Consider the following 115,343-nt stretch of genomic DNA (forward strand, 5'->3'; position numbering starts at 1 on the left):
ATCTACTTCTAAGGGTTTTGTTATATAGCAATTTGCATAATTTCGATATGAGTTATCTATATCTTCTTTTGATGAAGAAGTGGTAAGCATAATCACCGGAATTTTACGGAAATCTTTATGCTGCTTTATATATTTTAAAAGTTCATGTCCATTCATTTTTGGCAGATTTACATCTAACAAAATTAAATCGGGCGCAATAGCTTTCACGTATTTCCCTTCTTTGTTCAAAAAGTCTTTAGCCTCTTTTCCATCTCTAACCACACTTAATTTATTCAGAATTTTTCCCTCCTCCAATGCTTCAGAGGTTAAGAGTACATCCCCTTCATTATCTTCAACTAAAAGAATGTGGATAGGTTCCATAATTTTTTAGACTTTTGTGTTATATGGTAAAGATATTAATAATTATCGCTAAATAAAATCAATGTAATTTTACAGAAAAACACACAAAAACATTGAATTAACGTTAATTTTCAATAAAATTCTTCGATATAGTAAAATAAAACACACTACCCGTTCCTTCTTCTGATTCCAACCATATTTTACCACCAAGATTTTCTATGATTTTTTTGGTTACCGCTAATCCCATTCCTGTACCGGAATATTCTTCGCGATGATGCAAGCGTTGAAAAATAACAAAAATACGCTCAAAATATGCGGCATCTATGCCAATACCATTATCTTTTATACTAAATTCCCAATAATCTTTGGTTTCCTTAAATTTTATGCTTACCTCGGCTGCTATTCCTTCTTTACTATATTTAATTGCGTTGCCAATTAGGTTCTGAAACACCTGTCTTACCGGACTTTTAGGTGCTTTGATTAAAGGTAGATTAGCGTTTATGATCTTTACCTTTTTATCCAGGATTTTTTTTCTATATAAATGCTTTACATCATCAATTATCTCATTTATATCAATTACCTCTAATTTATCTTCGGTTCTACCAACCCTTGAAAACTCAAGAAGATCCAGGATAATTTGGCGCATGCGCTTTGCTCCATCTACGGCAAAATCTATATAAAGCAATCCTTTTTGATCTAACACTTCAGCGTATTTCTTTTCTAATTGCGTAAGAAATCCGGTTATCATGCGCAAAGGCTCCTGAAGGTCATGAGAAGCTACGTAAGCAAATTGTTCTAGTTCTGCATTCGAAACAGCCAATTCTTTAGCTCTCTTCTTTAAATCTGAATTTAACTTTTCAAGAGATATTTCATATTGCTTTTTACGGGTAATATCCTGCATTGCCCCTACCATTCTAATTGCTTTCCCGTTATTTCTAACCACAAATCCCCTATCAAAAACATCTAAATACTGTCCGCTAATATTCTTGTACCTGTATTCTTCCTCCCACAGTTCACTATCATCATTTATAGCATTTTTAAGGCTTATATCAACTCTATCACGATCATCAGGATGAATATTTTCATACCAAACACTTAAATTAGGTGGTAATTTCTTAAGGCTATGTCCAAATAATTTTTCAAAACCCGCGCCCCAAATTACACTTTCATCTATTAAGTTGTAGTCCCAAATGGCATCAGATGTTGCCCTGGTAACATAATGGTACCTTTCGTTAGCTGCTTCCAGCTCCTTTTCGTAAACCCTTAATTTTGTAAGATCCCTAAGTACCCCAATCATTCTTTTAGCCTCCCCGGATTCATCCCTAATGATATAGCCATTTTCAATAATATCAAGAAAATTACCCGCTGAAGTCTGAAAACGATATTCTGCATACCACTTATTTGTATTCTTATTTTTAAGGGTGATCTCTAAGCCCCTGGTTATTTCATCTACATCTTCAGGGTGTATTGATGATAGCCATTTACTAAAAGGAAACTTTTCTTCCTGTTTTTGAAATTTAAACATCTTATAAAACCCATCACCCCATTGTATATCATCTGTTGGGATGTCCCAATCATACATCGCATCTTCGGTGGCCTTATTAACAAACTCATACAATTGATTGCTGCGTTTCAAAGCAATTTCATTAAGTTGAAACTCTATAATTAATTGTAATAAACCTATAGAGCGACTAATCTTTCTTTCTTCCTGAATTTTATTAGGCTCAGGGTCATGTTTGTAAAAAACAGCCAAAACCGCCATGGTGTTTCCCATTATATCAACCAGGGGATAGGACCAACAAGAATCGATTTTATTTTCTTTTGCCAAGGTTTTTAGGTTAGAATCTACTGCATTATCAATTTTTGAAATTAGTGATTTCCCATTCTCACCTAAAGCACATATTTCTGTACTATCGTTTATTTCACGCCCATTTAATGCTTTACTTAGTTTAGAAGGTATAGCTCCTGAAGCCCAATTAAATAGTTTATTCTTTTCAACTTTTTGTATTACGAAATAAGTATTGGAGTTTATTTTTTCCAGGTTTTCTAAATAAAAATTAAGAATTTTAGTTAAGCGAAAAGCGTTGTTAAAATTCATTTCCAAAACCTCACGTTCCAGGTTCTCCTGTTCACGAAATTGTTTCTTTTCGGTAACGTCCCTGGCATTAGAAACTATACCTTTAACAGAAGAGTCCTCTAATAAGTTTGTAAGGGTGGTTTCCAACCATAACCAGGTATTATTTTTATGCCTAATTCTAAAGGGCTTAATCGGCACTCTCTTTTGGAAAAGCACCTCATTATATTTTGCTTTTACCCGGTCCACATCGGCAGGATGAATTAAATCGAAAGCATTTTTATTCTTGATTTCTTCTGAATTATATCCCAGAACATGGGTTGACGTTGGACTAACATAGTGATACCCTCCATCCTTATCTAATACAGCTATGAGATCACTGCCATCCTGAACAAGACTTTTAAAACGTTTTTCACTTAAATGAAGCTTCTCTTCTATTTGTTTTCTTTGAGATATATCTGTCAATATTCCTCTTAACCATCTTACTTTCCCATTTTCCTTGACTACCGATACCATATCGCTCAACCACAGATAAGTGCCATCTTTTTTGAGCATTCGATATTCAAAACTATGATTTTGGCCTTTTTTTGTTTGATTAAGACAAAATTGAACCGCTTCCTGCCTGTCTTTCGGATGAATATGATCCTGCCAAAAAGAAGCATCATGATACCACTCTTCCGGTTCATAGCCTAAGATATCGGTAACCTGATGACTAACAAAAGTAAACTCAAAGGTTTCAGCATCCATTTCCCAAAAAACACCTTGAATACTTTGAATTAAGCTACGGTATTTTTCTTTGGTTTTATTAAGCTCAAGCTCCGTTTTGTATTTTTCAGAAACATCTATTCCAATACATTGGATCTCGGTAGGATGACCTTCTGAATTTGTTAAGCTTACAAAATCCCAAAGTGTTGTTCGTATGCTACCGTCTTTTCGCGCTTTTTCTAACTTTATTTGAAATATTTGGTTTGGATTTTCTTTACACTTACTTACAGTTTTTTTTAGTTTTTCATGATCTTTCTTTATAACTGTTGTTAAGCAACTTTTACCGAGTAAGTCACCACCTTCTGCGATCCAATTAAAATCTTCCTCAAATTTTTTATTATAATAAGTATAATTCCCTTCAATATCGGTTCTAATCACATAGTTGGTTTGTGATTCTAATAAATTTCGCTGTCTGGATTCGTTTAATTGAAGTATATCATAAGCTAATTTTTCTTGCGTAACATCCATAATTATAGCATCCCAAATTACACTACCATCAGAAAACTTATTAGGAGAACCAACACTTCTGTTCCACCTAATACCTTTTTTAGGATGCTTTATACGCCACTCGTGAGACCATAAATTTAAATTTTTAGATGAATCTGCAAAGCTTCGTCTAATTTCATCCATATCCTCTTCATGAAACAGCTTCCATACTTTATCATTATCCCTAACTGCATCTTTTGATGAAATTCCCCAAAGATCTATAGCACCTTCGCTTACATATATTAGCTCATCCTCCCCATTAGGTTTTAGCTTATACCTAAAAACAACGCCAGGGATGTTATTGTTTATATTTTTAAGTCTTGTTTCTGCCTGTTTACGTGAAGTAATATCTTGTGTAGCTCCATATATCCGAACACATTTACCTTCTTTAAATTCTGGTTTACCTGTAGCCCTTATCCATTTATCATTCTTTTTTGCGGTAGTAATTTCTAATTCAAGATCGAACTCCTCCCCTGTTTCTACTGCCTTCCTTACAGCGCTCCTTATATTAGTTTGATCTCTTTTAGTTTTATAAAAATCTATAGCAACCTCCAATTTTGGCTTGAAATTTTCGGGCACCTCATGAATCTGTTTTACCATACTGGACCAGTATACCGTCTGACTTTCCAGGTTAAATACCCAACTACCTATTTGGGCAACTTCCTGGGTCTCTTCTAATAACCTTTCATTATCCTGAAGCTTTTTTAATGAGGTCTGCTCTTTTTTTCTAGCTAGAACCAGTTCAGTGATATCTCTAAATCTCTGTAAAATTAATATCACCCCATGCTTATCTTTAATAGGAATATTATCTACTTCCAAAACTTTAGTCTTTAAACTACCGGTTTCAGTATCACGAGATTTATACTCCAGTTCCAAAATCTGATCTGCCTCTACCAACTCCAAAACTTTGGCCAAAGATTTTTTAAGTATGTCAAAACCCTTCTGCCCAAGGCTTAGTTTTTCAAAAAACTCAAACAAATCGTTCCCTAAAATTTTATGTTTTGCTATTTCAGTTTTTTCCTCAAAAGACCGATTTGCTTCTAATATTTTAAACTCTCCATTATGTGGTTGCAACAATAGACAGCTATCTGGAAAAGAATGAAATATCTCCTTTAATTGACTGGGGTTTATCATTATAAATAGAGTTATGGGGCTTAATATTTAAATGAAGTTTATTTCTTGTTTAAATTACTTAAAATCTACTAAAAAAACTCATCTACTTAAAGAAAAAGAGACAGTTTATATTCGGTTATTCACTTTACTTAATAAAAGAAATTTATCCTATTAGTTATCGAGACTCCAGGGTTGCCTCAAAATATAAAAATAATGCCATTTAACATCTGGTTAAATTTACACCCTTTGCCGGTACCAATAAAGATTTTCCAACCCTGAAAAATTAGGTATTAAACAAAAAAGATCCTGCTTTATTAAAACAGGATCTTTTTTAAAATTGTATCTAATTAAACTGTACGGAGGTTTTCCCGTGAGAAATTAATTAAACTACCTCAGGCCAAGCCCGGGAGGCATTCGTTAGAAACCAACTTTAATTTCCAGGCAAGCCTTGGGGTAATATAATCTTTGGCAGCGCCAATAAAAAATTATCGAATTTCAAGACAAGCAATAGTAGTTAAGTCTCTACTTTTCGGCAAATAAGTTTATTACTCTTCGTGCATAAACTTTTGTTTCCCAAGTAATTCTTCTTCACTCTCTACATGCTCATCATCGGGAACACAGCAATCTACCGGACAAACCGCTGCACACTGTGGTTCTTCGTGAAAACCTTTACACTCTGTACATTTATCGGGTACGATATAATAAATCTCATCGCTAATAGGTTCTTGAGCCTCATTAGCATCAGCTTCCTTTCCATTAGGTAATACTATATTTCCTTCTAAATCGGTGCCGTCGGCATAACGCCAATCGTCTGCACCTTCATAAATAGCCGTATTGGGGCATTCGGGCTCGCAGGCTCCGCAATTTATGCATTCATCTGTTATAACAATTGCCATAGCTTTATTTCTTTCTAAATTATTAAACGTAAAACTTATGTGGTATTTCCCAGGTATTTTTAGGAGTTTGCCTGCTTAAGTTTTAATTTCGCGTTACAAATTTAAAGCCATTGGCTATCATAACCAAATATGGAAATGACAATCGAAGAAAGAAAATCATATTTTGTTGAAGTAGGAAAATTCTTGAGCCTATTTGGAGACAATTCTAGTGATTCAATAAAAATCACACCACAAAACGAAAGATTTTTTAATGAATTAAATGATAAAATAGATCAGGCTATTCATTATAATGGTTGGTTTACCCGTGAAAATGTGATTTTTTCACTTCAACAGTGGAGCAAGGCCTTAACCCCAAATAATTTAGAAACCTGGCTAAAACCTTACACGTTTAATCAGGAAAAACAAAAAACCGTAGCCATTGTAATGGCAGGAAACATCCCTTTGGTTGGATTCCACGACTTTATTTCGGTTTTAATTTCAGGACATAATGTACTGGTGAAGCAGTCTTCTAACGACAAGCAATTATTACCGGTTATTGCCAGTTTTTTAATAGATATCGCTCCCGAATTTAAAAACAGAATAAAATTTACTGAAGACAAGCTAGGCAGTTTTGATGCCGTTATCGCTACCGGTAGTGATAATACGGCACGTTATTTTGAATATTACTTTAAAGGAAAACCAAGTATTATTAGAAAAAACCGGAACTCGGTTGCCATACTTACCGGTAAAGAAAGTACAACTGAGCTGGAGGCCCTGGGAGAAGATATTTTTAGGTATTTTGGATTAGGTTGCAGAAATGTATCGAAATTATATGTCCCTGAAAATTACAATTTTGATGACTTTTTTAAAGCAATTTATTCCTGGAAAAATTTACTCAACTCAGCAAAATACACCAATAATTACGATTATAACAAAGCGGTGTATTTAATGAGTGAATTTAAACTTTTAGAAAATGGTTTTCTAATTTTAAAAGAAGATGAAGGCTTTGGCTCCCCCATCGCAACCTTGTTCTATGAAAAATACCAAAATGAAGCCCAGCTTCAAAAAACCCTTAAAGAGCATCAAGACAAACTACAATGCGTTGTTGGTAATGAAACCGAAGTAGGTTTTGGACAAACCCAACACCCCAGGTTATGGGAATACGCCGATGGAGTAGATACTTTACAATTTTTAGAAAAAATTTAAGTTAGGAAAGCTGATGCTTTAGATTTAAAATAATCAAATAAATTCAATACAAATCTTAATAGACTAACCCTCTTTTATAAACCAACTATGAAAAAACATAATTATAGCGCCGGTCCTTGTATATTGCCGCAAGAAGTTTTTAAAGAAGCCGCCAATGGTATTTTAGATTATCAGGGATCTGGCTTATCTATTATGGAAATTTCCCATAGAAGCCCTGCCTTTGTAGAAGTTATAGAAGAGGCTCGAAGCCTATCTTTGGAACTTTTAGGACTTAAAGATAAGGGATATAAAGCGCTATTCTTGCAGGGCGGTGCAAGTATGCAATTTTTAATGACTGCTTATAACTTATTAAATAAGAAAGCAGCCTATTTAAATACGGGAACCTGGTCTTCTAAAGCTATAAAAGAAGCTAAGCTGTTTGGTGAAGTAATTGAAGTTGCTTCTTCAAAAGATAAAAACTTCAACTATATCCCTAAAGATTATAAAGTTACAGCAGGAGTAGATTATTTTCATTGCACCAGCAATAACACCATATTTGGCACCCAAATAAAAGACTTTCCTCAAGTTGATGCGCCACTGGTTTGCGATATGAGTAGCGATATATTTTCCAGGGAATTAGACTTTACAAAATTTGATCTTATCTATGCAGGGGCCCAAAAAAATATGGGGCCAGCAGGAACTACCCTCGTAATAATCAAAGAAGATATTTTAGGAAAAGTAGAGCGTGAAATTCCATCAATGCTAAATTATAAGGTGCATTTGGAGAAAGACAGTATGTTTAACACCCCGGCTGTATATGCCATTTATGTTTCTCTTTTAACCCTACGATGGATTAAAAAGAACGGCGGAATTGCGGCTATGGAAAAAAGAAATGCTGAAAAAGCCGAGCTTTTATATAAAGAGATAGATCGTAATCCTTTGTTTAAAGGTTTTGCTGAAATAGAAGATCGCTCTATAATGAATGCTACTTTTAACCTTACAGACGAAAGTAAAAAAGAGGCTTTCGATAAACTTTGGAAAGAAGCTGGTATTAATGGACTTAATGGACATAGAAGCGTAGGTGGTTACCGTGCCTCTATGTATAATGCATTAGATATAGCAAGTGTAGAAGTACTTGTTAATGCCATGAAAAAACTAGAAAAACAATCTTAAAAATCATTTTATTAGGCCAATATACTATTGACTAATATAATTTTATACAGGGTAAATAAGCATAAACCTGTATCATATTCCCGTGCAAGGGATTAAACTATAAACCTATGAAGCCTGAAGATTTTTTTAAACAACCCGCAACCAAAACTGAAAATATAAAAATACTTGCAAACGACGGACTTTCCGAAGAAGGTGTTACACAACTTGAAAATGCAGGTTTTGAAGTAATAGCAGTTAAGGTAGCCCAGGAACAATTAGCTGAATATATCAATTCAAAAAAAATACAGGTTTTATTGGTTAGAAGCGCTACTACCGTAGATAAAGAGCTCATAAATGCCTGTAAGAATTTAAAATTAATAGGTAGAGCTGGTGTTGGCCTAGATAATATAGCCGTTGAATATGCCAAGAGCAAAGGAATTAAAGTTATAAACACCCCACTTGCAGCTTCAGATTCTGTGGCCGAATTGGTGTTTGCTCATCTTTTTAGCGGAGTTAGGAGCTTATTTGATTCTAATAGGAATATGCCTCTGGAAGGAGAATCGCGATTCAGAGAACTAAAAAAATCTTATTCAGCAGGAATTGAGCTAAGAGGAAAGACCCTTGGAATTATAGGTTTCGGCAAAATTGGACGTAAAGTGGCTAAAATAGCTTTAGGCCTTGGAATGAAGGTTATTGCTAGCGATAAAGAAGAGGGAGAAGTAAATATTACTTTAGAATTTTACAATCACCAAAATATAGCTATCCCAATTAAAACAGAACCTGTTGAAGAGCTAATAAAACATTCAGATTTTATAACATTGCACGTGCCGGCCCAAACTACCCCCCTAATTGGCAAAAAAGAATTTGAAGCCATGAAACCCGGCGTAGGTATTATTAATACGGCACGTGGCGGGGTAATTGATGAAGTTGCTCTTTTAGATGCCATAGAAGAAGGAAAAGTTTCCTTTGCAGGATTGGATACTTTTGAGGCTGAGCCAAGACCGGCAATCAAGCTATTAATGAACGAAAAACTTTCTTTAAGTCCACATATAGGTGCCTCTACCCTCGAAGCGCAACACCGCATAGGGATAGAACTCGCTCAACATATAATTTCGTATTTCAAAAAAAATAGAATATAATAAAGTTTTAACTTATAAAATTATTTAAAAAACGTAAATTCAACTTATTAAAAAAAAAACAATATGGCTTCTATACTAGATTTATTGAATACACAAGTTGGGGAACAGTTGGTAAATAAGGCCAGCGAAAAAACTTCTGAAGATAAAGGAAAAGTATCTACAGCACTTGGAATGGCTTTGCCATTAATTCTTGGTGCAATGAAAAGAAATACTAATGATGCAGAAGGTGCCAAAAGTTTGGATAAGGCCCTTCAAAGTGAAAAACATAATGGGGATGTTCTAAGCAATCTGAAAAACAGGGAAGCCGAAGAACTTAGCAGTGAAGGCAGTAGTATTTTAAGCCATGTTTTAGGTTCTAAGCAAAATGGAATAAGCAAAACCTTGGCCGGAAGCTTAAATATGGACGAAAACTCTGTAAACAAAATTCTTGAAATGGCAGCACCGGTTGTTATGGGGCTTTTAGGACAACAGAAACGAAAAGACAATGTTGGTGCTTCTGGCCTATCTGATTTACTGGGATCGGTAATGGGGTCCAGTTCCTCACACGACCAATCTATGCTGGAAACTTTATTGGATTCTGATGGGGACGGTAGTGTAATTGACGATGTAGCAGGTATGGTTTTAGGCGGCAAAAACCCTAAAAAAGGCGGAAGCTTACTCGGTGGTATGTTTGGTGGCAAATAAAGACACTTATAATTTTTCTTAAGGCTTTTATAAGTAAATTACCCCACATGGGTAGTCTACGAAGCATTAAATGAAAAAATATTTTTTGATTTTGAATTAAAAACCGGGCTATTCTTTACAATAAGTATCAAGTTCAAGAACCTCTCAAGTTGAGTTAAAAAGCAAGAATGAAGAATTTCATTTATATATTATTATTTGGTTTATTTTTATACAGTTGCGGAAGTTCCAAAAATAGAAAGTTGGGCGATTCCCAAATCAATGAAGATACCGTACGTATTGCAAACGATAGTTTAGAATATGAAATTATTATTATTGAGCCCGGTTTTAATTTATTTATAAATTCTGTTGCCAAGCCAGAGGGCTATTACTCCCAACAGTATTTAGAAAACAAAAACAAAATTTTAGTTTCAGATTATAATCAAAGGGTTAGCCAACCTCAAATTTATAATTCAGACTTATATCTTCAGGAAATAAACTACGATCCTTCAATAGATTATGGTTACGAAGTTAATTATTTACTCTACAATTATTTCGTATATTTTAGTCGACACTACAATCAAAGGTTTTCAGTACCTACGCGCATTTAACAATGTTTATTTTAATTCTTCGAAGCTTTTAGTATTTTTGCCGTATGAATAAATTAAAAAAGCGTTGGGGTATAGATTCTAACTGGCAAATTTTTATAATTATTATAGTATTTGCAATCACAGGATCTGTATCGGCTAAATTAGCCGGGCCCCTTTGTAATTTTTTAGGTATTTATCAAACAACTTCCCACTGGGCTGTTTATTGGGGTGTTAGAATTTTACTCATTTTCCCTATCTATCAGGTACTATTGGTTAGTTTTGGTTGGATCTTTGGCCAGTTTACATTCTTTTGGGCTTTTCAAAAGAAGATGTTAAGCCGGTTAGGTCTCTCAAAATTGTTTCAACAGTAACATTTGAAATTATTTAAACACATATTTGTTTGCTTAATTGCGGCGATGCTATTAATGCCTTCGGCTTTAAGTTTTTCGCATATTTTTAGCGGCCACGGCCATGAATTATGCGATAATTATGCCGCTGAACACTTTCATGCAACCAGTATTGATTGTGAGTTACACTCATTCAATAACAATCTGGCTCTCATTACAAGCTTCATTAATTTTGAAACCTTCGCTGAGAAGCGTGTAAAAAAACAATTTTTCGATTTTTATCAATTTTTAAGTGATTATCAAAGGCTTCCGTTTGAGCTTCGCGGCCCACCTATGCCTGCCTAACATTTCGATTTTTATTTGTTAGAAGTATAATTATTTAAAGATTTTGTATGAAAAGTTTACTTTTCTCATTGCTATTTATGGCAGTGACCCCTATTATATATGCCCAAAATACTTTTTCGGGCAAAATTACCAATACAGCAACCGGAGAACCTATATTTAGTGCCAACATTTACTTTCCTGAACTCAATAAAGGCGATATGAGTGATATAGACGGGAATTTTAGTATCGCTAATATTCCTGATGGAACATTTAAAGTATTGGTTTCATCTATAGGATTTGCGACCTATTCTAAAGAATTGAATTTTCCTGAAACTTCTAATTTAAATATCGTACTGGAAAAATCGGCCATAGAAATGGAAGAAGTGATCGTATCTACGCCTTTTCATCAATTGCAAAGTGAAAATGTAATGCGGGTAGAACGAGAAAATATCGCAGACTTAAATCAAAAAGGCGCCGTTACCTTAAGTGATGGAATTGCTCAGATAGCCGGGGTAGAAAGCTTAACTACAGGCGTGGGTATTGGAAAACCGGTAATAAGGGGCTTAAGCTCTAATCGCGTTTTGGTATATACCCAGGGAGTGAGGTTGGAAAACCAGCAATATGGAGACGAGCACGGGCTAGGAATAAGCTCTAAAGGAATTGAAAGTGTTGAGGTTATAAAAGGCCCTGCTTCCCTACTCTATGGCAGCGATGCCATTGGCGGGGTCCTTTACTTAAACCCTGAACGTTATGCCGCTGCAAACAAAACCAACGCCGAAGCAGATGTCAACTATTTTAGCAATACACAAGGCTACCAGGGAAGTTTAATGGCAAAAACTTCGGGAGAAAAGTTAAAGTTTCTTGCTCGTGGAGGTTACGCTACTCATAGCGATTATAAAACGGGAAATGGCAAAAGAGTTACCAATACCCGTTTTAATGAAACCGATTTTAAAGCAGGGATTGGCTATCAGGATGCTAAATTTAAAACCGATTTAAGGTATAACTTTAACAAATCCAATATTGGAATACCCGAAGAAATTGGTACACAATCTACTGCTAAAGACCCTCTTCTTCCTTATCAGGAAATAGATAACCATATTGTAAGTTTAGACAATAAAATTTATTTCAAAAATTCAAGTCTGGATTTTAAAATAGGTTATCAATATAATAACAGAAAAGAATTTGAAGAGCATCACCACGAGGAAGAGCACGGCACAGAAGAAGGTGAAGAACACGCTCTTGAGGAGGAAGGCGAAGATCACCCTGCTTTAGAAATGCATTTGGAAACTTTAAACTATAACCTTAAATATAATTTACCAAGAACCGGTAAGTTTGAAACAATTATAGGAGTTCAGGGAATGCACCAAACCAATACCAATTATGGAGAAGAACTTTTAATTCCTGACGCCACTACAACAGACTTTGGCGTATTTGCCACTACCCACTTGCACTTTGAAAAATGGGATTTTCAGGGCGGAATTAGGTATGATTTGAGAAATATTGATAGTGAAGCAGTAGAAGCTCATGAAGAAGCACATACTGAAGAAGGACACGAAGAAGAACACGAGCACGAAAGTGGTGAAATTGCAGCCTTGAATAATTCGTATAAAAGTATTAATGGTGCTTTAGGCGCAAAATATAATATTACAAGTAAACTTAGCGCCCGTTTAAATTTGGCTACCGGGTTTCGCGCTCCCAACCTATCTGAATTGACTTCTAATGGTTCTCACCACGGAACCAATAGATATGAGGTTGGAGATAATACCTTAGAAAACGAACAAAATTTTCAGGTAGACCTTTCTTTAGAATGGCGAAATAAGCATTTTGAAGCTTTTGTTAATGGTTTCCACAACACTATTAAAGACTATATTTATCTACAGCCTACCGGAGAATTAATAGACGAAAACCCTGTTTTTCAATACACACAAAACAATGCCGAATTATACGGAGGCGAAATAGGGCTTCATATTCACCCGCATCCACTAGACTGGTTACACCTGGAAAGTAGTTTTGAAACAGTTACCGGTAAAAGAAGCAATGGAGAATACCTACCTTTAATTCCTGCAAATTCTATTACAAATACCTTTAGGGTAGAGTTTGAAGACCCCGTAAAAAAAGTATACAGTAAATATGCGTTTGTACGTTTAAAAAATGTTTTTGATCAAAATAATGTGAGTGCCTTCGAAACCCGAACCGGAGGCTATGGCCTGCTAGGAGCCGGATTTGGAGGAGAGTTTTCCATTAATTCTACCAAAATGAGAATTGGAGTTAGTGCTAATAACATTTTAAATAAAAACTATATTTCGCATCTATCCCGTTTAAAACCAGACGGCATATCTAATATTGGAAGAAATTTTTCAGTTTCGGTTAATTGGATACTCTAATTTAGAGTTCAAGAATTGTTATAAATTGAAAATATTTGAATTGAAACAAAAAATGCCTCACAATTTTAAAATTGTGAGGCATTTTTTAATCTTTTAAATCTTCTTTATACCACGATTTTCTTTTTCCCTTTTATTTCGGGATTATTATTTTCTATATCATCTATATGGGTTAAATTCTTTTTATGGTCTTTCTTAAAATAACTGTAAGCAGCCACGCCCGCACCGGCAGCTAATGCACCAACGGCAAGAACACCGGCAGGTTTTCTGAGAATTGTTTTTCCTGCTTTATAAATAACGGCTCTCTTAAGCCATACTATCCCCTTTTCAATTACCTGATTATTCATAATTTTGTTTTATTACTTAGTATTGATTTACATTCTCAATATCACAGTAATCCACTGACAATAACGTTAAAAAGCTTTCAAATAACACAGTTTTAACGTCTTTAGACCAGTCAGTCTTGATAATTAGAAATATAAAAAGAGGCCAATATTAGCCTCTTTTATGATACTTTAAAAGTATCTTAATAGCTTTCTACTTCTATAGTTCTAGGTTGCGAGTGTCTATTCTTTTTCCAAACAAATGTGTAAAAATACATAAGGGTAAATGTTGGTATAATATCGGTTCCTGGAAGAATTTCTTCTAAAAAAACCAGTACCGAAGCTACTTTTCCTTTTTTACCGGGGTACATATCCCCCATTTTCTTTGCAGCATATGGAGCCCATAATAAATCCAGAAATGGTCCTATTAAAGGAATTGCCACAGTGACCATCCCTATAGCATCATACGCAAGGCTTTTTACAAATAGTTTATCTTTTAATAATTTCATTTTAAATACTTTTTAAGCTAATGAAGCAAATAAAGTGCCAATTCTCTATTTTAAATCTGAGCTAATGAGCTTTAAAAATTCATTTCTGGTTTCTATTTTTTCAAATTGCCCTCTAAAGCCAGATGTTGTTGTAGCACTATTTTGTTTTTGTACGCCACGCATCATCATACACATGTGTACTGCCTCTATAACCACAGCCACTCCTTTTGGTTTCATTGTTTTATTTATACACTCCAAAATATCGTGGGTTAAGCGTTCCTGCACCTGTAACCTTCTTGCAAAAACATCTACCACCCTTGGTAACTTACTTAAACCTACAATATGGCCGTTAGGGATATAAGCTATGTGGGCTTTTCCAAAAAACGGTAGCATATGGTGTTCACACATAGAGTACAACTCAATATCTTTTACCACTACCATTTCATCATAACTCTCCTTGAACATGGCTTTTTTTAAGATGGCTTCAGCATCCATTTTATAACCCTGGGTTAAAAATTGCATGGCTTTGGCCGCTCTTTCTGGTGTTTTTTCAATTCCCTCGCGCTTCACATCCTCTCCAATACCTTCAAGGATATTTTTGTAATTTTCCTGAAGGCCACCGGTAACTTCAATATTATATTCTTCTTTAAATTTATAAGCCATTTTTATTATTTCAATTTGTCTGAAAAGACTTCGGTTAGTTTTTTTATTTTAGGGTCTATTATATATTGGCAATAGGGTTGATCTCTGTGTTCATTATAGAAATTCTGATGCTCCTTTTCGGCGATATAAAACTCTTTTGCCGAGGTAACCTCTGTAACAATCTTATTTGTAAAAACCTCTTTTTTGTCAAGTTCAGCAATTATGGATTCAGCTTGCTCTTTTTGTGATTCTGAATGATAAAACACAGCACTTCTGTATTGCGTGCCTACATCATTTTGCTGCCGATTAAGCGTGGTAGGATCATGTGTTGCAAAAAAAACATATAACAATTCCTGAAAACTTATTTCCTGTGGGTTAAACTTAATTTGAATTGCTTCGGCATGACCGGTCCTGCCAGTTATTATTTCGCGATAAGCAGGATTTTTAATATTTCCACCTGTAAAACCTGAAACTACTTCCACTACTCCACTTAAACGTTGAAATACAGCTTCGGTACACCAAAAACAACCTCCTGCTAAAGTTGCTACTTCTAAATTTCCTGAATTCATAGCTTAATTTTGTTTAACAAATCTAAATAATTAATAAACAGAAATAGTAGATTTAACTTGATTTTAATTTAATGGTATTAGTGCTTACAAATAATCATCTTAACTTAATTCATTTAAAATCATCTTTAATACCTAAAATGATCAATCTACTTGAATTCATCAAAATTATACTATCTGCCTTTCATAGAAAAACAGATGACTTGAAATTAAATAATTGAAAGTTTAGCATGGAAACTCCATTCTAAAAAGATCACACGAAAAAAATAGCAATATCAAAACATATTCTATTCTTAGCTTGGGCATTCTGCTTAATTTGGCTAATTTTCACCAATTCTAAAAGAAACGTAAATAAGATAATAAAGATAGTAGTCTTAGCGTTATTTTGATTTCTTAAAGCCCGGGAGGGGCTTTTAATTTTGATATTAAGCCAACAAATGATTATAGCCAGGAATATTCATAAGTATTACGGAGACCTTCACGTATTAAAAGGTCTTGATCTCCATATTAAGAAAAGTGAAATTGTCTCCATAGTAGGAGCTTCCGGAGCCGGTAAAACAACTTTACTTCAAATTTTAGGAACCTTAGATAAACCAGAGAAAAATAAAGCATCTTCTCTTAAAATTAACGATACCAATATTTATCAACTTTCTTCAAAGGAATTATCTAAATTTAGAAATAAGAATATTGGTTTTATTTTTCAATTTCATCAACTACTGCCTGAGTTTACTGCACTGGAAAATATTTGTATCCCGGCTTATATTCACAATACACCAAAGAAAATTGCCGAAGAACGTGCAATGGAGCTTTTAGGCTTCCTGGGACTTAAAAACAGAGCTAATCATAAACCGAGAGAGCTTAGTGGTGGTGAACAGCAGCGTATTGCGGTAGCCCGTGCACTTATTAATAATCCTTCAGTTATTTTCGCCGATGAACCATCGGGAAATTTAGATACAGAATCTGCCGAAAACCTTCATCAGCTTTTTTTTAAACTAAGGGATGAGTTTGAGCAAACTTTTGTAATCGTAACTCATAACGAGGAGCTTGCGGATATGGCCGATAGAAAAATTACCATGCAGGACGGGAAAATTATTGATAAAAAAGAAATTTAATCGACTTGAAAAAAAGTGAACTGAAATCTTTTCTGGATTTCAAAGCCGACCAATACAATACCCCGGAATTTATTGAAACAGATCCAATACAAATTCCACATCTGTTCAGTAAAAAGGAAGATATTGAGATTGCCGGGTTTCTTACCGCAACAATTGCCTGGGGCAATAGAAAGAGTATTCTTAAAAATGCCCATCGGTTAATGGAAATGCTAGACCAGAGTCCGTATGATTTTGTTTCAAATCATTCAACAAATGATCTCGAAAACCTATCTGGCTTTGTGCATCGCACCTTTAACGAAACAGATCTGAGATTTTTTATTTCAGCTTTGCAAAACATCTATAAAAACCATGGTGGGATGGAAAATGTTTTTACGAAAAATGCTGAAAAAAATTCGCTGCAACCGGCCATACACGAATTCAAAAAAAAGTTCTTTGAAATTCCGCATGAGCCCAGAACACAAAAACATGTGAGTGATCCCCTCAAAAATTCGGCAGCCAAAAGAATTAACATGTATCTGCGCTGGATGGTACGCAATGATAAAACGGGAGTAGATTTTGGTTTATGGAAAAAACTTAATACTTCACAATTAAGCTGTCCTTTAGATGTGCATTCGGGGAATGTAGCACGTAAGTTAAACCTGTTAAAACGTAAAGCCAACGACGCAAAAGCTTTAACTGAGCTGGATAGTTCATTAAGAGAACTTGATGCTGTTGATCCTGTGAAATATGACTTTGCTCTATTTGGCTTAGGAGTTTTTGAAAAATATTAATAAAAATTTAACAAAATCCATTAAATTAGTTAAATTTGTTTCAATTCAATTATTTAGTTTATGTTAAGTCCGGCAATTCCTGAGAACGAAAGTCAACGTCTAAAGGCGCTTCAGGATGCTAATATTTTATATAGTCCTTCCCAGGAGGAGTTTGATAATATCACACAATTAGCTTCCTTTATATGCAAGACACCGGTTTCCCTTATTTCATTGGTTGGGGAACACGAGCAATGGTTTAAGTCTAAGTACGGCACTGAATTATGCTCCTCGAAACGTGATATCTCTTTTTGTAGCCATGCGATTTTAAATCCGGAAGATTTAATGGAGGTTCAGGATACAAGACTGGATAAACGTTTTGTAGATAATCCGTTTGTACTTGCTAAAAATGAGCCTATTCTTTATTATGCTGGCATGCCTTTAAAGGATTTTAACAGGATGCCATTAGGCACACTTTGCGTGATAGATACCAAACCCAACAAACTAGATGAAAATCAAAAAAAGGCTTTAAAATCTCTTGCCAAACAGGTTGAAATTCTTCTGGAGCTAAAAAGAAAAAATGATTATCTGGAGAATGTAAAAAAAGAATTGAACGACCATAATGCTATGCTAAAAAACTTTGCAGGTGTCGTTTCTCATGATATGAAAATGCCATTGGCAAACATGATTATAACTGCTGATATTCTTAAAGCTAAATTTGGTGAAAAGCTAGGAGTTGAAGGTTTATCTTATTTAAAAAACCTAAAACAAGCCGGATTAAGACTTAGTGGCTACATAAATAGTATTCTAGACCATTATGAGAGCGATAGTATTGCTGCCTCAAATTGTGAAGAATTTGATGTTCATCAATTATTGGAGGAAATTATAGACCTTCTAAATATTACCGAAGATTGTATAATAAACCTACCGGAAAATAACACCATAATTAGTTCTAACCGGGCGGCTTTAGAACAAATATTTTTAAACCTACTGGGTAACAGCCTTAAATATAATGACAAGCCAAAAATTATAATTGATATTGAGTTCTCGCAAACTCCCGATTTTTATTATTTCAGCGTAAAAGATAATGGGATTGGGATTCCGAAGGAAAAAGAAGAAGATATTTTTAAACTTTTTACCATTGTAGCTAAAAGTGATCGTTCTGGTAATAAAGGAAATGGCATCGGATTGTCTACGGTAAAAAGACTGGTTGGCAATTTAGGTGGAAATTTAAATATAGAGTCTGAAATTGGTAAAGGCACCAGGTTTAATTTTTCCATTAGACGAAAGCTTTCATAAAACTTATCCTTTTAATAGAGGGAAAGATTTTTTATCTTATAGGTTATAACCTTTAAAAGATATGCAGCAACACTATATTTCTTCAAAAGAAAAATCACGTAGGGCAGCTCTTGCTGAATATGCAATCTTTAATTCGGGAGAAGATAAAGATTATGGCCAGCTAACCTTTTTAGCAGCACAAATATGCCGGGTTCCAGTAGCAAAAATTAGTATTATTGGTAAAAATAAGATTTGGTACAAATCTATTTATGGCGCTCAGCAAGACAGGATATCCAGAGAAAATACTTTTTGCGAGCATACCATTTGGGCCGAGAAAAAAATCTTAATAATTAATAGCAAAGATCAACCAATAATTTTTGAAAAAGCCAAAGCGATTTACTCACAGGAATACCATTTCTATGCCGGTGTGCCTTTACTGAGCGAGAATGGCCACGCAATAGCTGTATTTTGCATTTTTGACACAGAAATTAGAAGTTTAGATCAGGTACAAAAAAAATCATTACTGGCTTTAGCTAACCAGTGTATGAATCTTTTTGAGAGTAGAAAGCAAAAAACAAAACTGCAACATATTCAGCGCAAATTAAAACAGAAATATAAAGAACTTGAAAAATTTGCCAGTCTGGTTTCCCATGATATCAAATCACCCTTAGCCAATATTATTTCTTTAACAGAATTACTAAAGGAAGAAAACAAAAAAAATCTAGATGAGCAAAGCAAACAGTATCTTGATTTTCTGGTAGAATCTTCTTATTCGCTTCGCAATTATGTAGACGGAATTTTAAAATTTTACCGTAGCGATCATATTTTGGAAAAAGATTTTGAAGACGTACACCTTCCCGGTCTACTTAAAAAAATTACTGATTTATACAGCTGGGACGAAAAGGTAGAATTTACATACCCAGATAGCGGACTTTTAAAAAATGTGAATAAGGCCGCACTTACCCAGGTTTTCATGAACCTTATAAACAATGCTTTAAAATATAACAGTAAAACTATTAGAAAAGTAGATATTGGTTTTGAAACCACAGATACTCACTATTGTTTTTCAGTAAGTGATAATGGCAATGGAATAGAAAAAGAAAATTTTAAAAAGATCTTTAAACTCTTTACTACATTAGATGTAAAAGATAGGGATGGTAATCCCGGTAGCGGAATTGGTCTTGCTACTGTAAAAAAGCATATAGAGCAAATGCAAGGCAATATAGATGTTATTTCTAAAAAAGGTAAAGGCAGTACTTTTAAATTCAAGATTAAACGCCCTTAGCTTAAATTCCATTTCCTATATTTGAAAAACTTTTTAAAACCTTATGGAATTTAAACAGCCGGAACTTCTTTACGCACTGTTTTTGCTACTTATCCCGTTGGCTGTTCATCTATTTCAATTACGTCAATTTCAAAAAGAAGATTTTACAAATGTAAAATTCCTGAAAAAAGTTATTCGTCAAACCAGAAAAAGCTCACGATTAAAGAAATGGCTGGTGTTAACTTGCAGAACATTGTTGCTAACTTTCTTAATTTTAGCGTTTGCCCAGCCTTATTTTCCTGCTAAAAACCCAAAAACAGGTTCAAGGGAAAAAGTAATTTTCCTGGATAATTCTTACAGTATGCAGGCCGGCGGTAAAGACGGTGAACTATTTACAGCAGCTATTCGGGATTTAATAAAGAATCTTCCAGAAGAGCAAGAGCTAAACCTTTTTACCCATAATGAAGAATTTAAAAATCTTACTTCATCAAATTTAACTTCTACGCTTCAAAACCTGGAATTCACCCAAAAGCCTTTAGACTTTAATACTCTTAAACTAAAAGCATCGCAATTATTTAAAGATTCTATACGCGAAAAAGATTTTATTTTTATCTCAGACTTTCAAAAAAACCTTGGAATAAATAAATCTTTAGATACAAGCTACACTTATCACTTTATACCTGTATTTCCAGAAAGCACAGAAAATATTAGTATAGACTCTATGTACATTAAGCATCGGGAAGTGAATGAAATTGATTTTCGGGTATTGTTAAGCAGCACCGGTAATTTCAATAGCCCCCAAAGTGTTTCCCTTTTTAGTGGTGAGGATCTTTTGGCAAAAACTTCGGTAAACTTTAAGAAGGCTGACACTGCAACCGCAAACTTTAAAGTTAATCAGGTTGAAATCCCTAATGGTGTTATTAAAATTGAAGATGCTTCTTTGGATTATGACAATAGCTTATTTTTTAGCCTGAATAAGCCTAAGCCTCCTAAAGTGGTGATTATTACTAAAAATGCCGAAGCAACTTTCTTGAGACGTATTCTTAGTGAGCCGGAGTTTATTACTGAAATATTTAAAAAAGATCAGCTTGATTTTAATAAACTAAACACTGCCGATCTTATAATCTTGAATGAACTTGAATCTATTTCAGGGCCATTACAAACAAACTTAACCAACCTACATGGTAATGCGGTCCCACTGGTAGTTATTCCATCAACTAATAGTAATCTTAATTCTTATAATAGCTTTCTTAATAGGTTGAATGCTCCCCAATATTCTGAAGTAAAAACAAGAGAAGCCCTAATCACCGAATTGGCTTTTGACCATCCGTTACTTCAGGGGGTATTCCAGGAAAAAGTTGAGAATTTTGATTATCCTAAGGTGCAAACGTACCATAAAGTACAAAATGGAAATAAAATTATTTCTTTTCAGGATAATTCGGGTTTTTTAGTAGAAGAAAACGGAGTTTTTCTATTTGCAGCAGCCCTTAATGAGAAAAATTCCAATTTCAGAAATTCACCTTTAATAGTTCCTGTAATTTACAATATAGGGCTCAAAGCTTTTAAAAGTCCAAATTTATACTACGAAACGGGTAAAAATGAAAAAATTAGAATTCCAATCGATGCCCAAAAAGATAAGGTTGTTCATGTTATTTCAGAAAACATAGATTTTATACCTAAGCAAAGATCTCTTGGTAACACGGTAGTTATAAGTACAGATTTACTGGAAGTCCCATCCGGGAATTATACCGTAGAATACAATAAAAATCCAAAAGCTTACCTTAGCTTTAATGCCCCCAGAAACGAAAGTGATTTGGAGTATTTTCTCCCCGAAAATGCAAAGAACATACACATTTACCAGGATATAAACACTTATTTTAATGAGCTAAAACTAGCCAGCCAAAGCAATGAGCTTTGGAAAAGCTTTGTTATTTTTGCATTGATATTTTTAATCATAGAGATGCTACTTTTAAAATATCTAAAATAACCAGTGCGGTAATAGACTTTAAAACTATACAGGAATTAGGTTATAAGCCCGTAATAAAATTCCCGATTTGGGATTAAATTTATAAAGAAATGAGACTACTATTAAAATCGGCCACTATCATCGATAAGCAATCGGTTTACCACAATAAAAAACAAGACATTTTAATTGAAAACGGAATAATTAAAGAGATTGCAGAAGAGATTTCCACCACGGTCGATAAGGTAATAGACAAAAAGAACCTTCATGTTTCCAGAGGATGGTTTGATAGTAGTGTTAGCTTTGGGGAACCCGGTTTTGAAGAAAGGGAAACCATAGCAAACGGATTAGACACGGCTGCTAAAAGTGGTTTTAGCAGTATTGCTTTAAACCCCAATACTGCTCCGGTTATTGATAATAACGGGGCAATAACATCGGTTAAATCCAAGGCGGCCCATCACCCGGTTAAGCTATTTCCTATAGGTGCGCTTAGCCTAAAAGGAGAAGGTGTGGATCTTGCCGAGCTCTATGATATGAAACAAGGCGGTGCAGTAGCATTTGGCGATTATAAAAGCCCCATTAAAAACCCAAATTTACTTAAGATAGCACTTCAATATGCACAAAATTTTGATGCGCTTGTACAATCCTTCCCTCAAGAAAATCGCATTGCCGGAAAAGGAATGGTAAATGAAGGACAAAGTAGTACTTCGTTGGGGTTAAAGGGAATTCCTAATTTAGCAGAAGAGCTGCAAATTACTCGAGATCTTTATTTATTGGAGTATACCGGTGGTAAAATACATATCCCAACTATTTCAACAAAAAAATCTGTAGCACTCATTAGGGAGGCCAAAAACAAAGGTTTGGACGTTAGCTGTAGTGTTGCCGTTCATAACCTTATTTTCACCGATGAACTCCTACAGGATTTTGATACCAATACCAAGGTTTTACCACCCCTAAGAATAAAAGAAGATACTGAAGCTTTAATTGCAGGTGTAAAAGATGGCACTATAGATATGGTTACCAGTGACCACAACCCTATCGACTCTGAAAACAAAAAAGTAGAATTTGACAATGCACTATATGGCACTATTGGCCTGGAATCTGCATTTGGTGCCCTAAATACTTTGTTTTCTACTGAAGAAGTGATTGAAATCCTAACTAAAGGAAAACAACGTTTTGGTTTAAAAGATATAGCAATAGAAGAAGGAAATGTTGCCGATTTAACATTGTTTGATCCAGACAAGCAATATAAATTTACTGAAGCTCATATTTTTTCAACCTCGCAAAACAGTATATTTAAATCTTATTCGCTTAAAGGTAAAGCCTTTGGTATAATTACTAAAACGGGGGATTTCGGTTTATAATTCCGGGCTAAATTTAATATCTTTGTTTTACAAATTAATAGTTATGAAAACAGTGGTCGAAGAAGGAAAAACAGCGGCTATAGTGGCCTATGTTACAATTATTGGTACAATAATAGCCTATTTCATGAATAATGACCATAAAAACCCTTTTGCTTCATTTCACATAAGGCAGGCCTTTGGTATCCATATTACTTTTTACGTGCTGGGAGTTTTGGTTGGTTTATTTGACAGCTGGCTAATTTCATCGGCCTTTTATGTTTTTATTGCCGTTTTGGGTATTTATGGGCTGGTGATGGCAATACAGGGCGAACAAAAGGAAGTACCAATTCTTGGTGCTTATTTTCAAAAATGGTTTAGTACAATACAATAAATGAATACCAAAGAACTTTCCCTTCAACATCTTATTAGAAAACCTAAAATAGCTTCAGAAAATCCACCGTTGCTTTTAATGTTGCATGGATATGGAAGCGATGAAAAAGATCTCTTTTCTTTTGCTGAAGAATTACCCGATGAATTATTTGTGGTTTCAGTAAAAGCGCCTTACGCAATGCAGCCTTATGGAAACGCATGGTATGCGATTCACTGGGATAACCAGGAAGGTACATTTAGCGATGATGAACAAGCCAAAGAATCTCGTGAGAAAATAGTTGATTTTATTGATGAAGCTGTTGAAGCCTACCAGTTAGATGCTAAAAATGTGACACTTTTAGGCTTTAGCCAGGGTAGCATTTTAAGCTATGCCGTAGCACTCTCCTACCCCAATAAGGTTAAAAATATAGTTGCGTTAAGCGGTTATATTAACGAAGGAATACTAAAACCGGGGTTCGAGAAAAACGATTTTTCTAACCTGGCGTTTTATTGTTCTCACGGTTCGGTAGATCAGGTTATACCTGTAGAATGGGCCCGTAAAACCAAGCCTGTTTTAGACACGCTTAATATTGAAAACAGCTATTCAGAATTTCCGGTGGGTCACGGAGTAGCCCCGCAAAATTTCTTTGAATTACGGGAATGGCTTAAAAAGAGAATCTAATTTACAGGGTATAAAAACGATTTTTCTGCAGTAAGGTTTAATTTTCCTTTTTCATCTACCTCGTAGGTAAAAAACACCTCGCCCCAATACTTTCCATCGGTAAAGTCGGCGATGATCCATTTATGGTTTAAAATCTTGATTTTGTTGATACGCATACTGCCTTCCATCCCGGCAAAAGGAACAAAAGCATTATCATTATCTACCTTATTTTGGCTTATCAGTTCATTCTCTATAGTTTCGGCAATAGTTGCTGCCTCTATTCCCCTATTTTCAAAATAGCTCATCGCATCTTCATTATCGAGCAAAGAAAAATAAGCTGTTCCTTCGTTTTCTTCAGCTAAAGAATCATTTTCAAACTCAAGCCGCTCAACCTCGCTTTTCAATTCCTTAATAGTTTCATCTCTAGAATCCAGTATTTTTTTATCGTTCACATAGATAAAAATGGTAAACAAAAGAGAAAAAATAAAAAGATAGAGTACTAAATTTTTGCGCATATTAAAGAGTGATTTCAAGATTATCGTAAGCTACAAATACATTTTCAGGAAGCTTTTCCTGTACTTCGTCATGAAAGCCAAGTAAATGGCTTATATGTGTTAAATAAGCTCGTTCTGGCTTAACCCGATCAATAAAAGCCAGAGCTTCTTCCAGGTTTAGATGAGAATGATGTGGTTCAATTCGTAAAGCCGTAACTACTAATACTTTTACACCATCCAGTTTTTGAATTTCTTTTTCTTCAATAGATTTTAGATCTGTGAGATAAGCAAAATCTTTAAGCCTAAAACCAAAAACCTGCAAACGATTATGTTTATAATCTATTGGAATAATTTTTAAATCATTAAAGAAAAAAGGTTTGTTTTCAATTTCATTTTCAATTACACCTGGAGCACCGGGGTACTTATTGGTAGAAGTAAAAATATATTCAAAGCGTTTTCTCAGTGAATTTAATACACGCTTATGGGCAAAAACCGGAATATCTCCCTGTCTAAAAAAGAAAGGCCTAATATCATCTAAACCGGCAGTATGGTCGTTATGCTCATGGGTATATAATATGGCATCTAGTTTTTCTATAGGGTTTGCCAACATTTGCATCCTAAAATCGGGGCCACAATCTATAAGTATATTATTGCCCTCCCACTTAACTAAAACCGATACACGTAAGCGTTTGTCTTTAGGGTTCTTACTAAGACATACCGGATGCTTACTACCAATTATTGGGATTCCCTGAGAGGTGCCAGTGCCTAAAAAAATTACTTCCAAGAATTACATGTTTTGCTGCAAAAGTAAAGATTATTTTTTTCTATACCCTACTGTTTTTAGTACCTTTGGTATACACAAAAAAGAAATCACACTTAAAGAAGAAATTATGCCAATTACAATAATGGGCGATAAGGAATTTGAAAATGTTCCCTCTATAAAAAGTAAAGCGCTACGCATTAATTTAAATGAAAACATCTACGGAACTTTTTCTGAAATTGGTGCCGGGCAGGAAACTGTGAGAAATTTTTTCAGGGCAGGTGGTGCTTCGGGTACTATTGCGAAAGCCATGAGCGCTTATGATAAAGATTTTAGTGATGCAATTTATGGAGTTGAAAACGATCGAAGATATGTAACTGAAGCTCGATTAAAAAAAATGCTTTCTCATGAAATTGGCTTAATAGAACAGCGAATTTCCCGTGAAAAACATCCTAATAAACTATTCTTTAGCTATGCCAACACCGTGGCGACCATAGACTTTGCCAAAAAATATAAAGGCCATGGTTGGGTAGGAATTAAATATCAGGTAAGGCCTGAAGAAGATTATAATGAAATTAGCTTACACGTAAGGTTTCATGAAAACGACGCAAGACATCAGCAGAATACTTTAGGTATACTGGGCGTTAATCTTATTTATGGTGCTTATTACAAATATGATAATCCCAAAAAACTACTACGCTATTTGTACGATCATATAGACAAAGATCAAATAGAAATTGATACTATAAATTTTAGCGGCCCCAGGTTTGAAGGAGTAGACAACCGCTTAATGAGCCTACAATTAGTAAAAAACGGGATGACAGATGCCGTTATGTTTGCTCCCGATGGGAATAACGTACTTCCGGCCAAAATTTTATACAAAAAAAATATCCTGGCATTTCGCGGAAGTTTTAGACCCGTAACCAAGGTTAATATGGATATGTATGAGCGTTCGCTCGAGCTATTTTTAAAGGAAAGTAAGGTTGAAAAAGAAAACACCGAAGTTATTTTTGAAATCACACTTTCTAACTTAAGAGCTGAGGGTGAAATAGATGAACGTGATTTTATGGACAGGGCAGAGCTTTTATGCTCCCTGGGACAAACCGTAATGATATCTAACTTCCAGGAATACTATCGTGTAGTTGAATATTTCTCAAGATATTCAAAACAACGAATGGGATTAAGTATGGGAGTAAATAACCTTATTGATGTATTTGATGAAAAGTATTACAGGCACTTAAGTGGTGGGATCCTGGAAGCTTTTGGAAAATTATTCTTTAAAGACCTTAAGGTTTACCTCTACCCTCTTAAAGATCCTGAAACAGGCGAAATTACTACCAGTGACAACCTAAAAGTTCACCCAAGAATGAAGGAATTATATAAATTCTTTAAATACAATGGCAGGGTTGAGGATATTAAAAATTACAATCCTGAAATCCTTGACATTTATTCCAGGGAAGTATTACAAATGATTAATGAAGGTAAAGAAGGTTGGGAAGATATGTTGCCTGAAAAAACCACAAAGATGATTAAAGAGCACAATCTTTTTCATTATAAAGAGAGCAAGAAAAAGGCAAAAACTGAAGCCTAAAAAGTTAGACATTAAGCATAAAAAAATCCGGATGATTATATAAATTATCCGGATTTTTTATTTCAGCTTTGAAAGCTCTAGGCTATTCGCTTTATTTTAGCACCAATATTTTTAAGGCGTTCTTCTATATTTTCGTAGCCTCTATCTATTTGTTCTATATTATGGATAGTAGATGTTCCTTTGGCAGAAAGCGCAGCTATAAGCAAAGAAATACCCGCCCTAATATCTGGCGAAGTCATAGTAGTAGCTTTTAACTGAGACTGGAAATCGTGCCCAATTACGGTTGCACGGTGCGGATCACATAAAATAATCTTTGCCCCCATATCAATGAGCTTATCAACAAAAAACAAACGACTCTCAAACATTTTTTGGTGAATAAGTACACTACCACGCGCTTGTGTAGCCACTACCAGCAAAATACTAAGTAAATCTGGAGTAAACCCAGGCCATGGCGCATCACTAATATTCATTATAGAACCATCGATAAAGCTTTGTACTTCATAACCATTGGTATGTGCAGGGATAAAAATATCGTCCCCTTTCCGTTCAATAGTTATTCCCAATTTTCTAAAAGTAGTTGGAATAATACCTAACATATCCCAGCGAACATCCTTTATGGTAATTTCGCTCTTAGTCATTGCTGCCAGGCCTATCCACGATCCTATCTCAATCATATCGGGAAGGATGCGGTGTTCACAACCTTTTAAAGAATCTACACCTTCTATAGTTAAGAGATTAGAACCTACACCACTTATCTTTGCCCCCATGGCATTAAGCATGGCGCAAAGTTGTTGTAAATAAGGTTCACAAGCAGCATTATAAATAGTAGTAGTACCACTGGCAAGAACAGCCGCCATCACAATATTGGCTGTACCGGTAACCGATGCTTCTTCCAGGAGCATAAAGTCTCCTTTTAGTCCGTTTGGAGCTTCAACCCCATAAAAACGTTCTTCTTTATTATATCTAAATTGAGCTCCTAGTTTTATAAATCCTTCAAAATGGGTATCTAGCCTTCTTCGCCCAATTTTATCACCTCCCGGCTTTGGAATAAATCCTTTACCGAACCTGGCCAATAAAGGGCCAACAATCATAATAGATCCTCTAAGCCCACTACCATCTATTTTAAACTGTGCACTGCTTAAATAGTCTAAATCGAGATCGTCACTCTTAAAAGAATAACTACCTTTTCCTAGTTTTTTAATTTTAACTCCAAGATTTTCAAGAAGTTTAATCAGTTTGTTTACATCCAGAATATCTGGTATATTATTAATTACAACCTCTTCAGAGGTTAATAATACGGCACAAAGAGTTTGCAGGGCTTCGTTTTTGGCTCCTTGTGGCTGAATTTCTCCACTAAGTTGCTGCCCGCCTTCAATTTGGAAAGTTCCCATGAAAGTAAAATGTTTTTTTTAGTAGCGCTTACGTCCGGATCCTCCTTTACGGTTGGACTTTTTAGAATGATTGCTTTTACCGCTGTGTTTCTTTTTATTTCTAATTAAATTTGAAGCATCACTAAGATCTTCATCGGCATTTTTAAGGTTAATTTTACCACCACTAAGTTCTCTAAGGTGTTCAAAAATAATACTATCTTCTACCGTATCACGATTCCAGTTTAGATAAGACTTTTTCATATGGTTGGCTATTGTTAAAACCAAACCTTCTTTTAAAGGTCCCTCTTCCCAGTCTTTAACTTCATCTATCATTCGGTAGATATTATTTCCGTAGAAACGATATTTCGGGAAATTTTGTGGATAATCTAACATCTCGGGACGCTTTTCCAACAATTCTTTACTGGGCTTGGGAAAAGGTGATTCCACATCGAGTTTAAAATCACTAATTATAAATAACTGGTCCCATAGTTTATGCTGAAAATCGGGCACATCGCGTAGATGTGGATTCATATTTCCCATTACAGAAATTATAGATTTTGCAACCTGGTTACGTTCTTTATCGTCCTCTATCTCAACGGCTTTTTCCACCATTTTTTGAAGATGTCTCCCGTATTCAGGAATAATTAAGTGGCTCCTTTCAGAGTTATATTCTAATGCGTGTGTCAAAATTGAAATTTATATGGTAATACTTTATTCGATAATCGAGACTTAAACACCTTGAAGCTTGTTTCAAAATCAAATTTCTTCCATTTAATGCCTCTCAGGCCCTCCTTTTAGAAATTCGCCTGTGATAGTTGAGAACGGCAAAGTACTAAATATTATCGAGATAGATAAAAAATTAATAATTTAAAAAGACAGAAACTTCAAATGCTAAAAGGCAAATTTAAAAATTCTCGTTTTAAAATTTATAAGAATTATAGGGAAATTACACCCTCTACCTTTGCTGCCACTTCCTTATATTTTTCAATAACTGCATCGGGATTTCTCATACGAACATTAATTGATGCACTAATATAAGTTCCCTTTTTAGATTTTTTGGTAGTAATTACCGCTCCCATATTATCAAAAATCTCTTCAATCTTTTCTATGCGATTAGAATTAGCTGGCACTATAAACTTATATAAATATTCGGTTGGCCATAGCGAGGTATCCTGTAATTGACTTTTTAATTTACTGTAAAACTCTTCCTGATCTTTCGTTCCACTCATAGCTTTCTAACTTAAATTTAGTTTGCAAAGATACAAGGATTGCAAACATTTTTATAATCAATTTCAAATGTCGAAATTTGAAGCGTGAAAAAGCAAAAAATAGTAATAACCGGTGGCCCCGGTACAGGAAAATCTTCTATCATTCGCCAACTTGAAAAACACGGGCATGAATGTCTACATGAAATTTCAAGACAGGTTACCCTAGAAGCCCAAAAGCAAGGGATTTCTCAGTTATTTCTGGAAAAGCCCGTACTTTTTAGTGAAAAATTACTGGAAGGAAGAAAAATACAGCATCGGGAAGCCGATATGATTCCTACTTCCCCTATCTTTATAGATCGCGGTATTCCAGATGTACTGGCGTATATGGATTATTTCAATACAACATATTCAGCATATTTTACCAATGCCTGTAAAGAGTATCCTTACGATAAAATATTCTTTTTACCACCCTGGGAAGAAATTTACCAAAGTGATAACGAGCGTTACGAATCTTTTAAAGAAGCTAGTTTAATTTCAAAATACCTTTTTGAAACCTATAAAAAATATGGCTATAGCCCCATTGAGGTTCCAAAAACTTCAATTAAAGAAAGAGTTCAATTTATATTAAATCAAATTGAATAAATTATTTGCAAGACGCACATTACATATTAAAAAAATATTGGGGACATTCGTCCTTTAGATCGCTACAGGCACCTATAATAGAGAAAGTCCTTAAGCAAAAGAATGTCCTGGCACTAATGCCAACAGGGGGCGGAAAATCACTTTGTTTTCAAATCCCGGCTTTATTACAGGAAGGAATATGCATCGTGGTCTCGCCGTTAGTGGCCTTAATGGAAAATCAGGTAAATGCCCTTCAGCAAAAGGGAATAAAAGCCATGGCTTTAACCGGGGGAATGACTTACCAGGATCTTGATGCCGCCCTGGATAATTGTATCTACGGAAATTATAAATTTCTTTATCTATCGCCTGAAAGACTCCAACAAAACCTGGTGCAGGAGCGTATTAAATTGATGAACGTCAATCTAATTGCCGTAGACGAAGCACATTGTATTTCACAGTGGGGTCATGATTTTAGGCCGGCTTACCGAAATATTTGCCTATTAAAAGATTTAAAACCTGGGGTGGTATTTATAGCACTAACAGCCACTGCAACCCCTTTAGTTGTAAAAGACATTATAAAAGAGTTAGAGCTAGAAAATATAGATGTACTTAAAGACTCTTTTTATAGGGCAAATATTGCCTATAATGTATTAAAAGCCGAAGACAAATACTACCATCTTAGTAAGCTACTAAAAACTAAGAATGAACCGGCAATAATTTACGTTAGAAGCCGAAAAGCAAGTCTTGAAATTGCCGGTTTTTTAAATAGAAAGGGCTATAATGCTGATGCGTTTCATGGTGGTTTACAGCCAAATGAAAAGACCCGAAGACTTAATGAATGGCTGGAAAACAAACACCAAATCATGGTAGCCACCACTGCTTTTGGTATGGGAATAGATAAAGCCGATGTACGCCAGGTTATTCATCTAAATCTCCCAGAATCTTTAGAAAGCTATTTTCAGGAAGCCGGAAGAGCCGGAAGAGATGGGGAAAAAGCCGTTGCCACTATTTTAACCAATAAAGGTGATATTCCGGTTTTAAAGAGTCAATTTTTGGCAAATTTACCCCAACTGGAAGATGTAAAACTGGTCTATAAAAAACTAAACACTTATTTTAGGATAGCTTATGGCGAGGGTGAACAAACCGAGCACAACTTTAGCTTTTCCAAATTTTGTGCTCAATACGAATTACCGTTTTCAAAAACTTACGAAGTTCTTCAGCTCTTAGACCGCTGTAGCATTTTGAAGCTTTCGAAAGAATTTCATAAAAAAACCAGTATCCATTTTAGCGTTTCAGGAAAGCAGCTTCAGTTTTACTTAGATCAAAATCAAAAATATGAAGAATTTGTTCGTGCACTTCTTAGGACCTATGGTGGGGTTTTAGAGAATAAAACCAATATAGACCTGGCTTCAATTTGTAAAAAATCGAGTATAGATCAAAATACAGCACTTAAATACCTTGAAGAACTTAAAAAGGCCCAACTATTGGAATACGTATATGCCGAACATGATGCTACGGTTTTATTTTTGGTTCCGCGGGAAGATGATTCGGTTATTTTTCCACTCGCACCCTATATAAAACAATATAATAATTCTAAAAAAGAAAAAATAGATGCGGTATTAGATTATTTGGAAAACGACAATTTATGCCGAAGCAGACAACTTCTAGCCTATTTTGGAGAAGAAAAAGCAGAAGACTGTAAAATTTGTTCTGTATGCCAAAAAAACGTAACACCGCTAACACGAGAAGTTAAAAATGCTATTTATATAGCGATTACAAAAGTTTTAAAAATTAAGAATGCTTCATCCCGGGAACTAACTGAAGCAATAAATTACCCTGAAAATCAGGTTTTAGAGGTTTTACGCCTATTGATAGACAAAGAAATAATTATCAGAGAAACGGGGAGTATCTATAAAATAAAAAATTGATGAGTGAAATAAGAATAGTATTTATGGGAACACCAGACTTTGCTGTTGCAAGTTTAAGTAGCATATTAGAAGCTGGGTATAATGTGGTAGGTGTAATTACCGCTCCCGATAGGCCAGCGGGTCGTGGTAGAAAAGTACAGGAAAGTGCTGTAAAAAAATTTGCAAAAGATAAAGGATTAAACCTCTTGCAGCCTACCAATTTAAAGGACAAAAGTTTTCTTGAAGATTTAGAAGCTTTAAACCCAACCATACAGGTGGTAGTTGCATTTAGAATGCTACCTAAAGCGGTTTGGGATTTACCAAAACTTGGAACCTTCAACCTTCACGCTTCGCTACTTCCGCAATACAGAGGTGCAGCACCAATTAACTGGGCGATTATTAATAATGAGCCAAAAACAGGGGTTTCTACTTTTTTTCTGGATGAAAAAATTGATACAGGCGCAATGATTCTTCAGAAGGAAGTGAATATAGATACAGAAGAAACCGTAGGTGAATTACATGATAAACTAATGGATTTAGGGGCTCACCTGGTGGTGGAAACACTAACACTAATTGAAAAAGGAAATATAACCCCTACCCCACAGCCACTTAATTTAGTGCTAAAAGAAGCCCCCAAACTAACTAAAGAAAATACCAAAATTAACTGGAACGACTCTTTAGATCAAATTTACAATTTAATACGCGGACTTAATCCTTATCCGGCCGCGTGGTGTTATTTTTTTAATGGCAAAAAAGACGAAAAGGTTAAGATCTATCAATGTAAAAAAGAAAATTACGATCATAACTTAGAAAATGGTAGTATTCTCATTGAAGACAAAAAGTTGAAAGTAGCTGTGAAAGATGGCTATTTAATAATTGAAGAATTACAACTTCCCGGAAAAAGAAAAATGGATGTAAAATCACTTTTAAATGGTTATGTCTTCCTAAATGAGGCAAAATTCTTCTAAGCCCTTATGGTTATTGAAACGGAAGAAAATCAACTAAATGGAGACTTCTTTATCAACAAAATGCCCGACTTATTAACAAAATCCTGCATTTCCCTTGATATTACTTGCACGGCCGAGAATTCCATATAAATTTGTAAGGCAATTTAACAGAATGTTTAACCAACAGTTTATTTAAAATTCAAATTATGAACAAAACAGATTTAATTGACGCAATGGCCGAAAATGCTGGTATTTCTAAAGCAGCAGCTAAAAAAGCACTAGAATCTTTCTTAGAAAACGTAGAAGGTTCTCTTAAAAAAGGAGATCGCGTTTCTTTAGTAGGATTTGGATCCTGGTCAGTTTCTAAAAGAGCTGCAAGAGAAGGAAGAAACCCACAAACCGGAAAAACTATTAAAATTGCTGCTAAAAATGTAGTTAAATTTAAAGCCGGTGCAGATTTACAAAAAGCTGTAAACTAATAATTTAAATTAGTAAAGCACTAAAAGCTTCCCATTTGGGAGGCTTTTTTAATGAAAAATTTTAGCATTTTATTTGATTTTTTTTTCAAATAATGGTAGCTTAGAGTAAAACAATGCTAAAATGATTGCTTTAAAACCAACCAAAGGCCATCTATTGGTAGCAGAACCATCGATAATTGGAGATGTTGCATTCAACCGATCTGTGGTATTGCTCGCCGAGCATTCTAATGCAGGTTCGGTTGGTTTCATACTTAATAAAATTTTAGACTTCACCCTACAAGACCTTGTTCCCAATCTTTCCGGTAACTTCAAAATATACAACGGCGGACCTGTAGAACAAGACAACCTATACTTTATTCATAAAATCCCGGACCTTATTCCGCAAAGTATAGAAATAGCCAACGGGATTTATTGGGGTGGCAACTTTGAGGTCGTTACCGAACTTATTCAGCAAGGGCTTATAAGCGAGAAAGAAATACGTTTCTTTTTAGGCTATTCTGGCTGGGATGCCAATCAATTAAGTGAAGAGCTCGATTCACATGCCTGGATAATTACTACAAATGATGACACCAAAGACATTATTGAACGTCCTTATGGTTCTTTTTGGAAAGACAAGATGATGCAATTAGGAGGCGAATACCTTTTATGGTCTAATGCTCCAGAAAACCCAAGTTATAATTAACCCAATCTTGCCTTTACATTTAACTTTGAAAGTAAATCCTTAGCCGATTTGTTCTCAAATTTTTTCTTACGATATTTTGTAACAGGTTGAATACCGCAAATAACATTTGTTATAAATAATTCATCTGCTTTCTGAAGTTCAAATGGAGAGATAGAAGCTTCTTCTATACTTAAATCTGGTAGAGTTTTTATTATCTCTAAAAGTTTTTTTCTGGTAATTCCGTTTAAAGCACCATCTGAAAGCGGTGGAGTTTTAATCTTATCACCTTTTCTAAGAAAAAGGTTTCCATTAAGAGCTTCTACAACATTTTTCTTTTCATTGATTAAAAAGCAGTTTTCATATCCATTTTCTGAAGCAAAAATACTGCCCAATACATTAATAGCACGATTATTAGATTTTATTGTAGAAAATAGACCACTGGTAATGTAATGGTCTTTAAAGAGCTCTACTTCATAATTCTCTTCATTCAATAAATAAAAAGCATTTTGGAGTTCTTCGGCAGTTATAATAAAACCAATTTCACGTGTGGTAGGCTTATAATATCCGCCTTCTTTACGAAATGTAGAAAACTTTACACGAGCGGCGTGAGTATCTAGTCCGTTTTCTTTTACTAAACTCAATATTTCCTTTTCTAAAAATTCGGGAGAAAAACTCGCGGGAATTTCCATTCGCATAATACGCATAGAAGCCATTAACCTAAAGTAATGATCTTCCCAAAACATTACTTTTCCATTAATTACCCGAATAGTTTCAAAAACAGCATCTCCATAGGCAAATCCTCGATTCGCTATAGAAAGTGATGCTTGATTCTCTGCTACTAATTTTCCGTTTATATTTATCATAAAAAAACCCCGTTTTAGAACGGGGCAAATGTAATGTTTATCTTAGAAATATTAAACTGATCCTAAAACGTGTTTTAGATCTGAAATCATATTTTCCCAAAGCATCTTTCCCTCTTCAACTTCATCTTCATCATCGGCAAAATCAGTAATCATTATAGAAACATCTTTAGTGATTTCATCTACCTGTATTCTTATTTCAAAAAAATATGGAGTATCTTCATCGTCCAACCACTTAAATTTTATGCGTTCATCGCTCTTTTTACTTACCAATTTGGCTTTTTCTTCACTTCCTTCCCAAATAAAAGTAAATAATTCACCTCGTGAATTTACATTATCTGCATACCATTCGCTTAATCCTGAAGGAGTTGATATATATTGGTATAACAATGAAGGAGAAGCTTGAATGGGAAATTCCATTTCGTACTTGATCTTATCTTCCATTTTTAGATATAATTAGTTTTGGGCAATATAGATATTAATTAGAAGGATAAAAAGAAAACAAAATAAATATTTTAGAAAATAAAGTTTGCGTCAATACAAAATGTTTATATATTTGCACCCGCAATCACAGTTGGTGAAAATGCTCGTTAAGTCAGGCCAATAGCCGGCTAACAAGAAAATGGCGAGGTAGCTCAGTTGGTTAGAGCGTCGGATTCATAACCCGGAGGTCACGAGTTCAAATCTCGTTCTCGCTACAAAGAAATAAAAGCTCCACAAAGATTTGGAGCTTTTATTTTTTATACTAGTCCCGCATAATCAAAATGTGGATCAAGAAGGATCAAGACCATTTTCTGGGTTTTTGAGTTTTTAAGCAAATAATTTTTCGAGTCGAAATAAGAAGAACTCGGTATTTCTTACTCCTCTTAATTGTGCTCTAAAGGCTTTTATTTTTGCATTGAAAGTATTCTACTGATTCGCTAGCTAATGGTGTTTAAGCTATTTCTAAAAGCCAATAAACCCTGTTCCCTACATATATCACTATTTTAACAAACAAGTTTTATTCAAGAACCTATATCGAGATTGATTTTTGTAACTAATTAAAAGTACATTATAAATAATTCGTTAAACAAGATCTTTGATGCATATATACAACCGCAATAAGTTTTATATGCAGAAAAACTTTCTAAATATTTTACTCCACTTCAAAATAGAATTCCAATATATCTTTCTGTTTGATGACCAATAAAATTAAGCGGAGGGGGCAATAGTTTAGGTAATAAAACCTTGACCAGGCCTGTATAGTGATTAGATACTTTTAGTTTAAAATCAAACTAATATTTCAATTCACAACCAATTTTTGAGGTGTAATCTTGAATTACAGTTGGTTATACTTAAAAAAAAAAGACAGACTCAAAAAAGTCTGCCCTGTTATTTCAATCTTAAATACTTTCAATAGACAATGTTTAAGAAGATCAATTGCTTAAAAAAAGAAACATTTCCTCATACATCATTTTTTCAAATCTACTTCTCCACAATTCTATCAAAATACTTAAATAATTCGCCCTTAGTAATGTTGCTCCCCTGTTTTATAAGCGCAAATATATCTTTGTTCCTATCATCACTTAAAGCTTTAGAAGAGGTGTATATATTCACAGATTCATCCAGCAAGTTAGTTTGCAACCAACTATAACCTTCTCTTGTAGTAAGATCTACCCCCTCGTGCTCAATCTTTATAGCAATAAGATGAATACTCACCTCTGTTATATGAAATAGATAGATTTGATTGGCTGAAAAATGCTCCAGGTACTCTACTTTATTCAAAACACCTTCCCAAATAAGATCACTAAAAACATCAAGTTCCTGCTCTGCAACTTTTGGCTGGTCTTTTTTTATATTCTCCCATTCATCCGCAGTAATAGATTGCGAAGCAAGGAAATTTATAAATTCCTGCTTCATTTCTTCAAACTGCTCTTTGGTTAATCTGGAATATTTCATCTTCAAAAAAATTATTATAAATCTACAAAATCGTCATCTTAAATTTGTTTTAGCGGCTAACTGGGTTGCACCTCTATGCTTTTTAAGAGTCAAAACCAGATTAGCTTGACGAAAATAATACCCCGAAACCTCAATTACAATAGGGGGCTCATTAAAATAAGAAAAGCCCACTACTTGAGCGGGCTTTCAACTTTATTATAAAATAAATTAAGCTTCAGATACTACATCAAAATTGTAAGTAGTAACTACCTCACGATGAAAACGTAAAGTTGCTTCATACTGTCCCAATCTCTTGATGTTTCCACCTGCGATGCTAATAAATTTCTTGTCGATTTCAATTCCTTCCTTAACAAAAGCCTCAGCAAGATCGCCATTAGTAATAGATCCAAATAATTTGTCTCCGGCACCAGCTTTAGCAGTTAACTTAATCTCTACATTATTAAGTTTTTCTGCCTGCTTTTTAGCTTCATCGATATGCTTTTGCTCTTTATAAGCTCTTTGCTTCAGGGTTTCTGCTAAAACTTTTTTAGCAGAAGGAGTAGCAAGATGTGCATACCCATGAGGAATAAGATAATTTCTGCCGTAACCATTTTTAACGTTTACAACATCATCTTTAAACCCTAAATTATCTACGTCTTTTCTAAGTATCAATTCCATAATTGCTTCTTTTTATTTTAATAAATCACCAACATATGGCATTAACGCAAGATGACGCGCTCTTTTAACAGCAACAGCCACTTTTCTTTGGTACTTTAAAGAGGTACCTGTTAAACGACGAGGTAGAAGTTTCCCTTGTTCGTTAACAAAGCCCATTAACCAATCTGGATCTTTATAATCTATATACTTAATTCCAGATCTTTTAAAACGACAATACTTTTTCGTTTTGCTTGTCTCTATATTAAGAGGAGTAAGATATCTAATCTCTCCATCTTTTTTTCCTTTTGCTTGTTGTTCAATAGATGTAGCCATACTTACGCTTTTTCTTGTTGTCTTCTATTTCTTCTTTTTTCAGCCCAGGCGATAGCGTGCTTATCTAACTTTACAGTTAGGTAACGCATCATACGCTCATCTCTTCTAAAAGCAAGTTCCAATGGCTCTATAGCCTCTCCTGGAGCTTTAAATTCAAACAGATGGTAAAATCCGCTTTTTTTGTGCTGAATTGGATAGGCTAATTTTCTAAGCCCCCAATCTTCTTTAGATACCATCTCGGCCCCTTTAGAAACAAGAAATTCTTCGTATTTCTGAACTGTCTCCTTTATCTGCTCATCAGATAAAACGGGATTCAAGATGAAAACAGTTTCATAAGTGTTCATAAAAATTTACTTTAAATTAAATTGGCTGCAAAAGTAACTTATTTATTTCTTTTCTCAAAGCATACTTCTAAAGTAAATTTCCTTCTTAAAAAGAATAAGGAATCAAATGATATTTTTAGAGCTCTAACCTGGATCCAGGCTTACTTAATTTAACCTTATTAAATGAAGGCCATCTTCTGTTATTCTAATTTATATGAAATTTATTGCTATTATTGCTTTTTATATGGATAAAATATGAGTTAAAAATTAGAGATATAGGTTAGAAAAATTCTTAAATTAATCTTAACTTATACTAAGTTTATCTTGTAATTACGATATTTTATGTTTAATATTGTTTCTACTTAACCTGAATTACCGTGGAAGAAATTTTACTCAAATGCCTTGTTGTTGACGATTCCAGCTTACAGCGCCTAGCTATTGTAAAGTTGATTAAAGATCATGCTAACTTAGAACTTGTAGCGGAGTATAACAATGCTATTGAAACTAAAAACGGCCTTCTTGATAACGAAATTGATCTAATATTTCTCGATATCGAAATGCCTGTGTTAACAGGTTTTGAACTTTTAGATGACCTTCCCAATAAACCGCAAATTATTTTTGTAACTGGAAAAACACAATATGCTTTTAAAGCATTTGATTATGATGCAGTAGATTACATTCATAAACCGGTAACGAAAGAACGTTTTAACAATGCGGTTAATAAAGCCATAAACCTTTATAAGCTAAAGCATCAAATTGCTTCTGCCCCTGAAGATGATGATTATATTTTTGTAAAAAGCAACCTCAAAAATCGTAAGGTCTTTTTAAATAAATTAAAGTATATCCAGGCTCTTGGAGATTATGTGAAATTTGTAACTGAAAAAGAAAATTTTGTAGTGCTCGCTACTATGAAATCATTTGAGGAACAACTACCTACTAACAAGTTTCTTAGAACACACAAATCTTATATAGTTAATTTAGATAAAATTGAACGCTATAACTCTAAAAATATAGAGATAGACAAACAAAAATTACCGCTTAGTCGTCATAAAAAAACAAATCTGGTAGAAGCCTTAAGTGCTATTCAGTAAATTTACCGCTAGCAAGCCCAAAAGACATTAAATAGATTTTTTTTAATTCTGATTCAAATCCTGGACCCCCTAAGGTAACGGCATAAGCCTCTATAAACGAATAAATTAACACAGTACAATTTCAGAAAATATTAAAAGAAAAAACTAAGCAAGTCCTTATTGCTTTAACTTTTTAATAAACCAGATTTTCTAAAAATGGTTCTTAGTTTCCTAATTATAGAAAGTCTATCTAACTCAACCTATATAGGATCTACGTTAATCACAACTTTTACACTTCTAAAAGCACCAATAGCCCTAAAGCTTTCCATAATTCGTTGCACGACTTTTTTTGTTTTCCCTAAGGATTGCTGCTGTGGGATTTTAAGTAAAATATTCTTATAGTATTCATTTCTAATACGTGCAACAGGAGGAAATTCAGGTCCCAATACATTTTCTTTAAAAACATTTTTCATTCCTGTGGCCAGCCATTCAGCAGCATCGTTTGTTTTAGAATAGTCCCTGCACTTAAGTGTAATTCTAATTAAGCGATGAAACGGTGGATACTTATAATTATAGCGTTCCTCCAGCTGATCTTTATACATCCCGGAATAGTCCCCAGTTGAAACTTGTTGAATAATTTGGTGATGAGGGTTGTAACTCTGAATTAAAACCTTCCCACGCTTCTTTGTTCTTCCTGCTCTTCCGGCAACTTGCAACATTAATTGAAAACTACGCTCATGAGCCCTAAAATCGGGGAAATTCAACAAATTGTCGGCATTCATAACCCCTACGAGATTTACCTTTCTAAAATCAAGTCCTTTAGAAAGCATTTGAGTACCAATTAAAATATCTATTTCCTGCTGCTCAAAAGCATTAATTAATTTTTCATAAGCATACTTCCCCCGGGTAGTATCCTGATCCATTCTTGCCGTTTTATAATCGGGAAAAATAGCTTTTAGTTCAGTTTCAATTTGCTCGGTCCCAAAGCCTTTAGTTGTAATTTCGGGGCTATCGCATGCCATACATTTTTTTTGCATAGCAATATGGTAACCACAGTAATGACATCGCAATTGATTATTATGGCTATGATAGGTTAAACTTACATCACAGTTGGGACATTGCGGAGAATGCCCGCAGGTATTGCATTCAAGAACCGGGGAAAACCCTCTTCGGTTTTGAAACAAAATAACCTGTTCTCCACCATCCAGGGTATCTTTAATTTCAGTAAGCATTCTATCGGAAAAATGCCCTTTCATCTCCTTCTTCTTATATTTAGTTTTTATATCTACAATTTCAATTTCAGGATCTAAAACATTCGCATACCTTCGGTTTAATTCTACAAAAGCATATTTATGATGTTGCGCGTTGAAATAAGATTCTAAGGAGGGGGTGGCAGACCCCAGTATAATTTTTGCATTAAATAATTTTGCCAAAACCACCGCAGCATCCCGGGCGTGATAACGCGGTGCCGGATCAAATTGTTTAAAAGAGGTTTCGTGCTCTTCATCTACCACAACCAAACCTAAATTAGCAAAGGGTAAAAATATTGATGATCTCGCTCCTATTACTATACGGGCTTTTTCCGAATCCTGCAAAATATGCTGATATACCTCTACCCTTTCGTTAACTGAATACTTGCTATGATAAACCAAAACTTTATCCCCAAAATAAGCCCTTAATCTATCTATAAGTTGCGTTGTTAATGCAATTTCAGGTAAAACATAAAGCGCTTGCTGCCCCCTGGCAATTACCTTTTCAATGAGCTTAATATAAATTTCAGTTTTTCCGGAAGAGGTTACCCCATGAAACAAACATACATCCTGCTCTACCAAACCAGCTTCAATTTCCGAAAATGCTTTCTGTTGCATTTCACTCAGCTTGATATTAGTTAAAGAGCTTTCTTCTTCAAAAGATACCCTATCGGTTTTTTTATAAAATTCCTCAAGGATTTCTTTTTTAATCAAACTTTTAATAATCGCTGCAGAAACACCAGATTTATCACTAAGCTCTTTCGCTTTTAAAGGCTTCTTATGTTGTGCTTTAAGGCTAAAGTAACTTAATAAAGCTTCTTTTTGTTTTGGGGCATTCTCAAGTTCATCAAGAAGCCTATGCATATTAGCTTCATTGTCATACACCGAATTTAATCTAACATAGCGTATTTTCTTTGGTTTATATTGTTCATAAATCTCCTGGTTAAGCAACACCAAGCCTTTCTGTACAAGCTCATTAAGAATAGGCAATACATTTTTCTTATCCAGAATCTTTGCTACTTCCTGAATTTTTATCGAGGATTGACGTTGCAGAGCTTCAATTACCAGGTATTCTTCGTCGTTTAATTCCGTTTCTTCAATATTTGCTTCTTTGGTGAGCTGCACAATACTTTCACTTTCCAATAAAAAAGCCCCGGGTAATGCTGCTTTTAACACCTCACCCTCGGCACACATATAATAAGACGCAATCCAGTTCCAAAACTTTAATTGATGATTGGTGATTAAAGGTGCCTTATCTAAGATTTGATTTATAGGTTTAGCTTCATAAACCTGTGGTGGATTTTGATGAATTGCAGCCGTAATCGCTGTATAAATTTTAGATTTACCAAATGGCACGGCTACGCGCATTCCTTCTTGTAGAAAATTAGCTTCAGCTTCAGAAATTGCGTAGGTAAAACGCTTTTGTAAAGGCAATGGTAAAATAACATCTATAAAATACGGCATACATAATAAATAAATAACCTGAAGGAAAACCTACGAGGTATTAAGTGTTTTAATTAACAAGGGGGCAAGCCCCGACATTTTTGAATCATGATAGTAGCATAAACTACCTTACAAAAACCACAAGACATAAGCCAACTAACCACCGTATGAACCTAAGGGCCATAAATCTTATCGATGATTAGTTTATTCAAAAATAAAAACCATCCTCAAAAAAAGAATGGTTTTTAAACTATTTAATTTCTTAAAAACTTACTCTGCCCGTTCCCAAACTTTAGTCTTATAAAAAAAAGCAATATATCCTCTCACGTTAAGTTTGTTAGGCTCTGCTTCATCAACCCATAGCTTTCCTTTATATTCCTTTCCAGATTTTGGATCTATTAAAGTGCCATCTACATACTCATCTCCTTCCTTTTTAAAGTCACGAATAACATTTAAGCCTTCGATAGGCTTATTTTTTAGTTCCCCTGGGCATTCAGTGCATTTACGATCGCGATCTTCTTCTTTTGTTATTCTTATAACTTTACCATGAACAGCATTATCTTTTTTATAAATTTCTACTATAGAATTTACACGACCTTCATCATTCACTACTTTCCATTTCCCAAACACTTCCTGTGCCTTAGAGTTTGAAGATATTAGCATAACTCCAATAAAAAATAGATTAAGCAGGTTAAATTTTATTCTCATTTTATCAGTTTTTATCCATTACCCAGCATTCCTTTTTTTAGGTCTTTATCGGCTGGTTTATTTGAAAGCCATATACCGAATAAAGCTTTTTTAAACGCCAATCCCTGAATGGTACCACTTTCATTTCCATTTTTATAGATTACCATACCTCTTTCAGGCAGGTAAACCAAATCAAAAATATCGCCTTTATTGATTTCTTCCTCAAAAAAGCTTATAAATTTCTTGATTTCATCGGAAAGCGGAGCCGTATTTCCTCCGGTAGCATTTTCAAAACCTTCGTTTACAGCGTCAATCATTCTTTCACTGGTAATCATTTTAGAGACTATATGCAATTTAAGTGCCATGGCCTCATTTTTATTCATTATTTCTGATGCATTTCCCGATTTGGCTTTAAGGTAAAGTCCACCGGCATACATATCCATCCAAAATTTCTCTCTTACTCCAGCCCCATTAAGAACGAGCTTTTCTGAGCCAAAATTTAAAGAATTGGGCAATGTTGCACCCCCTATTTCAGTTTGTGCTGAAATAGAATGTAAGCTGAAAACAGCAATAAATAAGAAGATTATTTTTTTCATGTTCTTTAGGTTTTAAGTGGTTAAGTTATTTAATTTTTTTCTTCATTTTTATCAATGATGCATTTAATTCGAAACCTAACAGCAATATATTTGAATTTAACCAGATATATACCATTAAAATTAATAATGCTCCAATTGAGCCATATAGCTCGTTATAGGTAGAAAAGTTTTCAATATATAATCCAAAAAGATATGTAAAAATTAAAATCAAAAAAGTAGTAAAAAAAGCACCTATAGAAAAGAATCGAGCCTGCCGGGCCTCTTTGGTGCCAAAATAATAGAGGGTAGCCACTGCTGTGTAAATAAGCAACACAAAAACCAGGTATTTTACAAAAGCGGCACTAAAATCGCTAAAACCTACTCCTAAATTATTAAAATCGTTTATTGCATAAGTTAAATAAACAGCCAGGATAACGGTAAGCAATAAAAGTAAAGCCATTATAAGCGAAACCCCAACTGCTACAAGGTATTGTCTTACAATAGAGCGGTTGGTATTGGTATGATAAGAAAACTCAAAACCGGTAAAAATGGCATTTACCCCATTAGTCATTAAAAAAATAGAAATGATAAATGCTAACGAAAGTAAGCCACCACGAGGGGTATTGGCAATATCCAGAAATATATCATTAAAAAAATCTGATGTATTGGGTGGCAGCAATGAGTCCATAAAAATTAGGAACTGCAGCTGAAAATCGTCTATAAAATTAATGTAGGGAATTAGGTTAAGCATAAATAGCAAAAACGGAAATAGCGCCATAAAAAAACTAAAAGCAATGGCACTTGCCCTGGTAGAAAAAGTTCCTTTTATAATTCCGCCAGAATAAATTTCCCAAAGATCATAAAAAGACAAGCCATCAAATCCGGGCAGAATCATGCCCTTGGTGGTATTTTCCCACCAATTTGAAAATTGTTCTATTTTTGATAGAAGGGCTTTTTTGGGCGCCATACATTATATTGCTTTTAAACTGAGGTCTAAATTATATACCGAGTGGGTTAAAGCGCCACTGGAGATATAATCTACCCCACATTCGGCATATTTTCTAGCCGTATCAAGCGTAATACCTCCACTAGATTCGGTTAAGCATTTTCCATTAATAAGTTTTACCGCCTGCCGGGTATCTTCGTAACTAAAATTGTCAATCAAAATACGGTATACACCTTCACTTCTTAGAATCTCTTCAATCTCCTTTAAATTTCTTGCTTCTACAATAATTTTAAGGTCCAGTTTATTTTCTTTAAGATAATCATTTGTCTTCTTGATAGCTTTTGTAATTCCGCCGGCAAAATCTATATGATTATCTTTTAGCATTACCATATCATACAACGCAAATCTATGGTTCTCTCCGCCTCCAATTTTTACGGCCCATTTTTCTAAAGCTCTAATCCCGGGCGTGGTTTTCCTGGTATCTAAAATCTTAGTTTTTGTACCCTCTAATTTACGAACAAATGTGTTGGTTTTGGTTGCTATGGCACTCATTCTTTGCATAGCATTCAAAACCAGCCTTTCTGCTTTTAATATAGATTGTGAATTTCCCCCAACATAAAAAGCAATATTTCCAGGCTCTATAACATCGCCGTCTTCCATTAAAGCTTCAACTTCTAATTGAGGGTCTACTTCTTTAAAAACCTGTAAAGCAAAATCAATACCGGCTATAATCCCTTTATCTTTAACTAATAATTTAGCCTTTCCCCTGGCGTCAGGCGGGATACAGGCCAAAGAACTATAATCGCCATCGCCAACATCCTCTCTAATGGCATTTTTTATAATTAAATCTATTTCTTTTTCAAATTGTTCTTTTGAGATCATTTGCAATACTTATTTTTGTAAATGTAGCAAAGTCTGCGTAAAATCTAGTGAATGACCATAAAATTACTCTGTATAGGAAAGACCGATAAGCGAGAATTAAATCAACTTATCGAGATTTACAAAAAACGACTTCGGTTTTATAATAAATTTGAGATTGAAATTATTCCAGATCTTAAAAAGACAAAAAATCTAGATGAAAATCAGCAAAAAGAAAAAGAAGGTGAATTAATACTGGCTAAAACTCAGAATTCAGATTTCCTGGTGCTTCTAGATGAAAACGGAAAAGAGTTTTCTTCTGAAAAGTTTTCGGAATATATTCAGAAACGATTAAACAGCGGATTAAAACAGCTTATTTTTGTAATTGGCGGCCCTTATGGGTTTTCTGATGCTGTTTACCAAAGAGCCAATAGTAAAGTTGCGCTTTCACAAATGACTTTTTCTCATCAAATGGTAAGACTCTTTTTTACCGAACAACTCTATAGGGCTTTCACCATTTTAAAAAACGAACCCTATCACCATAAATAAAACCTGGCTTATGAAACTTGTATTTGCAACGCACAATAAAAATAAATTAATTGAAGTAAAGGCACTTTTACCACATTATATTGAGCTATTATCTCTAGATGATATTGGATGTACTGAAGAAATTCCGGAAACCGCAGATACCATAGAAGGTAATGCTATTTTAAAAGCAGAACATGTTAGGCACCGCTATGGATATGATTGTTTTGCCGATGACACCGGTTTAGAAGTAGACGCCTTAGATGGAGAACCGGGTGTTTTCTCGGCCCGCTATGCCGGAGAAGGAAAAAATGACCAGGCAAACGTCACTAAATTGCTCAATAAATTAGAAGGCAAAAAAAATAGAAAAGCACAGTTTAAAACTGCGATAGCCCTAAACTTAAATGATAACCAAAATCTTTTTACAGGAATTTGTAAGGGAGAAATCTTATTAGAAAAACGTGGAGACCAGGGCTTTGGTTATGATCCTGTATTTATACCCAACGGTTTTTCAAAAACATTTGCCGAAATGAGCTTAAGTGAAAAGTCTGAAATTAGCCATCGCGGGATCGCCTTTAAAGAGCTAATTACCTATCTCTCAAAATAAAAGAAGTAGATAGGCATATATTGCCAGCTAAGCCTTACCTTTGCCGCTTATTTAATTTTTTATATGAACAAATTTGAACAATTAGGTTTAAACCCTTCTATTCTTAAAGCAGTCGAAGATATGGGTTTTACAAGCCCAAGTGAAATACAGGAGAAAGCGATTCCTGTTTTATTAAATGAAGATACCGATATGGTGGCATTGGCCCAAACCGGTACAGGAAAGACAGCTGCTTTTGGATTCCCGCTTATCCAGAAAATAAATGTAAGTAAAAAACATACACAGGCATTAATTCTTTCGCCAACTCGTGAACTTTGCCTGCAAATTACCAACGAATTAAAAAATTACTCGAAGTTTGAAAAAGGACTTAATCCGGTAGCTATTTATGGTGGAGCCAGTATTACAGAGCAGTCCAGACAAATTGAGCGTGGAGCACAAATTATTGTAGCTACCCCCGGGCGTATGCAGGATATGATAAATCGTAACCTTGTAGACATTTCTAAAATTGAATTTTGCGTTTTAGATGAGGCAGATGAAATGCTTAATATGGGCTTCTTTGAAGATATTAAAGCAATTCTTTCCCATACCCCAAAAGAAAAACACACCTGGTTGTTTTCTGCTACCATGCCTAAAGAGGTGGCAACTATTGCCAAAAAATTTATGCGTACTCCTATTGAAATTACAGTAGGTTCTAAAAATCAAGGAACCTCTAATGTTTCTCATGAGTACTATCTTGTTAATTCAAGACAACGTTACGAAGCTCTAAAAAGGCTGGCAGATGCAAATCCAGATATTTTTTCAGTGATTTTTTGCCGCACAAAAAGAGATACTCAAAAAGTGGCTGAAAAGCTTATTGAAGATGGTTATAGTGCTGCTGCATTGCACGGAGACCTTAGCCAAAATCAAAGAGATTTGGTTATGAAGAGCTTTCGAACAAAGCAAATTCAAATGTTGGTAGCTACCGATGTTGCTGCCCGCGGAATTGATGTAGACGATATTACACACGTAATCAATTACCAACTACCAGACGAGATCGAAACCTACAACCACCGTAGTGGACGTACCGGTAGAGCCGGTAAAAGCGGAGTTTCTATGGTAATTGTTACCAAAAGCGAAATGCGCAAAATAAAAAGTATTGAGCGCATAATTCAGCAAAAATTTGAGCAAAAAGATATCCCTGATGGGATGGAAATTTGCAGGGTGCAATTATTTCATTTGGCAAACGATATTAAAGAAACAAAAATTAACCACGAAATTGATACCTATTTACCGGGCATCAATGAAGTACTGCAAGATTTTACCAAAGAAGAACTTATTAAAAAGTTCTTTTCAGTAGAATTCACCCGATTCTTTAATTACTACAAAAACTCCCAGGGCTTAAGTTCTCCTTCTGCTCCAGCAGATGGAGGTGGTTCTGGAGATTCTACCCGATACTTTATAAATGTAGGTGCCAAAGATGGTTTTGACTGGATGAGTCTAAAAGACTTCCTTAAAGCAACACTAGATTTAGGCCGTGACGATGTGTATAAAGTTGATGTAAAAGATAGTTTTTCTTTCTTTAACACAGATGCAAAAAATACCGAAGCAGTTTTAAGCATTTTTAAAGACTTTAAACATCAGGGTAGGTTTATTAATGTTGAAGAAACCACAGATACCGGTGGACGTGGAAAACGCGGCGGCGGTGGCGGAGGCCGAAAAGGCGGAAAATTCAATAAAGGAGGCAAAAAACCTGATTTTAAATCTGGTGGCCGCAGGCGCTCAAACGATTTTAAAGGAGGTTCTGCAAAAGGAAAAAAATCAGGGAACCGAAGCAAAAACATAGAGAGCTCTATAAAAAGAAGACGCAACAAAAATTAAATTTACAGAAGGCGCCTAATTTCTAATTTATGGCATTATTTTTTATAAGTATTTTATAAATTAGGCGCTTATTGTTATGAAAAAAATTCTGTTTACCCTTTTACTGTTTAGCTTAGCTTTTCAAGCATTCTCCCAGGATGTTGTTTCCGGAACGGTTATGAATGCTGCCAATGATAAACCTATTGAAAAAGTTCATATCGTGAACCTCAACCAGGTTAAAGGTGCCGTTAGTGAAGAAGATGGAAGTTTTGAATTACAGGCCACCGTAAACGATACCCTATATTTCTCATATCTTGGATTTAGGTCCATAAAGGTTAGGGTTACTAACGACTGGCTTAAGTATGGCAGTGTAAAAGTAAAAATGACAGAATTGGGCATTGCCTTAGAAGAAGTTGTTTTAAAACCGGTTACCCTTACCGGATATTTAGAGATTGATGCCAGGAATATACCAATTTACGAAAATAATCGCTACAGCATATCTGGCTTAAACGCAGGATATGAAGCCGGTGACAATTCTGCCAGTGCAATTTCCCGGAACCTGGGAGCCATTTTCAACCCTGCCGATTTAATGCATAATATTTTTGGAAAAAAACCAAAGCAAATGCGTAAATTAAGGCAAATGAAAGAAGATGATGAAATTAGAAACTTGCTTAGAAATAAATTTGACAGGGAAACATTAATTGCCTTGCTCCCCTTAAACGAGGTAGAACTTAATGAAATTCTGCAAAGATGTAGTTACTCTAAAGATTTTCTAAAAACTGCCAACGATCTACAAATTCTAGATGCTCTAAATGGATGTTACGAAGAATATAAAGTTTTGAAGCGAAATTAAGATTTTACTTTTTTCTCCATCTGGGTTTTTAAATTAATAAGTCCTTTTTCAATATCATCTCCCATCAATTTATTAGGGCTGTAAAAAAGACTTATTACCGAGAGAGGAAAAGGCAAACTCCCTCTAATTCCCCAAACCACTTTAGATTTACCGGGTTCCAGCTCTTTTATAGCAAAATAAGTAAGCATACTTACCTTTACAGGTTTCACGAAAAGTACCCTTGTTTCAAAAACCCTGGGATGCTTCACCTTTATAATTTTTTGAATGCCCTCTCCTATTCCCTTATTATCTCCTTTCCAGTAAATAGCAGAACCAACTTTACCATCCTCTCCTTTTTGCTTTAAAACAGTCTTAGGATATTTAAAAAACCAGGGGACCCAAAATGGGTGATTTTTTAGTCTTCTTATAAAACTAAATACTACATCCCTGGGTGCATTAATCACCATAGTTCGGCTTATATCATATTTCTTTTTTGCCCAGGCGTGCAGAAAAGCAATAAATGTAATAAATGCAATAAGCAGATAGAAAAAGAGGGTCATTTGTTAAAATTATTCAACTAAATTAAACATTTTCTGAAATGTAACGTGATATTATTGTATCAGAATTTTTAATACATTTCTTCAACCACTCATATTTAAGGTTTTCTTTTTCCTCAATAGATAATTCCCAATTGATAGTACTATTTTTTAATACCGAAGTAATATGCTGTAAAATAATAGCGGCCGAAACCGAAATATTCAAACTTTCTGTAAACCCTACCATAGGAATTCTAATATTACAATCGGCCTCACTTAGAATTTCTTCACTTAATCCATCTTTTTCAGTTCCAAAGAAAATAGCAGAAGGTTTATCTATATTAAAATCATGCAGTGCCGTACTTTCTCCGTGCGGTGTGGTCGCTACAATCTGATATCCTCTATTCCGTAATTCCTGAATACATTCTTTTGAAGTTGAATATCGATTAACATCTACCCATTTTTGAGCACCCATTGCTATTTCCCTATCTATTCTCTTAGGTTTTCGTTCCTCTATTACGTGGATATTTTGAATGCCAAAAACCTCGCAGCTTCTTATAACAGCACTGGTATTATGAAGCTGATAAACGTCTTGGGTTGCCACGGTAAAATGATTGGTTCTTTCTTGAATTACCTTATCGAATAAAGCAATACGCCTTGGTGTAAGAAAGGTTTCGAGATGAGATAGAAGCTTATTTTTTTGCATAGGCTAAAATAAAAAACCCAACAATAACCTGAACATTTTAAAAAAGAAATATTTGTAGGAAATATTTCTTTTGCTACCACCAAAGGGCATAAAACCTCTAAGGCTTAATTCGATTTTAAAACTTGTTTTCAACAAATGCCTAGTGGGCTAGCTTCGAGGTAATTTGTTTTCTAAAGATAAAGTATTCGCATAAAAAAACCCGGTCTTATCGAGACCGGGTTTATACTTATATTTAATTGATAATCACTAAGAGTTAGAACCTACATCTCCCTGCGCAACCAGGGTCTCTAAATCTTCAGCACTTAAATGCACATTTATATAACCATCGTAATTCAGGAGTCCGTTATAGTCTATAGCTTCCCCATCTTCACCATTAAATTTAGTTACATTAGTCATACTCATTCCGGTAGTACCATTAACTGAATTTAAGGTAATTGCAATAGCTCCGGGAGCTTCAGAAACAGAACCTACGTGAATATGTGCAGGATGCATTCCACCATCAGGTGTTCCATCTAACATAATACTAACCAAAGTTTCTCCATTTTTTCTTTCTTCAAAAACTACTGAACCACTTATACCATCTACATCTTTTTCATCTAACTGATAGGTTTTGCTTTCGCCGGTTAGTTCATTAGCACCTATATCTCCCTGTGCTACAAGCGTGGTTAATACTTCGGCACTTAAATGTACATTTACATAACCGTCAAAATCCAAAACATCGCTATACATAAACGAAGTTCCATCGTTTAGCTCAGCTATATGAGTCATACTCATTCCCGTAGTTCCATTTACGGGGTTAAAAGTAAAGGCAATATCACCAGGCCCCTCGGCAGCGGTTCCCATATGAATATGCGCCGGGTGCATACCTCCATTAGGAGTTCCATCTAGCATAATAGTAGCCAAAGCTTCTCCACTCATTCTTTCTTCAAAAACTACTGAACCACTTATACCGTCTACAGCTTTTTCATCTAACTGGTAGGTTTTGCTCTCGCCGGTTAGTTCATTAGCACCTATATCACCTTGCGCTACAAGTATGGGCAATTCTTCGGCACTTAAATGTACATTTACATAACCGTCATAACCAAGAATATCACTATACATAAATGCAGTACCATCATTTAGTTCAGCTATATGAGTCATACTCATTCCAGAGGCTCCATTTACTGGGTTAAAAGTAAAGGCAATGTCGCCAGGACCTTGAGCTGCTGCGCCTATATGAATATGCGCCGGGTGCATCCCACCATTAGGAGTTCCATCTAGCATAATAGTAGCTAAAGTTTCTCCACTCATTCTTTCTTCAAAAATTACCGAACCACTTATACCGTCTACAGCTTTTTCATCTAACTGATAGGTTTTGCTTTCGCCGGTTAATTCATTGGCTCCAATATCACCTTGTGCTACAAGGGTAGGCAATTCTTCGGCACTTAAATGTACATTTACATAGCCGTCATAACTAAGAATATCACTATACATAAATGCAGTACCGTCGTTTAGCTCAGCTATATGAGTCATACTCATTCCGGTGGCTCCATTTACAGGGTTAAAAGTAAAGGCAATAGCTCCAGGGCCTTCGGCTGCAGCGCCCATATGAATATGTGCCGGGTGCATCCCATCGTCTGGAGTTCCATCTAGCATAATAGTAGCCAAAGCTTCTCCACTCATTCTTTCTTCAAAAACTACTGAACCACTTATACCGTCTACGGCTTTTTCATCTAACTGATAGGTTTTACTTTCGCCGGTTAGTTCATTGGCTCCAATATCACCTTGTGCTACAAGGGTAGGCAATTCTTCGGCACTTAAGTGTACATTTACATAGCCATCATAATTAAGAACATCGTTATACATAAAGGCAGTTCCATCATTTAACTCGGCTATATTTGTTTTACTCATTCCGTTAGCTCCATTTACAGGATTAAAGGTAAAGGCAATAGCTCCAGGACCTTCGGCTGCAGCACCTATATGAATATGTGCCGGGTGCATCCCATCGTCTGGAGTTCCATCTAGCATAATAGTAGCTAAAGCTTCCCCATTCATTCTTTCCTGAAACATCACATTTCCTGAAATACCATCTACAGCTTTTTCATCGAGCATATAATTTTTAGATTCCCCGGTAAGTTCGTTTTCACCGATATCACCCTGGGCAACTAGTGTTGTTAATTCATCTCCACTTAAATGTACATTGATATACCCATCAAAGCTTATGGCTTCCTGATAAGTAATATCTGTACCATCATCTAAGGAAGAAAAAGTTGTAGAACTCATTCCTGTAGAACCATTTACAGATTCAAAGGTAAGTGCAATATCCCCACCTTCTGCAGCCGTATTGTAGTGAATATGTGCCGGGTGCATTCCCCCATCTGAAGTGCCATCTAGTTCAATTTCAACCGTGGTACTGTTGTCTTCATTTTCCATAAAAATTGCAGTTCCGGAAATAGAAGGATCAGCAACCGAAAAAAGCTGGAAAGACTTTGTCTCTCCCTGAAAATTGTCATCATCAGAGCCGCCGGCATCATCATCGCTACTGCAACTCATAAACATAAATGGTAGTGCTATTAAAATAGCAAGTAAAAATTTTCTCATAATTTAAATTTTTGGTTTTTAATAATTTAAATGCATTAGAACAGCATTTCTACTAATTCTAATCCACAACTCACCAATATTTACGAGAGGAAGGTTTTTAGCGGATGTTAATATTTTTAAAAAGTAATCTTAAATTGTGTTAATAAACACTTCAGGAAGTGATAAGGTAAAATAGGGAAAGTAATTGAATCTTAAAATTAACTTTAAGCATTTCTGGAAGAGCGATTTTAAATAAGTTATTTCAAAGCTTCCACCTTTTAATAATAGTGATAGCAGACTTAGCTCATTTAAAAAAATCATTCTAAAATAAAAAAGCCCGACATGTTGTCGGGCTTTTAATTGATTAAATATTAAAGAATATTATTCTTCAGAAGCATTTGCTCCCATATTCCCTTGTGCAGCAAGTGTTTCAAGATCATCTGCACTGGCGTGTACATTAATGTATCCGTTGTAAGTTAGTAAATCTTCGTAAGTAATAGCCTCACCTTCTTCTTCCTCAGTACCATCAGTCATAGCGATGTTGGTCATACTCATACCGGTAGCTCCATTTACAGGATTAAAGGTAATAGCAATAGCTCCAGGAGCATCTTCTACAGATCCTACATGTATGTGGGCTGGATGCGAACCTCCTTCTGTAGTACCATCAAGGTCTAAAGTAGCTAAAGTTTCACCATTCTCACGTTCTTCAAATACAGCTACTCCGCTTACACCAGCGATGTCCATTTCATTAAGATCGTAGCTTACAGACTCTCCGGTAAGTGCATTTCCACCGATATCGGTTTGCGCAACGATTGTTGGTAAATCATCCTGGCTTAAATGTACATTGATATAACCATCGTAGGCTACTAATTCTTCGTAAGTAATACTTGTTTCATCATCTAAACTAGATACCTCAGTTGTACTCATTCCTGTTGCTCCATCAATAGGTTCGAATGTAACAGCAATCTCTCCACCTTCTACTGCAGTTCCCATATGAATGTGCGCAGGATGTAAATTACCCTCTTCTGTGCCTTCCAGGTCAAATTCTACAGTAGTAGATCCGTCTTCATTTTCGTTAAAAGTAACAGTTCCACTAACGCCAGAATCTCCAATAGTGTTTAGGGTGTATTCTTTTGTTTCTCCTTCAAAAGGAATGTCTACACCATCATCGTCACTATCACAACTTGCGAAACCTGCGACCATCATTAAAGCAAATGCTAATTTTTTCATTTTAAATTTAATTTTTGTGTTATTAATTTATTCAACTTGTAGATACGAATAACAGTAAATGGTTGCGTGTTATTATGAGTGTTGCGAAGACTTTAACAAGAAAAAAAACTTACTTTCCTGACTGTAAGCAAAATCGCTATCTACCTTTAACATTTTTAATTATCTAAGATTAACATTATCTTAGAAATTACAATAAATACAACCGCATGTTAGAAAAAATAGTCGTGCTAACCGGTGCCGGCGTAAGTGCCGAAAGCGGCATAAAAACATTTAGAGATGCCGGGGGTTTATGGGAAGGTCACGATGTAATGGAAATTGCCTCACCGGCAGGCTGGAAAAACAATCAAAAAAAAGTTTTAGAGTTCTATAACCAACGAAGACGTCAATTACTAACAGTAAGACCCAATGCTTCGCATTTTGCTTTGGCAGAACTTGAAAAAGAATTTCAGGTAGAGATTATCACTCAAAATATAGATGATCTTCACGAAAGGGCCGGAAGCACCAAGGTTACCCATTTACACGGCGAACTTTTAAAAGCCAGAAGTACGTTTAATGAAAACCTGGTATTAGATTGGAAACAGGATATTAATATAGGAGACTTTTGTGAATTTAATTATCAGCTGAGACCTCACGTGGTATGGTTTGGTGAAGCCGTACCCATGTTTGAAAAAGCAATGGAAATTGTAAGTGAAGCAGAAATGCTAATAATTATTGGCACCTCTATGCAGGTATATCCGGCGGCAGGACTCCTGGATTTTGCTCCAAACGGGATTCCTATTTATTTTATAGATCCTAAACCTAATATTTCAGAAAAAGGAAACCTGCAAATTATTGCTAAAAAAGCTTCCCTGGGAGTTCCCGAGTTGGTCAAAAACTTGTTAAATCCCTCCTGAATATTGTCTTCTATTTCTATACAATAAAGTTCTTGGCAAACGAAAAAAGCATCTAGCCCTGATTCTTGAATACAAGAATTGATTTTTAAGTAAACTACCTCGGGGCAAGCCCACGAGGCATTCGTTGAAAACAAATTTTTAATTTCGAGGCAAGCCTCGGGGTATTACACCCTTTGGCGGTGCCAATTAACTCCAATAGCACTATGCTCATTTATCATACAGGCTTTTATAAAAATTTAGCTAAAAAGAAATGCGGCCGTAGTTTTAAAGATTGGCTGGAAGCAGTATCTTTATGGCTTTTAATTTCTAATTTAAACCCATGACACCGCTAACAGCTATTTCTCCTATAGACGGAAGATATCATTCCAAAACAAAACAACTTTCTGCTTATTTTAGCGAAGAAGCTTTAATAAGATACCGCGTAAAGGTTGAAGTTGAATATTTTATTGCGCTTTGTGAATTACCCTTACCGCAATTAAAAGATATTGACCATTCGATATTTCCGGAATTACGTGCTATTTATGAGAATTTTACAAGCATAGATGCCCAGGCCGTAAAGGAAATTGAAAAAACTACCAATCACGATGTAAAAGCTGTAGAGTATTTACTAAAAAATAAGTTTGATGAATTGGGGTTGGAAAAATCTAAAGAGTTTATCCATTTTGGACTTACTTCTCAAGACATCAATAATACGGCAGTCCCTTTAAGTTTAAAAGATGCAATAACCACCCATTATCTTCCCGAAGTTGAAGAAATAATAGCGAAGCTAACGCAGCTTTCGCAAGATTGGGCTAATGTTCCTTTATTGGCCAGAACCCACGGTCAGCCTGCCTCTCCTACCCGATTAGGAAAAGAAATAGAGGTTTTTATAAATCGCCTGGAATCTCAACTCGATCTTTTAAATAAAGTGCCTCACGCGGCTAAATTTGGAGGTGCTACCGGTAATTTTAATGCACATAAAGTAGCCTATCCAAATACCGACTGGAAAGAATTTGGGACAAATTTTGTACAGGAAAAATTAGGCTTACACCATTCTTTTCCAACTACTCAAATTGAGCATTACGACCATATGGCCGCTTTATTTGATACCTTAAAAAGAATCAATAATATTCTAATAGACCTGGATCGCGATATTTGGACCTATGTTTCAATGGATTATTTTAAGCAGAAAATTAAAAAGGGGGAGATTGGTTCTTCGGCTATGCCACATAAAGTAAACCCAATAGATTTTGAAAACAGCGAAGGAAATTTAGGGATTGCCAATGCCATTTTTGAACATTTAGCAGCTAAGCTTCCCATTAGTAGATTACAACGCGACCTTACCGATAGCACTGTGCTAAGAAATATTGGAGTGCCCCTTGGGCATACCAGTATCGCTTTTAAAAGTACCCTTAAAGGCCTTGATAAATTATTATTAAACGAAGAAAAGCTAAACGAAGATCTAGAGGCTAACTGGGCTGTAGTAGCTGAAGCAATTCAAACCATTTTACGCCGTGAAGGATTTAAAAATCCGTATGAAACCCTTAAAGGCCTTACCAGGACCAACGAAAAAATTAATAAAAAGAGTATCGCCGATTTTATTGAAACCTTAGAAGTTTCAGAAACAGTAAAAGAGGAACTCAAAAAAATAAGTCCGCAAAATTATACAGGGATTTAAGATAAAAAGAGGTTGTTTGAAACGAATCGTCAATCTGAACTTGTTTCAGATTCTAAGTTTATTAGCCCCTGAAACAAGCTCAGGGTGACGTCCATAAGGTTTCAAACAACCTCTTCAATTATTAGACTAAAAACTACTTTTCAATTTCGGTTTGAAGCATACCGGAAATCCCTTTTAATCCTGCAACATCTATATCACCTTTGTCAAGGGATTTCATAAACTCCATTAATTTTTGTGGATTCATATCTTCTCCCAAAACACGTGCTACCCCAACACCTTTTGTATCGTCATAACCATACACGATAATTTCGTCTATAGCATCTTCATTTCCGGTAAAATAAATTTCAGCTTTACGGGTATTTGAGCCATATCGCATTAAAAGCTGGTACTTTTCATCTTTTAAAATTTCAGCCAACCTGGCTTTTTCAATTTCATATTCTTCTTTGCTATCTTTTACCGGTAACGCCAGAACATTAATTTTCCTTACGGTTTCTAGAGTTTCTTTTTGGGTTTCATCCAGTTCCTCGGTATTTGTAAACATACTGGTAGGTATATCTACCGCTATAAATTTATTATCCTGTTGATTTTCTACATAGTACTCCTGCAAACTAGCTTCGTTAGCACAGGAAACAAAGGCTGTAGCAGCAAGCGCAAGGCTTAATATTTTTATTACTTTCATTGTTATAGATTTAATAGTATTATTCTAAGATTTATTCTCAACATTCTTGAGCTCTTCAGCTCCCGGAATTTTAAGATCGGAGGTTAAACGGGATAACTGAGAAAGATCTATTTCGCCGGTAATACTTAAAATTACCGAAATTGGTTCTCCTTCTTTTTCACCTTCCATAAACATAAAAAGTTCACTTACATAGTTGTCGCTTTTCCCACTTTTTGAATAAAACCGAATGTTTTTACCATCTTCTTTTACCCGCATTAACTGGTCTAATTTATTAGAACTTAAATAAGATGCTACATCTTTTTGCATTTGACTTCTCACTGAGGCGGTGGTACTGGTAAACATTTTAATTTCATCCAGGTTTTCAATAAGTTTTAGATACTCCCTGGCTTCAGGGTTATCGTCGCTTAGATCTACTTTGGCAAGCATTTTAAACATCTTACTGGTCATTACCATCGCATCTACATCTTTCATGTTTTCATACTTGGCAAAAGATTGCGCCTGCGTTATTAGTGGTAACAACCCAATGATAATTATTAGTGCTATCTTTCTCATGGCTATTCGGTTTTGATAAATTTATTTTTAGTGTTATTAAATTCTTTTAAATATTTAAGGTCTTGTTTTCCTTCATTCATTATTTCAGAAACCATTTTTAATGCTTCCATACTCTTTTGTAATGCCTCTTCCCTATCCTGAATAGTGCTAACATCCTTATCATTCATTTCCAAAGGTTTATTTTGAAAAAAGAAAAGGCCTATTACTAAAATTATACTGGCCGCAATAGCCGTCCAGAGATACCTATTCTCTTGTTTGTTAGCAGGCAAATTAATTTCCCGGTCATAACTTTCTTGATTTTCTTTTGCAGAAAAGGCAAACATAAGTTGGTAAGGTTTTAAACTTTCAGAAACTTCGTTCCTTTCAAAATATTTCCTAAGTTGCTGCTCTTCGGCCAAAGAAGTTTCCCCGGCATCATACTTTTCGAGTAAATCTTTAATTTTTTGTAATTCCATAATCGTGCTTGTTTGTTAAGCGCTCTCTTATTTTCTTTCTTGCACGCGATAAGGCTACCCTTACCGCTGTACTTTTCATTTTTGTTATTTCTTCTATTTCTTCAAAATCCAGTTGCTCTATATCTCTAAGCTGAAAGACAATTCTTTGTTGTTCGGGTAAATCGGCTACAATATCCTGTATCCAATTCATTTCATCTTTTAGCTCCAAATCTCTTTGAGGGGAAATAGATTTATTTTCATAATTTTGATGAACAATTCTTAAATTATTATTCTTTTTAGCCTTCAATTCATCTAAACAGTGATTTTTTATCACCATCATTGCAAAAGCTTCAAGGTTGGTATAATCCTTGATTTTATGTTTTCGGTTCCATAATTTTAGAATCACCTCCTGGGTAGCATCTTCTGCCGCTTCTTTAGAAACAAGTAGTCTTAATGCAAGCCGGTACATTTTATCTTTTACCGGGTTTATTTTATCCAGGAAGGCTTGTTGTTTCATATATGTGTTGGTTTATTAACCTTCTTATCCTTTAAACGATTAGTGGTAATATTTGTTACAATAAGATTTTGGTTTTAAGTAATTGTAGGTATTTTTAGCAATCTAAAACAAACTTAACATTTATGAAGATTAATAAACTAATTTTATTTTTAGGCTTATCGCTGGGGATATTAAGCTCCTGCTCTACAGATAATGATGATGAGCGCTTTCCTGTGGTAAAAGGTGAAGAAGATCCCGATTTAGAAATAGAGAATTATCTATATAATGCCATGAGTATTTTTTATGTTTACGAGGCAGATGTTGCAGAACTTGACGAAAATTATTTTGATTCTGAAGCCGATAAAGATGAATGGCTCGCCAGTTTTGATTCGCCGGAGGATCTTTTTAATGAAGGATTAAAAGTTCCCGCTCCAAAAGACCGATTTAGTTTTATTCTTGACGATTATACAATCCTTGAAAACAGCCAAAGTGGTATTAGTACTACCACCGGCATGGACTATGGTCTTGTAGCTTATGGAGAAAATGGGGTTTTTGGTTATGTACGCTATGTAATTCCCGGAAGCCCTGCCGATGAAGCCGAAGTAAAAAGAGGAATGCTTTTTACCGAAATTGATGGAGAAGCCATGAACCGATCTAACTATCAATCGCTTTTGGCACGTGATGGTTATGAAATTTCTTTAGCTGAAGTAAATGATAATGTAATTAGTGAAACCGGTGAAACTATTGCTTTAACCAGAGAACAAATTACCGAAAATCCGGTTTTACTGGCAAAAACCCTTGATGTAAATGGTACAAAGGTAGGTTACGTGATGTACAACTCATTTACCGCCGATTTTGACGCTGAGTTAAACGCTGCTTTTGGAAAATTAAAAGCTGAAGGTGCACAAGCACTTGTACTTGACCTTCGTTATAATGGCGGTGGAAATGTGGAAACTGCAGTGGATCTTTCCAGTATGATTACCGGGCAATTTGAAGGGGAGATTTTTTCTAAACAAAGATGGAACGATCTTTTACAGAATGAATTCACCCAGGAAGAACTTGTAGACCGTTTTAACGATAAAATAAGAACAGGCGAGGCTATTAACAGCCTAAACTTAAATGAAGTTCATATTATTGGAACCAGTTTTACCGCTTCAGCAAGTGAATTAGTGATGAATGGACTCTCTCCTTATATAAATATGGTACATGTTGGCGACACCACAGTTGGTAAATTTCAAGCGGCCGCTCCTTTGTACGATTCGCCAAACTTTAACAAACAAAACCGTAATCCTAATCATAAATATGTAATTCAACCACTCATTTATGAATCTAAAAATGCTAATGAAGACGCTTATTACGAAATGGGGTTAATTCCTGATATTACGGTTAGCGAGGGCTATACTAACCTTATAGAATTAGGATCCCCTGAAGAGCCTATGCTTGCTGCAGCTCTTGCCGATATAACCGGAAACAAAATGGCCATTCCAGCAGTTTCTTACGATATCAGGTTTACTAAAATTGGAGAAAGAGGTGAGACTGATGTTGATTATCAGAGAATGTATATTGATAAAATCCCAGAAGAAGTTAGGAAAAAAGCAGTAGAATTACAGAAGTAATTCTTTAAACTAAAAGGAAAAGCTCCGTTTCATTAATGAAACGGGGCTTTTTTATATAAGCAAATAACAGAAAAACAATATAGTTAGTCGTTAAAGTAGAAGCCATTAGGACCTATACCAACTTCAATGTTTTCAAGTAACTCCCCACTAATAGTATAAATTTCAACAAAACTATTTGAAGAAAAATCACCTCCATCTGCAATGTAAATTTTATCCTCGTCTACCTCAAATCCATACATAACTCCCCACTGTGAATCACTGTTATACGAAAACAACGCATCCTCAGGTGCAGTTTCAGCATTTACACTCATACTATAAACTGATTTACCTACAGTGTAGTAAACCATTTCATCTTCTAATTCAAGGTTAACTGCACTTCCCGATTCAGTATTTATTTCAACCTCATCTATTATAGCACCAGTGGCTAAATCAATTTTTTCCAGTTTAGCACTACTCAAAGCATAAATAATCCCATCTTCAATTTCAAAAGAATTTAAAGCATTTTCTGTTACAATAGTATTTATAATTTCACCTGAAGCAGAGTCTATTACCGCTATATCACTACCGCTACCAAAGGCAGCTTTTTGAACGTAAATTAATCCATCTTCTTCGTGAATATATTCTATAACAGTATTTGTTTTAATAGTTTTTTCAACTTCCAAAGATTCCAGGTCAATTATAGCTACAAAATCATCAAATTCAGTGGCTCCAGGAGCTTCGTAAGTTCCTTGATTAGTTACAAATATTTTCCCGTTTTCTATTACTCCGTATCTTGGTGAGATCAGTCCGGATTCTATTCTATCAACATATTCAAAAGTATAGCGATTTACAATGGTGATCATATTCGATCCATTTGATACTATATATGCTAAATCATCTTCAAAAAAAATAGATTGCGCATACTGTCCCAGATCATCTTCTGTGGCTTCTTTTTTATAGATTTCATTTGTTACATTTTGGAATGTATTATCTATAAAGGTAACACTACCGCCACTACCGCTATTTCCCTCATTCAGTACAAAAAAACCATTGGTATAATCTCCTTCCGCTTGTGGCCCATCGGGATCAACAATATCATCGTCACTACTACAGGAATTTAATAAAAGCCCTCCTATTAAGGCCATAGACAATAGTTTGCTAATTCTCTTCATTGTTTAAAAATTAAGGTTTAGGTATATATTAAAATTTCTACCGGGCATCCACCGGTTTTCTACACTTTGGTATGCTTCATCAAAAATATTGAGTACTCTTGCCCCAATTTTATAGCTATGCTTTTTTCCAAAATCATAGCCTATTCCCAGGTTTGAAACCGTATAGGCATCCATATTATAACGAGCATTATTATCTGACCTGGTAAACGCCTCGCCGGTATATAGAAGCTGATAATCCAGACTTAACTTTTTAAAAGTATAGGTAAAGGCAGCCGTAGCTTTATGAAAGGGTACATAAATAAGCTGGTACCCGGTATTCATATCTTCTGAAACGGTATAAGCATAAGTTGCAGAAGCACCTATACTATGATTTTTTAAAATATTTTTTTGCCAATTAGTGAGTACCTCAAAGCCATAGGTTTCTACTTTCTCTTCATTTATTGGACGCCAGGCCCCTGTTTCTGAGGGTAGCCAACGAATCATATCATCAATTTGGTTGTAATAACCGGTAAGGCTAAAATTTAAATTTTTATAGTTAAAATGCTTTCCAAGTTCTACCTGGTTGGAGGTTTCAGGATTAAGATTGGGATTTCCGGCGCCCGTCCAATACAGGTCGTTATACGTTGGAATTCTAAAATTTCTGGAAGCGTTTATTTTAAAACTATATAAATTGGTTACATCGTAATTAAGACCCGCCGAAAACAATAACGGACTCTCATAATTATTGGTAACTTCTTTTCTTAAACCCAATTCGTACTGAAGTTTCTTAAACGGCCGGTGTTTCATTAAAAATGCCGAAGAAAAAATATTCCTGGTATTTTCAGTAATTCCCGATCCCGTTCCATCGGTATAGGTATTGGTTAATAAAGCATTAAATTGCAATGTATTTGAAGGTGTGTATTTTATATCATACTTTCCTATGGTAGTCTTTGCTGCTCCAAACGTATAATTATTGGAAGCAATATTTGGATAATATCTATAGTTTTCATCCAAATAGGCCAACCTGGCTACCGAGATAAAATTGCCAAACTCACTAACCCATTCCAATAAATTCCGTGAATTTACATTACTGTATTTGGTTTTAGTTTCTGAAGGCCTTATCAATGAAAAATGACGTTCTCCTTCAAAAACTTCACTGTAAAACTTTAAGGTATTTCTTTTAGTAAACCTATATGCCAAACCAATATTTAGGTTATTGTTATAAAAGCTCCCATTTACGTTCTTCTTTCCTTTCAGCGGCCATTCATAATCATTATCTGAAGAGTTTCTGGCAAGAGCGGCACTTAAGCTCCATTTTTTGGTTGAAGTTTTAATTTTATATCGAGCATCTAAGGTGTTAAAACTCCCGTATTGTAAAAATAAATCCTGTTTTGTTTTTCCACTAAAATCAAGTTGGGTATTTAAGTGAATACTTCCGCCAATAGCCCCAGAGCCATACACAACACTTCCACCCCCACCACGAACACTTATATTATCAAATCCGCCCGCGTTTATGGTATTAAAGTCGGTTTGACCGTTAAATTGAGAATTAATATTAATTCCATTCCATAAAACCGCGGTTTGAGACGCAGTTGTTCCACGAAAAGATGGCGAAGAAACCATTCCCAGGCCATTTTCTTTAAAATAGATATTGGTATTAAAATTTAAAGCTGAAGTAAGTAGTGCTCCGTTTTTCTTTAAAACCGAATCGTTTAAAACGCTTACATGCTGTCCGGTAGAGAAATCTCTTAGTTTAATATCGGTTAAAAACACCTCGTCCAAAACGTTTATAGTATCGTTTTGAGCCCATAATGGCAAGCCACAAAGCAAGCCAAGAAATAAAATATAAAATTGTCTATTTTTCATCTGCCCCCTGACTTTTATCCCGAAAGTCTAAGAATTAATTAGTACTATTTTGGCAGGTCTCCTGGCTCGCGTCTTGTTGTTTACCTTCCCATCCTTAACTAAGAACAGTGGTTTTTGAAGTGATAACAACAAGCATTCTGATTTAAAAATCAGAACTTAGCTTACAGTTGCGGGAACAGCTCAGGCTTAACAAAAGTTAGAAGGAAGAAGTTTGAAACACGAATAAAATATTCTTTCCTGGTATTTTGTACTTCTAACTTCGTACTTTTTTCCTGATTCCCTTTTAATCGGCGTGATAAAACACATCCGAACCAAAAATTTCAGTGCGAAATTAAACATTTATACGAGTTGTAACTATTAAATTCTAAATAATATTACTTTTGACAATTCCTCTTCCAAAAATATCTGAAACACTATGTTCAAGACAAACAAGGTTTCATTCTGGAAAATGAGAAAAAGCAAGTTTCAGTCAATTAGATTTAAGCGTATTAAAATGAAAAATAAGTTTACCTGGATTCTTAATTTTGTTATTCTATTTCTATTCCTAACTGCATGTAAGAATAACCAGAACGAACAAAAAACAACTTCTAAAAAGCTTGAAACAGCGCTTGAATTAAGTTACGCTAAGAGTTTTAGTATCAAAACATTTAATGATTTCTACCTAATAGAACTAAAATCTCCCTGGCCTAATGCCAAAGAGCCCTTCACTTATCTTCTTTTTAAGGAAAATGCTCAAATCCCAAAAGATTTAGAGTATGATCAAAAAGTGCAAATTCCGGTAAAAAAAATGGTTGTTACTTCTACCACTCATATTCCGGCACTCGAAGCTTTAAATGAAGAAAACAGCCTTATTGGTTTCCCGGGCTTAGATTATATCTCTTCTGAAAAAACCAGAAAACTGATTAATTCCGGCAAAATTAAAGAGTTGGGGAAAAACGAAAATATCAATACCGAAATACTTATAGACCTGGAACCCGAAGTAGTTATTGGTTTTGCTATAGATGCGAATAACAAAACCCTGGAAACAATTCAAAAAATGGGAATTCCGGTGATGTACAACGGCGATTGGACAGAAAAAACTCCACTTGGAAAAGCAGAATGGATCAAGTTTTTTGGTGCTTTTTACGATAAGTTAGCTGAAGCCGAAGAAGAGTTTGAATCTATTGAAAAAGCTTATAAAGAAGCTAAAGATTTAGCAAAGTCGGCTAGAAATACCCCAAAAGTCTTAAGTGGTGCTATGTATAAAGACCAATGGTATTTACCTTACGGAAACTCATGGCATGCACAGTTTATTAAAGACGCCAATGCTAATTACGTATATTCTGACACCCGTGGAAACGGCAGCATGGCATTATCTTTTGAAAGTGTGCTGGAAAAAGCCCAGGACGCCGATTTTTGGATAAGTGCCGGACAGTTTACTTCTTACTCGCAACTTTTAGAAGAATCGGAACATTACAGGCAATTTGAAGTGTTTCAGAAAAAAAATGTTTACAGCGTAAGCCTTACTAAAGGTGAAACCGGCGGAGTAATTTATTTTGAACTTGGCCCGCAACGCCCAGATTTAGTACTAAAAGACCTGGTTGCTATATTTCACCCAGATCTACTTCCTAATTACGAAACTACTTTTTTTAAGGCTCTGGAAGAGTAATTTAGTAGCTTCAAGGCACTGGTTAAAACCTTATCTAAAAGTTTTTTTTGAATCCCCAAGCAGATATCTAAAGTGCATAAACCTGTTATACTCCATCACCTGAAAGTTTAAAATGGCCTAATATAGGCATCCATTTTTTATTATGCTTCTTCATTAATTTTATCTCCTCATTTTATTTCAGATATTTACACCCAAATAAATAACCGGTCTTGTTACATTCCCAAAAATATGTTCTTCCACTGGTACTCCTTTTTCTGGGAGTGCTATTTCTTGGATTTTTGAATATTAGCCTGGGCTCGGTAAATATTCCATTTAAAGATGTTTTTGCCTCTATTTTTAACCTGGAAGTCTCTAAAGAAACCTGGCGATATATTATTGTGGAATATAGGTTACCAAAAGCCATCACAGCCATTATAACCGGTTCTGGATTGGCCATTAGCGGGTTATTAATGCAAACGCTATTTAGAAACCCATTGGCCGGGCCATATGTTTTAGGGTTAAGTAGTGGCGCAAGTTTAGGCGTGGCCATTGTAATTATGGGAGCTTCTATTTTTGGAGGTGTGTTTGCCGGAGTACTGCTATCTAAATGGAGCCTTGTAATAGCATCCAGCCTGGGAAGTTTATTGGTTCTTATGGCAGTAATACTGGCTTCAATAAAGCTTAGGGACACCATGGCCATCTTAATTATAGGCTTAATGTTTGCCAGTTTAACCGCTGCAGTGGTAAGTGTTCTCTCCTATTTTAGCCCTGCAGCACAACTACAGCAATATATATTCTGGTCTTTTGGAAGTTTAGGAGACCTTTCGTGGAATGAAGTTGGCATTTTAGCCATTTTTTGGCTGGTAGGTTTGGCACTTGCCATGTCTTGCATAAAAAACCTGGATACCTTACTGCTTGGGGAACAATATGCAAAAAGCCTGGGGGTAAGTATTCAAAGAAACCGATTTGTAATTATTATTGCTACCAGTTTACTTGCGGGCAGTATTACTGCTTTTGCCGGCCCTATTGCTTTTGTAGGTTTGGCTGTTCCGCATTTAATAAGGCAGGTAATTCCAATAAACAATCACCGAATTTTGGTTCCGGCTGTAATTTTAGGCGGAGCTGCGTTAATGCTTATTTGTGATATTGCAGCCCAATTACCGGGGCAGGAATATACCCTCCCCATAAATGCCATTACTTCTTTGATTGGTGCCCCGGTAGTGATTTGGCTTTTAGTTCGCAAACGAAAATTTCTATTCTAACATTGGAAAAATCCCAACAACATAGCATTCTTAAAACCACTAACCTGGATATTGGCTACAGCACAAAAACTAACAAAACCATTATTGCTAAGTCTATTGATATTGAAGTAAACCAGGGAGAACTTGTTGCCGTAATTGGTGTAAATGGAGTTGGAAAGTCTACATTTCTACGAACATTAAGCGGTGTTCAGGATGCACTAAAAGGCGAGGTTTTAGTAAAACACCAAAAAATTAAACAAATAGATTCCCTGGAACTAGCATCTTTAATAAGCCTTGTACTTACCGAGCAACCCATTTCTAAAAATCTGAGTGTTTTTGAGTTGGTGGCACTGGGTAGGCAGCCGTATACCAATTGGATTGGCCGATTAGGTAAAAATGATCTTCGCCAAATAAAGAAAGCGTTGCAGCATGTAGGCATTGAAGACCTGCAAAACAAAAAATGCTACGAATTAAGTGACGGGCAATTACAAAAGGTATTAATAGCCCGTGCTATAGCTCAAAACACCCCCCTGGTTATTCTGGATGAACCCACCACCCATTTAGACCTTTACCATAAAGCTTATGTGCTAAAACTGCTAAAAAAGCTTACCAGAAAAACAAACAAAGCTATTGTGTTTGCCTCGCATGAAATCAATCTAGCCATTCAACTATGCGATAAGATTATTTTAATGCAGCCTAACAAAGTTAGTACAGGTTCTCCCCGGGAACTGTTGGAATCTGGTGCCTTTTCCAGTGTCTTCCCTGAGGGCTTAATCGTTTTTGATAAAGCTTCCGCTTCTTTTAAAATTAAGCCTTAATTCTCCTTAAAAATATATTTTAAACCAAATGTAAAGTTATTGGAGTAAAAGTTTTTTAGTGTATAAAATTCGGCCCGGGCATCAAAATAAAGATACTTTGAAATAGGCCAGGTTATATTTCCGCGGTAGCGTTGAAATTCATCAGAAAAAGTATCGAGGAAATAACCCGCATCCAGATTAATTTTCCAAAAATTATTTTCATCTAAATATTCGTATGCCAGTCCCATTCCGCCATATAATCTTTTATCTAAGGTCCAGTAAGGATATCCGCCCGTTCTGGTTGAATTTCCCAACATTCCTGAAATTTCGGAATAAGGTTTAAATTTAGACTTATCATTAAGGACAATATCCATAGAAATACCGGTTAAAGCCTGTATATCCTGCACATCGTCGCTAAAATGATTCCCCTCCAGGTAAAGAATTGCGCGAAATTTTTTCTTAAACTGAAGTTCTTCGTAAATATTTAATTGGGTTTGGTAAATATCCAGGGAATAGGCCGGTCCTGTAATAGCAGGTTTCCTGGAAAGTTGCACCGAACTATACAGGCTGTCTATAGAAATAGAGGCCGAAGCATTTAAATGCAAATAAGCTTTCCCAACCTCATTAAACTCCAAACGGGTACCAAAACCATAATTAATCTTTTCAAGCCTTTCCCGTGATTTAAACCTATAAATCAAACCGGGCAATTGCTCATCTATATTGTTTTTTAAACTTTCCTGCACAGGTATGGCATAGGCTTTATAATAGCTAAGTCCGAATTGATGTTGATGTAACTTTTTATCCCGGATACCATACACAGCCTCGGTGCCAAAAGAAGTAGGCTCTAGCCTATCGCTAATAATATTACTCTTCAAACTTAGAAAATCACCTTCGGTAATTCTTAGGTTATGTTTTAGTTGTGCGGCCACTTCCGGGTAAAAAAGAGATGGATATCCCTTCAATAGCATTCGTTTTTCCAGGGAACTTAAATAGCGAACATCTTTGTTGAGCTGTCTTCTTAAGCGTTCTTTTTTCTCTGAATCTACCAATTGTGAAGTTAATTTCCAGGCCTTGGTTATCTGGCCCCGCCCCAAATAATATTCCGCCATAAAGGTCTGGATAAGCTCTTTTTCCTTCAAATTATTTTTCACGGAATAATTAGCGTACAAACGTTCTACTTCGTTATAATTCTTTAAGGCATACAACCACTGCATTCGCTCTACAACAGGAAAATTATCGGCACAGGCAGACCACTCCAATGCTTTTCTAAAACTTCCCTGGTTGCCATAGGTGTAGGCAATTGTAGCTGCCAGCGGCTTGAGTCCTTTATCACAAGCTTTTATCTCCAAAAGTTCCTGAGCCGCTTTTTTATTATTATCGGCAATAAGATATTCTATATAAATAGGAAAATTCTTCTCTTTAAAAAATTCGTAATCCCCAGATTGCAATCGCCAATTATTCACTGATTCTTCACCAATTTCTTTGCTGCATTTAGACCATAAAATAGCTTTTTCATATTCCCCGGCATCAGCAAAAACCCAGGAAATAGTTGAAGCAGCAGACTTAAAATCTTCCCGGCAGGGTGCAATGTCCTTAACAAGATTAAAGGCAGTTTCAGGAAATTTTTGATTTAAAAGTGATAAATAGCCGAACCTGTTTTCAGCCGAATTGGCATTATCTATTAATTTTAATAATTCATTACGGCTTAGCTGAACTTCGGTATCACTACCAAAATAAGCAATAAAATCTTTCCTGATATCTACATTTTTTGGATATAATGCTATTTGCCTTAACATCCATCGTCTTCTGGTTTCCAAATTTGGGTAATCGCTTTGGGCTGTAAATTCTACAGAAAGCGCAACATAAACCGAAGATGCATTTTTGGAATATTTTTGTTCTAGCAAAGGCCATATTTCATCCTGACGTCCCTCCCAGCCCAGATACTTAAATAAATCTATCCAGGTTTGCCGATTAAAATTATTAGCAACGCTAATTTCAGACTTTAACTCTTCGATTTTCCTTTCTACCTCCACATCACCTTGATTTTCTGAAGGTTTTGTAGATAAATAAACCTCAAACTCCTGTTGCAACGAATTTTGTAAATTACTAGGAGAATTATTTTTAAATTTAGGTAAGCTCAGTTGGTTTTTAAAAGTTTGAATATTATATAGAAAACCTTCCAAAAGAGGTGTTTTGGTATATTTACGCTTATTCTGAGTAAGATAGGACTCTATTTCATTATTATTTTCTGCAGATATATAAACAAACCAAAAATTTTCATTTTCTGCTGAATTTTTGGTCTGGGCAGACACCTGGACAGTCTTTTCCCCTTCTGAAAATTGATACGTAGTCTCTCGCCAATTTTTGGTGATTTTTGCCGCTTCTGAAACCTTTAAAAATCGAATAAGAGGAAAGGTTTCTTTTACTCCTCGTATATAATCCCTAAATCTAGGCAGCAAACCGGGAGAACCATCATCTGAAACACTCCAACCATAAGCGTTTATATTTCTCAAAATATAATCTCCGGCACTATCTAAACCTTCGTCCCCGGGAATTTGATAAATATCATCGGGATGGATAAAATGGGTCCAAATACCGGTATAAAGATACAATGACTGTTGATTAAATTCCTGAGTTGATGTCATTGCAAAACCACTGGTTATCCGTGGAAAATTAAAGAAATGGTAATTGTAAGGTTCGGGATCAAACTCCCGATATCCTCCTTCCTCAAAATCCCCCAAATAAAGGCTGGCATTATATTTAATGCTTGGTATATTTTCTTCTAAGGCCAAAAAGCCCGTACTATCTATAATATTAGATGGCGGCACATATGATTTAGGTAACTCGCCATAACCACGTGCAGCCCAACGTTTTTTAACCGCCTGCAAACTTAACCCCATATAGCTTTTGCTAGGCCATTCTGCCTGAGTAAGTGAAACGTGATTATAGCCATGTAGGTCTATTTCATGCCTGGAGTTTCTTATACTAAACATCAATTTATCGGAACCATTTTGCCCTTCTAAAATAGAACGTTCCCATTCCCCAAAATTAAATGGTGGAGTTGTTTTATTAGAATAATCAAAACAAACATAAGCCGTATAAGCGATATCTTCTTCTTTAGCCAATTTCAACATATCTTTCCACCAAACTTTTGAATAAAAGTCGGCCTGGCTTAAGTCCATCTCCGATTGTACCGGCTCCATTTTGGCATTATAAAGCGGTGCCGGAAAATCATCTAACATAATACTTGAGGCATTTGCTATTGGGTAAGGAACCCCTTCTAAACCTTCTAAAATGGCAGCAAAAAATAACCCACGCTCCTGCTTTTGCGAAAATTGTTCTGTGTTAAAGGAAATAACCGTCCCCTCTCCTATTCTATTCTTAATGATTAGTGGATAACTTTCTTCAGAAAACGCAGTTGCCAAAACCTCAACCTCTTCTTTAAAGTTATTTTCTTTTAACCCATAATGAATGGTACTGTTCCTGTAGTGCTTTCCTTTTAATCCGGGTATAAAATCTGTTTTAAATAGAAATCCCTTAGCGGAAGTGTTTATTTGTAAATCGGCGTCTGCTTTTACTCCGGCTAAAAACCCAAAATTTTTATCTACTCCGGTCGTAGGAATAAAAAGATGTCCGCCATTTGCAACAAAATTGATAAGAAAATCCATAGCCCGGGGGTTTAATTGGGCCAGATTATAAATTACTATGCTTTTTACCGAACCCGGTATGCCGGGTTCTTTATTAAAATCTTCCTGTGAAATTTCACCAAAAGGAATTTTTGCATAATTAAGGGTCTTTCGAATATGCCTACTGTTTTTTAGGCTTAAATCATTCTCTGCATCTAAAATATAAGCTACCAGGGGCGTATTGCTAATTTCATCATAAAGTACCCGAGGATTGCTCTTTATACTTTTAGAGTCTTCACCATCGGCCTCACAGCCCGCTATAAAAGATACAAGAAAGCCTAAGGATACATATATTAATAAATTGATTAGTAGTTTTATTCTCATCAAAATAATAATTCATTAATGTTGCTGGAACGAGGCCTATTCTCTATCTTATATACTTTTAAAAGCCTGGTATTATAATAGACACTTACTGCCCTACCTTTGGCTTTTAGTAATTCTATTCTCTCTTTTGTTAATGATTGCTGTGCTTTAAAAGCTTCTTTTTCGTTAGTATCTTCATATACAAAAACAAACAAGGTTTCAGGCAAGATAATATCCGGATTATTCAAAAGATAGGTTGCATTATTTCTATACGTGTTGAACTTTCTATCACGTTGAATATAATTTTCATTAAAATAATCGTAGTTATAATAATAATGGTCGTTATTACTAAAGCTATAATAGGGCAAAGAATTTACAATAGCATAAGAATAGGGCAAATTTTCTGATTGTATCTTTGCATAAGCTTCAAATACATTGTTTTCTGTTTTATTAGACTCAAAATTGAAAGTAGCTTCCTGCGGAAATGTGTATATAGCAAAACCTAAAATTATTGCGGCACCACTAACAACTTCAATAATGGTGCTCAATGGACTTTGCTTTTTAAAAATAGCAATTAGATTTACTACAATGTTTAGTATTATTCCGAAGAAAATTGGAATAAACACACATAGCACCTGACTTAAAAGATCCAGATCTAATAAAACCTCGTCTATATGGTAAAGACCGAATAGTATATTAAGGAAAATTAGGAAAATAAGACTCGCAAGCCATTTATGTGGTTTCTTGAGGTATTTAAAGATGGTGATAACTAAAAAAACAACTGCTGCAACCTGGTAATAATAAATAAGTTCTTTAAATGGAAGAACTAAACTGGAATTGTATGTATAAGCATCAAAAGAAAAAAGGTTGGAAACAATAAAAGCCCCCATATCTTCTTGCTTTATAAGAGCTGCCACTCCATAAATAACAGCAATTAGACTAACCGAAGCAAGATATGCGAAAATAACTTGAGACACCTGCTTTAAGTTGTCCCTAAATTTAAAGAAGAACAAAATAAATAGGAAAAGAGGAATTATTAGCAAGCCTACAAACAAGTCTAAAATTAAAATAGTTGTAAAAAGAACCACAAACCATCCAAATATGAGCTTTCTATTAAAACGAAAACTTTGTGGATAAATACCAAAAAACATGGTAGGCACTGCAATAATTAGGGCCGTAAAAACAGACTTGTGTTCCGCTACTAAATCTAAATTCATTGGCAGAAAGGAATATAGTAAGGCAAAACTTAAGCCTGCCAATATACCCGGGGCGTGTTTTCGGGAAATCTTATAAACTACCCAATATATAACCAGGGAGAGCAAGGCAGATTCCAGAAGTCCGAAAGATTGCAAAGCCTCAGCATTCGTGATACTGGTTATTTTTGCGTAAAGATTTATAATTAAGTAATCTCCCATCATTTCACCCGGATGGAAAAACCACGTCTCAAAAGAAAGGTCGTTTATTAGGTTTAACTTTTTAAACCAGTGGTACGAAAGCGTGAATACATCTTCACTAAATAACGAGCTTCTGGAAACATAGGTTATTATAGGCAATAAAAAGCCAATTGCCAATTGCCAGTTTTTATGGTATTCAGATAATCCTTCCCCTCTATTCTTATACGTGGGTTTTATAATGTTATCTCTATCCAAAAAACTCTTTCGTCTTTCAAGCTTGATTACGGCATACAGAATAGTACGGGTATATATTCTTTGTAGCTGATCCCTAATTGGTTTTCTATAATTAAGGTTCATAAAGGTTAAGCTAATAACGGCAATAACAATACAAATTATAACAAATAGATCAAATGTATTAGTAAGCACTAATATAAAACCTCCTAAAAGCACGGAAGCAAGAATTAAGGTGATGGTAGGAATTAAGAAGTTTAATGCTGTTTGCGCAGAGACACGGGCAGAAATTATTCTATGTATTAAAAGAATTAATACAAAGAACAAAATAATTCTTAATGGTCCGGCAAGTAGGTAGGGCTCTAAAAACATAATTCACTTCAGTTTTTATCAGGAATACTTTGTAAATCTATTTTCCCAATAAAATAGGGCCAGTTGTTTTCTTCCAATCTTTGGTCTATGGCCTTTTTTAATTTCTTAGTTTCGGCATATTCTATTAAAATTACGGGGACTTTATAATTCCTATAAGCTTCTTCAAGTTCGTGTAAAAGTCGTAAATAGGTTTCTTCTTCCCTTAATTGATATTTATTTTTACCGAAATCATAATCGGTTACCACACTCTCTTTGGCTACCGAATTGATATACGGATGAGTATCTTCAATTATTGATACACCTGCATTCTGCATTAAATAAATCTCAGGGAAAAGAATCTTTACAGTTTTTAGAAAGTCTAAAAGAGCAGGTTTCTTTTCTGGAGTTGGACCAAATTTGGTATAGTTGTCTATGTTGTCCAAAAACATTCCGTCCAATCCCTTTTTCATATTAAATTTAATAATATCCATAAGAGATTTACTGGTCTCCTTATTTTCTATATCTAAAATATGACTATTCCATATATTGTTTTTTCCCAGGGAAAAATCTTTTATTTCAGGATAATGGGCCGCCGATTCATTGACCTCCCCTAAACTTATATATCCTAATACTGTATTATTTTGCTGCTTTAGTACCTGAATATCCTTACTATCGAAATGAGCACTTTCCAATACCACTATTTCATATCCCGAGACATCTTTGGGGTAAAAATCGCCATAAGTAAAAAGTATTTGCTTTTCTTTAGTAAGTTGCTGGGCTAAAGCCTGGGCAGTTTGGAATAAAATTGCGCCTGTAATCATGAAAATTTTAATAAGATGCATAATAGTAATAATCCAGGTTTTTAAAGAAACTGTATGTTTCCTTTGTAGTAAGTAGCATAAACACAAAGGATCCTACCAACATACCTACCACACTATATTCGTAAGAGACCCATCGACTTAGTAAAATTCCTATAGTAATATTTACCAAAAAGGCAATCACTATATGTAGCAAAGGCCTTCTATGTTGACCCAGTGTATAGAGATATAAAACATTAAGCATACCAAGGCTTAAAAACAAGTATCCCACACTTCCCAAAATACAAACCCTAAGGCTCAATTCACTAAGATTCTCATCAAAACCCGAAGTATATCCCCAGGGCTGGGTAATTAGCAAGTATAGGAAAATTGCAATCCCCAGTGCACTAATTGCAAATAATCGTAAATGTTTAAAATACATTTTTTTCATCTTATCATTAAAGGTTTGAAAACTGGAGTACTTTGTTTCCAATTGATGAAAATCCATATGCCTTATATAAGAATGAATGGCGTATTCCATCACTCCTCCTAAAAGAAAGAAAATTAAAATTGCAAGATCCATCCCTATTTCATAATCCTTTTCGTAATAAATAATGTAAGGTATATCTCTATCTAAGGTAGAGGACCATGCTACAAGCCTATCCAGAAATACAAATGCAAACAAAAAGGTACCATAAAGGAAATAATTAAAATTTCTGTATAAAGAGAGCATAACCTTAGGCTTCTTCTTTTCGGCTTTATTTTGTTTTAACTTAAACTGTAAAAAGAAGTAAATATATCCCACCGAGATTAGAGAAGCGGTAAGAATACCTATCCAATGCACAAAATAGGGATGAATTGTGGTATACCAATGTAATGCCTGTGCCAATGCAGTACCTACAGAAACGCTTAAAGACAACACCCACCTTTGTTTTAAAGCATACAAAGGCGCCAACACCAAGAGTAAAAAGCCAATAAATAAAGCATATAAAAACGTGATTATTACAAAAAGAAAACTATAAAGTGGAACAACCATATTTACCAACAGCGAAAAAATAAAAAAACCTATTATAGTAAATGTTCCGTTTATAATAATTTTCCTGGTAGAATAACTAGCCATATGGTAATCTTTATTATACCAATAGTAGGAAACCTGTTTACCTATAACCTGAACAAAACCAGCACTTAAAATAAAGCCAAAAATCACTCCCAATACTACTGCCGTAGATTGCAGGTTGTTGAATTTTGAATATGTCCAGAGCGAAAAACCAAATATTATAATAGAAACCACCTGTAGGAAAACAGGAAATAAGTGGATTAATCCAGAACTATAATCTGCAATAAATCGTTTGGTGTTTTTTGTCGTGATATATTCGGTAAGCGCTAATCGTTTAAATGTCTTTGCCTCTGCTATACGCTGATTATTGTTTTTAAGGTTTGCCAGGGTAATCGCATCATAGGCCTTATAAATATATTTGGAAAGTTGAAAAATATCATCAAAGCCATAGTCCTTTTTCACATCTACGTCCCTAATCCCAAAAGATTCTATGGTAGCAGCCACTACATAAACATTTACAGGTTTACCGTTGCGCTCTTTAACAGAGACTACAAGCTTGGCAATAGCTTTAATTTGATCCTTGTTCATCCTCAGTTAAAATCTTTAATCTTAGTCAGTTTAGCTTTTGAACCATCAGCCTTCATCATATCCTTATACACATCTTCATACTCCCTTATAAACTTATTTAGGGTAAAGTTGTTTAAGACTTTTTCCCTTGCACTTTTCCCCATGTTTTTTCTTAGGTCCTCATCTAAAAGCAACTTCGCTACGTAGCTTCCAATTTCTTCGGCATCTTTTGGTTTACAGGTAAATCCGCAACTTTCATCAAGCGCTTCTTTCACACCGCCTACATCGGTAGATACCACCGGGATTCCACAGCTCATAGATTCTATAACAGTATACGGAAAGCCTTCAGAAATAGATGTTAAAATAGAGATATCACCTTCCAGAAATATTTCCTGAGGATTATTTCGAGGCCCCATAAACTTAAAATTATCCTGTAAACCTAATTCTTCGATAAGCTGAAGACATTCCCTGGTGTAATCCGGAACCGCTGTATCATCTCCATAAACCATATATTGCACATTAGGAATGGTGTTTTTTACCACTGCGCAAGATCTAATCATTGTTAAAATATCTTTTAACTCAAAAACCCTTGCTAAGGCAACTACGGTTGGAACATTTTTTAAATGAGACGGTTTAGGCCCGGGTTTAAAAACCTCGGGATCTATTCCATTATAAACTACTTTAAATTTTTTAGGATCTGCACCATACCATTTTTCCCATTTTTGATTAAAGGTAGTTACCGAAATAATCACATCAGATTTATAATAGGCTAAACGGGCAATAGCCTCGGAGAAACGAATTAGTAAGCTCTTTAAAAAATAAGGATATTCAGATTTATTAATAGCCAGTAACCTTTCCCTTATAAAAACCCCATGCTCTGTTAGCATGATCTTTGTCCCATATTTATAATTGGCAATAAGTGCGGGAATAAGAGGGAAACCACTTAGCGTAAGATGCGCAATATCCACCCTGGGAATATTTACAATGGCAAGCGGAATTAGAAATCTATAAATCCAGCGTAAACCAACAGTTATATCTATCAAAGAAGCATCAGGGTTGCGTTCACCAATAATAAACCTGGCTAGAATATCACGGTAGGTAAGCCAAACATGCTTATTCCTCATGGTTTCTTTAAAATCGTAGTCTTCAAAGTAAAACCATAATTGATGAAAAATGATATCCAGATCTTCTATTTGTTGGTCTTCACTATATATAAACTCAAGTAAACTTTTAAAGAGCGGAATAAATTTTTGTTCAACCACCGCATCTGTGGTCCATTCTTTTTTAGCTACTGTTTTATAATATTCTTCTCCATAACTTATATAATCGTAAGGCTCGTCTGGTGTCCAAAGAGGTACCTGTATAACTTCACTTATGTTGCTACTTAGTTTATACTTTGTTTCCTTTTCAAACGAAGCATTTATGGAATACAACTTAAAATCTATATTACCAACCTTGTTACATAAGTGATGTGCCCAGGTTGAAACACCACCACCATTAAAAGGGTAGGTACCTTCTAAAATAAGTAATACGGAGGGCTTCGGCATTAAATTATCTTTTAATTCAAAAATATAGGAAAAAATGTCATTTATACACTTCCAAACCAGAAATTATAAGCGCCTTTCCAGCTATTAAACTTTTTTCAATGAAACTTCTTTAGCGTTAAAAAATATGGCTTTTTAAGCATAATAAATACAAAATTCACAATTAATCGTTTGGTAATTTCACATATCTTTGCCTTAAATTTCAATAAGTAAATGAATTTAGCCCGAATTCCAATATTTATTTTTAGTTGTTTACTCTTTTTATGTCAGAATAGCACAGCTCAAGAGGTAAATTACCGCCAGCAGATGCGAAATTTAGTTATTGAAATTAGTGAAAACGCAAAAGCTAAAAATGAGAATTTCCTTGTAATTCCCCAAAATGGTATAGAACTTATACTTACGGAATCCAAAAGTCCCGCTTTAGATTATTTGAAAGCTATAGACGCGGTAGGACAGGAAGATCTCTTTTATGGTTACCCTGAGTTTAACCAGCCCAGCCCTAAGCCAGACATCACTTATTTGCTAAAACATCTTGAAATTGCAAAAAATCAGGGAAAAGAGGTATTGGTCACAGATTATTGTTCTACTCCCCAAAAAATAGCCAGGTCCTTTTGTTTAAATAAAAAAAATGAATTTATCTCTTTTGCAGCTACTCGAAGGGAATTAGATGAAATTCCAGACTATGCCATTTTTAATGAAAACAAGGCAGATATAAATCATATTTCTGAAGCTAAAAATTTTCTATACCTGCTTAATTATGTGAACTATCCCAGCAAAAAAGATCTTATAGCTGAAATTGCATTCACCAATTACGATTTAATTATTATAGACTTGTTTTTTAATAAGGAAGCTTTCACTGCTGAAGAAATAAAGAAATTAAAAAAGAAAAAAAATGGTGGAGACCGACTGGTAATTGCCTATATGTCTATTGGCGAGGCAGAAGAATATAGGTATTACTGGAAAGACTCCTGGAACAAAAATCCCCCAACCTGGTTAGCGGAAGAGAACCCATATTGGAGCGGGAATTTTAAAGTAAAATATTGGCATCCCGAATGGAAAGGACATATATACAGGAATAAAGATGCTTATTTAAAAAAAATAGTTAATCTTGGCTTCGATGGGGTCTATCTGGATATTATAGATGCTTATCAATATTTTGAAGCAAGCAAGTAATTAATTTTCTTTCCCCTTAAATAAGCATTAAACTAAGCCCAGAATTTTAGAACAATTCGGGCAAATAAGTATCTTTGGGAAAACTGCTAATTTCCCATGATCAACTACCTACTTGTTACTGCCATTTTTATTGCTCTCTTCCTCGGAATTTACTTTGGCAAACTAATTTCTGGTTTGAAAAGTAAAAATAAGGAAGCTGTTTTAGAGGAAAAAAACAATCAACTATTACTTCAGGTAGAAGAAATTAAAACTCAACTAAACAACAATTTAAACAATTATAAGGCTGAAATTTCAGAACTACAAAATAAAGCCCAAATACAATCTAAAAAAATAGAGAACGAGCGAGAAGAAATACGCCGCGAAAAAGATTTTCTTAATACTGAACTAACAAAAAGAAACGCCGAGTTTAGAAATCTGGAGCTTAAAAACAAAGAACAAAAGGCCGAGGTTGAGAAACTTCAGCAAAAATTTGAAAAAGAATTTGAAAACCTTGCCAATAAAATTCTGGAGCAAAAGTCAGAAAAATTCACACTTCAGAATAAAGAAAACATTCAGAATTTATTAAATCCTTTGCAAGAGAAGATCCTTCATTTTGAAAAGCGTATCGAAGAAGGAAATAAAGAAAGCATAGACCGCCACGCCATGTTAAGGCAACAAATTATTGGCCTTAAAGAGCTTAATGAGCAAATGAGCAAGGAGGCCACCAACTTAACCAAAGCTCTTAAAGGCGACACCAAAACCCAGGGGAACTGGGGCGAAATGATCTTAGAGCGTGTCCTGGAGCGCAGCGGACTTAAAAAAGGAAGTGAATATTCAGTTCAAAAAAGTTTTACCAATGCCGATGGCAAAAGGGTTTTACCCGATGTGGTGATTAACCTACCCGGTGACAAAAAAATGATTGTAGATTCTAAAGTTTCGCTTAATGCTTACGAACGTTATAGCAATGAAACTCGCGAAGAAGAAAGCAAAAAGCATTTAAAAAATCATTTAACCGCCATAAAAAACCGTATCAACGAGCTAAGCACTAAAAATTACCACCAGTTATACCAAATGGAGAGCCCAGATTTTGTTTTGCTTTTTATCCCTATAGAAGCTGCTTTTGCCGTTGCTTCCAACGAATATCCCGGATTGTATGCTGAAGCATTTGATAGAAATATTATTTTGGTGACCCCCACCACCCTACTGGCCGTGTTAAAAACCATAGATAGTATGTGGCAAAACGAAAAGCAAAAACAAAATGCAATCGCTATCGCAACACAGGCCGGTGCATTATACGATTCCTTTACTGCTTTAACTGAAGAACTCACAAAAATAGGCAGGCAATTGGGAACTGTACAAAATTCTTATGATGTAGCCATGAAAAAGCTTACAGGCAAGGGGAATTTACTACGAAGAGTAGAAAATCTTAAAAAACTTGGTGCGAAAGCCAGCAAACAAATAGATCATAAAATGCTATCGACTATAGAAGAGAGCGATATTGAAGAACCCAACAAATAGACTAACTTGCAACCAATTTCAAATTCGGAAAGCAGAAAGATTATTTTGATTTCCAGGCAAACCCTGGATCTTTTTAACTCGATTATCAAACGAAAAAATACTTAGCTATCAAAACATCGAAAAAATGAAAAAGACACTTTTTGGAATTTTAGGAGTCATTATACTTCTTTTTATCGCCTGGTTTGCTTTTATCTATTTTGTGCCCTACAGCGAGGGCACAAGAAGCGGTGAACTTATAAAATTCAGTAAAAAAGGCGTTATTGCCAAAACCTGGGAAGGTGAAATTAGCCAGGGAATTAGCGGTGCGCAAATCTTCCAGTTTTCGGTTTTAGATAATAACCAGGAGGTTATTCAAGCTCTCCAGGAAAACGAAGGCAATTATGTAAAACTTAAATATAAAGAGCGCTACGCTACCTTCTTTTTTTGGGGAGACACCAAATATTTTATAACCCAGGTAGAAGAAGCCCAATCCCCACATTTTAGAGACAGATAAGTTATGAAGCATTTTAAAAAAGTACAAGATTCACAGGTAGATATTTCAGAATTAATGCTGCCTTCACACTCAAACTTTAACGGTAAAATTCACGGAGGTTACATTCTATCCCTTATGGATCGTATTGCATTTGCCTGCGCCTCTAAACATTCGGGTGCTTATTGTGTAACGGCCAGTGTAGACACGGTAGACTTCTTAAAACCTATAGAAATTGGGGAATTGGTAACTATGAAAGCCTCGGTAAATTACGTAGGCAATAGTTCTATGGTTATCGGGATTCGGGTTGAAGCCGAAAATATTAGAACAGGAATAAAAAAACATTGTAATTCTTCTTATTTTACGATGGTTGCCAAAGATAAAGATGGAAAATCTATTGCCGTACCAGGATTACACCTAACTACCGATGATGATATTAGACGTTTTGCCAAAAGTATAAAGCGAAATAAAATGACGATAAATAGAAAACAGGAATTCAGCGAAACCGATTTTTCTTCAGAAGAATATGTGCATTTACTGGAGAATTATAAGGTTAAAATAGATAAATAGTTTGGTAATTGAAGTTTAACGGATTTATAGCAGCCATTTTTTTAGCGATCCTTATCGCCTATTTTTTTCCTGAAGGTGTCGTGCTTTTCCCACTTAAAACCATCACGGATATTGGAATTGGATTTATCTTTTTATTCTACGGATTAAAATTATCTCCAACCGAATTTAAACTGGGCTTTTTAAATTATAAAGTTCATATTGTGATTCAATTGACCACATTTGTAGTGTTTCCGTTACTCACACTCTTATGCCTACCACTTTTTGAAAACGGAACCGCTTCAAACCTTTGGATTGCCCTGTTTTTTCTTGGCACCCTTCCTTCTACCGTTTCATCTTCAATTGTAATGGTTTCCCTGGCAAAAGGCAATTTACCTACCGCGATCTTTAACGCCAGTCTTTCAGGAATAATAGGGATTTTTGTAACTCCAATTTGGTTAAGTTTTTTTCTTAGCCGTAATGGCAGTTTTGAATTTTTAGATGTACTTTTAAAACTATTCCTGCAAATAATTCTTCCCTTAATTCTGGGGTTAATCCTGCAAAAATTTCTTGGTGAATTTGCCAGGAAGCACAACAAAAAACTTAGCCTGATAGATAAAACTACCATTATACTAATTGTTTACTCCAGCTTTAGTAACTCCTTCTCCTCCAATATTTTTAGCAGTGTAGCTACCCAGGATTTATTAAAACTGACCGGAATAGTGGTTATACTCTTTTTTGTAGTTTATTTTGGACTGGCTTTACTCAGTAATTTTTTAGGCTTTAAGATAGAAGATAAGATCACTGCACAATTTTGTGGCACAAAAAAATCACTTGTTCATGGCTCTGTAATGGTAAAAGTGATTTTTGGAAATGCCGCCAATACCGGGCTTTTACTTTTACCCATTATGATCTACCATTCCCTGCAGTTAATATTAATTGCTTTTTATGCTGAAAAATACCGAAAACGGGTGTTGCGTGCTGAAACTTTAGAAAATACTGCTTAGATGTAAGTTTATGCTGATTCTTGTTAGATGCTGAAACAAGTTCAACATGACGATTTACTCAATTATAGTAATATCATCAAATTAGACCTCCTAATAAATTTCGGAGCTAGCTCTGAATCAAGTTCAAGGTGATGTTCATATCTTAAAACCATTTAAAGATAGCTTGCGATTTCAGCAATATTGATTGTAAAAAAAATCCAGCCAAGAATAAGCAAAAGTCCGCCAAGTGGTGTTATTGGCCCTAAAACTTTTATTTTCCTTCCTGCTGAAGTGCTTAAGGTTAATCCATAAATGCTAAAAGAAAACAAGAATATTCCTATAATAAAAAACCAGGCAATAAGCTGCTGGGAAACCCCGATAAACGGAAAAACAATTCCCGATATAATAAGCATAATCGCATGGTACATTTGATATTTTACGCCAGTCTCAAAACTTTTTAACTGGTCTTCAGAAAAACGTTTTTTTAAAGCGTGTGCTCCAAAAGCTCCAAAAACAACCGCAAGTGTGCCGTAGATTCCACCAGTTATAAGTACAAATTCTTTCATAAATATTTTTTAAAGGCTAAGAGGTTAACTACTTAAATTAGAAAAACCTACAAGATATTAAAATCTTGTAGGTTTTTGGTTTATTGTGTTGTCTAAAAAGACCCGGCTTCGTCAAGCTTAACTTGTTTCAGCTTCTAGCATGTTTGAGCTTTCAATGAAACAAGTTCAGAATGACGATTTATAAAATCTTTTCAGATAGCCTATTCTTTAAATACTATTTCTTATTTACTCAAATACATTTTTCTTCTACTGTAAAGCTCGTAAAATGCATCATCTCTAAGACTATCTATAAAAAGAATACTTTCTCCGGTACTCTTCATCTCTGGCCCAAGTTGTTTATTCACTTTATGGAACTTATTAAAAGAGAAAACCGGTTGTTTTATAGCGTAGCCTTCTAACTGCGGGTTAAAGTTGAAATCTTTAACTTTCTTCTCACCCAGCATTACTTTAGTAGCATAGTTTACATAGGGTTCTTTATATGCCTTGGCTATAAATGGAACCGTTCTGGATGCCCTTGGGTTAGCCTCTATAATATAAACCTTATCATCTTTTATGGCAAACTGAATATTGATTAAGCCCACCGTATTAAGTGCTAAAGCAATTTTACGGGTATGATCTTTAATTTGCTCCATTACCAGGTCTCCAAGATTAAATGGAGGTAGCAGCGCATTAGAATCTCCCGAGTGAACCCCACAAGGTTCAATATGCTCCATAATTCCTATAATTTGTACATCTTCGCCATCACAAATCGCATCTGCTTCAGCTTCAATAGCACCATCCAGATAGTGGTCTAACAATAATTTATTATTCGGAATTTTTCGAAGTAAATCCACCACCGTTTCTTCCAGCTCATCTTTGTTGATTACAATTTTCATTCCCTGCCCTCCTAATACATAAGAAGGTCTTACCAGGATAGGAAAATCCAGGTCATCGGCAAGTGCCAGGGCTTCATCTGCAGTTTCGGCAGTACCAAATTCAGGGTAAGGAATGTTATTTTCCTGAAGCAGTTTAGAGAAGCTTCCTCTGTCTTCGGCCAGATCCAGCGCTTCGTAACTGGTTCCCATAATTTTAATACCGTAACGCTCTAATTTTTCAGCAAGCTTTAAAGCAGTTTGACCTCCAAGCTGTACAATTACTCCTTCTGGTTTTTCGTGACGAATTATATCGTAGATATGCTCCCAGAAAACAGGTTCAAAATAAAGTTTATCGGCTACGTCAAAATCTGTAGAAACCGTTTCGGGGTTACAGTTAATCATTATCGTTTCATAACCACACTCTGATGCCGCTAAAACACCGTGCACACAACTATAATCAAACTCAATTCCCTGGCCAATTCGGTTGGGGCCAGAGCCCAGTACTACAATTTTCTTCCTGTCACTAACCTTGCTTTCGTTATCTACATATCTTTTGCCGTCTGGAGTTTCAATTTCAGCTTCGAAAGTAGAATAGTAATAAGGAGTTTCGGCCTTAAACTCGGCTGCACAGGTATCTACCAGTTTATACACCCGGTTTATTCCTAAATCTACCCTTTTATTATAAACTTCACTCTCTAAACAGTCAAGCATATGGGCTATTTGTCTATCGGCAAAACCTTTTTGCTTGGCTTCCAGTAATAACTCTTTAGGTAGAGAATCTTTATCAAATTTTGAAATTTCTACATCCAGGGCATAAAGTTCTTCATACTGGCGCAGGAACCACATATCTATTTTAGTAATCTCGTGAATTCGGCTTAATGGAATTCCGGCCTTAATCGCATCATAAATTACAAACACACGATCCCAGCTGGCATAAGTAAGTTTTTCTATAATTTCGTCGTACTTGGTATAGCTTTTTCCATCTGCTCCAAGTCCGTTTCTTTTAATCTCCAGAGATTGTGTAGCTTTATGCAGTGCTTCCTGGAAAGAACGACCTATTCCCATTACCTCTCCTACAGATTTCATTTGTAGGCCTAAAGTACGATCTGCTCCTTCAAATTTATCGAAATTCCAACGTGGAATCTTTACGATCACATAATCTAAAGTAGGTTCAAATAACGCCGATGTTGACTTTGTAATTTGGTTTTCCAGTTCATCTAAGTTATAGCCTATAGCAAGTTTTGATGCAATTTTTGCAATTGGATATCCGGTTGCTTTAGAAGCCAAAGCCGATGACCTTGAAACCCTTGGGTTAATTTCTATGGCTATAATATCTTCTTTTTCGTCTGGACTTACCGCAAACTGCACGTTACACCCACCGGCAAAATCTCCAATGCTGCGCATCATTTTTATTGCCATATCACGCATACGCTGGTAGGTAGAATCGCTAAGCGTCATAGCCGGTGCAACAGTAATTGAATCTCCGGTATGGATCCCCATAGGGTCCATATTTTCTATAGAACAAATAATAACCACATTATCGTTCTTATCCCTAAGCAATTCCAGCTCATACTCTTTCCAACCTAAAAGCGCTTTATCTATTAACACCTCGTGAATTGGTGATGCCTCGAGCCCATAGGTAAGCATTTCATCAAATTCTTCGGGACCGTGAACAAATGAAGCACCACTACCACCCAGGGTAAAAGAAGCACGAATTACTAATGGAAAACCAAATTCCTGTGCTACTTCTTTCCCTTCAAGATAAGAAGTTACCGTTCTTGCCGGTGCCACGGGAACTCCAATTTCACCCATAAGTTGCTTAAACTTATCCCGGTCTTCGGTAATGTTTATGGCGTCTATATCTACACCAATAAGTTTGATTCCAAAATCTTCCCAAATTCCCTTTTCATCGGCTTCAATACACAGGTTAAGTGCAGTTTGTCCACCCATAGTAGGCAAAACAGCATCTATGTTTGGATGTTTTTTAAGAATTTCAATAATAGATTTGGTCGTTAAGGGCTTTAGATAAACGTGATCTGCCATAGACGGATCGGTCATTATCGTTGCCGGATTAGAATTAAGCAGGATAGTTTCTATACCATCTTCACGTAATGAACGCAAAGATTGGGTTCCTGCATAATCAAATTCACAGGCCTGACCAATAATAATAGGCCCTGAGCCAATAATAAGAATACTTTTAAGGTTGTTGTTTTTAGGCATTTTTTGTAAATTGTAGCATATTAAACTTAAAAATAAGGAAGCGCTTGGATATAAAAAAAGGCGTTACTAAAAAAAGTAACACCTTTAAATATTTTAAAAACTAATTATCATTAGTGCTTATGTCTGTTTTCAGAAGAGACAGATATTTTCTTTCTACCCTTAGCCCTTCTTCTGGCAAGGACTTTCCTTCCGTTTGCACTAGCCATTCTTTCTCGAAAACCGTGCTTGTTCTTTCTTTTTCTCTTAGATGGTTGAAACGTTCTTTTCATTTTAAATATCTTTAAATCTTCTGTATAATCGTTTTTTAGCTCTCTGTAAAACTGCGTGCAAATATACAAAGCTTTTTAACTATTACAAGAGGTATTTTAAATTATTTTTAATTGTTTTTGCTACCTTTGCCGCTTTAAAAATAAATACATTTATGTTTAACAAGAATATCAAGTTAGTTTTAGCAGGAGCTGTATTAGGCGTTGCAATTTGGCAGTTTGTAGAAGGAAACATTGGAAATGGTATCATGTTTATACTTCTTTCCTTAATTTTTGTATTCCTGTATTTTAAAAACGAAATGATATTACTTGCTTTCTTACGCTTAAGGAAACAAGACTTCCCCGGAGCAAAAAAGTGGCTGGATAGAATAAAGAACCCCGAAGCTGCCCTTACACAAAAACAACAAGGCTATTATTGGTATCTACACGGTCTTATGGTTTCACAAACAAATATTACCCAGGCTGAAAAATTCTTTAAACGCGCTATTAAATTAGGTCTTTCTATGGATCAGGATTTAGCCATGGCCAAACTTAATCTTGCCGGTATTGCGATGACCAAACGCCGAAAAAGAGAAGCAACCAATTTACTCGCCGAAGCTAAAAAGCTTGATAAACACGGTATGCTTAAAGACCAAATGAAGATGATGAAGCAACAAATGAAGAAAATCTAACTTTATTATAATTTTAGCTAATTTCTGTTTTTATTGATAATTCAAAAAATTACAGCGCAAATATCGACCTCTTATCGATAATATTTCAATGCCTTCTTCTACCGAAGTACTTTTGTTATATGTAGGCTAGAAGAACCTGCATAAAACATTTTTCACTCTTTTTTTTTATAATTTTTAGATTAAATGTCCAGGCACAAACTGAAAAAAGCGATAAGCTTTACTTTTCTGATGCGCTTGCTATGCACTTACCTAAATATGCTGTAAAAGCAAAAGAAGCTTATAGGCATAGGGAGTTTAAAAAAGCAAAACACTTGTTCGACACGCTGGTAGAAACAAAATTAAAAGGAACTTATATAGATAATTTTAAATTTTTAAATCTGAAAGATAAAACTGTTGCTTTATACGATTTTAAAAAGCCGGTTTACCTCTTAACTTATGCTTCCTGGTGTGTTCCCGGCAAAGGAGAAATCCCTGCCCTAAATGAGCTTGCTAAGAAATACCAGGATAAAATAGGTTTTGCAATCTTATTTTGGGATACAAAACAAAAAGCTAAAGAACTCGCCAAAAATTTCAACACTCATATTAATGTGTTTTATATAGATGAAGCTACCAATAAACACTCTTATATCATTAAAAATCTAAAACATTCCCTGGGACTGCCCACATGTTACTTAATCTCTAACAACAAAAAACTAATGAACATAAAGAGAAGTGTTTTTCACCCATATAACTTATCGAAGGAAGCTTCTTTTAAACTTAATTACGAGGCTATTAATTCTGCCATAAGCAATAATTTGCTTGGAAAGTCAGGGCAAGAAGCTCCTGAAAATTTTAGGGAAATATCCCCACAATAGAAATTGATCGTAAAGTCTGTTAAAAACATACTTTAACACCCTTAAAGTAAAGGAGCCCACAGCCTCGCAAGTGCTTCCCTTATTTTTTCCGTTGAAGGGCGCTTTAACCAATCTTCTAAGATCAATTCGGTAGTTTCTTCAAGGTCAACATTATACACTTCAGTCATTTCTCGTGCTACCCTAGTATCATATAAAAAAGCATTGATTTCAAAATTTATATCAAAACTGCGATTATCAAGATTACAGGAGCCAATACTGGTTAGCACACCGTCTACCACCATAGTTTTGGCATGAACCATCCCTTTATGGTAATGATAAACCTGAACACCAGACTCCAGTAATTGCTCTATATAAGAATTGGTAGCATAGCGCGCAATCACTGAATCTCCCTTTTCCGGAATAATAATCTTTACTTCAATACCAATTCGGCTGGCCATACAGAGCGCGGTAAGAATCTGATTGTTGGGAATAAAATAAGGTGTGGTAATATAAATATATTCTTCAGCCGTGTTTATTGCCGTAAGAATGGCTTCCATAATATTCTGCCAATCGGTATCAGGGCCACTGGCAGCAATTTGAACTGCTGTCCTTTCTGGTATTCCAATCTTCGGGAAAAACTCCTCTTCAACTTTTAAGACTTTTCCGCTAATAAAATTGAAATTAAGTAGAAATTGTGCCTGTAAAGATTTTACCGCATGCCCTTCAATTCTTAGATGTGTATCCCTCCAAAACAATTTTTCTTTTGGATTTTCTTCAAAATTCACATATTCATCACAAATATTAATGCCGCCAATAAAGCCTATATCACCATCTATAATGGCCATTTTTCTGTGATTACGATAATTTAATTTACGTGTTAGATTTGGAAACCAAACCGGCATAAAAGGAAAAATTTCAATCCCATAGGATTTCATTTTCTTTACCGCTTTAGAGGAGAGCCTGCTAGCTACATAATCATAGCTAACCCTTACTTTCACCCCTTCTTCCGCCTTTTCGCAGAGTAATAAAATGAGTCGGTTTCCTATTCTACCGCTGTTAAAAATATAATATTCAATATGAATATGATGCTTTGCCTTTTTTATATCTTCAAATAAGGCTGAAAACTTATTTTCGCCATTTATAAGAACCCTGACTTTATTTTTAAAGGTGACCGGCTTTTTTTGATTATTCTGAAGCAAACGAACCAGTTTCATTTTTTCCTCGATAGTACCCCTCCCACGATACTTCTCGATAAGCTCCTGTTCATTAAGTATTAGCTTTTCTTCCCAGCGCTGAATGATATTTTTATCATAAAGTTTCTTTCGGTTAAACAACTTACTTTTTCTAAATTCCTGGGCAAAAAAGTAATAGACCAAAAGGCCTATTACCGGTAAGGCTAATAATGCAAAAATTAGGGAAATACTTTTTACAGGCTCTCTAAAATGCATCAATTCGTAGCCAATCGTTATAAAAACGATAAGGAAGTTGGCAGAAAGTAAGATCCACCAGATATTATCCAGGAAATAATTCATTTATTTCACAGCCGTGTAAGAATTTTCTTCAGGAATCTTAATTTCATATTCTTTTCTTGAGGCATTATTTAAATGCGCTTCCCTAAGCCAGGGATTATGGATCTTTAGGATTTTATAATTAATGTTAAAATGTTTCGCAAAATCAGCGAAATCATTCACCACGGTATCTACCTTTACGGTTCTGGTTGGAATATTTTTATAAAGATGTTTTTCTTCAAAATTAAAACCGTATTGCTCCGGATTGGTTAATATTTCTTTTAAAGCCAAAATCCTAAACATATAGCGGCCGGTTTCTGTGTTTAACAATAATTCGTAATAGTCATCTACCTTTTGGCGTTCCAATTGCCTTTCAACTCCCCTGTTCCCGGCATTATAAGCGGCAGCTGCCATTGTCCAGCTACCAAATTTTGCTTTAGACCTCTTAAGATAATCGGCGGCAACACGGGTAGATTTTTCAATATGGTAACGTTCATCTACATTATCATTTATTTCAAGGCCGTAATCTCTTCCGGTTCCTTTCATTATTTGCCAAAAACCTCTGGCACCGGCCGGAGAAACTGCCTGGGTTAAACCACTTTCTATCACGGCCAGGTATTTAAAATCGTCTGGAACACCTTCTTCCTTTAGAATAGGCTCTATAATTGGAAAGTATTTATTTGCCCTTTTTATTAAAAGCAAGGCATTAGATTGCCAGTAAGTATTCACCAGTAATTCCCTGTCCATTCTCTCATAAATGTCTGGATCATCTAAAGGCACTTCTTCTCCGGCAAAATTTATATTTTCTGGCATCGGTAAAGCGTAAATATTGTAGTCTTTTACCGGCCTATCGTTTGCGTTGGTTTTTACATATTCCTGTATTTTGGAATTGGGGGCCTGTTGGGTTGCATTAACACTTACAAACACAATGGTAAGTAATCCCACTATTATTAAAGCAGATTTTAAAATTTTCATAGCAATTATTTTTTATTTTATTTTTCTTCAATTTTTCCTGAAAGTATTAATTCAGGTAGGTACTTATTAAACCAACGGTAACGATTTAAAATCATTATATGCGTACCGTTTTTAACATTGATATAATTTGAAATATATTTAGCGGGAAAAATCTCATCTTTATCCCCATGAATATGAACAATATCTTTTCGAGCTTTTGCACAACTCCACAAAACCATATTTTTTATAGCCCAGTCTAGATAACGTTGATTTCTAACAGAAAGATACTGTCTATACAGTTTTGCTCTTTTTTTTATAAAGTCTCCCACCGCAATTTTCTCAAAATGGTCTACATAGTCTAATAAACTTGTAGGTATAAGTTTAAATAAACCTGTACTTGCTGCATACCGCATACGTCTTGGCAACTCTGCCCTACATTTTACGCTAGAAACTATAATAAGCCGTTTTAAGTTTAGGTTTTTAGCCATTTCCTGTACAATAACCCCACCAAAAGAAACTCCTATCAGTACCGGGTTTTCATGTTTTATATATTTATTCATACGTAGGGCATAGCTTTTTAAACTTTCGTCCTCTTTAGGAATAATCCATTCTAGAAAATGCATCTTAAAACGATCTTCGGGAAGTTTTATAAATTCAAAAATAGATGAATTTGCGGCCATTCCCGGCATAAAATAAACATGAATCAACTCTTTTTCATTAGTCATTTTAACAAGTATATAACACTCTCAATTAGCCTAAAACCGTAAATTTACTTATCAAAATTACTGCTAATTATTTGGCTTTCACAATTGAAAGATTAAAAATAATATACAAATCCTCAAAGCCTTTTATTTTTATGATTCTTATCAGGATTTCAACTTTCAAAGCTTTATTTAACTACCTTTATATCAAGAACTAAAAGTAACTTTATTGGTCCATTTTTATTCTTATTTAGGATAACCTATACTGTTTTAAAATAGCTATCACAGAAAAAAAGAGAAATGATGAATGCTGAAGAAATTATAATTACCGACAACGAGTTCTTAAGACAATTTGAAACTACCATTAACGATCAACTTGCCACCATAGAATACTCTCAACAAGAACGAAAAATTTTCCTTACAAAAGTTTTTATGCCCGAGCCTTTAAAAGAACAGGGATATATGGATGCTTTTATTGAAGCCGTGCTGGAGGAAATAAAAGATCGAAACACGCGTGTAATGCCCACCAGCCCCGATATTGCTAAATTTATGAGAAAGAACAGGAGAAAATATAAAGACTTGTTACCGGTAGGAATTAATATTTAAAGCGCTACCTTTTCTGCAGCAAACTCAAATCTAACTATACCATCTTCATCAATTGAGGTGAGTTTTATTTGATGTAGTGTATTTACCAATGCAGGATCCCAGGGAGCTTTCACTTTTACATAGTTTTCAGTAAATCCGTGAATATAACCTTCTTTATTTTCGCCTTCAAAAAGTACGGTGCAATTACTTCCTAACTGGCTTTCATAAAAAGCCCTTCTTTTCTTAGCCGAAAGCCCACGTAGCATTTTACTTCGTTTTTTTCTAACTTTATTAGAAACCACACCTTCCATTTCTGCTGCAGGAGTATTATCCCTTTCAGAATAGGTAAAAACATGCAGGTAAGAAATGTCTAATTCATTTAAATAATTATAGGTTTCCAGGAAACGTTCTTCTGTTTCTCCGGGGAAGCCTACTATAACATCAACCCCAATACAGGCATTAGGCATCACTTTTTTAATTTGTGCCACTCTATCGGTATAAAGCCCACTCATATAGCGTCGTTTCATAAGCTTTAATAACTCATCGCTTCCACTTTGTAATGGAATATGGAAATGAGGGACAAAGGTTTTGCTTTGTGCCACAAAGTCTATGGTCTCGTTTTTCAATAAGTTAGGTTCAATAGAAGAGATTCTTAAACGTTCAATCCCATCAACCTCATCTAGAGCTTCTACAAGATCAAGAAAAGTATGTTCGTGTTTTTTATTACCAAATTCCCCTTTTCCATAATCGCCAATATTTACGCCGGTAAGCACGATTTCCTTAATTCCTTTTGCCGAAATCTCAGCAGCATTGGTAAGTACATTTTCCAGTTTATCGCTTCGTGAAATTCCTCGAGCTAGCGGGATGGTGCAATACGTACACTTATAATCACAACCATCCTGAACCTTTAAAAAGGCTCTTGTCCTGTCGCCAATAGAATAAGCTCCCACATAGAAATCGGCTTCATCAATTTCGCAAGAATGAACTTCACCCATCTCATTTTTAGAAAGGTCGTTAAGGTAATCGGTAATTTTAAATTTTTCAGTAGCTCCCAGCACCAGGTCTACCCCCTCTACATCGGCAAGTTCCTCGGGCTTTAATTGTGCATAACAGCCAACAGCAATCACAAACGCATCCTCATTTACTTTTTGCGCTTGCTTTACAATGGTTTTAAAGCGTTTATCGGCATTTTCGGTCACCGAGCAGGTATTAATCACATAAATATCAGCTGCTTCAGAAAATTCTACACGTTCAAAACCTTCATCCTTAAAAGATCTTGCAATAGTAGAAGTTTCTGAAAAATTGAGTTTACAACCCAGGGTATAAAATGCGACCTTCTTAGTATTCATACATCTGCCTGTTTCTGTAGAAGTTAAATGTTTTTTGGGGCTGCAAAGATACCAACAATTATTGTTTTAGGAAAACATTGTTTTGGTTATCGGTTTTCAGTTATCAGTTATCAGTTCTCAGTTCTCAGTTATCAGTTCTCAGTTATCAGTTCTCAGTTATCAGTTCTCAGTTATCAGTTTTGAGTTTTCGGTTTATGGTCATCATCGAGGAGGCGATAGCCAACGTGACATTCTGTTGTTGAAATTCGCCTTCAAGTGTCATTCTGAACCTGCCCGTCAAGGCAGGCTTTCTTCAAAATGACGCAATGCACAAACAATTAAAAAAGATTGTCGCGCTCTTTACTCACTAGTTGTTACTTTGAAAACCACTATACTTCTACCGATGCGATTTTAATTTCTGGTTCCAGAATAATCTTAGACTTTATAGAATTGGAGATCAAGCAAGCTTTTTCGCTCTTATCAAGGATGCGTTTTGCCCTTTCAGCATTATTTTCGTTAAAAATCTCCAGAATGGGTTTCAAAATAATCTCTGTCATTTGAAACTTCCCATCAACTTTATCTAATTTTCCTGTAGCTTGAGATTTAAAACTGACAAATTCAAGTTTAGAATTTTCAGCAATTGCCAAAAAAGTAGTCATCAAACAACTTTCTACAGCAGCAACCAAAAAATGTTCGGGAGACCAAATATTAGGGATTCCTTTTGGAAAATCGGGCGGGGTTGCAGTTTCAATAATATCGCTTAATTCGGGAGAAGAAACTTCCCCCTTTCTATCTTCTTTCCAGGTTAAGTCTACCCGGTATTCGTGTTTATGGGCCATTACTATTTATTTTAATCCCCAAAAAAGGGTAATTACATAACAAAGTAACGGCAATTTAAAACCTTAAAATATGACCTGGATCAGCCTCTAAAAGACTTTATTGAATCTTTTAAGATTCAATAAAGTCTTTTAGGGTATTTACCACGTAGTCTAATTCTTCTTTGGTATTAAAACATGAAAATGAAAAACGAACCGAGGGCTTTTTAAGATCTTCATCATCTAAAAATGCATTTAAAACGTGCGAACCTTTATCGCTTCCACTTTGGCAGGCGCTACCCTTAGAGCAGGCAATTCCTTTTAGGTCTAATTGAAATAGAAGCATTAGCGCTTTATCTTCCGGTACCGGCAAACATATATTTACCAGCGTATAGGTACTTTTTTCCAAATCGGCACATTCACCATTAAATTTCACACCGGGAATTTCAGCCTTTAACTTGGAAATAAAATGAGCTTTTAAATCACTAACATAGGCTTTTTCTTCGGCTAAATTATCTAAAGATAGTTTTAAAGCTTCTTCCAGGCCTACAATATTATGAACTCCTTCGGTGCCGGCACGATGACCACGCTCCTGCTCTCCTCCAAAAATAAGTGGTTTTAAACCACTGTTTTTTCTAACAAAAGCAAATCCCACGCCTTTGGGACCATGAAATTTATGAGCGCTTACCGCTGTAAAATCTACCGGGATTTCACTAAAATCAAGATCATAATGACCCACCGACTGTACACAATCTGAATGAAAAATTGCATTGTGCGCTTTACACAGTTTTCCAATTTTTTTGATATCTATTTTATTGCCAATCTCATTATTTACGTGCATCAGACTCACCAGTGTTTTCTTATCTGATGCTTTCAGCAACTCCTCTAAATGAGTTTCTTTTATATTTCCGCAGGAATCTAAATCAACATAAGCCACTTCAATATCAAAACAATCCTGAAGCTGTGCTACAGTATACAAAACTGCATGATGCTCAATTTTAGACGTGATAATACGTTTTACGCCAAGATCTCGTACAGCAGAGTTTAGGGCAAGATTATCGGCTTCGGTACCTCCGGAAGTAAACACAATTTCAGATGCTTTAACATTTAAATAACCGGCTACGGTTTTACGCGCCTGCTCAATTAAAGATTTGGCAGACCGCCCAAAAGAATGTGTAGAAGATGGGTTCCCATACACCTCTTTCATTACAGAGGTCATTTTATCTATTACTTCGTCACGCATTTGCGTGGTTGCGGCAGAATCTAGGTATACATTTTTCATCGCTGCAAAATTAAACGAAATAAAATTATTTAAAAGAACCTACCCTAAAAATCCTTAATTCCGCTATTTTTGTTTCAGTTTGAATTTATGCGCATACCTATGAAAAAGATTTTTGCAGCCCTGCTATTTAGCTTTGCCCTCTACTCCTGTGACGATGGCGACATAAGCGTAACCAGTTTTGATTTGGAAGACAGTGATTTAAGCATTTGTGAAATTGATGATAAGAAGGTGCTTTGGGTAGTAAATAATGAAGATGTTTATGAATCTATGTCTTTAGAACTGGACGACAACGCTTTAAACGACAGCCTTACAAATGTCTTAACTTTAAATGTTGAGGATACTATAGAGATTAGTCTTAGCGGTGAAAAAAACCGATTGGTTTATAGAATTTACGATGCCGAAATTAATGGAAGGCAATATTTTTGCCAGGGAGTCCCTCCCGGGTCCCCAAGGGTTTTAGAGGAATATGTCTCTGCAGGAGGAACTGTAACCATCACTACCAGTTTTAACGATCTTGGCTTAAATGAAGATGCAGATGCCGATGGTGATGGCATACCGAATGCTGAAGAAGGTTTTGACCCCAATGGAGGTAATCACCTGGATACCGATGGTGATGGTATCCCTGACTATTTAGATATTGATGATGATAATGATAATGTACCAACCGCAAGTGAAATAACTGCGAACCCGGGAGAACCAACTACAGAAGAAGGCTTTTTGAATACCGATGGTGAAGATAATCTTCCAAATTATCTGGACCCAGACGATGATAATGATGCTGTGCTAACACGGCACGAAGTGGAGGAGGAAAATATACAAAGAGCCATAGATGAAAATGACGATGGTTTTCTAAGCCCCGAATTAACCGCTGAAGTAGACGGACTTGGAAATTATTTAAATAAAGAAATTTTTTCTCCAAGTTTTGAGCACGAGCTTCAATTAGACCATTCTATTGAACGGGATTATAGATCTGTTATAGTAATAAGAAATTTCAACCTAATTCGCCAGGATGGCAGCGGGGAAGACATTCGTTTTAATTCTTATAACCTGGGGAGGTTGGTAGCAAACGGTATTCTCTTTAAACAACTAACAAACCGCCAACAGGAATTACAGGATGCAGAAGAGGAGAATGAAGAAGGAACAGAATAAAACCCTGGTAACTAAGTATTCTGAAAAATATAGACTTCGGTAGCGCCCAGACCATATTTTTGATAATCGGCGTCATAGAATTTTAGATTATCGTAGCGCCCAAGGAAAAAGTCGAGTTCAGCTTTGAGCACGCCTTCACCTACCCCGTGAATAAACACAATTTTTTGAATGCGTTTGCTAATTGCAAATTCCAGTTGTCTTTTGGCAGTTTCCATTTGCAGGTTCAACATATCGTGATTACTCATTCCGCGGGAAGACCTGGTTAGTTTTTCTATATGCAAATCTACTTCCATAGGAGGTAAATTTCGCTCTTTGGGCTTTATACGTCGGGATTTGGGTTTTGGAGGTAATTTCTTTTCCTTTAAAACCTCATCAAAATCTACGTCTCCCGGCATTACATCTATAGAAGTTTCTATTTTCACCAATTCTTCCCTGTTAAAATCCATTTCAAAACCATCGGTGGTCTCTATATAAACTTTATCGGCTTCAATTTTTAATACATAGCCTTCTAAAACATCGTCTAAAACCGCAACTTTATCTCCCTTTTTGAACTCCATTATTCCTTATTTTCATCTTCTTTATGATCGTCTTTCGTTTCTACCCAAAAATTGGTAGCACGATATAGACCTAGCATAATAGTAATCAGACCAATAATCTTAAAATATGGATGGGCATTTTCAGCAGCGATAGCATATAGTAAAAGACCACCACCTACTACGATTAAAATTGTATTTAGTACTTGAGAATTGTTCATTATTTTACCTGTTATCCCTTATTTTAAAGCTGTTAAAAATAACGGTTATTGTATTTGGTACAAAGTTACAGGAATTATGAGGCAAATTTACTTCTTAGCTTTTATTTTCTCGTTTTCCTACGGAAATGCCCAACTGTATATTGCTCCTTCCCAAACGGGAGATTCTTATATTTACCTTAGTGATAGATTGTTATATATTGAAAATAATATAAACTTAGAAAAGAACCATTCTCCCGATACTGAAGCCAGTATTTATTTACGCAAGGAATCTCAATTACTACAAGGTGTAAAAAGCACTAATAATAATTCGGGGAACGGTTGGATTTCGGTTTTTCAGGAAGGCACCTCTAATGCTTTCGATTATAATTACTGGTCGCTACCGGTCTCTAACAATATAAGTGCTAACCAATTTGGCGCAGTAATCTTCCAGCCAAAAACAAAAACAAGAAGCCTACCCGCATTAACTACAAATAGTTTAGAAGGGAATGCTAATCCTTTAAAAATTTCTACACGATGGATTTATAAATTTTCGGGTAACAGCTACGAAGATTGGACATATATCGGAAATAATTTTGATGTAAAACCGGGAGAAGGTTTTACGATGAAAGGTGTAAATGGTAGCGATCACAACCTAATAAATGGTATAGAAAACAATCCCGGAAACCGACAACGCTACGATTTTAGAGGTTTACCCAATGATGGAGAAATAAAAGTCCAAATAAAGAATAATAAAAGCGTTTTAGTAGGCAACCCTTATCCTTCGGCCCTTCATTTACAAAGTTTTTTGTTAGAAAATCCCAACAGTACAGGAATAGCCTATTTCTGGGACTCCAGGGATAATGGAAACTCCCATTATCTAAAAGACTATGAAGGCGGTTATGGTTCGTATTCCCCGGGTGCCAATGCCTATGCACCGGCTGTTTTTAAAACTTATAATGATGGCGGTGCAGAAACAGGAAATTCTGGAGCAAATGGCAAGCATATAGCCCGGAAGTACAGTCCCATAGGCCAGGCATTTATGCTTACAGGAAAAAGTGACGGCTATATTTCGTTTAAAAATTCACATAGAAGATTTCAAAAAGAAAATAGCTTAAATTCTGAATTTAAAAATCAACAAAGAAATGAGTTTCCTTTACTGAAACTCAATGTAAATTTTAACGATTTATATACGCGCAAGCTTTTATTGGCTTTTAGGGAAGACTCTTCCACAGAAGAAGATTGGGCTATGGACGCAAAAATTTATGGCATGCTAGACAACGATGCCGGCTGGAATATAGCAGAAGCCTTATATAATATTCAGGTTAGGCCTTTTAGAAAGAACGATAAGATCCCGCTGTACATAAACTTATCTGAAGCCTCCAAATTGAGTTTCAGCATGGAAAATATTCAGGGTTTTAAAGCAAAAGAAATCTTTGTTTTTGATGCCTATTTAGAGACCTATAATTCTATTTCCGAAAACGAATTCACGATAGATTTAGAAAAAGGAAACTATAGTACACGTTTTTTTATTAGTTTTATGCAGGAAAAAGAGTACAGTCCTTTACCAAAGGAAAATGAAGTTGACCTGGAAATTACATCCCCGGAGGTAATTATTGCTCAAAATAATTCACTTTCACAATTGGAGGTAAAAATGCTGCAAGCCAATTTAAAACAAATATTACTTTATAATCTTAATGGGCAAATGATATTTAAACAAAACATAGCAGCTGGAGGCAAAGGCTATAAATTATCTACTTCCGGTATTCGGGATGCCATCTATATTGTAAAGGTAATTTCTTCTGAAAACCTTGAATTCACCAGTAAAATTAGCATCAAAAACTAATGATGGAAGAATTTATGCTACCTTGCCTTAACAAGAGCCTTACCGGGATAGATTGCTTTGGTTGTGGGGGGCAACGTGCTTTGCTTATGGTTTTTAAAGCGGAGTTTACTCAGGCATTTTTTATGTTTTCTGCTATTTATCCTATTTTGGCATTACTCGCTTTTCTAATTGTGAACCTTTTTGTAAAATTCAGATATGATTTTCAAATAAAAATTGCCCTTATTATTTTTAGTGGTGCAGTGATGCTTATAAGTTATTTAATAAAAATGAACACGTATTTTCAACTAACCCAATAAACCAAACTTTATGGAAAGACAACAACTACCTAACTCAACTTTAATTTTAATTTTCGGAATTCTCTCTATCATTGGCTGCTGCTGTTATGGCGTACTCGGTATAATTTTCGGGATCATCGCCCTGGTTATGGCAAAGAGAGCCACAGAAATATACAACGCCCAACCTGAATTATACACCGGTTACCAAAATGTAAAAACCGGAAAAATTCTTTCTATAATTGGTCTTGTAATAAGTTTAATTTATGTGATTTTTATGATTATAGCTTTAATTATATACGGTGGATTTGAAGGGTTGCAGGAAATACAAGAAGAGTTTGTAAGAGAGATGCAACAAAATCAATAAATTATCTTGATTCTAAAAAATAAAAAAAGCCCTTCTAAATAGGCTTTTTTGAGTAAACTGCCTCGTGCGATGCATTAAAAAGCCAGCTATTTTAGCTGGCTTTTATGTTTTAGGTTATGAAGATGGAAAATTTAATGTCGCTTTTCTAAAACGTTGGCAATATCTTTTAAAGAAAAACCTTTGGCCTGTAATAAAATTAAATAATGAAAAAGCAAATCGGCACTTTCATTTAAAAACAAATCATCATTATTATCCTTCGCTTCAATAACCGTTTCTACGGCCTCCTCGCCTACTTTTTGAGCTATCTTATTCATTCCCTCATCAAAAAGGGAAACCACATAAGAATTTTTATCCTCACGTAACCCGGGCTCTACCTCGCTCATTCTTTTTCGCTTGGCGATAATTCCTTCTAATTGAGATAGAAATCCAAAATTGGGCTCATTTTCTTCAGCCCAGCAAGTATCTGTTCCCTTATGGCAGGTTGGGCCTTCAGGGTTCACCGAGATTAACAAGGTATCGTTATCACAGTCATTTTTAATAGCTACCAAATGGAGGTAATTACCGCTTTCTTCACCTTTTGTCCATAAACGCTTTTTAGTCCGGCTAAAAAAAGTAACCTTTTTTGTTTCATTTGTTTTCAAAAAAGCCTCCTCATTCATATACCCTAACATCAGTACCTTTTTTGTAGATGCGTCCTGGATTATCGCCGGTACAAGTCCGTCGTTATTCTTATTAAAATCTATATTCATGTCTACTTTTCTTTTTATAAATGTCATCCTGAATTTCTTTTCAGTGCCTGCCCCGATTTTTATCGAGATCTAATTATATTTTTTTGAATAGGAACTTTTTTTAAAAGCTTTAAAAAACATCATCTTAGACCGTAGTTTCGGGATTAATTTCAGGATCCAATATTTTATTTTAAACCACTTAGAAGCTGAAACAAGTTCAGCTTTACGAAATATAGCAATAATCAAGCTTGTTTCTCTATTCTATCTTCTATTCTCTTTTTTCTTGCTATTATTTAAAGCCTAACTTCCACGCCATTTCTACGAAGTTCTTCTTTTAAGTCTTTAATTTCAATTTCCTTAAAGTGAAAAACACTAGCGGCAAGGGCGGCGTCTGCTTTTCCTTTTATAAAAGCATCGGTAAAATGCTGCATAGTTCCCGCACCTCCTGATGCGATTATGGGTATATTTAAGTCTGAAGATAAAACTGCCAATGCTTTATTGGCGAAACCTTCTTTGGTTCCATCGTTATTCATGGAAGTAAATAGAATTTCTCCTGCTCCGCGTTCTTCCACTTCTTTTGCCCATTGAAACAAATTTACATCAGTGGGCACTTTTCCGCCTACCAGGTGTACTAACCATTCACCGTTTACCTGTTTGGCGTCAATAGCCACGGTAATACATTGACTCCCAAATTTAGCAGCAAGCTCGTTAATTAGGTCCGGTTTTTTGAATGCTGAAGAATTTATGGAAACTTTATCGGCTCCATTTTTAAGCAAAATATCCACGTCTTCTACAGATGAAATTCCACCACCAACGGTAAAGGGAATATTAACTTTTTCGGCAACCCGTCTCACCAAATCGGCCAGGGTTTTTCGTTTTTCTTCCGTAGCCGAAATATCAAGAAAAACCAATTCATCTGCACCAGATTTTGCGTAGATTTCTGCTAGTTCAACCGGATCTCCGGCATCCCTTAAATCTATAAAATTTACGCCTTTTACGGTTCTTCCGTCTTTAATATCCAGGCAGGGTATAATTCGTTTTGTAAGCATTGTTTGTGTATTAAAGTTCCTTTCTTTTTTAAGGGAAAGTAACCGGGGTACATTTAATTCTCTAAAATAAACTTCTCCAATTCTTTCATTTGAATACGACCTTCATAAATTGCCTTTCCAATTATGGTGCCTTCACAACCAAGTTCAGCCAGTTTGGGTAATTCGCTAAAGGTAGAAATTCCTCCTGAAGCTATAAGTTTTAGCTTTTTATCGTCTGAAGAAGTTTCTTCCAGAATTCTGCGGTACAGTTCAAAAGAAGGACCTTCCAGCATCCCATCTTTAGAAATATCGGTACAAATCACATAGTTTATACCTTCTTGCTGGTATTCCCTAATAAAAGGAATGAGTTCTTTATTAGATTCTTCCTGCCAGCCGCTAACCGCAATTTTTTCGTTATTGGCATCAGCTCCCAGGATTATTTTTTCAGGACCAAATTTCTTAATCCAGGATTTAAAAACTTCAGGATCTTTAACAGCAATACTACCACCGGTTATTTGCTGTGCGCCACATTCAAAAGCAATTTGTAAATCTTTATCGGTTTTTAATCCGCCACCAAAATCAATTTTTAAACTGGTTTTAGAAGCTATTTCTTCCAAAATTTTATGATTTACAATATTTTTTGATTTAGCACCATCCAAATCTACCAAATGTAAATACTGAATCCCGTGCGCCTCAAAGTTTTTGGCTACTTCTAGCGGATTTTCATTATAAATTTTCCTGGTATTGTAATCGCCTTTTGAAAGACGAACACATTTACCTTCAATAATATCTATAGCTGGAATTATTCTCATTTAAAGTACAAAGTTAGAAGTTTGAAATATGAAGTATTAAAAATTAAAATTATGTTTTCTTGTTTTGTTATTTTCGTCTTGCTGTATTTATTGAGGCTACTTAATGGCCAAAATCTCTTCCGCTTCACGGTGTAAGTTTTGAGCTTTTTTAATGTCTTTACCTTTCATGATTTCCATAAATAATTCAAGAAAATACATACTCTCGTCTGCTTCTTCTTCAACGATTTTAAGTTTATTTATAAAATCGGCAGTAGATTTGGCACGTTGAGAAGCTCTATAATTTGCTCCCACAGAACTTGAACAACGGATGAGTTGATTGGCAAAAGCATTATACTCTCTGGAATAAGGTATTTCTTTACAGAAAAACCAGCAATCTAATGCGAACTGTTTTGTTCTTTTTTTTAAGTCGTTCATTACTTCGTACTTTTAATTTCGTATTTCTAACTTCAAAAAATTCCCCAGAATTTTCTCGCCCGCGTCACTACTTTTTTCGGGATGAAATTGTACTCCATAAAAATTATCTTTTTGAATTGCCGAGGTATATTCTACTCCGTATTCAGTGGATGATATGGTTTCTGAACATTCCTTAACGTAAAAACTATGTACTAAATACACGAATTCTCCTTCTGAAATTCCGCTAAACAATGGGGATTTTAGATCATAAATTTTATTCCAACCAATTTGCGGAACTTTTAATTTATTATCGAATTTCACTACGTTGGCGTGAAAAATTCCGAGGCCATCTGTATCTCCTTCCTCGCAATATGTACACATTAACTGCATTCCAAGGCAAATTCCCAATACCGGCTGTTCTAAAGTTGGAATTAGCTTATCTAAACCGGTAGACTTTAGCATTTTCATTGCGCTGCTGGCCTCACCTACTCCGGGGAAAATCACTTTATCTGCCGTTTTAATTTCTGCGGCATCGCTACTTAAAATCGCCTCGTAACCCAGTCGCTCTATCGCAAATTTTATACTTTGAATATTACCCGCCCCGTAATCTATTATTACTATTTTCATATTTTAGTTTTCAGTAGTAAGTACTATGTATTGAGATTCTTCATATCTTTTAACACACTACTTATATCTGTCATTTATTGGCTCCGTTAAAGGGTGTAATCCCCCCCTGGCTTGCCTCGAAATTAAAATTTTGTTTCCAACGAATACCTCGTGGCCTTACCTCGAAATAGTTTACTATAACATTCCTTTGGTTGATGGCAGAATCATTTTTTCGGCATCTCGTTTTACCGCCACTTTAATTGCCTTGGCAAAAGCTTTAAATATAGCCTCAATTTTGTGGTGCTCATTTTGCCCCTCAGCTTTTACGTTTAGGTTGGCCTTAGCACCATCGGTAAAAGATTTAAAGAAATGATAAAACATCTCTGTAGGCATTTTCCCCACCATTTCACGGTTAAATTCGGTTTCCCACACTATCCAATTTCTTCCGCCAAAATCTATAGCTACCTGGGCCAGGCAATCGTCCATAGGTAAGCAAAATCCGTAGCGTTCTATACCAAGTTTATTGCCCAAAGCTTTGCTAAAAACTTCTCCCAGGGCAATGGCGGTATCTTCAATAGTATGGTGTTCATCAACCTCTAAATCGCCCTTTACCTGAACCGTGAGATCCATTTGACCGTGACGGGCTATCTGATCTAACATATGGTCAAAAAATGCAATTCCGGTACTAATATCAGATTTTCCGGTTCCATCTAAATTTAGTTGAATAAAGATATCGGTTTCATTGGTTTTCCTTGAAATTTCTGCCCTTCTATCCTTCAGCTTTAAGAATTCATAGATATCTTTCCAACTATCGGTTTTAAGAGCTATAGCTTCTTTAACTTTCTCCTGGTCATTCTTCACTTCATCGGTGGCCAAATCTTCATGTGTATCTATAAAAATACCTTTTCCACCAAAATTATAGGCAAACTCAATATCTGTAAGCCGATCGCCAATCATAAAAGAATTCTTTAGGTCGTATTCTTTTTCATTATTTAAATACTTTCCTTCTAAAAGCCCCGTATTAGGTTTTCGGGTTGGAGAATTATCTTTTGCGAAAGTACGGTCCATTAAAATTTCACTAAACTCCACGCCTTCATTTTTGAAAGTTTGAATGATAAAATTTTGAATAGGCCAAAAGTCTTTTTCCGGATAAGAATCTGTGCCCAGGCCATCCTGATTGGTTACCATCACCAATTTAAAATCCAGTTCTTCAGCAATTTTTTTTAAATAGCACAAAGCTTCAGGGTAAAATTCTAATTTTTCAATACAATCTACCTGATAATCTTCCGGCTCGTGAATTAGGGTTCCATCACGATCTATAAATAATACTTTTTTCATAACTTACCTTGCAATTTCCGCAGCCTGTGCTGAATTTATTTCAGTAAAGGCGGAAATCTTTTATTTTCAAATCTTTAAACTAATATCTCTGAGTTATTTAACCAGCCAAATAATAGGCTTTATAAAATTACTTAATTCGTCATCCTAATTTTACTTCAGGATCTATGCTGTTTGGTATCGAGTATCTTAGAAGCTGAAATAAGTTCAGCTTGACGAAAACTATACTTTTTATTATTCTATACTCTTTAAAGCTTCTATTAACTTTTTATTTTCCGCTTGGGTTCCAACAGTTAAGCGTAGTGTATTTTCGCAAAGCGGTTGCGTAGTACGGTTTCTAATTACTATTCCTTTTTCTAACAATTGCCCATATCTTTTATTGGCATTATCTACTTTTACCAAAATAAAATTAGCATCAGATGGGTATATTTTCTCAACAAACCCAACATTAGCTAAAGCCTCACTTAAGAGGGTTCTTTCTTTAATTAAATCGGCTATTTCAGAAACTATCTGCTCTTTTTTAAGCACTCTATCTAAAGCCCTTACTTGCGTTAATTCATTTACATTGTAAGGAGGTTTAATTTTATTTAAGATTTCAATAATTGCTGTAGAAGCATAGCAAATTCCTAAGCGTATTCCCGCCATACCATATGCTTTAGAAAGTGTTTGGGTAACTACCAGATTTTGATATTGCCCGAGTTTATGTAACCAGCTTTTTTCTTCTGAAAAATCTATATAGGCCTCATCTACAATCACTAAACCATTAAAACTTTCCAGAATTTGTAAAATCTTTTCTTCTGAAAATGAATTACCCGTAGGGTTATTGGGAGAACATAAAAAGATCATTTTTGTATTTTGATCTACCGAATTCAGAATCTCTGTTACATTAGGTTCAAAATCTGAATTTAGCAAAACTTCCCTATTCTCTATGTTATTGATATTGGCCAGTACTTTGTACATACCATAGGTAGGAGGCAAGGTAATTATATTATCATCTCCCGGCTCGCAAAATGCACGAAACAGCAAATCCAGTACTTCATCGCTTCCATTGCCCAGTAGAATATTTTCTGAAACAATACCCTTTAATTTTGCCAATTCAGCCTTTAGGTTACGTTGCTGCGGATCTGGATACCGATTTACATCGGTTCGAAACGGATTTTCATTTGCATCTAAAAAAACCATTTCAGAACCCGTAGACTGGTATTCGTCCCTGGCGGAAGAATAAGGCTTTAAAACGGCCACATTAGGCCTTACCAGATTATTTATATTAAATTTATTCATTGAATGGTCTTTAATCTTCATTCTGAATTTATTTCAGAATCTAATATGTTCTAACAGTCTATATCTTAGACCCTGAAACAAGTTCAGGGTGACGAAGAGAATAAATTCAGAATGAAGATATTTTTAGTATTACTTTAATTCTTTTAATCGTAAGCTCACCGCATTTTTATGGGCTGCCAAACCTTCGGCTTCTGCCATTAACTCAATGGCAGAACCAATTTCGCGAATACCTTCTTCAGATATTTTTTGAAAAGTCATACTCTTCATAAAACTATCTAAGTTCACTCCGCTATATTGTTTGGCATAAGCATTTGTGGGCAGGGTATGGTTGGTTCCCGAAGCATAATCTCCGGCACTTTCGGGAGTAAAATTTCCTATAAAAACCGAACCTGCATTCTGAATACCTTCGGTGAAAAAACTTTCGTTAGTCGTACAAATAATAAAGTGTTCCGGGCCATATTCATTAATTAAATCCAGAGCATCTTTCTCTTTTTCAACATATATTAGCCTGGAGTGGGCTATGGCCTTTTCAGCAATATCCTTTCTTGGTAAAACTGCTAATTGATTGGTTACTTCCTTCTCTACCTCTTCCATTAAACTTTTAGAGTTGGAAACAAGCACTACCTGGCTATCTGCCCCGTGCTCGGCCTGGCTTAACAAATCTGAGGCAACAAAAGCTGCATTGGCAGAATCATCGGCTAAAACAAGTAATTCAGAAGGGCCTGCCGGCATATCTATAGCCACATTATAACGAGTTGCCAATTGTTTCGCCACGGTAACAAACTGATTGCCGGGACCAAAAATCTTATAGACCTTTGGGATGGTTTCGGTACCAAATGTCATTGCAGCAATTGCCTGAATCCCACCAACTTTATATATTTTAGTCACACCACATAATTCTGCGGTATATAAAATGGCTGGATGTACATTTCCATTTTTATCTGGCGGCGTACACAGTACAACTTCTTCACAGCCGGCAATATTTGCAGGAGTAGCCAACATTAAAATTGTAGAAAATAAAGGAGCACTTCCACCCGGGATATATAATCCAACTTTTTGAATAGCCCTTTTTTCCTGCCAGCACTTTACTCCATTAGTTGTCTCAACCTCTATTCTATCGGTTTTCTGTGCAGCATGAAATTTTTCGATATTGCTTTTAGCCAATTTGATAGCATCTTTCAATTCGTTGGAAACCTTAGCGGCAGCAGTAGTTACTTCTTCTTGTGTAACTTTTGTTTGCAAAAGATTTATTCCATCAAAAAGTTCGGTATATTTTGATACTGCGGTGTCCCCTTTTGTTCTTACTTCACTAAAAACCTGGTTTACGGTTTCTTCAATATCTTCTATAGTTTGCGTAGGCCTTTTTAAAATTTTGGCCCATTCAGACTTAGCAGGATTATAAAATTTTTCCATCTTAAAGTACCATTTTTTCTATAGGTGCAACTAAAATACCTTCGGCACCATTTTGTTTTAATTCATCTATTACCTCCCAGAAACGTTCTTCATTAATCACGGTATGAATAGAACTCCAGCCTTCATCGGCAAGCGGAAGAATTGTAGGACTTCTCATTCCAGGCAGTAATTCGATGATCTTTTCTAAATTTTCATTGGGAGCATTCAGTAAAATATATTTAGAAGTACGCGCATTTAAAACCGATTTCAATCTAAATTGCAATCTCTCTAGAATTTGCTGTCGTTCTTCTGAAATTTCAGGAGAAATAGCGAGCACGGCTTCACTCTTCAACATAATTTCTACCTCTTTTAATCCGTTTTTAAACAAAGTGCTACCGCTGGAAACAATATCACAAATACCATCGGCTAACCCAATATTAGGAGCTATTTCTACCGAACCATTAATGATATGAAGTTCGGCTGTAATACCTTTCTTCTCCAGGAATTCATTTACCGTGTTAGGATAAGAAGTGGCAATTTTTTTGCCGTCAAGATCTTTAAGGCTATTGTACTTCATAGATTTTGGCACAGCCAAAGAAACACGACATTTTGAAAACCCAAGTTTTTCACCCTGAATAATATCTTTTCCTTTCTCAATTAGCACATTCTCGCCAATTATGGCTACATCAACCACTCCATCTCTTAAATACTGTGGTATATCACCATTTCTAAGATACATTACCTCTAACGGAAAGTTACGTGATGAAGCTTTAAGTTGTTCTTTTCCATTATCTATAGAAATACCGGCATCTTTCAGTATCTTGAGGGAATCTTCATTTAATCTACCCGATTTTTGAATAGCAATCCTTAATTTTTCCTGACTCATTTTTTAAATTTCTTTTACGCTTTAGTTGTTGGTTATAAAGTAAACTATCTCGGGGCAAGCCCACGAGGCATTCGTTGGAAACAAATTTTTAATTTCGAGGCAAGCCTCGGGGTATTACACCCTTTGGCGGTGCCAATAAAAAAACCCGTTTGAATAGCTCAAACGGGTTTTAAATATGCTGAAAATTACAACACACCAAATTTACCTCGCCTGAGCGCAGTAATAAATATGATGGTGATGTAATTGAAAATTCTTCATTGTGATTACAAATCTAAATATAAATTTTAAACTGCAAAACAGCTTTCTTATTTTTTATAAATTTTTGTCTAAAACAATATAATTAATTCTCGAATTTCAAATTAATCATCAATAGCACTAAAAAGCATTTGCCTGAATTTCCAGGCGGTTTCATCGCCGGTATTTCCCCGTGTTTGCTTCAACAAAATACCGATTACCTGCTCCTGGGGATCGGCAAAATACTGCGTGTTAAAATAGCCACCCCAATCGAAAGTACCGGCACTTCCCTGCCCTCCGGTTATTTCTCCTGTTTCTGTTACCACGCCAAAAGCAAGACCGTAATACTGATTCGGAAAATTAAACTTTTCCCCAACCTGGTTCCCCATAATAATAGCTACTGTTTTTCGGCTTAACAAACGAGTACCATTATACTCCCCTCCATTTAAATACATTTGAAGAAATTTGGCGTAATCTTTTGCCGTACCCGATAGCCCTGCACCACCTGAAAAATAAGTGCCATCTTTTGTTAATGGATAATTCGTATTATAAAATGTATTCGGAAAATTTGTCCATTTGCCATCTTTTCTATGCTGAATCGCCACCAGACGATCTTTTTTTGATGAAGGCTGATAAAATCTTGTGTCGTTCATTTGTAGGGGATCAAAAATTCTTTCTTTCAGAAATGTATCAAAATCCTGCCCTGAAATTACCTCGATAAAATAACCCAAAACATCTAACCCTACACTATATGTAAATTTTTCACCGGGTTCATGGTGTAAGGGCAAAGCGGCCATTTTCTTTATATTTTCACCAATGCTAATGTCTTCTTCGGTAAATAACTCGACTATTCCTGCCCTGGAGTAAATTTTCTTCATACGCTGGTCACCATCTATCCTTCCATAACCCAAGCCTGAAGTATGCGTTAAGAGATGCCGAATAGTAATTTCATTTTTAGCCGGTGTCGAGGTGTAACTACTGTCTGCTTCGTTAAAATCTTTTAAAATTACCGGATTTTCGAATTCGGGAATATACTTAGAAATAGGATCGTCTAAACGAAACTTCCCTTCCTCCCATAGCATCATAACCGCGGTAGCCGTTATGGCTTTTGTTTGTGAAGCCAATCTAAAAATCGCATCTTTTTCAAGTTCTTTTCCCGATGCATTTGCATCTCCATAGGCTTTATGAAAAACAATTTTACCGTCACGGGCAATTAGGGCAACTGCACCCGGTATTTGATTTTCATTTATGGCAAATTGAAGCATCTCTTCAATTTTCTGTATTCTTTCTGAAGATATTCCTACTTCAACAGGATTAGCTGATTGAAGTGTCCCGGAATTGGTAACCGAAGTGGTTTGGGCAAAAACAGCAAGGCTTCCTATAAAAATAGAAAGCCTTGCAAAATTTAAGAAAATAGATTTCATTTTCATTATTTTAATTTCCTCCACCTAAAATTAAAGGCATTCCATCTTCACCCGAACCTATAATCACGGTTTTAGAATTACCCGATCTGGCCAGCTCCAGCGTTGCCTGAATTCCTTTTTCTTTCAGGATATTTGGGGTTAAAGAGGCATTCAAGATATCGTTGGCTCGTGCTTTACCTTCAGCATCAATACGCTGTCTTTCAGCTTCTTGCTCAGCTTTAGTTAAACGAAATTCGTATTCCAAAGATTCTTGCTCCTGGCGTAGTTTACGCTCAATTGCATCTTTAATATTTGGCGGAAGGGATACATCTCGCACCAAAACTTCATTTACCTGCACATATTGATCTCTAAGTAAAATTTGAGTTTCTTCTAAAATTTCTTTCTGAATCGCTTCTCTTTTACTCGCATATAATTGCTCAGGATTATACCTTCCTACCACCGCCCTTGCGGCCGATCTAACTGCGGGCTGAAGTAAACGCTGAATATATTGCTCGCCTTTTTCTCTATGTAGTTTTCCCAGTTGCTCATAAGAAGGTTGAAACCAGGTAGAAGCATCTAGCTTAATTTCAAGACCATTAGAACTTAAAACCTGCATTTTTTCTTCTAAAGATTGTTGCCTTACTTCATAAACATATACTCTATTCCAGGGTGCTACAAGGTGAAAACCTTCATTTAAAGGCGGTTCATCGGTAACCACACCACCTCCAAAGGTTTTATACAAAACCCCTGCCTCACCAGAACCAATTGTAACGGTAGATTTTGCGACAAAAATTATTAAAATAACGATTCCTATAAGAATAGGAACTCCAAGCTTGGGTAATCTTTCCATATATAAATTAAATTTAAATTAATCCTTTATATTTTCTGTAAAACCATTCTATTGCCAGTATTAAAACCAGCAGAAATAGAAGGTAAAACCAGTCTATCAAAGGTACGTCTTTTTGTTGGCTTTTTTGAACAGGCTTGTATTTATCGGCATTTAAAAGCCTATTTATAAATTCTTGCGTTTGATTTTGGTAAAAAATCCTAGTTCCAGAATTTTCAGCTAAGGCCTGCATTGCATTTTTGTTAGCTGAAATAAATTTTTGCTCAATATTATAACTTATTACTTCAAAACTTCCCGAACGAGAAAGCCCGGTTTCTGCTTCGTTAACCTGAAAAGTATAAGTACCTGGTGGTAAACCACCTAAATCTACCTGGTAGGTATTATTTTTTAAGATAAATTGGGACTCAAAGCTGTTTAAAGAATCTTCTACCGTAATTAGTAAGTTAGCCTTTGGATCGAACTGATAGTTTTGATCGAAAAAATTTGCATTAATTATAGCCGATTCATTTTCATAAAAAAAAGACTCGTAATCTAAAGTTAATCGCTCTCGTTGCTTTGTAGAGGCCAGGTTTTGAACCAGTTTTCCGAAGAAATTATCAAAAGCTTCAAAAGATTTATCTTCCAAAAAGCTAGCCGAACGCCAACGCCAGATATTTTCTCCAAAAATATAGCCTATTTTACGCTGTGCATTGCCCTGTATAGCCAATAAAGGTTGTGTGGTTTCTACATTTTCAATTTCCTGAAAATAAATACTTTCAATACTATTACTTTCAAGCTCAATATTACCAAACTTATCTTCAAGCGGGGGGAAATTTGAAAAAACAGCATCTTCAAATTGAAACTGGTTAAAATTTGGATTTCTCACCGCGAATATTTCCTGATTTTGATTCGTAAAATCTTTTATTATAAAATCCTGAATATTATTTATAAAATTCCAATTGGTTTTTGTGCCGGTAATAAGAAGATAGTTTTGGTTATTCTTCTTCAACTCTTCAAAGACAGATAAAAAGCCAGCATTGGGCTGGTATAATATTACTAACTGATAGTCTTCCAGGTTAAGGTCATTTTCACCAATATACTTAATGGCAAGCTGCCGTTGCTTGTTGGTTTCTACAGCCTTTTTAATGGCTCCTAAATCTGGATGCGACATAGCACTTAGCAGCAAAATTTCAGTACGCTCATCAATTACTTCTATCGCGAAACTTTTAATGTTGTTCGCCTGGTTTTTTTCGGTTGCCAAAGGCGCAATTTCAGCTTTATAAGAAAGTACTCCTAAATTTGTGGCGGGGAGTTGAGCCTGAATTATTACAGAACTATTTTCGTTATCTAACGAAACCTCTTCAGAGAAAATGACCTTTTCGTTTTCTTTAATAACAAACCTGGTATTTACCGCATCTTCTCCCGAGTATGAAATAAAGGCTTCTACCGGAAAACGATTATCCAAAAATGCGTAATTATTTAGGTTTAACCTGGTTAATTCCAGATCGGGATATTGTGTGGTATCGCCAATTACAAGGGGGTAAATTTCTGTATTTTTAGAATTGAAGTATTCAAAATTACGACCGGAGGTTTGATTTCCATCGGATATTAGTGCAATAACCGATTTCCTTTCTTTAGAAAGTGCTTCAACCCCTTCTAATGCCGAAAAAATATTGGTTTCAGTATCCTTAAAGTCATTAATATCGCCCGATTTGAGTTCTTTTCCGAAGTTATACTGAACGAGATCAAAACGTTTACTTAATTTTTCGTTAGACTTAAAGCTTTCCAGTATAAGTTTAAGGCTATCTTCCTGCTTAAGATGATTTATAGAGCAGGAATCGTCTGCCAACAAAATAAGCATAGGTTTTTCTAACTTATAGCTGGTAAAACCAATTTTAAGGTTAATAAGCAGCGAAAGAATTATAAAAACCGAAAAAAAGCGTAGTGAAAAAAGAATATAAGTATCCCTATCTCTTTTTCTAGACTTATACAGGTATTGAAAAAAAGCAAACCCCAGCGCAATAAATGCAGCCAGGGCGATAAGTAAAATTTTAGATAACTCCATTAAAGTGAAGATAGTTAATCCTTTTCGGGTAAAAGTTAAAAGTTCTAATAACTAATTACTCTTAACTTCTAACCTACCTATGTATGCATCCCCCCATCTACGTGAAGTACCTGCCCGGTAACATAAGCACTTAAATCGCTCCCTAAAAACACACAGGCGTTAGCTATATCTTCTGGGCTTCCACCTCTTTTTAAAGGAATTGCCTGTCTCCAGCCATCAACTACTTTGTCGTCTAACTTTTGAGTCATTTCTGTTTCTATAAATCCGGGGGCAATAACGTTGGTTCTAATATTTCTTGAACCAAGTTCCTGAGCCATAGATTTAGAAAAACCAATAATTCCGGCTTTTGAAGCAGCGTAATTTGCCTGACCCGCGTTACCGGTTACACCTACTACAGAACTCATATTAATAATGCTTCCCTTACGCTGTTTTAACATGGTACGTTGAACAGCTTTGGTCATATTAAAGATCGACTTTAGGTTTACTTCAATAACCTTATCAAAATCTTCTTCGCTCATTCGCATAAGGAGATTATCTTTTGTGATACCTGCATTATTTACCAGAATATCTATAACCCCAAAATCTTCGGCTACATCTTTTATAAGTTGTTCGGCTTCTTTAAAACTCGCTGCGTTAGATTGATAGGCTTTGGCTTTTACCCCCAATTCGCCCAATTCGTCTGCCAATGCATTGGCAGACTCAGCTGAAGAATTATAAGTGAAAGCTACGTTAGCACCGTGCTGGGCAAAAACTTTAGCAATTCCCTTGCCTATTCCACGGCTACCACCGGTTATTATGGCATTTTTCCCTTCTAATAATTTCATATTTATAAAAAGATTGATGTTAATTAAACAGTTTCAAATATAACAAAAGCTAATACCAAGAAATAAAAAATCCTCCTGTATTTGGTGAAACACTAAATACAGGAGGATTTCAATATGATTTAGGAAGGTTTTAGCCCTTCATTACCTCGGCTACTTTTTTCCCAATTTCTGCCGGTGAATCTACTACATGAATTCCATTTTCTTTAAGAATAGCTTTCTTTGCTTGTGCAGTATCTTCACTTCCACCTACAATAGCTCCTGCATGTCCCATAGTACGGCCAGCAGGTGCTGTTTCTCCGGCTATAAAACCTACAACCGGTTTTTTGTTTCCATTTTCTTTAATCCAGGTTGCGGCATCTGCCTCTAATTGACCTCCAATTTCACCGATCATTACAATACATTCGGTTTCCTCATCGTTCATCAATAATTCTACAGCTTCTTTGGTGGTTGTTCCAATAATTGGATCTCCCCCTATACCAATTGCAGTTGTGATTCCAAGACCTTGTTTTACTACCTGATCTGCAGCTTCATAAGTTAAAGTACCAGATTTAGAAACAATCCCTACTTTACCTTTTTTGAAAACAAAACCTGGCATAATACCAACTTTTGCTTCTCCGGGAGTTATTACACCTGGACAGTTAGGCCCTACCAAACGGCAATTTCTATCCTGAATATAATCGTAAGCTTTTACCATATCTGCCACCGGAATACCTTCGGTAATCGTGATAATTACTTTTATTCCGGCATCTGCTGCTTCCATAATAGCATCTGCTGCAAAAGCTGGTGGTACAAAAATTATAGAAACATCGGCTCCAGTTTTTTCAACAGCATCAGATACCGTATTGAAAACAGGCTTATTAAGGTGTTTTTGACCTCCTTTACCAGGAGTTACACCTCCAACCACGTTGGTTCCATACTCTATCATTTGTTCAGCGTGAAAAGTACCTTCGCTACCGGTAAATCCCTGAACTATTATTTTTGAATCTTTATTGACTAAAACGCTCATATTTTTTTTGATTTTGCGATTACAAAAGTAAGTTTTTAAAAATGAAAGATAAAGTGATTTATGAAGTTTATTAAGGCTTTAATCTTAAAATTAAGTAAAATTCAAGCCTAAAAATCAGATTATTTGAGAACTCAAAATTAAGTCCATGGACTACCGTCTATTTCTTCACCCAGTTGTGAAATTTGAACACCCTTAAGAAGTTTGTTATCTTTTAATTCCCAAATAGCCATAAAGTGGGCCAGTGGCATTTCTTCGTCGGGATTTTCTATTGTTTTTACATGGTAGGTAAAGTGTATGGCTATTTGATTGTCTTCTTCGACAATCTTTTCCACTTCGGCCTTAAGCGATTCGAAGCTCTTTCCTAGATTATCCCTAAGCTCTAATATTTTGTCGAAATCCAGCTTTTTAAATCCGGTGGTACCGTACCAGGAAAGATTTACATTGGGATGTAAGTAATTGTCTAGAGCTCCTTTTTCGTCTTTAAATAGGGATATATAAAAATTCTCAACAATCTCTTTACTTTGTACGCCCATAAATTTATTATTTTAATTTCTCAAGCAATTTAGGTAATTGCTTTAAAAGCGCCAATTCTTTTAATTTAGCCCTGGCTTCCATCGCTGGGTTTCCTGTATATACTTTGTTTGCTTTAGTAGATTTTGTAATACCGGCCTGCCCCATAAGAACACCACCTTTTTCTACGGTAATTCCGCTACGCATTCCTACCTGCCCCCAAACGGTCACCTCGTCTTCGATAATTACTGCCCCGGCAATCCCTACCTGACTGGCAATAAGACATCTTTTGCCAATAACCGTATCATGGCCAACCTGTATTAAGTTATCAAGCTTAGTACCCTCTTTTATGGTAGTATCTCCGGTAACACCTTTATCTATAGTGCAATTAGCTCCAATTTCAACATTATCTTCTATTATTACGCGTCCACCAGATCTTAATTTATCAAAGCCTTCTGGTCTTGTTTTATAATAAAAAGCGTCTCCTCCCAAAACAGTTCCGGAATGAATAATTACGTTATTTCCAATAATAGTATTATCGTATATACTAACATTTGAGTGAATTAGGCAATTACTGCCAATCCTTACATTATTGCCAATAAACGTGTTGGGCTGAATATGAGTACCCTTTCCTATTTGAGCCGAATCTGATATAGATTTATCAGCTTTTTTGAAAGGTTTAAAGTACTGAGTAAGCTTATTAAAATCGGAGAAAGGATCTTCTGAAATCAACAAAGCCTTACCTTCGGGACAAGCTAATTTTTTATTAATCAAAATTACAGTAGCAGCCGAATTTAAAGCCTTATCGTAATATTTTGGATGATCTACAAAAACAATATCCCCGGGTGTCACCACATGAATTTCATTCATCCCGGTTACCGGGAAATTAGCGTCACCAATATACTCGGCATCAATAATAGTTGCTATTTGTTGTAAGCTATGTTCCTGGGGAAATTTCATATACTAATTATAAAAAATTAGCCATCCTGCCCCAGTATTTGGGGATTATCTCAGAGTCTAAGCGTTTAATATCTAAACAAACTAGAAGCTGAAACAAGTTCAGTCTGGCCTAAAACTTTTTGAAAGACTAAAATTATTCTTTAATTCTTTCTTTATAAGTTCCTTTATCTGTTTCTACTTTAATTTTATCACCTTCATTTATAAATAAAGGAACATTCACCTCTGCACCTGTCTCTACAGTTGCCGGTTTAGTGGCATTGGTGGCAGTATTTCCTTTTACACCAGGTTCGGTATGTGTTACTTCCAATATTACACTTGCAGGCATTTCTACTGAAAGCGGTGCATTATCTTCGGTATTGATTATTACTGTAACCACTTCACCTTCCTTTAAAAGTTTAGGTTGATCTAAAGCTTGTTCCACCAAACGAATTTGAGTGTAATCCTCCACATTCATAAAATGATAAAATTCATCATCATTATATAGATACTGAAATTTATGAGTTTCTACACGAACATCGTCTATCTTATGTCCCGCTGAAAATGTATTT

The 115,343-nt window shown here is 35.4% G+C and carries 111 protein-coding genes, 1 tRNA gene, 1 pseudogene and 1 riboswitch (2 of these 114 running past the window's edge); of the genes and pseudogenes, 46 read left to right on the forward strand and 67 right to left on the reverse strand.

The window, feature by feature from the left end:
• From GUB10_RS01030 to GUB10_RS01040, 3 genes are all read right to left on the reverse strand, one after another.
• Nucleotides 1-360 carry the 5' portion of a response regulator gene (locus GUB10_RS01030; protein ID WP_193709587.1) on the reverse strand. 69 nt of this gene lie to the left of the window's left edge, so only the first 360 of its 429 coding nucleotides appear in the window; it begins with the start codon at nucleotides 358-360; its stop codon lies off the left edge, out of view.
• 103 nt (nucleotides 361-463) lie between these two features.
• The gene (locus GUB10_RS01035; RefSeq protein WP_193709588.1) at nucleotides 464-4,798 is read right to left on the reverse strand and encodes a PAS domain-containing protein; all 4,335 of its coding nucleotides are present in this window, start codon (nucleotides 4,796-4,798) and stop codon (nucleotides 464-466) included.
• 524 nt (nucleotides 4,799-5,322) lie between these two features.
• Nucleotides 5,323-5,673 carry a 4Fe-4S dicluster domain-containing protein gene (locus GUB10_RS01040; RefSeq protein WP_193709589.1) on the reverse strand — a complete coding sequence of 117 codons (351 nt, stop codon included), beginning with the start codon at nucleotides 5,671-5,673 and terminating at the stop codon, nucleotides 5,323-5,325.
• Nucleotides 5,674-5,808: 135 nt separating this feature from the next.
• On the opposite strand from GUB10_RS01040, the gene GUB10_RS01045 reads away from it, so the two are divergent.
• The 8 genes from GUB10_RS01045 to GUB10_RS01080 all read left to right on the forward strand — a co-directional run bounded on the left by GUB10_RS01045 (nucleotide 5,809) and on the right by GUB10_RS01080 (nucleotide 13,433).
• A complete protein-coding gene (locus GUB10_RS01045; protein ID WP_193709784.1) occupies nucleotides 5,809-6,858 on the forward strand; it encodes an acyl-CoA reductase in 1,050 nt (349 codons plus the stop codon).
• A gap of 87 nt (nucleotides 6,859-6,945) precedes the next feature.
• Nucleotides 6,946-8,010, forward strand: a complete 1,065-nt coding sequence (gene serC, locus GUB10_RS01050) for a 3-phosphoserine/phosphohydroxythreonine transaminase (protein WP_193709590.1) — start codon at nucleotides 6,946-6,948, stop codon at nucleotides 8,008-8,010.
• Nucleotides 8,011-8,165: 155 nt separating this feature from the next.
• Nucleotides 8,166-9,128, forward strand: a complete 963-nt coding sequence (locus GUB10_RS01055; protein WP_193709785.1) for a D-2-hydroxyacid dehydrogenase — start codon at nucleotides 8,166-8,168, stop codon at nucleotides 9,126-9,128.
• Nucleotides 9,129-9,191: 63 nt separating this feature from the next.
• Nucleotides 9,192-9,812, forward strand: coding sequence for a DUF937 domain-containing protein (locus GUB10_RS01060; protein WP_193709591.1), 621 nt, complete (start codon nucleotides 9,192-9,194; stop codon nucleotides 9,810-9,812).
• A gap of 167 nt (nucleotides 9,813-9,979) precedes the next feature.
• The gene (locus GUB10_RS01065; protein WP_193709592.1) at nucleotides 9,980-10,399 is read left to right on the forward strand and encodes a DUF6146 family protein; all 420 of its coding nucleotides are present in this window, start codon (nucleotides 9,980-9,982) and stop codon (nucleotides 10,397-10,399) included.
• 44 nt (nucleotides 10,400-10,443) lie between these two features.
• The gene (locus GUB10_RS01070; protein ID WP_193709593.1) at nucleotides 10,444-10,749 is read left to right on the forward strand and encodes a DUF6787 family protein; all 306 of its coding nucleotides are present in this window, start codon (nucleotides 10,444-10,446) and stop codon (nucleotides 10,747-10,749) included.
• Between the two features lie 3 nt (nucleotides 10,750-10,752).
• On the forward strand, nucleotides 10,753-11,070 hold the full coding sequence (locus GUB10_RS01075; RefSeq protein WP_193709594.1) for a hypothetical protein: 318 nt from the start codon (nucleotides 10,753-10,755) through the stop codon (nucleotides 11,068-11,070).
• Between the two features lie 47 nt (nucleotides 11,071-11,117).
• A complete protein-coding gene (locus tag GUB10_RS01080) occupies nucleotides 11,118-13,433 on the forward strand; it encodes a TonB-dependent receptor (protein ID WP_193709595.1) in 2,316 nt (771 codons plus the stop codon).
• A 104-nt stretch (nucleotides 13,434-13,537) separates the two neighbouring features.
• On the opposite strand, the gene GUB10_RS01085 is transcribed toward GUB10_RS01080, so the two are convergent.
• From GUB10_RS01085 to msrA, 4 genes are all read right to left on the reverse strand, one after another.
• Nucleotides 13,538-13,777: a hypothetical protein gene (locus GUB10_RS01085; protein ID WP_193709596.1), complete on the reverse strand. Its 240-nt coding sequence runs from the start codon at nucleotides 13,775-13,777 to the stop codon at nucleotides 13,538-13,540.
• A 179-nt stretch (nucleotides 13,778-13,956) separates the two neighbouring features.
• Nucleotides 13,957-14,262 carry a hypothetical protein gene (locus GUB10_RS01090; protein ID WP_193709597.1) on the reverse strand — a complete coding sequence of 102 codons (306 nt, stop codon included), beginning with the start codon at nucleotides 14,260-14,262 and terminating at the stop codon, nucleotides 13,957-13,959.
• A gap of 45 nt (nucleotides 14,263-14,307) precedes the next feature.
• Nucleotides 14,308-14,904: a GTP cyclohydrolase I FolE gene (gene folE / locus GUB10_RS01095; protein ID WP_193709598.1), complete on the reverse strand. Its 597-nt coding sequence runs from the start codon at nucleotides 14,902-14,904 to the stop codon at nucleotides 14,308-14,310.
• A 5-nt stretch (nucleotides 14,905-14,909) separates the two neighbouring features.
• Nucleotides 14,910-15,452 carry a peptide-methionine (S)-S-oxide reductase MsrA gene (msrA, locus tag GUB10_RS01100; protein ID WP_193709599.1) on the reverse strand — a complete coding sequence of 181 codons (543 nt, stop codon included), beginning with the start codon at nucleotides 15,450-15,452 and terminating at the stop codon, nucleotides 14,910-14,912.
• A gap of 434 nt (nucleotides 15,453-15,886) precedes the next feature.
• Here msrA and GUB10_RS01105 point away from each other — a divergent pair, with 434 nt between their 5' ends.
• The 8 genes from GUB10_RS01105 to GUB10_RS01140 all read left to right on the forward strand — a co-directional run bounded on the left by GUB10_RS01105 (nucleotide 15,887) and on the right by GUB10_RS01140 (nucleotide 24,206).
• The gene (locus GUB10_RS01105; protein ID WP_193709786.1) at nucleotides 15,887-16,561 is read left to right on the forward strand and encodes an ABC transporter ATP-binding protein; all 675 of its coding nucleotides are present in this window, start codon (nucleotides 15,887-15,889) and stop codon (nucleotides 16,559-16,561) included.
• Nucleotides 16,562-16,566: 5 nt separating this feature from the next.
• A complete protein-coding gene (locus tag GUB10_RS01110) occupies nucleotides 16,567-17,331 on the forward strand; it encodes a TIGR02757 family protein (RefSeq protein WP_193709600.1) in 765 nt (254 codons plus the stop codon).
• A 60-nt stretch (nucleotides 17,332-17,391) separates the two neighbouring features.
• Entirely contained in the window at nucleotides 17,392-18,606 is a 1,215-nt protein-coding gene (locus tag GUB10_RS01115) for a GAF domain-containing sensor histidine kinase (RefSeq protein WP_193709601.1), read from the forward strand.
• 61 nt (nucleotides 18,607-18,667) lie between these two features.
• Complete coding sequence (locus GUB10_RS01120) at nucleotides 18,668-19,870, forward strand: HAMP domain-containing sensor histidine kinase (RefSeq protein ID WP_193709602.1); 1,203 nt, start codon at nucleotides 18,668-18,670, stop codon at nucleotides 19,868-19,870.
• A 43-nt stretch (nucleotides 19,871-19,913) separates the two neighbouring features.
• Nucleotides 19,914-21,836 (forward strand): BatA domain-containing protein, encoded by a 1,923-nt coding sequence (locus GUB10_RS01125; protein WP_193709603.1) that lies wholly within the window; start codon nucleotides 19,914-19,916, stop codon nucleotides 21,834-21,836.
• An 89-nt stretch (nucleotides 21,837-21,925) separates the two neighbouring features.
• Nucleotides 21,926-23,176 (forward strand): dihydroorotase family protein, encoded by a 1,251-nt coding sequence (locus tag GUB10_RS01130; RefSeq protein ID WP_193709604.1) that lies wholly within the window; start codon nucleotides 21,926-21,928, stop codon nucleotides 23,174-23,176.
• Between the two features lie 43 nt (nucleotides 23,177-23,219).
• Entirely contained in the window at nucleotides 23,220-23,546 is a 327-nt protein-coding gene (locus GUB10_RS01135; RefSeq protein WP_193709605.1) for a DUF4870 domain-containing protein, read from the forward strand.
• Nucleotides 23,547-24,206, forward strand: a complete 660-nt coding sequence (locus GUB10_RS01140) for an alpha/beta hydrolase (protein ID WP_193709606.1) — start codon at nucleotides 23,547-23,549, stop codon at nucleotides 24,204-24,206. It abuts the gene before it with no gap.
• On the opposite strand, the gene GUB10_RS01145 is transcribed toward GUB10_RS01140, so the two are convergent.
• Nucleotides 24,203-24,700, reverse strand: a complete 498-nt coding sequence (locus GUB10_RS01145; protein WP_193709607.1) for a hypothetical protein — start codon at nucleotides 24,698-24,700, stop codon at nucleotides 24,203-24,205. The two genes, GUB10_RS01140 and GUB10_RS01145, sit on opposite strands and share 4 nt — an antisense overlap.
• 1 nt (nucleotide 24,701) lies before the next feature.
• Nucleotides 24,702-25,463 carry an MBL fold metallo-hydrolase gene (locus tag GUB10_RS01150; RefSeq protein WP_193709608.1) on the reverse strand — a complete coding sequence of 254 codons (762 nt, stop codon included), beginning with the start codon at nucleotides 25,461-25,463 and terminating at the stop codon, nucleotides 24,702-24,704.
• 106 nt (nucleotides 25,464-25,569) lie between these two features.
• Between GUB10_RS01150 and GUB10_RS01155 the strand changes: the two genes are divergently transcribed.
• The gene (locus tag GUB10_RS01155) at nucleotides 25,570-27,030 is read left to right on the forward strand and encodes a TonB-dependent receptor (protein WP_193709609.1); all 1,461 of its coding nucleotides are present in this window, start codon (nucleotides 25,570-25,572) and stop codon (nucleotides 27,028-27,030) included.
• Nucleotides 27,031-27,107: 77 nt separating this feature from the next.
• Here the strand turns inward: GUB10_RS01155 and murA are convergent, their stop codons facing one another.
• The 3 genes from murA to GUB10_RS01170 all read right to left on the reverse strand — a co-directional run bounded on the left by murA (nucleotide 27,108) and on the right by GUB10_RS01170 (nucleotide 29,629).
• Nucleotides 27,108-28,421, reverse strand: coding sequence for a UDP-N-acetylglucosamine 1-carboxyvinyltransferase (gene murA, locus GUB10_RS01160; RefSeq protein WP_193709610.1), 1,314 nt, complete (start codon nucleotides 28,419-28,421; stop codon nucleotides 27,108-27,110).
• 18 nt (nucleotides 28,422-28,439) lie between these two features.
• On the reverse strand, nucleotides 28,440-29,087 hold the full coding sequence (locus GUB10_RS01165) for a DUF4290 domain-containing protein (protein WP_193709611.1): 648 nt from the start codon (nucleotides 29,085-29,087) through the stop codon (nucleotides 28,440-28,442).
• A gap of 248 nt (nucleotides 29,088-29,335) precedes the next feature.
• Nucleotides 29,336-29,629 (reverse strand): DUF493 family protein, encoded by a 294-nt coding sequence (locus tag GUB10_RS01170; protein WP_193709612.1) that lies wholly within the window; start codon nucleotides 29,627-29,629, stop codon nucleotides 29,336-29,338.
• An 84-nt stretch (nucleotides 29,630-29,713) separates the two neighbouring features.
• Between GUB10_RS01170 and GUB10_RS01175 the strand changes: the two genes are divergently transcribed.
• From GUB10_RS01175 to GUB10_RS01195, 5 genes are all read left to right on the forward strand, one after another.
• A complete protein-coding gene (locus tag GUB10_RS01175) occupies nucleotides 29,714-30,250 on the forward strand; it encodes an ATP-binding protein (protein ID WP_193709613.1) in 537 nt (178 codons plus the stop codon).
• 5 nt (nucleotides 30,251-30,255) lie between these two features.
• Nucleotides 30,256-32,157 carry an ATP-dependent DNA helicase RecQ gene (locus GUB10_RS01180; RefSeq protein WP_193709614.1) on the forward strand — a complete coding sequence of 634 codons (1,902 nt, stop codon included), beginning with the start codon at nucleotides 30,256-30,258 and terminating at the stop codon, nucleotides 32,155-32,157.
• Nucleotides 32,157-33,104, forward strand: a complete 948-nt coding sequence (fmt, locus tag GUB10_RS01185; protein ID WP_193709615.1) for a methionyl-tRNA formyltransferase — start codon at nucleotides 32,157-32,159, stop codon at nucleotides 33,102-33,104. Before GUB10_RS01180 ends, fmt begins: the two co-directional genes overlap by 1 nt.
• Before the next feature lie 185 nt (nucleotides 33,105-33,289).
• The gene (locus GUB10_RS01190) at nucleotides 33,290-33,562 is read left to right on the forward strand and encodes an HU family DNA-binding protein (protein ID WP_057483012.1); all 273 of its coding nucleotides are present in this window, start codon (nucleotides 33,290-33,292) and stop codon (nucleotides 33,560-33,562) included.
• 121 nt (nucleotides 33,563-33,683) lie between these two features.
• A complete protein-coding gene (locus tag GUB10_RS01195) occupies nucleotides 33,684-34,244 on the forward strand; it encodes a YqgE/AlgH family protein (protein ID WP_193709616.1) in 561 nt (186 codons plus the stop codon).
• Here the strand turns inward: GUB10_RS01195 and GUB10_RS01200 are convergent.
• Complete coding sequence (locus GUB10_RS01200; RefSeq protein WP_193709617.1) at nucleotides 34,241-35,086, reverse strand: aminotransferase class IV; 846 nt, start codon at nucleotides 35,084-35,086, stop codon at nucleotides 34,241-34,243. The two genes, GUB10_RS01195 and GUB10_RS01200, sit on opposite strands and share 4 nt — an antisense overlap.
• Before the next feature lie 51 nt (nucleotides 35,087-35,137).
• Nucleotides 35,138-35,527 (reverse strand): START-like domain-containing protein, encoded by a 390-nt coding sequence (locus GUB10_RS01205; RefSeq protein ID WP_193709618.1) that lies wholly within the window; start codon nucleotides 35,525-35,527, stop codon nucleotides 35,138-35,140.
• Between the two features lie 180 nt (nucleotides 35,528-35,707).
• Here GUB10_RS01205 and GUB10_RS01210 point away from each other — a divergent pair.
• Nucleotides 35,708-35,781 (forward strand) — tRNA-Met (locus GUB10_RS01210).
• A 112-nt stretch (nucleotides 35,782-35,893) separates the two neighbouring features.
• Here GUB10_RS01210 and GUB10_RS16095 read toward each other — a convergent pair.
• The 5 genes and pseudogenes from GUB10_RS16095 to rpsF form a co-directional block, all read right to left on the reverse strand.
• A pseudogene (locus GUB10_RS16095) lies at nucleotides 35,894-35,989 on the reverse strand (transposase); the annotation flags it as partial.
• Between the two features lie 558 nt (nucleotides 35,990-36,547).
• Nucleotides 36,548-37,021, reverse strand: a complete 474-nt coding sequence (locus GUB10_RS01215) for a DUF6495 family protein (protein ID WP_193709619.1) — start codon at nucleotides 37,019-37,021, stop codon at nucleotides 36,548-36,550.
• 207 nt (nucleotides 37,022-37,228) lie between these two features.
• The gene (gene rplI, locus GUB10_RS01220; RefSeq protein WP_193709620.1) at nucleotides 37,229-37,678 is read right to left on the reverse strand and encodes a 50S ribosomal protein L9; all 450 of its coding nucleotides are present in this window, start codon (nucleotides 37,676-37,678) and stop codon (nucleotides 37,229-37,231) included.
• A gap of 12 nt (nucleotides 37,679-37,690) precedes the next feature.
• Nucleotides 37,691-37,990: a 30S ribosomal protein S18 gene (gene rpsR, locus GUB10_RS01225; protein ID WP_193709621.1), complete on the reverse strand. Its 300-nt coding sequence runs from the start codon at nucleotides 37,988-37,990 to the stop codon at nucleotides 37,691-37,693.
• A gap of 2 nt (nucleotides 37,991-37,992) precedes the next feature.
• The gene (rpsF, locus tag GUB10_RS01230) at nucleotides 37,993-38,334 is read right to left on the reverse strand and encodes a 30S ribosomal protein S6 (RefSeq protein ID WP_075327083.1); all 342 of its coding nucleotides are present in this window, start codon (nucleotides 38,332-38,334) and stop codon (nucleotides 37,993-37,995) included.
• A gap of 356 nt (nucleotides 38,335-38,690) precedes the next feature.
• On the opposite strand from rpsF, the gene GUB10_RS01235 reads away from it, so the two are divergent.
• Nucleotides 38,691-39,404, forward strand: a complete 714-nt coding sequence (locus GUB10_RS01235; RefSeq protein WP_193709622.1) for a LytTR family DNA-binding domain-containing protein — start codon at nucleotides 38,691-38,693, stop codon at nucleotides 39,402-39,404.
• A 239-nt stretch (nucleotides 39,405-39,643) separates the two neighbouring features.
• Here the strand turns inward: GUB10_RS01235 and priA are convergent, their stop codons facing one another.
• The 5 genes from priA to nadC form a co-directional block, all read right to left on the reverse strand.
• Nucleotides 39,644-42,097 carry a primosomal protein N' gene (priA, locus tag GUB10_RS01240; RefSeq protein WP_193709623.1) on the reverse strand — a complete coding sequence of 818 codons (2,454 nt, stop codon included), beginning with the start codon at nucleotides 42,095-42,097 and terminating at the stop codon, nucleotides 39,644-39,646.
• A gap of 249 nt (nucleotides 42,098-42,346) precedes the next feature.
• Nucleotides 42,347-42,784: a DUF2147 domain-containing protein gene (locus GUB10_RS01245; RefSeq protein ID WP_227740267.1), complete on the reverse strand. Its 438-nt coding sequence runs from the start codon at nucleotides 42,782-42,784 to the stop codon at nucleotides 42,347-42,349.
• Nucleotides 42,785-42,795: 11 nt separating this feature from the next.
• Nucleotides 42,796-43,359 carry a chalcone isomerase family protein gene (locus GUB10_RS01250; protein WP_193709624.1) on the reverse strand — a complete coding sequence of 188 codons (564 nt, stop codon included), beginning with the start codon at nucleotides 43,357-43,359 and terminating at the stop codon, nucleotides 42,796-42,798.
• 25 nt (nucleotides 43,360-43,384) lie between these two features.
• Nucleotides 43,385-44,305: a YihY/virulence factor BrkB family protein gene (locus GUB10_RS01255; protein WP_193709625.1), complete on the reverse strand. Its 921-nt coding sequence runs from the start codon at nucleotides 44,303-44,305 to the stop codon at nucleotides 43,385-43,387.
• Between the two features lie 3 nt (nucleotides 44,306-44,308).
• On the reverse strand, nucleotides 44,309-45,166 hold the full coding sequence (gene nadC, locus GUB10_RS01260; RefSeq protein WP_193709626.1) for a carboxylating nicotinate-nucleotide diphosphorylase: 858 nt from the start codon (nucleotides 45,164-45,166) through the stop codon (nucleotides 44,309-44,311).
• Between the two features lie 51 nt (nucleotides 45,167-45,217).
• On the opposite strand from nadC, the gene rlmH reads away from it, so the two are divergent.
• The 4 genes from rlmH (at nucleotide 45,218) to GUB10_RS01280 (ending at nucleotide 48,960) form a co-directional block, all read left to right on the forward strand.
• Entirely contained in the window at nucleotides 45,218-45,691 is a 474-nt protein-coding gene (gene rlmH / locus GUB10_RS01265) for a 23S rRNA (pseudouridine(1915)-N(3))-methyltransferase RlmH (protein ID WP_193709627.1), read from the forward strand.
• Nucleotides 45,692-45,701: 10 nt separating this feature from the next.
• Nucleotides 45,702-46,274, forward strand: a complete 573-nt coding sequence (locus tag GUB10_RS01270) for a non-canonical purine NTP diphosphatase (RefSeq protein ID WP_193709628.1) — start codon at nucleotides 45,702-45,704, stop codon at nucleotides 46,272-46,274.
• Between the two features lie 63 nt (nucleotides 46,275-46,337).
• The gene (locus GUB10_RS01275) at nucleotides 46,338-48,128 is read left to right on the forward strand and encodes a DEAD/DEAH box helicase (RefSeq protein ID WP_193709629.1); all 1,791 of its coding nucleotides are present in this window, start codon (nucleotides 46,338-46,340) and stop codon (nucleotides 48,126-48,128) included.
• 76 nt (nucleotides 48,129-48,204) lie between these two features.
• Nucleotides 48,205-48,960: a carboxypeptidase-like regulatory domain-containing protein gene (locus GUB10_RS01280; RefSeq protein WP_193709630.1), complete on the forward strand. Its 756-nt coding sequence runs from the start codon at nucleotides 48,205-48,207 to the stop codon at nucleotides 48,958-48,960.
• Here the strand turns inward: GUB10_RS01280 and GUB10_RS01285 are convergent.
• The 4 genes from GUB10_RS01285 to GUB10_RS01300 all read right to left on the reverse strand — a co-directional run bounded on the left by GUB10_RS01285 (nucleotide 48,957) and on the right by GUB10_RS01300 (nucleotide 53,970).
• Nucleotides 48,957-49,499: an SRPBCC family protein gene (locus tag GUB10_RS01285; RefSeq protein ID WP_193709631.1), complete on the reverse strand. Its 543-nt coding sequence runs from the start codon at nucleotides 49,497-49,499 to the stop codon at nucleotides 48,957-48,959. The two genes, GUB10_RS01280 and GUB10_RS01285, sit on opposite strands and share 4 nt — an antisense overlap.
• A gap of 22 nt (nucleotides 49,500-49,521) precedes the next feature.
• Complete coding sequence (locus tag GUB10_RS01290) at nucleotides 49,522-50,181, reverse strand: RNA methyltransferase (RefSeq protein WP_193709632.1); 660 nt, start codon at nucleotides 50,179-50,181, stop codon at nucleotides 49,522-49,524.
• A gap of 246 nt (nucleotides 50,182-50,427) precedes the next feature.
• Nucleotides 50,428-52,761 carry a CHRD domain-containing protein gene (locus GUB10_RS01295; RefSeq protein WP_193709633.1) on the reverse strand — a complete coding sequence of 778 codons (2,334 nt, stop codon included), beginning with the start codon at nucleotides 52,759-52,761 and terminating at the stop codon, nucleotides 50,428-50,430.
• Between the two features lie 360 nt (nucleotides 52,762-53,121).
• On the reverse strand, nucleotides 53,122-53,970 hold the full coding sequence (locus GUB10_RS01300) for a CHRD domain-containing protein (protein ID WP_193709634.1): 849 nt from the start codon (nucleotides 53,968-53,970) through the stop codon (nucleotides 53,122-53,124).
• Nucleotides 53,971-54,176: 206 nt separating this feature from the next.
• On the opposite strand from GUB10_RS01300, the gene GUB10_RS01305 reads away from it, so the two are divergent.
• Nucleotides 54,177-54,863, forward strand: coding sequence for an NAD-dependent deacylase (locus tag GUB10_RS01305; RefSeq protein ID WP_193709635.1), 687 nt, complete (start codon nucleotides 54,177-54,179; stop codon nucleotides 54,861-54,863).
• Nucleotides 54,864-55,182: 319 nt separating this feature from the next.
• Nucleotides 55,183-56,520: an adenylosuccinate lyase gene (gene purB / locus GUB10_RS01310; RefSeq protein ID WP_193709636.1), complete on the forward strand. Its 1,338-nt coding sequence runs from the start codon at nucleotides 55,183-55,185 to the stop codon at nucleotides 56,518-56,520.
• A 133-nt stretch (nucleotides 56,521-56,653) separates the two neighbouring features.
• Here purB and GUB10_RS01315 read toward each other — a convergent pair whose 3' ends face one another.
• From GUB10_RS01315 to GUB10_RS01330, 4 genes are read right to left on the reverse strand one after another with little or no spacing between them, the layout of a single operon-like run.
• Nucleotides 56,654-57,199, reverse strand: a complete 546-nt coding sequence (locus GUB10_RS01315; protein ID WP_193709637.1) for a DUF4252 domain-containing protein — start codon at nucleotides 57,197-57,199, stop codon at nucleotides 56,654-56,656.
• Between the two features lie 24 nt (nucleotides 57,200-57,223).
• On the reverse strand, nucleotides 57,224-57,751 hold the full coding sequence (locus GUB10_RS01320; RefSeq protein ID WP_193709638.1) for a DUF4252 domain-containing protein: 528 nt from the start codon (nucleotides 57,749-57,751) through the stop codon (nucleotides 57,224-57,226).
• A gap of 2 nt (nucleotides 57,752-57,753) precedes the next feature.
• On the reverse strand, nucleotides 57,754-58,206 hold the full coding sequence (locus tag GUB10_RS01325; protein WP_193709639.1) for a hypothetical protein: 453 nt from the start codon (nucleotides 58,204-58,206) through the stop codon (nucleotides 57,754-57,756).
• Nucleotides 58,187-58,702, reverse strand: a complete 516-nt coding sequence (locus GUB10_RS01330; protein ID WP_193709640.1) for an RNA polymerase sigma factor — start codon at nucleotides 58,700-58,702, stop codon at nucleotides 58,187-58,189. Before GUB10_RS01330 ends, GUB10_RS01325 begins: the two co-directional genes overlap by 20 nt.
• Before the next feature lie 122 nt (nucleotides 58,703-58,824).
• On the opposite strand from GUB10_RS01330, the gene GUB10_RS01335 reads away from it, so the two are divergent.
• Nucleotides 58,825-60,297 (forward strand): S41 family peptidase, encoded by a 1,473-nt coding sequence (locus GUB10_RS01335; protein WP_193709641.1) that lies wholly within the window; start codon nucleotides 58,825-58,827, stop codon nucleotides 60,295-60,297.
• Between the two features lie 83 nt (nucleotides 60,298-60,380).
• Here the strand turns inward: GUB10_RS01335 and GUB10_RS01340 are convergent, their stop codons facing one another.
• Together GUB10_RS01340 and GUB10_RS01345 are read right to left on the reverse strand one after the other, a co-directional pair.
• A complete protein-coding gene (locus GUB10_RS01340; protein ID WP_193709642.1) occupies nucleotides 60,381-61,448 on the reverse strand; it encodes a YncE family protein in 1,068 nt (355 codons plus the stop codon).
• A 3-nt stretch (nucleotides 61,449-61,451) separates the two neighbouring features.
• Nucleotides 61,452-63,293, reverse strand: coding sequence for a TonB-dependent siderophore receptor (locus GUB10_RS01345; protein ID WP_193709643.1), 1,842 nt, complete (start codon nucleotides 63,291-63,293; stop codon nucleotides 61,452-61,454).
• A 33-nt stretch (nucleotides 63,294-63,326) separates the two neighbouring features.
• Nucleotides 63,327-63,624, reverse strand: a riboswitch (cobalamin riboswitch).
• A gap of 162 nt (nucleotides 63,625-63,786) precedes the next feature.
• On the opposite strand from GUB10_RS01345, the gene GUB10_RS01350 reads away from it, so the two are divergent.
• The 3 genes from GUB10_RS01350 to GUB10_RS01360 all read left to right on the forward strand — a co-directional run bounded on the left by GUB10_RS01350 (nucleotide 63,787) and on the right by GUB10_RS01360 (nucleotide 66,979).
• On the forward strand, nucleotides 63,787-64,941 hold the full coding sequence (locus GUB10_RS01350) for an ABC transporter substrate-binding protein (protein WP_193709644.1): 1,155 nt from the start codon (nucleotides 63,787-63,789) through the stop codon (nucleotides 64,939-64,941).
• A 209-nt stretch (nucleotides 64,942-65,150) separates the two neighbouring features.
• Nucleotides 65,151-66,182: an iron ABC transporter permease gene (locus GUB10_RS01355; protein ID WP_193709645.1), complete on the forward strand. Its 1,032-nt coding sequence runs from the start codon at nucleotides 65,151-65,153 to the stop codon at nucleotides 66,180-66,182.
• A gap of 2 nt (nucleotides 66,183-66,184) precedes the next feature.
• Nucleotides 66,185-66,979: an ABC transporter ATP-binding protein gene (locus tag GUB10_RS01360; protein WP_193709646.1), complete on the forward strand. Its 795-nt coding sequence runs from the start codon at nucleotides 66,185-66,187 to the stop codon at nucleotides 66,977-66,979.
• Here GUB10_RS01360 and GUB10_RS01365 read toward each other — a convergent pair.
• From GUB10_RS01365 to pelF, 5 genes are read right to left on the reverse strand one after another with little or no spacing between them, the layout of a single operon-like run.
• Nucleotides 66,976-70,968: a DUF2194 domain-containing protein gene (locus tag GUB10_RS01365; protein WP_193709647.1), complete on the reverse strand. Its 3,993-nt coding sequence runs from the start codon at nucleotides 70,966-70,968 to the stop codon at nucleotides 66,976-66,978. The genes GUB10_RS01360 and GUB10_RS01365 overlap by 4 nt on opposite strands.
• A complete protein-coding gene (locus tag GUB10_RS01370; protein WP_193709648.1) occupies nucleotides 70,968-72,944 on the reverse strand; it encodes a hypothetical protein in 1,977 nt (658 codons plus the stop codon). Before GUB10_RS01370 ends, GUB10_RS01365 begins: the two co-directional genes overlap by 1 nt.
• 8 nt (nucleotides 72,945-72,952) lie before the next feature.
• Nucleotides 72,953-73,744 (reverse strand): endo alpha-1,4 polygalactosaminidase, encoded by a 792-nt coding sequence (locus tag GUB10_RS01375; protein ID WP_193709649.1) that lies wholly within the window; start codon nucleotides 73,742-73,744, stop codon nucleotides 72,953-72,955.
• A gap of 7 nt (nucleotides 73,745-73,751) precedes the next feature.
• Complete coding sequence (gene pelG, locus GUB10_RS01380; protein WP_193709650.1) at nucleotides 73,752-75,365, reverse strand: exopolysaccharide Pel transporter PelG; 1,614 nt, start codon at nucleotides 75,363-75,365, stop codon at nucleotides 73,752-73,754.
• A 2-nt stretch (nucleotides 75,366-75,367) separates the two neighbouring features.
• Entirely contained in the window at nucleotides 75,368-76,891 is a 1,524-nt protein-coding gene (gene pelF, locus GUB10_RS01385; protein ID WP_193709651.1) for a GT4 family glycosyltransferase PelF, read from the reverse strand.
• 303 nt (nucleotides 76,892-77,194) lie between these two features.
• Here pelF and GUB10_RS01390 point away from each other — a divergent pair, with 303 nt between their 5' ends.
• From GUB10_RS01390 to GUB10_RS01410, 5 genes are all read left to right on the forward strand, one after another.
• Nucleotides 77,195-78,061 (forward strand): endo alpha-1,4 polygalactosaminidase, encoded by an 867-nt coding sequence (locus GUB10_RS01390; RefSeq protein WP_227740268.1) that lies wholly within the window; start codon nucleotides 77,195-77,197, stop codon nucleotides 78,059-78,061.
• 96 nt (nucleotides 78,062-78,157) lie between these two features.
• Entirely contained in the window at nucleotides 78,158-79,558 is a 1,401-nt protein-coding gene (rmuC, locus tag GUB10_RS01395) for a DNA recombination protein RmuC (protein WP_193709653.1), read from the forward strand.
• A 124-nt stretch (nucleotides 79,559-79,682) separates the two neighbouring features.
• Nucleotides 79,683-80,051: a 6-phosphogluconate dehydrogenase gene (locus GUB10_RS01400; protein WP_193709654.1), complete on the forward strand. Its 369-nt coding sequence runs from the start codon at nucleotides 79,683-79,685 to the stop codon at nucleotides 80,049-80,051.
• A gap of 3 nt (nucleotides 80,052-80,054) precedes the next feature.
• Nucleotides 80,055-80,597 (forward strand): acyl-CoA thioesterase, encoded by a 543-nt coding sequence (locus GUB10_RS01405; RefSeq protein WP_193709655.1) that lies wholly within the window; start codon nucleotides 80,055-80,057, stop codon nucleotides 80,595-80,597.
• A gap of 8 nt (nucleotides 80,598-80,605) precedes the next feature.
• Nucleotides 80,606-81,580 (forward strand): bile acid:sodium symporter family protein, encoded by a 975-nt coding sequence (locus GUB10_RS01410; RefSeq protein WP_193709656.1) that lies wholly within the window; start codon nucleotides 80,606-80,608, stop codon nucleotides 81,578-81,580.
• 152 nt (nucleotides 81,581-81,732) lie between these two features.
• On the opposite strand, the gene GUB10_RS01415 is transcribed toward GUB10_RS01410, so the two are convergent.
• From GUB10_RS01415 to rpmH, 3 genes are all read right to left on the reverse strand, one after another.
• On the reverse strand, nucleotides 81,733-82,125 hold the full coding sequence (locus tag GUB10_RS01415; RefSeq protein ID WP_193709657.1) for a DUF423 domain-containing protein: 393 nt from the start codon (nucleotides 82,123-82,125) through the stop codon (nucleotides 81,733-81,735).
• 221 nt (nucleotides 82,126-82,346) lie between these two features.
• Nucleotides 82,347-85,199 (reverse strand): carbamoyl-phosphate synthase large subunit, encoded by a 2,853-nt coding sequence (gene carB / locus GUB10_RS01420; protein WP_193709658.1) that lies wholly within the window; start codon nucleotides 85,197-85,199, stop codon nucleotides 82,347-82,349.
• Between the two features lie 110 nt (nucleotides 85,200-85,309).
• Entirely contained in the window at nucleotides 85,310-85,468 is a 159-nt protein-coding gene (gene rpmH, locus GUB10_RS01425; protein WP_075327124.1) for a 50S ribosomal protein L34, read from the reverse strand.
• A 152-nt stretch (nucleotides 85,469-85,620) separates the two neighbouring features.
• On the opposite strand from rpmH, the gene GUB10_RS01430 reads away from it, so the two are divergent.
• Together GUB10_RS01430 and GUB10_RS01435 are read left to right on the forward strand one after the other, a co-directional pair.
• Nucleotides 85,621-86,136, forward strand: coding sequence for a DUF2892 domain-containing protein (locus GUB10_RS01430; RefSeq protein WP_193709659.1), 516 nt, complete (start codon nucleotides 85,621-85,623; stop codon nucleotides 86,134-86,136).
• A 239-nt stretch (nucleotides 86,137-86,375) separates the two neighbouring features.
• Complete coding sequence (locus GUB10_RS01435; RefSeq protein ID WP_193709660.1) at nucleotides 86,376-86,990, forward strand: TlpA disulfide reductase family protein; 615 nt, start codon at nucleotides 86,376-86,378, stop codon at nucleotides 86,988-86,990.
• A gap of 41 nt (nucleotides 86,991-87,031) precedes the next feature.
• Here the strand turns inward: GUB10_RS01435 and cls are convergent, their stop codons facing one another.
• From cls to GUB10_RS01450, 3 genes are read right to left on the reverse strand one after another with little or no spacing between them, the layout of a single operon-like run.
• The gene (cls, locus tag GUB10_RS01440) at nucleotides 87,032-88,501 is read right to left on the reverse strand and encodes a cardiolipin synthase (protein ID WP_193709661.1); all 1,470 of its coding nucleotides are present in this window, start codon (nucleotides 88,499-88,501) and stop codon (nucleotides 87,032-87,034) included.
• Nucleotides 88,502-89,452 carry a lytic transglycosylase domain-containing protein gene (locus GUB10_RS01445; RefSeq protein WP_193709662.1) on the reverse strand — a complete coding sequence of 317 codons (951 nt, stop codon included), beginning with the start codon at nucleotides 89,450-89,452 and terminating at the stop codon, nucleotides 88,502-88,504.
• A 17-nt stretch (nucleotides 89,453-89,469) separates the two neighbouring features.
• Nucleotides 89,470-90,156: an alpha/beta fold hydrolase gene (locus tag GUB10_RS01450; RefSeq protein WP_193709663.1), complete on the reverse strand. Its 687-nt coding sequence runs from the start codon at nucleotides 90,154-90,156 to the stop codon at nucleotides 89,470-89,472.
• 279 nt (nucleotides 90,157-90,435) lie between these two features.
• On the opposite strand from GUB10_RS01450, the gene GUB10_RS01455 reads away from it, so the two are divergent.
• Entirely contained in the window at nucleotides 90,436-90,738 is a 303-nt protein-coding gene (locus tag GUB10_RS01455) for a GNAT family N-acetyltransferase (RefSeq protein ID WP_193709788.1), read from the forward strand.
• Here GUB10_RS01455 and mtaB read toward each other — a convergent pair.
• From mtaB to GUB10_RS01470, 3 genes are all read right to left on the reverse strand, one after another.
• On the reverse strand, nucleotides 90,735-92,066 hold the full coding sequence (gene mtaB, locus GUB10_RS01460) for a tRNA (N(6)-L-threonylcarbamoyladenosine(37)-C(2))-methylthiotransferase MtaB (protein ID WP_193709664.1): 1,332 nt from the start codon (nucleotides 92,064-92,066) through the stop codon (nucleotides 90,735-90,737). The genes GUB10_RS01455 and mtaB overlap by 4 nt on opposite strands.
• Before the next feature lie 368 nt (nucleotides 92,067-92,434).
• Nucleotides 92,435-92,884 (reverse strand): OsmC family protein, encoded by a 450-nt coding sequence (locus GUB10_RS01465; RefSeq protein WP_193709665.1) that lies wholly within the window; start codon nucleotides 92,882-92,884, stop codon nucleotides 92,435-92,437.
• A 109-nt stretch (nucleotides 92,885-92,993) separates the two neighbouring features.
• Entirely contained in the window at nucleotides 92,994-94,142 is a 1,149-nt protein-coding gene (locus GUB10_RS01470) for a cysteine desulfurase family protein (protein ID WP_193709666.1), read from the reverse strand.
• Nucleotides 94,143-94,241: 99 nt separating this feature from the next.
• On the opposite strand from GUB10_RS01470, the gene GUB10_RS01475 reads away from it, so the two are divergent.
• On the forward strand, nucleotides 94,242-95,291 hold the full coding sequence (locus tag GUB10_RS01475; protein ID WP_193709667.1) for a hypothetical protein: 1,050 nt from the start codon (nucleotides 94,242-94,244) through the stop codon (nucleotides 95,289-95,291).
• Between the two features lie 11 nt (nucleotides 95,292-95,302).
• On the opposite strand, the gene GUB10_RS01480 is transcribed toward GUB10_RS01475, so the two are convergent.
• The gene (locus GUB10_RS01480) at nucleotides 95,303-95,848 is read right to left on the reverse strand and encodes a Smr/MutS family protein (RefSeq protein WP_193709668.1); all 546 of its coding nucleotides are present in this window, start codon (nucleotides 95,846-95,848) and stop codon (nucleotides 95,303-95,305) included.
• Entirely contained in the window at nucleotides 95,848-96,045 is a 198-nt protein-coding gene (locus tag GUB10_RS01485) for a hypothetical protein (protein WP_193709669.1), read from the reverse strand. The genes GUB10_RS01480 and GUB10_RS01485 overlap by 1 nt, the downstream gene beginning before the upstream one ends.
• Nucleotides 96,046-96,121: 76 nt before the next feature.
• On the opposite strand from GUB10_RS01485, the gene GUB10_RS01490 reads away from it, so the two are divergent.
• Genes GUB10_RS01490 through GUB10_RS01500 form a run of 3 tightly spaced genes read left to right on the forward strand, consistent with a single transcriptional unit; the run spans nucleotide 96,122 to nucleotide 98,506 of the window.
• Complete coding sequence (locus tag GUB10_RS01490; protein WP_193709670.1) at nucleotides 96,122-97,867, forward strand: T9SS type A sorting domain-containing protein; 1,746 nt, start codon at nucleotides 96,122-96,124, stop codon at nucleotides 97,865-97,867.
• Nucleotides 97,867-98,163: a DUF2752 domain-containing protein gene (locus tag GUB10_RS01495; protein ID WP_227740269.1), complete on the forward strand. Its 297-nt coding sequence runs from the start codon at nucleotides 97,867-97,869 to the stop codon at nucleotides 98,161-98,163. Before GUB10_RS01490 ends, GUB10_RS01495 begins: the two co-directional genes overlap by 1 nt.
• Nucleotides 98,164-98,173: 10 nt before the next feature.
• Entirely contained in the window at nucleotides 98,174-98,506 is a 333-nt protein-coding gene (locus GUB10_RS01500; protein WP_193709671.1) for a CCC motif membrane protein, read from the forward strand.
• 131 nt (nucleotides 98,507-98,637) lie between these two features.
• On the opposite strand, the gene hisIE is transcribed toward GUB10_RS01500, so the two are convergent.
• The 17 genes from hisIE to efp all read right to left on the reverse strand — a co-directional run.
• A complete protein-coding gene (hisIE, locus tag GUB10_RS01505) occupies nucleotides 98,638-99,255 on the reverse strand; it encodes a bifunctional phosphoribosyl-AMP cyclohydrolase/phosphoribosyl-ATP diphosphatase HisIE (protein ID WP_193709790.1) in 618 nt (205 codons plus the stop codon).
• A 272-nt stretch (nucleotides 99,256-99,527) separates the two neighbouring features.
• Nucleotides 99,528-100,283: an imidazole glycerol phosphate synthase subunit HisF gene (gene hisF, locus GUB10_RS01510; protein WP_193709672.1), complete on the reverse strand. Its 756-nt coding sequence runs from the start codon at nucleotides 100,281-100,283 to the stop codon at nucleotides 99,528-99,530.
• A gap of 53 nt (nucleotides 100,284-100,336) precedes the next feature.
• On the reverse strand, nucleotides 100,337-101,074 hold the full coding sequence (hisA, locus tag GUB10_RS01515) for a 1-(5-phosphoribosyl)-5-[(5-phosphoribosylamino)methylideneamino]imidazole-4-carboxamide isomerase (protein WP_193709673.1): 738 nt from the start codon (nucleotides 101,072-101,074) through the stop codon (nucleotides 100,337-100,339).
• 96 nt (nucleotides 101,075-101,170) lie between these two features.
• A complete protein-coding gene (locus tag GUB10_RS01520) occupies nucleotides 101,171-101,488 on the reverse strand; it encodes a four helix bundle protein (protein ID WP_193709674.1) in 318 nt (105 codons plus the stop codon).
• A 12-nt stretch (nucleotides 101,489-101,500) separates the two neighbouring features.
• Entirely contained in the window at nucleotides 101,501-102,094 is a 594-nt protein-coding gene (gene hisH / locus GUB10_RS01525) for an imidazole glycerol phosphate synthase subunit HisH (protein WP_193709675.1), read from the reverse strand.
• Between the two features lie 174 nt (nucleotides 102,095-102,268).
• The gene (hisB, locus tag GUB10_RS01530) at nucleotides 102,269-103,411 is read right to left on the reverse strand and encodes a bifunctional histidinol-phosphatase/imidazoleglycerol-phosphate dehydratase HisB (protein ID WP_193709676.1); all 1,143 of its coding nucleotides are present in this window, start codon (nucleotides 103,409-103,411) and stop codon (nucleotides 102,269-102,271) included.
• A gap of 231 nt (nucleotides 103,412-103,642) precedes the next feature.
• Complete coding sequence (gene hisC / locus GUB10_RS01535; protein WP_193709677.1) at nucleotides 103,643-104,689, reverse strand: histidinol-phosphate transaminase; 1,047 nt, start codon at nucleotides 104,687-104,689, stop codon at nucleotides 103,643-103,645.
• 129 nt (nucleotides 104,690-104,818) lie between these two features.
• Nucleotides 104,819-106,102: a histidinol dehydrogenase gene (hisD, locus tag GUB10_RS01540; protein ID WP_193709678.1), complete on the reverse strand. Its 1,284-nt coding sequence runs from the start codon at nucleotides 106,100-106,102 to the stop codon at nucleotides 104,819-104,821.
• Nucleotide 106,103: 1 nt separating this feature from the next.
• Complete coding sequence (hisG, locus tag GUB10_RS01545) at nucleotides 106,104-106,967, reverse strand: ATP phosphoribosyltransferase (RefSeq protein ID WP_193709679.1); 864 nt, start codon at nucleotides 106,965-106,967, stop codon at nucleotides 106,104-106,106.
• A gap of 359 nt (nucleotides 106,968-107,326) precedes the next feature.
• Complete coding sequence (locus GUB10_RS01550) at nucleotides 107,327-108,625, reverse strand: serine hydrolase (protein WP_193709680.1); 1,299 nt, start codon at nucleotides 108,623-108,625, stop codon at nucleotides 107,327-107,329.
• Between the two features lie 10 nt (nucleotides 108,626-108,635).
• On the reverse strand, nucleotides 108,636-109,454 hold the full coding sequence (locus tag GUB10_RS01555; RefSeq protein WP_193709681.1) for a prohibitin family protein: 819 nt from the start codon (nucleotides 109,452-109,454) through the stop codon (nucleotides 108,636-108,638).
• Nucleotides 109,455-109,467: 13 nt separating this feature from the next.
• Entirely contained in the window at nucleotides 109,468-111,495 is a 2,028-nt protein-coding gene (locus tag GUB10_RS01560) for a VWA domain-containing protein (protein ID WP_193709682.1), read from the reverse strand.
• 77 nt (nucleotides 111,496-111,572) lie between these two features.
• Nucleotides 111,573-112,319 (reverse strand): 3-oxoacyl-[acyl-carrier-protein] reductase, encoded by a 747-nt coding sequence (gene fabG / locus GUB10_RS01565; protein WP_193709683.1) that lies wholly within the window; start codon nucleotides 112,317-112,319, stop codon nucleotides 111,573-111,575.
• Between the two features lie 130 nt (nucleotides 112,320-112,449).
• Entirely contained in the window at nucleotides 112,450-113,325 is an 876-nt protein-coding gene (sucD, locus tag GUB10_RS01570) for a succinate--CoA ligase subunit alpha (protein WP_193709684.1), read from the reverse strand.
• Nucleotides 113,326-113,462: 137 nt separating this feature from the next.
• The gene (locus tag GUB10_RS01575; RefSeq protein ID WP_193709685.1) at nucleotides 113,463-113,858 is read right to left on the reverse strand and encodes a nuclear transport factor 2 family protein; all 396 of its coding nucleotides are present in this window, start codon (nucleotides 113,856-113,858) and stop codon (nucleotides 113,463-113,465) included.
• A gap of 7 nt (nucleotides 113,859-113,865) precedes the next feature.
• Complete coding sequence (locus GUB10_RS01580; RefSeq protein WP_193709686.1) at nucleotides 113,866-114,795, reverse strand: UDP-3-O-(3-hydroxymyristoyl)glucosamine N-acyltransferase; 930 nt, start codon at nucleotides 114,793-114,795, stop codon at nucleotides 113,866-113,868.
• A 133-nt stretch (nucleotides 114,796-114,928) separates the two neighbouring features.
• A protein-coding gene (gene efp, locus GUB10_RS01585) for an elongation factor P (RefSeq protein ID WP_193709687.1) crosses the window boundary here: on the reverse strand, nucleotides 114,929-115,343 show its 3' portion. Its footprint extends 152 nt past the window's final position; 415 of the gene's 567 nt are visible here — the last part of the coding sequence; the start codon falls outside the window, past its right edge — the gene reads right to left on this strand; it ends in the stop codon at nucleotides 114,929-114,931.

Origin of the sequence: Salegentibacter sp. BLCTC (genome assembly GCF_015143665.1) — a bacterium.
GTDB lineage: Bacteria > Bacteroidota > Bacteroidia > Flavobacteriales > Flavobacteriaceae > Salegentibacter > Salegentibacter maritimus.

What these genes read in the sequence shown, in the direction of transcription:
- GUB10_RS01445 (WP_193709662.1), bottom strand. Translation starts at nt 89,452, where the DNA reads ATGAAAATTTTAAAATCTGCTTTAATAATAGTGGGATTACTTACCATT.
- GUB10_RS01275 (WP_193709629.1), top strand. Translation starts at nt 46,338, where the DNA reads ATGAACAAATTTGAACAATTAGGTTTAAACCCTTCTATTCTTAAAGCA.
- GUB10_RS01085 (WP_193709596.1), bottom strand. Translation starts at nt 13,777, where the DNA reads ATGAATAATCAGGTAATTGAAAAGGGGATAGTATGGCTTAAGAGAGCC.
- GUB10_RS01140 (WP_193709606.1), top strand. Translation starts at nt 23,547, where the DNA reads ATGAATACCAAAGAACTTTCCCTTCAACATCTTATTAGAAAACCTAAA.
- GUB10_RS01300 (WP_193709634.1), bottom strand. Translation starts at nt 53,970, where the DNA reads ATGAAAAAATTAGCATTTGCTTTAATGATGGTCGCAGGTTTCGCAAGT.
- GUB10_RS01035 (WP_193709588.1), bottom strand. Translation starts at nt 4,798, where the DNA reads ATGATAAACCCCAGTCAATTAAAGGAGATATTTCATTCTTTTCCAGAT.
- GUB10_RS01560 (WP_193709682.1), bottom strand. Translation starts at nt 111,495, where the DNA reads ATGGAGTTATCTAAAATTTTACTTATCGCCCTGGCTGCATTTATTGCG.
- nadC (WP_193709626.1), bottom strand. Translation starts at nt 45,166, where the DNA reads ATGATCTCAAAAGAACAATTTGAAAAAGAAATAGATTTAATTATAAAA.
- GUB10_RS01255 (WP_193709625.1), bottom strand. Translation starts at nt 44,305, where the DNA reads ATGGCGCCCAAAAAAGCCCTTCTATCAAAAATAGAACAATTTTCAAAT.
- rlmH (WP_193709627.1), top strand. Translation starts at nt 45,218, where the DNA reads ATGACCATAAAATTACTCTGTATAGGAAAGACCGATAAGCGAGAATTA.
- GUB10_RS01135 (WP_193709605.1), top strand. Translation starts at nt 23,220, where the DNA reads ATGAAAACAGTGGTCGAAGAAGGAAAAACAGCGGCTATAGTGGCCTAT.
- GUB10_RS01120 (WP_193709602.1), top strand. Translation starts at nt 18,668, where the DNA reads ATGCAGCAACACTATATTTCTTCAAAAGAAAAATCACGTAGGGCAGCT.
- hisD (WP_193709678.1), bottom strand. Translation starts at nt 106,102, where the DNA reads ATGGAAAAATTTTATAATCCTGCTAAGTCTGAATGGGCCAAAATTTTA.
- GUB10_RS01555 (WP_193709681.1), bottom strand. Translation starts at nt 109,454, where the DNA reads ATGGAAAGATTACCCAAGCTTGGAGTTCCTATTCTTATAGGAATCGTT.
- hisIE (WP_193709790.1), bottom strand. Translation starts at nt 99,255, where the DNA reads ATGAATATAGATTTTAATAAGAATAACGACGGACTTGTACCGGCGATA.
- GUB10_RS01295 (WP_193709633.1), bottom strand. Translation starts at nt 52,761, where the DNA reads ATGAGAAAATTTTTACTTGCTATTTTAATAGCACTACCATTTATGTTT.
- purB (WP_193709636.1), top strand. Translation starts at nt 55,183, where the DNA reads ATGACACCGCTAACAGCTATTTCTCCTATAGACGGAAGATATCATTCC.
- GUB10_RS01145 (WP_193709607.1), bottom strand. Translation starts at nt 24,700, where the DNA reads ATGCGCAAAAATTTAGTACTCTATCTTTTTATTTTTTCTCTTTTGTTT.
- carB (WP_193709658.1), bottom strand. Translation starts at nt 85,199, where the DNA reads ATGCCTAAAAACAACAACCTTAAAAGTATTCTTATTATTGGCTCAGGG.
- hisC (WP_193709677.1), bottom strand. Translation starts at nt 104,689, where the DNA reads ATGAATAAATTTAATATAAATAATCTGGTAAGGCCTAATGTGGCCGTT.
- GUB10_RS01405 (WP_193709655.1), top strand. Translation starts at nt 80,055, where the DNA reads ATGAAGCATTTTAAAAAAGTACAAGATTCACAGGTAGATATTTCAGAA.
- rplI (WP_193709620.1), bottom strand. Translation starts at nt 37,678, where the DNA reads ATGGAATTGATACTTAGAAAAGACGTAGATAATTTAGGGTTTAAAGAT.
- GUB10_RS01495 (WP_227740269.1), top strand. Translation starts at nt 97,867, where the DNA reads ATGATGGAAGAATTTATGCTACCTTGCCTTAACAAGAGCCTTACCGGG.
- GUB10_RS01245 (WP_227740267.1), bottom strand. Translation starts at nt 42,784, where the DNA reads ATGAGAATAAAATTTAACCTGCTTAATCTATTTTTTATTGGAGTTATG.
- GUB10_RS01480 (WP_193709668.1), bottom strand. Translation starts at nt 95,848, where the DNA reads ATGGAGTTCAAAAAGGGAGATAAAGTTGCGGTTTTAGACGATGTTTTA.
- hisG (WP_193709679.1), bottom strand. Translation starts at nt 106,967, where the DNA reads ATGAGTCAGGAAAAATTAAGGATTGCTATTCAAAAATCGGGTAGATTA.
- murA (WP_193709610.1), bottom strand. Translation starts at nt 28,421, where the DNA reads ATGGGAACTTTCCAAATTGAAGGCGGGCAGCAACTTAGTGGAGAAATT.
- GUB10_RS01485 (WP_193709669.1), bottom strand. Translation starts at nt 96,045, where the DNA reads ATGAACAATTCTCAAGTACTAAATACAATTTTAATCGTAGTAGGTGGT.
- GUB10_RS01455 (WP_193709788.1), top strand. Translation starts at nt 90,436, where the DNA reads ATGAATGCTGAAGAAATTATAATTACCGACAACGAGTTCTTAAGACAA.
- serC (WP_193709590.1), top strand. Translation starts at nt 6,946, where the DNA reads ATGAAAAAACATAATTATAGCGCCGGTCCTTGTATATTGCCGCAAGAA.
- GUB10_RS01550 (WP_193709680.1), bottom strand. Translation starts at nt 108,625, where the DNA reads ATGAAATCTATTTTCTTAAATTTTGCAAGGCTTTCTATTTTTATAGGA.
- GUB10_RS01080 (WP_193709595.1), top strand. Translation starts at nt 11,118, where the DNA reads ATGAAAAGTTTACTTTTCTCATTGCTATTTATGGCAGTGACCCCTATT.
- GUB10_RS01435 (WP_193709660.1), top strand. Translation starts at nt 86,376, where the DNA reads ATGCACTTACCTAAATATGCTGTAAAAGCAAAAGAAGCTTATAGGCAT.
- msrA (WP_193709599.1), bottom strand. Translation starts at nt 15,452, where the DNA reads ATGAATTCAGGAAATTTAGAAGTAGCAACTTTAGCAGGAGGTTGTTTT.
- GUB10_RS01370 (WP_193709648.1), bottom strand. Translation starts at nt 72,944, where the DNA reads ATGTTTTTAGAGCCCTACCTACTTGCCGGACCATTAAGAATTATTTTG.
- GUB10_RS01430 (WP_193709659.1), top strand. Translation starts at nt 85,621, where the DNA reads ATGTTTAACAAGAATATCAAGTTAGTTTTAGCAGGAGCTGTATTAGGC.
- GUB10_RS01330 (WP_193709640.1), bottom strand. Translation starts at nt 58,702, where the DNA reads ATGAAACAACAAGCCTTCCTGGATAAAATAAACCCGGTAAAAGATAAA.
- GUB10_RS01280 (WP_193709630.1), top strand. Translation starts at nt 48,205, where the DNA reads ATGAAAAAAATTCTGTTTACCCTTTTACTGTTTAGCTTAGCTTTTCAA.
- GUB10_RS01465 (WP_193709665.1), bottom strand. Translation starts at nt 92,884, where the DNA reads ATGGCCCATAAACACGAATACCGGGTAGACTTAACCTGGAAAGAAGAT.
- GUB10_RS01315 (WP_193709637.1), bottom strand. Translation starts at nt 57,199, where the DNA reads ATGAAAGTAATAAAAATATTAAGCCTTGCGCTTGCTGCTACAGCCTTT.
- GUB10_RS01285 (WP_193709631.1), bottom strand. Translation starts at nt 49,499, where the DNA reads ATGACCCTCTTTTTCTATCTGCTTATTGCATTTATTACATTTATTGCT.
- pelG (WP_193709650.1), bottom strand. Translation starts at nt 75,365, where the DNA reads ATGAACAAGGATCAAATTAAAGCTATTGCCAAGCTTGTAGTCTCTGTT.
- rpsF (WP_075327083.1), bottom strand. Translation starts at nt 38,334, where the DNA reads ATGAACACTTATGAAACTGTTTTCATCTTGAATCCCGTTTTATCTGAT.
- GUB10_RS01490 (WP_193709670.1), top strand. Translation starts at nt 96,122, where the DNA reads ATGAGGCAAATTTACTTCTTAGCTTTTATTTTCTCGTTTTCCTACGGA.
- sucD (WP_193709684.1), bottom strand. Translation starts at nt 113,325, where the DNA reads ATGAGCGTTTTAGTCAATAAAGATTCAAAAATAATAGTTCAGGGATTT.
- cls (WP_193709661.1), bottom strand. Translation starts at nt 88,501, where the DNA reads ATGAATTATTTCCTGGATAATATCTGGTGGATCTTACTTTCTGCCAAC.
- GUB10_RS01040 (WP_193709589.1), bottom strand. Translation starts at nt 5,673, where the DNA reads ATGGCAATTGTTATAACAGATGAATGCATAAATTGCGGAGCCTGCGAG.
- GUB10_RS01170 (WP_193709612.1), bottom strand. Translation starts at nt 29,629, where the DNA reads ATGAGTGGAACGAAAGATCAGGAAGAGTTTTACAGTAAATTAAAAAGT.
- GUB10_RS01340 (WP_193709642.1), bottom strand. Translation starts at nt 61,448, where the DNA reads ATGAAGAGAATTAGCAAACTATTGTCTATGGCCTTAATAGGAGGGCTT.
- rpsR (WP_193709621.1), bottom strand. Translation starts at nt 37,990, where the DNA reads ATGGCTACATCTATTGAACAACAAGCAAAAGGAAAAAAAGATGGAGAG.
- GUB10_RS01290 (WP_193709632.1), bottom strand. Translation starts at nt 50,181, where the DNA reads ATGCAAAAAAATAAGCTTCTATCTCATCTCGAAACCTTTCTTACACCA.
- pelF (WP_193709651.1), bottom strand. Translation starts at nt 76,891, where the DNA reads ATGCCGAAGCCCTCCGTATTACTTATTTTAGAAGGTACCTACCCTTTT.
- rpmH (WP_075327124.1), bottom strand. Translation starts at nt 85,468, where the DNA reads ATGAAAAGAACGTTTCAACCATCTAAGAGAAAAAGAAAGAACAAGCAC.
- GUB10_RS01065 (WP_193709592.1), top strand. Translation starts at nt 9,980, where the DNA reads ATGAAGAATTTCATTTATATATTATTATTTGGTTTATTTTTATACAGT.
- GUB10_RS01250 (WP_193709624.1), bottom strand. Translation starts at nt 43,359, where the DNA reads ATGAAAAAAATAATCTTCTTATTTATTGCTGTTTTCAGCTTACATTCT.
- GUB10_RS01475 (WP_193709667.1), top strand. Translation starts at nt 94,242, where the DNA reads ATGAAAAAGATTTTTGCAGCCCTGCTATTTAGCTTTGCCCTCTACTCC.
- GUB10_RS01090 (WP_193709597.1), bottom strand. Translation starts at nt 14,262, where the DNA reads ATGAAATTATTAAAAGATAAACTATTTGTAAAAAGCCTTGCGTATGAT.
- GUB10_RS01575 (WP_193709685.1), bottom strand. Translation starts at nt 113,858, where the DNA reads ATGGGCGTACAAAGTAAAGAGATTGTTGAGAATTTTTATATATCCCTA.
- GUB10_RS01375 (WP_193709649.1), bottom strand. Translation starts at nt 73,744, where the DNA reads ATGATTACAGGCGCAATTTTATTCCAAACTGCCCAGGCTTTAGCCCAG.
- GUB10_RS01060 (WP_193709591.1), top strand. Translation starts at nt 9,192, where the DNA reads ATGGCTTCTATACTAGATTTATTGAATACACAAGTTGGGGAACAGTTG.
- mtaB (WP_193709664.1), bottom strand. Translation starts at nt 92,066, where the DNA reads ATGAATACTAAGAAGGTCGCATTTTATACCCTGGGTTGTAAACTCAAT.
- GUB10_RS01320 (WP_193709638.1), bottom strand. Translation starts at nt 57,751, where the DNA reads ATGAGAAAGATAGCACTAATAATTATCATTGGGTTGTTACCACTAATA.
- GUB10_RS01200 (WP_193709617.1), bottom strand. Translation starts at nt 35,086, where the DNA reads ATGATAAATATAAACGGAAAATTAGTAGCAGAGAATCAAGCATCACTT.
- GUB10_RS01105 (WP_193709786.1), top strand. Translation starts at nt 15,887, where the DNA reads ATGATTATAGCCAGGAATATTCATAAGTATTACGGAGACCTTCACGTA.
- GUB10_RS01345 (WP_193709643.1), bottom strand. Translation starts at nt 63,293, where the DNA reads ATGAAAAATAGACAATTTTATATTTTATTTCTTGGCTTGCTTTGTGGC.
- fabG (WP_193709683.1), bottom strand. Translation starts at nt 112,319, where the DNA reads ATGAAATTATTAGAAGGGAAAAATGCCATAATAACCGGTGGTAGCCGT.
- GUB10_RS01115 (WP_193709601.1), top strand. Translation starts at nt 17,392, where the DNA reads ATGTTAAGTCCGGCAATTCCTGAGAACGAAAGTCAACGTCTAAAGGCG.
- hisF (WP_193709672.1), bottom strand. Translation starts at nt 100,283, where the DNA reads ATGCTTACAAAACGAATTATACCCTGCCTGGATATTAAAGACGGAAGA.
- GUB10_RS01520 (WP_193709674.1), bottom strand. Translation starts at nt 101,488, where the DNA reads ATGAACGACTTAAAAAAAAGAACAAAACAGTTCGCATTAGATTGCTGG.
- GUB10_RS01470 (WP_193709666.1), bottom strand. Translation starts at nt 94,142, where the DNA reads ATGAAAAATGTATACCTAGATTCTGCCGCAACCACGCAAATGCGTGAC.
- fmt (WP_193709615.1), top strand. Translation starts at nt 32,157, where the DNA reads ATGAGTGAAATAAGAATAGTATTTATGGGAACACCAGACTTTGCTGTT.
- hisB (WP_193709676.1), bottom strand. Translation starts at nt 103,411, where the DNA reads ATGAAAAAAGTATTATTTATAGATCGTGATGGAACCCTAATTCACGAG.
- GUB10_RS01350 (WP_193709644.1), top strand. Translation starts at nt 63,787, where the DNA reads ATGAAAAATAAGTTTACCTGGATTCTTAATTTTGTTATTCTATTTCTA.
- folE (WP_193709598.1), bottom strand. Translation starts at nt 14,904, where the DNA reads ATGGCTTATAAATTTAAAGAAGAATATAATATTGAAGTTACCGGTGGC.
- GUB10_RS01205 (WP_193709618.1), bottom strand. Translation starts at nt 35,527, where the DNA reads ATGGAAGATAAGATCAAGTACGAAATGGAATTTCCCATTCAAGCTTCT.
- priA (WP_193709623.1), bottom strand. Translation starts at nt 42,097, where the DNA reads ATGCCGTATTTTATAGATGTTATTTTACCATTGCCTTTACAAAAGCGT.
- GUB10_RS01155 (WP_193709609.1), top strand. Translation starts at nt 25,570, where the DNA reads ATGCCAATTACAATAATGGGCGATAAGGAATTTGAAAATGTTCCCTCT.
- GUB10_RS01125 (WP_193709603.1), top strand. Translation starts at nt 19,914, where the DNA reads ATGGAATTTAAACAGCCGGAACTTCTTTACGCACTGTTTTTGCTACTT.
- hisA (WP_193709673.1), bottom strand. Translation starts at nt 101,074, where the DNA reads ATGAGAATAATTCCAGCTATAGATATTATTGAAGGTAAATGTGTTCGT.
- rmuC (WP_193709653.1), top strand. Translation starts at nt 78,158, where the DNA reads ATGATCAACTACCTACTTGTTACTGCCATTTTTATTGCTCTCTTCCTC.
- GUB10_RS01365 (WP_193709647.1), bottom strand. Translation starts at nt 70,968, where the DNA reads ATGAGAATAAAACTACTAATCAATTTATTAATATATGTATCCTTAGGC.
- GUB10_RS01390 (WP_227740268.1), top strand. Translation starts at nt 77,195, where the DNA reads ATGCGAAATTTAGTTATTGAAATTAGTGAAAACGCAAAAGCTAAAAAT.
- GUB10_RS01325 (WP_193709639.1), bottom strand. Translation starts at nt 58,206, where the DNA reads ATGGAATTACAAAAAATTAAAGATTTACTCGAAAAGTATGATGCCGGG.
- GUB10_RS01415 (WP_193709657.1), bottom strand. Translation starts at nt 82,125, where the DNA reads ATGAAAGAATTTGTACTTATAACTGGTGGAATCTACGGCACACTTGCG.
- GUB10_RS01215 (WP_193709619.1), bottom strand. Translation starts at nt 37,021, where the DNA reads ATGAAATATTCCAGATTAACCAAAGAGCAGTTTGAAGAAATGAAGCAG.
- GUB10_RS01580 (WP_193709686.1), bottom strand. Translation starts at nt 114,795, where the DNA reads ATGAAATTTCCCCAGGAACATAGCTTACAACAAATAGCAACTATTATT.
- GUB10_RS01270 (WP_193709628.1), top strand. Translation starts at nt 45,702, where the DNA reads ATGAAACTTGTATTTGCAACGCACAATAAAAATAAATTAATTGAAGTA.
- GUB10_RS01190 (WP_057483012.1), top strand. Translation starts at nt 33,290, where the DNA reads ATGAACAAAACAGATTTAATTGACGCAATGGCCGAAAATGCTGGTATT.
- GUB10_RS01400 (WP_193709654.1), top strand. Translation starts at nt 79,683, where the DNA reads ATGAAAAAGACACTTTTTGGAATTTTAGGAGTCATTATACTTCTTTTT.
- GUB10_RS01045 (WP_193709784.1), top strand. Translation starts at nt 5,809, where the DNA reads ATGACAATCGAAGAAAGAAAATCATATTTTGTTGAAGTAGGAAAATTC.
- GUB10_RS01450 (WP_193709663.1), bottom strand. Translation starts at nt 90,156, where the DNA reads ATGACTAATGAAAAAGAGTTGATTCATGTTTATTTTATGCCGGGAATG.
- hisH (WP_193709675.1), bottom strand. Translation starts at nt 102,094, where the DNA reads ATGAAAATAGTAATAATAGATTACGGGGCGGGTAATATTCAAAGTATA.
- GUB10_RS01070 (WP_193709593.1), top strand. Translation starts at nt 10,444, where the DNA reads ATGAATAAATTAAAAAAGCGTTGGGGTATAGATTCTAACTGGCAAATT.
- GUB10_RS01500 (WP_193709671.1), top strand. Translation starts at nt 98,174, where the DNA reads ATGGAAAGACAACAACTACCTAACTCAACTTTAATTTTAATTTTCGGA.
- GUB10_RS01195 (WP_193709616.1), top strand. Translation starts at nt 33,684, where the DNA reads ATGATTGCTTTAAAACCAACCAAAGGCCATCTATTGGTAGCAGAACCA.
- GUB10_RS01335 (WP_193709641.1), top strand. Translation starts at nt 58,825, where the DNA reads ATGAAGATTAATAAACTAATTTTATTTTTAGGCTTATCGCTGGGGATA.
- GUB10_RS01305 (WP_193709635.1), top strand. Translation starts at nt 54,177, where the DNA reads ATGTTAGAAAAAATAGTCGTGCTAACCGGTGCCGGCGTAAGTGCCGAA.
- GUB10_RS01130 (WP_193709604.1), top strand. Translation starts at nt 21,926, where the DNA reads ATGAGACTACTATTAAAATCGGCCACTATCATCGATAAGCAATCGGTT.